This window comes from Streptomyces sp. NPDC060027 (genome assembly GCF_042737005.1).
Classification (GTDB): Bacteria; Actinomycetota; Actinomycetes; order Streptomycetales; family Streptomycetaceae; genus Streptomyces.
Map to the genome: position 1 here is coordinate 1 of NZ_JBHWVI010000001.1, position 115,343 is coordinate 115,343.

84 protein-coding genes, 4 pseudogenes and 1 riboswitch (1 of these 89 running past the window's edge) are annotated in these 115,343 nt (G+C 71.3%); of the genes and pseudogenes, 42 read left to right on the plus strand and 46 right to left on the minus strand.

The window, feature by feature from the left end; genetic code table 11:
• Window positions 1-23: 23 nt before the first annotated feature.
• The 10 genes from ACFWBT_RS00005 to ACFWBT_RS00050 all read right to left on the minus strand — a co-directional run bounded on the left by ACFWBT_RS00005 (window position 24) and on the right by ACFWBT_RS00050 (window position 6,589).
• Complete coding sequence (locus ACFWBT_RS00005; protein ID WP_385693797.1) at window positions 24-269, minus strand: hypothetical protein; 246 nt, start codon at window positions 267-269, stop codon at window positions 24-26.
• A 451-nt stretch (window positions 270-720) separates the two neighbouring features.
• On the minus strand, window positions 721-1,344 hold the full coding sequence (locus ACFWBT_RS00010; protein ID WP_385693799.1) for a dihydrofolate reductase family protein: 624 nt from the start codon (window positions 1,342-1,344) through the stop codon (window positions 721-723).
• Between the two features lie 111 nt (window positions 1,345-1,455).
• Entirely contained in the window at window positions 1,456-1,965 is a 510-nt protein-coding gene (locus ACFWBT_RS00015; protein WP_385693801.1) for a DUF6328 family protein, read from the minus strand.
• A gap of 75 nt (window positions 1,966-2,040) precedes the next feature.
• Entirely contained in the window at window positions 2,041-2,367 is a 327-nt protein-coding gene (locus tag ACFWBT_RS00020; RefSeq protein WP_385693803.1) for a plasmid stabilization protein, read from the minus strand.
• Between the two features lie 479 nt (window positions 2,368-2,846).
• Window positions 2,847-3,350 (minus strand): DUF3618 domain-containing protein, encoded by a 504-nt coding sequence (locus ACFWBT_RS00025; protein WP_385693805.1) that lies wholly within the window; start codon window positions 3,348-3,350, stop codon window positions 2,847-2,849.
• Window positions 3,347-3,718 (minus strand): phage holin family protein, encoded by a 372-nt coding sequence (locus ACFWBT_RS00030; RefSeq protein ID WP_385693807.1) that lies wholly within the window; start codon window positions 3,716-3,718, stop codon window positions 3,347-3,349. The genes ACFWBT_RS00025 and ACFWBT_RS00030 overlap by 4 nt, the downstream gene beginning before the upstream one ends.
• Before the next feature lie 173 nt (window positions 3,719-3,891).
• Window positions 3,892-4,563 (minus strand): HAD family hydrolase, encoded by a 672-nt coding sequence (locus ACFWBT_RS00035; RefSeq protein WP_385693809.1) that lies wholly within the window; start codon window positions 4,561-4,563, stop codon window positions 3,892-3,894.
• A gap of 20 nt (window positions 4,564-4,583) precedes the next feature.
• Window positions 4,584-5,549: an LLM class F420-dependent oxidoreductase gene (locus ACFWBT_RS00040; protein ID WP_385693811.1), complete on the minus strand. Its 966-nt coding sequence runs from the start codon at window positions 5,547-5,549 to the stop codon at window positions 4,584-4,586.
• Window positions 5,550-5,660: 111 nt separating this feature from the next.
• Window positions 5,661-6,008 (minus strand): hypothetical protein, encoded by a 348-nt coding sequence (locus tag ACFWBT_RS00045; protein WP_385693812.1) that lies wholly within the window; start codon window positions 6,006-6,008, stop codon window positions 5,661-5,663.
• Between the two features lie 305 nt (window positions 6,009-6,313).
• Window positions 6,314-6,589: a hypothetical protein gene (locus ACFWBT_RS00050; RefSeq protein WP_385693814.1), complete on the minus strand. Its 276-nt coding sequence runs from the start codon at window positions 6,587-6,589 to the stop codon at window positions 6,314-6,316.
• A gap of 236 nt (window positions 6,590-6,825) precedes the next feature.
• Here ACFWBT_RS00050 and ACFWBT_RS00055 point away from each other — a divergent pair, with 236 nt between their 5' ends.
• Together ACFWBT_RS00055 and ACFWBT_RS00060 are read left to right on the plus strand one after the other, a co-directional pair.
• On the plus strand, window positions 6,826-6,939 hold the full coding sequence (locus ACFWBT_RS00055) for a CDGSH iron-sulfur domain-containing protein (RefSeq protein ID WP_385693815.1): 114 nt from the start codon (window positions 6,826-6,828) through the stop codon (window positions 6,937-6,939).
• Complete coding sequence (locus ACFWBT_RS00060; protein WP_385693817.1) at window positions 6,936-7,985, plus strand: iron-containing redox enzyme family protein; 1,050 nt, start codon at window positions 6,936-6,938, stop codon at window positions 7,983-7,985. Before ACFWBT_RS00055 ends, ACFWBT_RS00060 begins: the two co-directional genes overlap by 4 nt.
• 118 nt (window positions 7,986-8,103) lie before the next feature.
• On the opposite strand, the gene ACFWBT_RS00065 is transcribed toward ACFWBT_RS00060, so the two are convergent.
• Window positions 8,104-8,397: a hypothetical protein gene (locus tag ACFWBT_RS00065; protein WP_385693819.1), complete on the minus strand. Its 294-nt coding sequence runs from the start codon at window positions 8,395-8,397 to the stop codon at window positions 8,104-8,106.
• Between the two features lie 769 nt (window positions 8,398-9,166).
• On the opposite strand from ACFWBT_RS00065, the pseudogene lepB reads away from it, so the two are divergent.
• Window positions 9,167-9,907: pseudogene (gene lepB / locus ACFWBT_RS00070) on the plus strand (signal peptidase I); the annotation flags it as partial.
• 213 nt (window positions 9,908-10,120) lie between these two features.
• Here the strand turns inward: lepB and ACFWBT_RS00075 are convergent.
• The 3 genes from ACFWBT_RS00075 to ACFWBT_RS00085 are packed head-to-tail and all read right to left on the minus strand — an operon-like array spanning window position 10,121 to window position 12,761.
• Window positions 10,121-11,134, minus strand: a complete 1,014-nt coding sequence (locus ACFWBT_RS00075) for an NAD(P)/FAD-dependent oxidoreductase (protein ID WP_385693821.1) — start codon at window positions 11,132-11,134, stop codon at window positions 10,121-10,123.
• A complete protein-coding gene (locus ACFWBT_RS00080; protein WP_385694072.1) occupies window positions 11,131-11,664 on the minus strand; it encodes an isoprenylcysteine carboxyl methyltransferase family protein in 534 nt (177 codons plus the stop codon). Before ACFWBT_RS00080 ends, ACFWBT_RS00075 begins: the two co-directional genes overlap by 4 nt.
• 38 nt (window positions 11,665-11,702) lie before the next feature.
• Window positions 11,703-12,761: a type III polyketide synthase gene (locus ACFWBT_RS00085; protein ID WP_385693823.1), complete on the minus strand. Its 1,059-nt coding sequence runs from the start codon at window positions 12,759-12,761 to the stop codon at window positions 11,703-11,705.
• Window positions 12,762-12,905: 144 nt separating this feature from the next.
• Between ACFWBT_RS00085 and ACFWBT_RS00090 the strand changes: the two genes are divergently transcribed.
• Window positions 12,906-13,784, plus strand: coding sequence for a UbiA family prenyltransferase (locus ACFWBT_RS00090; RefSeq protein ID WP_385693825.1), 879 nt, complete (start codon window positions 12,906-12,908; stop codon window positions 13,782-13,784).
• Between the two features lie 83 nt (window positions 13,785-13,867).
• Here ACFWBT_RS00090 and ACFWBT_RS00095 read toward each other — a convergent pair whose 3' ends face one another.
• The 6 genes from ACFWBT_RS00095 to ACFWBT_RS00120 all read right to left on the minus strand — a co-directional run bounded on the left by ACFWBT_RS00095 (window position 13,868) and on the right by ACFWBT_RS00120 (window position 20,178).
• Complete coding sequence (locus tag ACFWBT_RS00095; protein WP_385693827.1) at window positions 13,868-14,173, minus strand: ANTAR domain-containing protein; 306 nt, start codon at window positions 14,171-14,173, stop codon at window positions 13,868-13,870.
• Window positions 14,174-14,314: 141 nt separating this feature from the next.
• Complete coding sequence (locus tag ACFWBT_RS00100) at window positions 14,315-14,707, minus strand: helix-turn-helix transcriptional regulator (protein WP_385693829.1); 393 nt, start codon at window positions 14,705-14,707, stop codon at window positions 14,315-14,317.
• 219 nt (window positions 14,708-14,926) lie between these two features.
• Window positions 14,927-16,015 (minus strand): multiple monosaccharide ABC transporter substrate-binding protein, encoded by a 1,089-nt coding sequence (gene chvE, locus ACFWBT_RS00105; RefSeq protein WP_385693831.1) that lies wholly within the window; start codon window positions 16,013-16,015, stop codon window positions 14,927-14,929.
• 831 nt (window positions 16,016-16,846) lie between these two features.
• On the minus strand, window positions 16,847-17,416 hold the full coding sequence (locus ACFWBT_RS00110) for a lamin tail domain-containing protein (RefSeq protein WP_385693833.1): 570 nt from the start codon (window positions 17,414-17,416) through the stop codon (window positions 16,847-16,849).
• 900 nt (window positions 17,417-18,316) lie between these two features.
• Window positions 18,317-18,520: a cold-shock protein gene (locus tag ACFWBT_RS00115; protein ID WP_037751662.1), complete on the minus strand. Its 204-nt coding sequence runs from the start codon at window positions 18,518-18,520 to the stop codon at window positions 18,317-18,319.
• Window positions 18,521-19,188: 668 nt separating this feature from the next.
• Complete coding sequence (locus tag ACFWBT_RS00120; RefSeq protein ID WP_385693835.1) at window positions 19,189-20,178, minus strand: MFS transporter; 990 nt, start codon at window positions 20,176-20,178, stop codon at window positions 19,189-19,191.
• A gap of 224 nt (window positions 20,179-20,402) precedes the next feature.
• Here ACFWBT_RS00120 and ACFWBT_RS00125 point away from each other — a divergent pair, with 224 nt between their 5' ends.
• Window positions 20,403-21,956: a hypothetical protein gene (locus ACFWBT_RS00125; protein WP_385693837.1), complete on the plus strand. Its 1,554-nt coding sequence runs from the start codon at window positions 20,403-20,405 to the stop codon at window positions 21,954-21,956.
• A 148-nt stretch (window positions 21,957-22,104) separates the two neighbouring features.
• On the opposite strand, the gene ACFWBT_RS00130 is transcribed toward ACFWBT_RS00125, so the two are convergent.
• Window positions 22,105-22,983 carry a shikimate dehydrogenase gene (locus ACFWBT_RS00130; protein WP_385693839.1) on the minus strand — a complete coding sequence of 293 codons (879 nt, stop codon included), beginning with the start codon at window positions 22,981-22,983 and terminating at the stop codon, window positions 22,105-22,107.
• Between the two features lie 138 nt (window positions 22,984-23,121).
• Here ACFWBT_RS00130 and ACFWBT_RS00135 point away from each other — a divergent pair.
• A pseudogene (locus ACFWBT_RS00135) lies at window positions 23,122-23,774 on the plus strand (TetR/AcrR family transcriptional regulator); the annotation flags it as partial.
• 267 nt (window positions 23,775-24,041) lie between these two features.
• Here the strand turns inward: ACFWBT_RS00135 and ACFWBT_RS00140 are convergent.
• The 6 genes from ACFWBT_RS00140 to ACFWBT_RS00165 all read right to left on the minus strand — a co-directional run bounded on the left by ACFWBT_RS00140 (window position 24,042) and on the right by ACFWBT_RS00165 (window position 32,140).
• Entirely contained in the window at window positions 24,042-24,776 is a 735-nt protein-coding gene (locus ACFWBT_RS00140; protein ID WP_385693841.1) for an ABC transporter ATP-binding protein, read from the minus strand.
• On the minus strand, window positions 24,773-26,608 hold the full coding sequence (locus tag ACFWBT_RS00145) for an ATP-binding cassette domain-containing protein (protein ID WP_385693842.1): 1,836 nt from the start codon (window positions 26,606-26,608) through the stop codon (window positions 24,773-24,775). Before ACFWBT_RS00145 ends, ACFWBT_RS00140 begins: the two co-directional genes overlap by 4 nt.
• Window positions 26,605-27,474, minus strand: a complete 870-nt coding sequence (locus tag ACFWBT_RS00150; RefSeq protein ID WP_385693844.1) for a branched-chain amino acid ABC transporter permease — start codon at window positions 27,472-27,474, stop codon at window positions 26,605-26,607. Before ACFWBT_RS00150 ends, ACFWBT_RS00145 begins: the two co-directional genes overlap by 4 nt.
• Window positions 27,475-27,481: 7 nt before the next feature.
• Window positions 27,482-28,660: an ABC transporter substrate-binding protein gene (locus ACFWBT_RS00155; RefSeq protein ID WP_385693846.1), complete on the minus strand. Its 1,179-nt coding sequence runs from the start codon at window positions 28,658-28,660 to the stop codon at window positions 27,482-27,484.
• 229 nt (window positions 28,661-28,889) lie between these two features.
• Window positions 28,890-30,641: a thiamine pyrophosphate-binding protein gene (locus tag ACFWBT_RS00160; protein ID WP_385693848.1), complete on the minus strand. Its 1,752-nt coding sequence runs from the start codon at window positions 30,639-30,641 to the stop codon at window positions 28,890-28,892.
• Window positions 30,638-32,140, minus strand: a complete 1,503-nt coding sequence (locus ACFWBT_RS00165; RefSeq protein ID WP_385693850.1) for an aldehyde dehydrogenase family protein — start codon at window positions 32,138-32,140, stop codon at window positions 30,638-30,640. Before ACFWBT_RS00165 ends, ACFWBT_RS00160 begins: the two co-directional genes overlap by 4 nt.
• Before the next feature lie 213 nt (window positions 32,141-32,353).
• On the opposite strand from ACFWBT_RS00165, the gene ACFWBT_RS00170 reads away from it, so the two are divergent.
• From ACFWBT_RS00170 to ACFWBT_RS00220, 11 genes are all read left to right on the plus strand, one after another.
• On the plus strand, window positions 32,354-33,121 hold the full coding sequence (locus ACFWBT_RS00170) for an IclR family transcriptional regulator (protein WP_385693852.1): 768 nt from the start codon (window positions 32,354-32,356) through the stop codon (window positions 33,119-33,121).
• 51 nt (window positions 33,122-33,172) lie between these two features.
• On the plus strand, window positions 33,173-34,381 hold the full coding sequence (locus tag ACFWBT_RS00175) for a CaiB/BaiF CoA transferase family protein (protein ID WP_385693853.1): 1,209 nt from the start codon (window positions 33,173-33,175) through the stop codon (window positions 34,379-34,381).
• Window positions 34,378-35,190: a citryl-CoA lyase gene (locus ACFWBT_RS00180; protein WP_385693855.1), complete on the plus strand. Its 813-nt coding sequence runs from the start codon at window positions 34,378-34,380 to the stop codon at window positions 35,188-35,190. The genes ACFWBT_RS00175 and ACFWBT_RS00180 overlap by 4 nt, the downstream gene beginning before the upstream one ends.
• Window positions 35,191-35,388: 198 nt before the next feature.
• Window positions 35,389-37,536, plus strand: a complete 2,148-nt coding sequence (locus ACFWBT_RS00185; RefSeq protein WP_385693857.1) for a PQQ-binding-like beta-propeller repeat protein — start codon at window positions 35,389-35,391, stop codon at window positions 37,534-37,536.
• Between the two features lie 145 nt (window positions 37,537-37,681).
• Window positions 37,682-38,674: a ThuA domain-containing protein gene (locus ACFWBT_RS00190; protein WP_385693859.1), complete on the plus strand. Its 993-nt coding sequence runs from the start codon at window positions 37,682-37,684 to the stop codon at window positions 38,672-38,674.
• 94 nt (window positions 38,675-38,768) lie between these two features.
• Window positions 38,769-38,900: a pyrroloquinoline quinone precursor peptide PqqA gene (gene pqqA, locus ACFWBT_RS00195; RefSeq protein ID WP_385693861.1), complete on the plus strand. Its 132-nt coding sequence runs from the start codon at window positions 38,769-38,771 to the stop codon at window positions 38,898-38,900.
• 9 nt (window positions 38,901-38,909) lie between these two features.
• On the plus strand, window positions 38,910-39,809 hold the full coding sequence (gene pqqB / locus ACFWBT_RS00200) for a pyrroloquinoline quinone biosynthesis protein PqqB (RefSeq protein ID WP_385693863.1): 900 nt from the start codon (window positions 38,910-38,912) through the stop codon (window positions 39,807-39,809).
• Window positions 39,806-40,561, plus strand: coding sequence for a pyrroloquinoline-quinone synthase PqqC (gene pqqC, locus ACFWBT_RS00205; protein WP_385693864.1), 756 nt, complete (start codon window positions 39,806-39,808; stop codon window positions 40,559-40,561). The genes pqqB and pqqC overlap by 4 nt, the downstream gene beginning before the upstream one ends.
• Entirely contained in the window at window positions 40,558-40,824 is a 267-nt protein-coding gene (pqqD, locus tag ACFWBT_RS00210) for a pyrroloquinoline quinone biosynthesis peptide chaperone PqqD (RefSeq protein ID WP_385693866.1), read from the plus strand. The genes pqqC and pqqD overlap by 4 nt, the downstream gene beginning before the upstream one ends.
• Window positions 40,821-41,921, plus strand: a complete 1,101-nt coding sequence (gene pqqE, locus ACFWBT_RS00215; RefSeq protein ID WP_385693868.1) for a pyrroloquinoline quinone biosynthesis protein PqqE — start codon at window positions 40,821-40,823, stop codon at window positions 41,919-41,921. Before pqqD ends, pqqE begins: the two co-directional genes overlap by 4 nt.
• A 202-nt stretch (window positions 41,922-42,123) precedes the next feature.
• A complete protein-coding gene (locus ACFWBT_RS00220) occupies window positions 42,124-46,233 on the plus strand; it encodes a molybdopterin-dependent oxidoreductase (RefSeq protein ID WP_385694075.1) in 4,110 nt (1,369 codons plus the stop codon).
• 87 nt (window positions 46,234-46,320) lie between these two features.
• Here ACFWBT_RS00220 and ACFWBT_RS00225 read toward each other — a convergent pair whose 3' ends face one another.
• The 5 genes from ACFWBT_RS00225 to ACFWBT_RS00245 all read right to left on the minus strand — a co-directional run bounded on the left by ACFWBT_RS00225 (window position 46,321) and on the right by ACFWBT_RS00245 (window position 71,359).
• A complete protein-coding gene (locus ACFWBT_RS00225) occupies window positions 46,321-46,824 on the minus strand; it encodes an NUDIX hydrolase (RefSeq protein WP_385693870.1) in 504 nt (167 codons plus the stop codon).
• Between the two features lie 184 nt (window positions 46,825-47,008).
• Window positions 47,009-47,239, minus strand: coding sequence for a hypothetical protein (locus ACFWBT_RS00230; RefSeq protein WP_385693871.1), 231 nt, complete (start codon window positions 47,237-47,239; stop codon window positions 47,009-47,011).
• A complete protein-coding gene (locus ACFWBT_RS00235; protein WP_385693873.1) occupies window positions 47,236-48,810 on the minus strand; it encodes an amidohydrolase in 1,575 nt (524 codons plus the stop codon). Before ACFWBT_RS00235 ends, ACFWBT_RS00230 begins: the two co-directional genes overlap by 4 nt.
• Window positions 48,811-48,818: 8 nt before the next feature.
• Window positions 48,819-49,034 (minus strand): MbtH family protein, encoded by a 216-nt coding sequence (locus ACFWBT_RS00240; protein ID WP_385693874.1) that lies wholly within the window; start codon window positions 49,032-49,034, stop codon window positions 48,819-48,821.
• A 134-nt stretch (window positions 49,035-49,168) separates the two neighbouring features.
• The gene (locus ACFWBT_RS00245) at window positions 49,169-71,359 is read right to left on the minus strand and encodes a non-ribosomal peptide synthase/polyketide synthase (protein ID WP_385693876.1); all 22,191 of its coding nucleotides are present in this window, start codon (window positions 71,357-71,359) and stop codon (window positions 49,169-49,171) included.
• A 169-nt stretch (window positions 71,360-71,528) separates the two neighbouring features.
• On the opposite strand from ACFWBT_RS00245, the gene ACFWBT_RS00250 reads away from it, so the two are divergent.
• The 3 genes from ACFWBT_RS00250 to ACFWBT_RS00260 all read left to right on the plus strand — a co-directional run bounded on the left by ACFWBT_RS00250 (window position 71,529) and on the right by ACFWBT_RS00260 (window position 74,608).
• Complete coding sequence (locus tag ACFWBT_RS00250; protein ID WP_385693877.1) at window positions 71,529-72,575, plus strand: FecCD family ABC transporter permease; 1,047 nt, start codon at window positions 71,529-71,531, stop codon at window positions 72,573-72,575.
• Between the two features lie 64 nt (window positions 72,576-72,639).
• Window positions 72,640-73,695 (plus strand): FecCD family ABC transporter permease, encoded by a 1,056-nt coding sequence (locus ACFWBT_RS00255; protein WP_385694077.1) that lies wholly within the window; start codon window positions 72,640-72,642, stop codon window positions 73,693-73,695.
• Between the two features lie 76 nt (window positions 73,696-73,771).
• Window positions 73,772-74,608 (plus strand): ABC transporter ATP-binding protein, encoded by an 837-nt coding sequence (locus ACFWBT_RS00260; RefSeq protein ID WP_385694080.1) that lies wholly within the window; start codon window positions 73,772-73,774, stop codon window positions 74,606-74,608.
• Window positions 74,609-74,710: 102 nt separating this feature from the next.
• On the opposite strand, the gene argB is transcribed toward ACFWBT_RS00260, so the two are convergent.
• Together argB and ACFWBT_RS00270 are read right to left on the minus strand one after the other, a co-directional pair.
• Window positions 74,711-75,577 carry an acetylglutamate kinase gene (gene argB, locus ACFWBT_RS00265; RefSeq protein WP_385693879.1) on the minus strand — a complete coding sequence of 289 codons (867 nt, stop codon included), beginning with the start codon at window positions 75,575-75,577 and terminating at the stop codon, window positions 74,711-74,713.
• Window positions 75,574-76,521: a methionyl-tRNA formyltransferase gene (locus tag ACFWBT_RS00270; RefSeq protein WP_385693880.1), complete on the minus strand. Its 948-nt coding sequence runs from the start codon at window positions 76,519-76,521 to the stop codon at window positions 75,574-75,576. Before ACFWBT_RS00270 ends, argB begins: the two co-directional genes overlap by 4 nt.
• Before the next feature lie 85 nt (window positions 76,522-76,606).
• Here ACFWBT_RS00270 and ACFWBT_RS00275 point away from each other — a divergent pair, with 85 nt between their 5' ends.
• From ACFWBT_RS00275 to meaB, 7 genes are all read left to right on the plus strand, one after another.
• Complete coding sequence (locus ACFWBT_RS00275) at window positions 76,607-77,953, plus strand: lysine N(6)-hydroxylase/L-ornithine N(5)-oxygenase family protein (protein WP_385693882.1); 1,347 nt, start codon at window positions 76,607-76,609, stop codon at window positions 77,951-77,953.
• A 168-nt stretch (window positions 77,954-78,121) separates the two neighbouring features.
• A complete protein-coding gene (locus tag ACFWBT_RS00280) occupies window positions 78,122-79,816 on the plus strand; it encodes an ABC transporter ATP-binding protein (RefSeq protein WP_385693884.1) in 1,695 nt (564 codons plus the stop codon).
• Window positions 79,813-81,660: an ABC transporter ATP-binding protein gene (locus ACFWBT_RS00285; protein WP_385693886.1), complete on the plus strand. Its 1,848-nt coding sequence runs from the start codon at window positions 79,813-79,815 to the stop codon at window positions 81,658-81,660. The genes ACFWBT_RS00280 and ACFWBT_RS00285 overlap by 4 nt, the downstream gene beginning before the upstream one ends.
• Window positions 81,660-82,718 carry an iron-siderophore ABC transporter substrate-binding protein gene (locus ACFWBT_RS00290; protein ID WP_385693888.1) on the plus strand — a complete coding sequence of 353 codons (1,059 nt, stop codon included), beginning with the start codon at window positions 81,660-81,662 and terminating at the stop codon, window positions 82,716-82,718. Before ACFWBT_RS00285 ends, ACFWBT_RS00290 begins: the two co-directional genes overlap by 1 nt.
• A 181-nt stretch (window positions 82,719-82,899) precedes the next feature.
• A complete protein-coding gene (locus tag ACFWBT_RS00295) occupies window positions 82,900-84,708 on the plus strand; it encodes a methylmalonyl-CoA mutase family protein (protein WP_385693891.1) in 1,809 nt (602 codons plus the stop codon).
• The gene (gene scpA / locus ACFWBT_RS00300) at window positions 84,708-86,882 is read left to right on the plus strand and encodes a methylmalonyl-CoA mutase (protein WP_385693892.1); all 2,175 of its coding nucleotides are present in this window, start codon (window positions 84,708-84,710) and stop codon (window positions 86,880-86,882) included. The genes ACFWBT_RS00295 and scpA overlap by 1 nt, the downstream gene beginning before the upstream one ends.
• On the plus strand, window positions 86,879-87,862 hold the full coding sequence (meaB, locus tag ACFWBT_RS00305; protein ID WP_385693895.1) for a methylmalonyl Co-A mutase-associated GTPase MeaB: 984 nt from the start codon (window positions 86,879-86,881) through the stop codon (window positions 87,860-87,862). Before scpA ends, meaB begins: the two co-directional genes overlap by 4 nt.
• A gap of 90 nt (window positions 87,863-87,952) precedes the next feature.
• Here meaB and ACFWBT_RS00310 read toward each other — a convergent pair.
• Window positions 87,953-88,534: pseudogene (locus tag ACFWBT_RS00310) on the minus strand (short-chain fatty acyl-CoA regulator family protein); the annotation flags it as partial.
• Between ACFWBT_RS00310 and metE the strand changes: the two are divergent.
• A pseudogene (gene metE / locus ACFWBT_RS00315) lies at window positions 88,520-89,968 on the plus strand (5-methyltetrahydropteroyltriglutamate--homocysteine S-methyltransferase); the annotation flags it as partial. The pseudogenes ACFWBT_RS00310 and metE sit on opposite strands and share 15 nt — an antisense overlap.
• Window positions 89,969-90,129: 161 nt before the next feature.
• Here the strand turns inward: metE and ACFWBT_RS00320 are convergent.
• The 4 genes from ACFWBT_RS00320 to ACFWBT_RS00335 all read right to left on the minus strand — a co-directional run bounded on the left by ACFWBT_RS00320 (window position 90,130) and on the right by ACFWBT_RS00335 (window position 93,275).
• The gene (locus ACFWBT_RS00320) at window positions 90,130-90,888 is read right to left on the minus strand and encodes a CbtA family protein (RefSeq protein ID WP_385693897.1); all 759 of its coding nucleotides are present in this window, start codon (window positions 90,886-90,888) and stop codon (window positions 90,130-90,132) included.
• Between the two features lie 21 nt (window positions 90,889-90,909).
• Window positions 90,910-91,131: a CbtB-domain containing protein gene (locus tag ACFWBT_RS00325; protein ID WP_266754758.1), complete on the minus strand. Its 222-nt coding sequence runs from the start codon at window positions 91,129-91,131 to the stop codon at window positions 90,910-90,912.
• Window positions 91,132-91,171: 40 nt separating this feature from the next.
• Window positions 91,172-91,318, minus strand: a riboswitch (cobalamin riboswitch).
• 247 nt (window positions 91,319-91,565) lie between these two features.
• Window positions 91,566-92,657 carry an enoyl-CoA hydratase/isomerase family protein gene (locus tag ACFWBT_RS00330; protein WP_385693901.1) on the minus strand — a complete coding sequence of 364 codons (1,092 nt, stop codon included), beginning with the start codon at window positions 92,655-92,657 and terminating at the stop codon, window positions 91,566-91,568.
• Window positions 92,658-92,765: 108 nt separating this feature from the next.
• Window positions 92,766-93,275 (minus strand): cupin domain-containing protein, encoded by a 510-nt coding sequence (locus ACFWBT_RS00335; protein ID WP_385693904.1) that lies wholly within the window; start codon window positions 93,273-93,275, stop codon window positions 92,766-92,768.
• 139 nt (window positions 93,276-93,414) lie between these two features.
• Between ACFWBT_RS00335 and ACFWBT_RS00340 the strand changes: the two genes are divergently transcribed.
• The 13 genes from ACFWBT_RS00340 to ACFWBT_RS00400 all read left to right on the plus strand — a co-directional run bounded on the left by ACFWBT_RS00340 (window position 93,415) and on the right by ACFWBT_RS00400 (window position 106,430).
• A complete protein-coding gene (locus ACFWBT_RS00340) occupies window positions 93,415-93,849 on the plus strand; it encodes an RrF2 family transcriptional regulator (protein ID WP_385693906.1) in 435 nt (144 codons plus the stop codon).
• Window positions 93,846-94,763, plus strand: a complete 918-nt coding sequence (locus tag ACFWBT_RS00345; protein WP_385693909.1) for a DsbA family protein — start codon at window positions 93,846-93,848, stop codon at window positions 94,761-94,763. Before ACFWBT_RS00340 ends, ACFWBT_RS00345 begins: the two co-directional genes overlap by 4 nt.
• Before the next feature lie 484 nt (window positions 94,764-95,247).
• A complete protein-coding gene (locus tag ACFWBT_RS00350; protein WP_385693912.1) occupies window positions 95,248-96,822 on the plus strand; it encodes an ABC transporter substrate-binding protein in 1,575 nt (524 codons plus the stop codon).
• Between the two features lie 32 nt (window positions 96,823-96,854).
• Window positions 96,855-97,883, plus strand: a complete 1,029-nt coding sequence (locus ACFWBT_RS00355; RefSeq protein WP_385693915.1) for an ABC transporter permease — start codon at window positions 96,855-96,857, stop codon at window positions 97,881-97,883.
• 2 nt (window positions 97,884-97,885) lie between these two features.
• Window positions 97,886-98,773 carry an ABC transporter permease gene (locus tag ACFWBT_RS00360; RefSeq protein ID WP_266754770.1) on the plus strand — a complete coding sequence of 296 codons (888 nt, stop codon included), beginning with the start codon at window positions 97,886-97,888 and terminating at the stop codon, window positions 98,771-98,773.
• Complete coding sequence (locus tag ACFWBT_RS00365; RefSeq protein WP_385693918.1) at window positions 98,773-99,666, plus strand: ABC transporter ATP-binding protein; 894 nt, start codon at window positions 98,773-98,775, stop codon at window positions 99,664-99,666. Before ACFWBT_RS00360 ends, ACFWBT_RS00365 begins: the two co-directional genes overlap by 1 nt.
• The gene (locus ACFWBT_RS00370) at window positions 99,663-100,544 is read left to right on the plus strand and encodes an ABC transporter ATP-binding protein (protein WP_385693920.1); all 882 of its coding nucleotides are present in this window, start codon (window positions 99,663-99,665) and stop codon (window positions 100,542-100,544) included. The genes ACFWBT_RS00365 and ACFWBT_RS00370 overlap by 4 nt, the downstream gene beginning before the upstream one ends.
• Window positions 100,545-100,570: 26 nt before the next feature.
• Window positions 100,571-101,911, plus strand: a complete 1,341-nt coding sequence (locus ACFWBT_RS00375) for an LLM class flavin-dependent oxidoreductase (protein ID WP_385693923.1) — start codon at window positions 100,571-100,573, stop codon at window positions 101,909-101,911.
• A gap of 118 nt (window positions 101,912-102,029) precedes the next feature.
• Window positions 102,030-103,079 (plus strand): LLM class flavin-dependent oxidoreductase, encoded by a 1,050-nt coding sequence (locus ACFWBT_RS00380; RefSeq protein ID WP_385693926.1) that lies wholly within the window; start codon window positions 102,030-102,032, stop codon window positions 103,077-103,079.
• Window position 103,080: 1 nt separating this feature from the next.
• Window positions 103,081-103,857: an alpha/beta hydrolase gene (locus tag ACFWBT_RS00385; RefSeq protein WP_385693929.1), complete on the plus strand. Its 777-nt coding sequence runs from the start codon at window positions 103,081-103,083 to the stop codon at window positions 103,855-103,857.
• Window positions 103,858-104,049: 192 nt separating this feature from the next.
• Window positions 104,050-104,607: an NADPH-dependent FMN reductase gene (gene ssuE, locus ACFWBT_RS00390; RefSeq protein WP_385693932.1), complete on the plus strand. Its 558-nt coding sequence runs from the start codon at window positions 104,050-104,052 to the stop codon at window positions 104,605-104,607.
• A 172-nt stretch (window positions 104,608-104,779) separates the two neighbouring features.
• Window positions 104,780-105,493, plus strand: coding sequence for a hypothetical protein (locus ACFWBT_RS00395; RefSeq protein ID WP_385693935.1), 714 nt, complete (start codon window positions 104,780-104,782; stop codon window positions 105,491-105,493).
• Between the two features lie 145 nt (window positions 105,494-105,638).
• Window positions 105,639-106,430, plus strand: a complete 792-nt coding sequence (locus tag ACFWBT_RS00400) for a VOC family protein (RefSeq protein WP_385693938.1) — start codon at window positions 105,639-105,641, stop codon at window positions 106,428-106,430.
• A 296-nt stretch (window positions 106,431-106,726) separates the two neighbouring features.
• Here the strand turns inward: ACFWBT_RS00400 and ACFWBT_RS00405 are convergent, their stop codons facing one another.
• Window positions 106,727-108,307, minus strand: a complete 1,581-nt coding sequence (locus ACFWBT_RS00405; RefSeq protein WP_385693941.1) for an FAD-dependent monooxygenase — start codon at window positions 108,305-108,307, stop codon at window positions 106,727-106,729.
• 56 nt (window positions 108,308-108,363) lie between these two features.
• Here ACFWBT_RS00405 and ACFWBT_RS00410 point away from each other — a divergent pair, with 56 nt between their 5' ends.
• Complete coding sequence (locus ACFWBT_RS00410; RefSeq protein WP_385693944.1) at window positions 108,364-109,068, plus strand: TetR/AcrR family transcriptional regulator C-terminal domain-containing protein; 705 nt, start codon at window positions 108,364-108,366, stop codon at window positions 109,066-109,068.
• A gap of 66 nt (window positions 109,069-109,134) precedes the next feature.
• Here ACFWBT_RS00410 and ACFWBT_RS00415 read toward each other — a convergent pair whose 3' ends face one another.
• The 6 genes from ACFWBT_RS00415 to ACFWBT_RS00440 form a co-directional block, all read right to left on the minus strand.
• A complete protein-coding gene (locus ACFWBT_RS00415) occupies window positions 109,135-109,827 on the minus strand; it encodes a hypothetical protein (RefSeq protein ID WP_385693947.1) in 693 nt (230 codons plus the stop codon).
• A 284-nt stretch (window positions 109,828-110,111) separates the two neighbouring features.
• Window positions 110,112-111,017 (minus strand): hypothetical protein, encoded by a 906-nt coding sequence (locus tag ACFWBT_RS00420; RefSeq protein ID WP_385693949.1) that lies wholly within the window; start codon window positions 111,015-111,017, stop codon window positions 110,112-110,114.
• 107 nt (window positions 111,018-111,124) lie between these two features.
• Entirely contained in the window at window positions 111,125-111,628 is a 504-nt protein-coding gene (locus tag ACFWBT_RS00425; protein ID WP_385693952.1) for a hypothetical protein, read from the minus strand.
• Between the two features lie 217 nt (window positions 111,629-111,845).
• Window positions 111,846-112,973 carry an LLM class flavin-dependent oxidoreductase gene (locus ACFWBT_RS00430; RefSeq protein ID WP_385693954.1) on the minus strand — a complete coding sequence of 376 codons (1,128 nt, stop codon included), beginning with the start codon at window positions 112,971-112,973 and terminating at the stop codon, window positions 111,846-111,848.
• A gap of 14 nt (window positions 112,974-112,987) precedes the next feature.
• On the minus strand, window positions 112,988-114,097 hold the full coding sequence (locus ACFWBT_RS00435; protein ID WP_385693956.1) for an LLM class flavin-dependent oxidoreductase: 1,110 nt from the start codon (window positions 114,095-114,097) through the stop codon (window positions 112,988-112,990).
• Window positions 114,094-115,343, minus strand: the 3' portion of a protein-coding gene (locus ACFWBT_RS00440) for an NtaA/DmoA family FMN-dependent monooxygenase (RefSeq protein ID WP_385693959.1). The gene runs 127 nt beyond the window's last position; only the last 1,250 of its 1,377 coding nucleotides appear in the window; its start codon lies off the right edge, out of view; the stop codon is at window positions 114,094-114,096. Before ACFWBT_RS00440 ends, ACFWBT_RS00435 begins: the two co-directional genes overlap by 4 nt.

Below are 115,343 nucleotides of genomic sequence, written 5' to 3' on the forward strand. Positions count from 1 at the left end.
GGGGACGTCGATGTACAGGTCCATTACGCTGCGTGCGCCTCCGTGGCTGCCTGGCCGCCGTCTTCGACCTCGACCTCGTCGAAAACGTCCTGGTGCTCGTCGAGGAAGCGGCGGGCCGCGTCCAGGCCCCGGGCACGCAGGCCATCGGCGTCCTCCAGGACCAGCTGGGACAGATACTCGCCGACGCTCTGCCCGCGGTCCTTGGCCCTGGCCTTGGCAAGCTCCAGGACGTCTTCGTCGATCCTTGCGCCTACTTGTGTCCTCGCCATAGCAGCATGGTAACAGCCGTTACCACGGCTGCCGAGTGCTCGCTCCCCACCGTCTGCCGCACACCCGACGCCGGGCCCTGGGTGAGTTCGACGCAGGCGGCATCACCGCCTCGGCACAGGCGACACCCACCGACAATCGCGTCCATGCGGGTGGCGTATGAGACAGCGGCGAGCCCCCGGAGGCCTGACCGGCGTTGTGCAAAGCACCTGCTCACGATTACCAGAGAGGACGTCCCATGCGTCGAACCATGCTGTTGTCTGTCTGCGCACTCGTCGCCGCCGCGGCCACCGGATTCTTCACCACCAGCGCCATCCGCAATCGCTGATCCCCGGACGCCCTCCGCATTCGACACCGATGCAATCGGGCAGCCTCACGGGTGGGGCAGCCGCGCAAGCCGTCCCACCCGGGGCCGGGATCGAGTGTGGCGTGGCCTCTTTGGAGCGCCTCGGCTCAGGATGGCGCGCCCGCGTCGTAGGTCCCGTACCGAGGCAGCCCCGTCGGTTGGTACACCTGGGCCGTGACTCCGTTCGGTGTCGTCTCGCTGCTCAGCAGGCGCAGCCCCGTCGGGACGCCGTTGTCGGGGAACAGCCGCCGGCCGCTGCCCACGATCACCGGCGCGATCATCAGCCGTACCTCGTCGACGAGCCCGGCGGCCAGCAGCGACGCGCCGAGGCGGGCGCTGCCGTGGATCTGCAGCTCCCGTCCGGGCTGTCGCTTCACCTCGGCGACCTGAGCCGGCACGTCGCCGGAGAGGATCGTGGTCGGCTCCCAGCCGGCCTCGGTCGGACTCCTCGATGCCACGCACTTCGGCAGGCCGTTGAGTTTGCGGGCGACGGGATCGTCCGGGTCGTTCATCTCCGGCCAGTCGCGTGCGAAGTTGGCGTAGGTGCGGCGCCCGAACAGGAACGCGTCCGCGTCGCCGATCCAGCCCGTGACGATCCTCATGAACGCGTCGTCGATGTGCGGCACGAGCCAGCCTCCCCGCGCGAAGCCGTCGCCGGTGTCCTCCTCCGGGGACCCGGGGCCCTGTGCCACTCCGTCGAGCGACAGGAACTCCTGCAGAATCAGCTTCACCGTGCTCCGTCCTTCCTCGGCCCCCGACACGCCTGCGGCCCCTGCCTCATGGAGGCCGGGCGACCCCGACCTCCGGCACCCCTGGCCGCCTCGACGGACGCGCCGTCCGGTTCAGCCCTCCGCACCGGCGTCCGTGTCGGCCGACTTCCGCAACCGGATGACCATGGGGATCACGAACCAGAACAGAAGGTACAGCGATGCGACGCCCGCGACGATCCACGGCACGTATCCGTCGTCCCGGGTGGCCGTGCGCAGCACCAGGAGGAGGGAGGACGTCATGGTGACCAGCAGGAGGAACAGGCCGAGCATGGTCAACCGGGAGGCCCAGAGGACAGCCTGCGGTTTGATGCGCCGGCCGGACACGATCCGGTGGAACGACACGGGTGCGACCAGAGTCCCGATGGCCGTCGCCCCGAGGACGATCGTGACCATGTACAGGGTCTGGTCCGCCTGTGAGAGCTGCCGGTAGGCCGGCTGGAACACCACGGTCAACAGGAAGCCGAAGAGGATCTGCACGCCGGTCTGCGCGACGCGGATCTCCTGCAGCAGGTCACCCCACATCCGGTCGGCGCGCTCGTGAGGGGACTCATCGCGCCCATCTCCCCCTGTATTGCTCTGCATCGACGTCCCTTCTCCTGGCCGCGCGGTTCGCGGCACCACGCCCTCGTCTCGCGGTTCCGCCGACAGGGCCGATTCTCAGCGGTCCAGTGCGTTCTTCAGCTGCTGCTTGTTCATGGACGAGCGACCGTGGACGTTGCGCTTCTGCGCCTCTTCGTACAGCTGGTCCCTGGTGGGCCCTTGCGCGCCGGAATGCGAACGCTGACCACCTCGCTCCGAGGCCGACTTCGGATCGCGGAGGGATGCCTTGCTCGCGGTCTTCGACTCGCCCGCCCTGGCCCGCTCCTTGTTCACGGTGCGCGCCGCGATCTCCTTGGCCCGGCTCGTGGACTCTCCGCGCTCCTGCGCGCTCTTCTTGATGTGCTCGTACTGCCGCTCGCGCTTGCTGTTCGATCCTGCGGGCATGACGCGTCCCTTCCCTGGCGCGGCTCAACGTGGCTATTCGAGTACCCCGAAGCCCCGCAGGCTCACAGTTCCCGCGGAATTGCGTCCCCATGGTGGACTCGATCACCCCGCGGGTGATGAGCCGTACGGAACCCGCAACAGCTCTGCCTGGCCTCCCCGGTAGGCCCCATCTCCGCGAACCCGTAGGCCGCTCCGGCGAGCGTGGGCTACGCGTTTCCTCGGCCACCCGACCGAGGCCCCCCGCGACAAAACACCCAACGGGACCTGCCACGGTAAGGGCGTCCGATGCCTCCCCGTGCCCCTCAGGCCGCCGGGCAGGACCGGCCGGCGGGAGGCAGGCGATGCCCGGACACGGCCGGACGACGGAAGTCCCCGTGCCGTGAAGGCCGGGGACTTCCGTGCGCCTGTGACCGGCGCCCTGCGGCCGGAACCTCGAGTCAGCGCCGACCGCGTCGGCGTCGCTCCACGATGCCGCCGGCTCATCCCTTCCGGTGGCGCAGCGCCAGCCACACGAGGACCGCGGCGCCGGCGCCGACCAGGATCACCGTGCGGTTGTCCCGTGCCACCCGCGCACCGTGTGCCGCCTGCTGCCGCAGGGGTTCGGGGGCCTTCTCCTCCCACACGCCGCCGGCCTGCGCGGCCTTGTCCCGCACCTGGTCCGCGGCCAGGGCGGCCTTGTCCCGCACCTGGTCCGCGGCCTGGGATGCCTTGTCCTTGACGGGGTCGGGCACCTTGTCCTGGACCGAGTGCGCGGCCCGGACGGCCTTGGCCTTCAGCTCGCCCGCCTTGGCCGCGGCCTGCTCCGCGACTTCGGCCGTCTTCTCCTTCACCTCGGCGGTCCTCTCCTTGGCCCGGGCCTTGACGTCAGCCTTGTCTGCCAGCGCCTGCACCGTCTCCCCGAGCTCGGCGCGGGTCTGCTCGACCTGCTCACGCACCTCGGCCGGGGTCGGGGCGGTCTGTTCGTCGTCGAACGGTTTGCTCATCGGTGGGCACTCCTCTTGATCTCGGCCACATCGGCCTTCACGTTTTCGATCGCCTGCTCCGGCTTGGGGGGCGCCGCCCGGCCGACCTGCCTCTTCCCCCGCAGGGCCATGACCGCGGCGACGACGCCCAGCGCCACGGTGATGATCAGTGCCGCGGCCCACACGGGCAGCGATACGGCCAGTGCGGCGATCGCGGTGGCCACGAGGGCTTCCAGCATCAGGAAGCCGACCACCCCCGCGCCGCCGAACAGCCCACCGCTCCTCCCGTACCGCCTGCCCTTCTCCCTCATCTCCGCCTGTGCCAGACGGAGTTCGCCCCGCACCAGCTCGGTCAGCTGCTGCGAGGCCCGCTGCACCAGCTCACCCACCTGATCCGACCCCGCACCTCGTGTCCGCTCGCCGGATCCATCGGCCTGCGGCCGCACGCTCGACACGGCGATCACCTCCTGCCCGCTCTCGACTCGGGCCGGGACACGCGATGTGCTCCGGCAACCCGTGAGGAGGCGAGTACCCCGAACCGGGCCATCCAGGGCAGCTCCCGTCATTCCCGGTCCGCGAAGACACTGGTGTCCAAGCGGTCGAGGAGGTCGGCGGGGTCTCGGTACACCGCGTGGGCGCCGGCCGACTCCAGGTCCGACCGCGGGATTCCGCCGGACAGGACCGCTACGGGCAGCACCCCGTCCCGTACGGCGGCCTTCATGTCCCAGACGGTGTCGCCGACGAACACCGCTCGGTCGCTCTGTACGCCGGCGAGCTCCCGGGCCTGTTCGACGGGGTCGGGGGCGGGTTTGCCCTCGGCGACGTCGTCCGCGCTGGCCGCCCCGAGGATGACGTCGTCCGCGCCGATGGCACGGCGGAGCGCGGACAGTTCCGCGCCGGACGCCGAGGTCGCCAGGACGATCTCCCAGCCCCGGCCGGCCAGGGAGCGCAGGAGTTCGCCGGCCGCTTCCAGTGCCGGCAACCGGTCGAAGTACGTGGCGTAGAGGGCGTGGTGGGCCGCGGTGAACTGCTCGTCGTCCTCAGGATCGCGGTCCTTGCCGAGCAGGTGCTCGATCAGGTCGCCGCCGCTGAGGCCCACGGCCCGGTGGATCTCGCGCATGGGAACGCGGTGACCCCCCTGCCTGAAGGCTTCCCACCAGGTGACGACGTGCAGGTGATTGGTGTCGACGAGCGTTCCGTCGACATCGAAGATCGCAGCGCGTTTCGTGCTCATCGCAGGTGTCCTCGCAACTCTCACAGATCCCGCAGGGCGGGGAGCAGCTTGTGCTCAGCCCATTCCAGGTACGGCTCCTGGTGGTCGCCGCCGATCTGGATGAGCGCGACCTCGGTGAACCCCGCGTCGACGAAGGACCGGACGGCCTCGGCGACGGCGTCCACGTCATCGCCGCACGGGATGGACTCGGCCACGTCCTCGGGCCGTACGAACTGGGTGGCACCCGTGAATCCGTTGGGTCCGGGCAGTTCTGAGTTGACCGGCCAGCCGCCGCCGAACCAGCGGAACTGGTCGTGGGCACGGGCGATGGCCGCGTCGCGGTCCGTGTCGTAACAGATGGGCAGCTGACCGACCTTGGGCTTGTCCGCGCCGCCGTGGCGGTCGAATTCGGAGACCAGGTCGGGCTTCGGTTCCGTGGCGATCAGCAAGTCGGCGAGGTGGCCGGCGAGTTCGCACGAACGCCCACCGGAGGCGGCGACGCCTATCGGCGGGGGCGTGTCGGGCAGATCCCACAGTTCGGCGTTCTCGACGTCGAAGTGGACACCGTGGTGGTTGACGTTCCCGCCCGCGAAGAGCGAGCGGATGATCTCCACGGCCTCTTCCAGCATCTCCAGCCGGACGTGCGCGGCGGGCCATCCGCCGCCCACCACATGCTCGTTGAGGTTCTCGCCGGACCCGAGCCCCAGGCGGAAGCGCCCCTGGGAGAGGAGTTGCATGGTGGCCGCCTTCTGGGCGACGACCGCGGGGTGGTAGCGGGTCGTCGGGCACGTCACGTAGGTCATCAGGGGAATGCGCTCGGTGGCCTGCGCGGCGGCGCCGAGCACGCTCCACGCGTACGGGGCGTGTCCCTGGGAGTCCAGCCACGGGAAGTAGTGGTCGGAGGTGACGGAGAAGTCGAAGCCGGCGCGCTCGGCCCCGACCACATGACCGACGAGCTCACGCGGGCCGGCCTGCTCCGTCATCATCGTGTACCCGATCTGCACCATGTCGCTCTCCTCCTCGTGGCCGGACGCCACCCCGGGCGAGCCAGGGATCGCCTACGGGTCTGCGAACCGGAACCGAGCGGGCCGCACTGCGCGGCTTCTGTCTCATCTGGCTCACTGACGCTTCGCCCGAAGGTGCAGGTCGACCTCCTTCTCCTGGTCTCCCGACGCCGTGCCCTGTTCCTGAACGGCGAACGCGCCGCCCAGGGCTTCACGCACCCGGTCCACGGCGACATAGCCGCCCTGCAGCGTGGCGCTGACCGAACCCTCCAGCGGGGTCGCACCGGTCGGGATGCGCTCCTCGGTGGGCTCGAACTCCGAGGTCCACACGGGAGGGCGGTCGCCCGGCTGCTCGTGGGGCACGTCGTCGGAGGGCCGATCGATGGGGAACGCCGTACGCAGGACGCCGAAGACGGTGGCGACATCCTCCTTGGACGCTCCGCTGAGGGACACGGTGACCATCAGGCCACTCTCCTTTCCGCAGGTGTACGACGGTGTACTCCGGGTTCTCCGCGGAGGCCACGCTCGCCGCGCGGTTCCCCGAAGCGGTGCGGACGGTGCACGGTCTCGGCTGCCGCGTACGGGGCCGCACGGCAGCCCTGCCACGCCCCAGCCAGTCGCATCCGGTCGTCCGGCGGTGGACGGGTCACTCGCCGACCCATGTACACACACCCTCACCTGTCCTTTCGGGCGGCCGGGCTCCGGCAGCGCCGCGGGCGTCCTACCCAGCGTCTCCTGCCCGGGCCCCCGCGGCACGCGGGAATGCGTCAGGCGGACGCTTCGTCGGGCACGGGATGCTCCGGATGAGGACTACCGGACTTCGCGGCACCCTTCCGGCCGGTGCCGGCTTCGTCCGTGTCGGGAACCTCAGGATCCGGAATCTCCGGATCGGCCCGCTCGTCGAGCGTCGTCTGCGTCTCCGTGCCGACGACGTCCCACGGATCCTCATCGGCTGTGGCCTGCTGATCGGGCAGATCCCTCGGTATGGGCTTCGGCATCGGCTCCCCGCTGTTACCGGGGCCTTCCGGGCGGCGATCGTTCACGGCGCTCTCGCTTCCTCTCGCGGGACGTGGCGTGCCGCGCAAGTACCCCTCCGGCCGACGTTGATGCCGTCCATCGCCACCCCTCCCGGGGCCGGCTCCTCGACTAGAGGGAAACGACGGGACGGGCGGAGCGACCGGGGCGAAACCGGCCACGAAGATCGCGTGTAGGCGCCCTTCCGCAGGGCACCCGGAGCGCGAATTCGTACATATCGGTATTTCTCGGATAGGAGGACGGCGTGATCCTCACCTCCCGACGGTTCCGGGCGGCGATCCGCAGGTGCCGCCGCAGCCGCGCCTACCCCTGGTGCGACACCAGCCACCGCCGTCGGGCGAAGCGGGAGCCGACGTGAAGGGCCCCTCGCTCCCGGCGCCGCGGGGCGAGATCTCACGGTCTCTCGCCTCGACACTGCGGTACGGCACACCCCTGCCCGCGCTGCCCCACTCCTTGGAGGACACCGACCCCTACGGCGACGATCTCCAGATCGCTCTCTACACGCTGTACGAACTCCATTACCGCGGTTTCGCCGAGGTGAGCGACGAGCGCGAGTGGGACCCCGGACTGCTGGCCCTGCGACGACCGCTGGAACTGCGCTTCCTCAAGGCCCTTCGCGGCGACGTACCGACGGAAGCGGACGCCTCCCAGGCACTCGAAGCGCTCCCGCTGGAACCGGTCGGCCACGACGACACCAGTGTCAGTCACTACCTCCAGCGCGACGGCGAACTGTGGCAACTCCAGGAGTACGCCGCCCTGCGCTCGCTGTACCACCTCAAGGAGGCCGATCCGCACGCCTGGGCCATCCCGCGCCTGCACGGCCGGGCCAAGGCCGCCATGGTGGCGGTCGAGTTCGACGAGTTCGGCGCCGGCCACGAGGAAGACATCCACGCCCGTCTCTTCGCGGACCTGATGGCGGATCTCGGGTTGCGCACGGACTACGGCCATTACGTCGACGCGGCCCCCGCAGAGGCGGTCGCCACCGTCAATCTCATGTCCCTGCTGGGCCTGCACCGCGCCCTCCGGGGCGCTCTGGTGGGACACTTCGCCGCCGTGGAAGTGACCTCAGCCCCAGGGTCCAGGCGACTGGCCGCGGCCCTGCGCAGAGTCGGGGCGGGCAAGGCCGCGCAGCGCTTCTACGACGAGCATGCCGAGGCCGACGCCGTCCACGAACAGGTCGTACGTCGTGACGTCATCGGCGGCCTGCTGGACGACGAACCCGAACTCGAACCCGACGTCGCCTTCGGCGTGCGGGTCACCGGCCTTCTCGAAGACCGGCTGGCGGCCCACCTGTTGTCGGCGTGGAAGCGCCGACGCAGCGCTCTGCGCGTTCCCCTCGCCTCGGTCGACCGACCTGGGTCCGCGTATGTGGACAATCAGGCCCCGCTCGGAACGAACTCCTGAAGCGGTGGTCAGCGACCGTGCGAGACAGCACCGAAGCAGAGCGACCACGACGACCGACGCTGACAGCCGTCGAGTCGCCGGTAGCGGCGTCCGTCGATGATGTGGCGCGGGTGGGTGCTCAGTCCGTGGCGATCAGCAGGGGCTCCCCGCCGTCCCGCCAGCCGATGCTCACCGTCCCGTCGGCCGTGTCGAGGACGTCGAGTCTCCCGAAGTAGCCGGATTCGTCCGGCGCGGTCATGGACGGCAGCCGCAGGGTGTGGAGCGGGCGCCCGGTGTCGGCGTCAAGGACGAGCAGGTCGGCGTGTACCCGGCGACCTGTGTCTGCGTCGGTGAGGAAGGGCTGGCGTACGACGTATGCCCGGCCGTCGGCGATCTCGGGGAGCCCGTACTCCTGACCGGCCGGCGCCCGCAACTTCCAGGTGCGGTGTCCGTCTCGGGCGTCGTACGCGCGCAGGAGGGTGTCGTGGTACTCGGAGCCCTCCTGCGCCTCGTGCGGGTCGGTGCCGGCCAGTACGGTGCCGCTGCCCCCGGCGACCGTCCCACCCGTCCAGGGGGAGAGTGGCGTGTGGAGAGATCCCCTGACGGTTCATGTCGAGCAACTGGATGGTCCGCCAGCGGTCCAGGTCCGGAGCGACGACGGTGTGCCCGTCACCCCAGACCGTCAGTTTGGGGTCCACGGTGCGCCGGCGCCACAGGACCTTGCCCGTACGGTTGTCGACACCGAGCAGAAGGTGGTACTCGTCCCGGTCGGGATCCGTCACGTTGCACAACACGTGGACGGCGCTCAGACGGTCCGGCAGGGCGTGCACGGAAAAGCGGGCCATCTGCATGTCCGCACGGCTCGGAACACGCCTGCCCGGGCCCCCCGTCAGCTCCACCCCTGGCTCTCCCAGCAGATTCATCCGTCGCGCCACGACTGCCCCCCACAGGCCCCTGCCTCCCGTCACGGTGACGCGGCGGCTCACGGATCTTCACCCGCGTACAGAAGTCAGGCAAGTAGGGCCGCCGTTGAAACCCGTCGACCGCGCGAACGCGTGATCAAGATCGCTCAGGCATCGTCTCGCCCATGGGGACTCCACCGACCGCGTGGCTTGCCGAGAGCTCCGGCGTTCCGGGAACTCCCGCTCGTTGTGACTGTGGTGGGCCCGGTGCTGTGCACACGAGGGACCACTTCGGACACGATGCGCCCGGAGCCGGGCGCAGGGGTGGGAGGCGTGGTTGTGGGAGATCTTGTCGCCAGTGCACGGTCGAGATCCGGGGACGACGATACGGGCGACGGAATGACGGGCGAGGGCCGGAAGAGAACGCGCTCTTTCTGGAAGGAGATGCCGATCCTCCTCGGCATCGCGTTGCTGCTCGCGTTGGTCATCAAGACGTTCTTCGTGCAGGCATTCTCGATCCCGTCCGACTCGATGCAGAACACGCTGCAGGCCGGCGACCGCGTGCTGGTCGACAAGCTGACGCCGTGGTTCGGATCCAAGCCGCAGCGCGGAGAGGTCGTCGTCTTCCGCGACCCGGGCGGCTGGCTCCCTGGGAAGGCCGAGGAGCCGAACGCGGCGCAGAAGGTCCTCAGCTTCGTCGGCCTGATGCCGTCGGCGGACGAGAGGGACCTGATCAAGCGGGTGATCGCGGTTGGCGGCGACACCGTGGAATGCTCGGGGAGCGGCCCTGTGAAGGTCAACGGGAAGGCCATGGACGAACCGTTCATCTATCCCGGCAACACCCCCTGCGGTGACAAACCATTCGGCCCGATCAAGGTGCCGAAAGGGAAGATCTGGGTGATGGGCGACCACCGCCAGGAGTCTTCGGATTCCCGGTACCACCAGGACCTGCCCGGCGGTGGCACCGTCGACGAGGACCAAGTCATCGGCCGCGCCTTCGTCGTCGCATGGCCGGTCAACCGGTGGGCGACGCTACCGGTGTCGCGGTAGCGAGCCACGTCGGCAGGGACTTCTCGGGCCTGGGTCAACGGCGGCGACTGACGGCCGGAGGAGGAGCGCCAGCCTCGTCCGCGTCACCTACGTGTATCCGGTCGTACGCGCTGGGGCGGGGCGACGAAGTCGCGGGCACGATCGTGCGCCGCGAGGTCGTGATGGGTTGGGACCCGGCGAAGGTCGTCGAGTAGCCCGTACGCCCTATTGCAGAGCGTGGACGGCGGCGGTGAACACCGGGGGCATCCGGGATGCGGCGGGGACGATCAGGCGTGCCGTGCCGGGACGGCGGCCGGCGGCCAGCAGAGCCCTGGTCAGCAGCCGGTGACGCCGTGTCAGCAGCGCCCACGCCCGCTCGTACTCCCCCGCGCGTCCGGTCGTGACGCAGCGCACGGCGGCCTCCGCCGTCGCCAGCCCGAGAGCGATCCCCTCTCCGGTGAGGGCGTCCACGTAGCCCGCCGCGTCGCCGACGAGCAGGACGCGTCCGGCGACTCGGCGCCGTACGCGCTGCAGCAGCGGCCCGGCGCCCCGCACCTCCGTCGCGGCGGTCCCGCGCAGCGCCGCGGTGAGGGCCGGGAAGTCGGCCAGATGCCGGTCGTATCCGCGACGCATGCGGCTGAGGACCGCGACTCCCACCAGGTCGTCGGCGACCGGTGTCACGTAGGCCTCGCCGTGCCCCGACCAGTGGACCTCCACGAAGTCCGTCCACGGCTCCACCCGGTAGTGCCGACGCAGTCCGTAGCGCCGGTGCGCGCCGCTCGGCAGCTCCAGTCCCAGGCCGCGGCGGACACCGGAGTGCAGGCCGTCGGCGGCGATCAGCCAACGCGCCGTGAGACCGGCCGCGGTGACGGTGTCCGCGGTCTGACGCACCTCCCCCACCTTGCCGGGCACGATCCGCACGCCGAGGCCGAGAGCGCGCTCGTGCAGTGCCTGGTGCAGCGTCGTACGGCGGATGCCCAGCCCTCTGTGACCGCGGAAGGGCGCTTCGGCGTGGACAGCGCCGTCGACGTAGCGGATACCGCGCAGTTCCCTGCCGGTGACCTCGACCCCCAGCGCCCGCAGCCCGGCGACGCCGCTGGGCATGACTCCCTCTCCGCAGGCCTTGTCCACGGGCGCGGTCCGCGGTTCGACGACCACGGCCTCGTGGCCGGCCAGCGCGCAGTGAATGGCGGCTGCCAGACCGGCCGGTCCGCCGCCGGCCACCAGGACGTCGATCACGCCGGAGCGGATGTGAGCGAGGCGGGAACGGCGGCCAGCGCCCGGTTCTCGCACCGGATGCGCACGGCCAGCACGGCGGCGTTGGCCAGCGTGAAGACGATCGCCGTGACCCAGGCGGTGTGCACCAGCGGCAGCGCCACACCTTCGGCGACGACCGCCACGTAGTTCGGGTGCCGCAGCACGCGGTAGGGACCGCGGGCCACGAGGGGCAGGCCGGGCACGACGATCACCCGGGTGTTCCAGCGAGATCCCAGGGTGACGATGCACCACCAGCGCAGCGCCTGGGCGCCTGCCAGTACGGCCACCATCGGCCAGGCCAGGGCCGGGACGAAGGGCCGGTCGGCGAGCCACACCTCGACCGGGCAGCCGACCAGCAGGCCAGCGTGCAGCGCGACCATCGCCGGGTAGTGGCCCTGGCCCGCCTCGACCGCCCCGCGAGCAAGGCTCCACCGCTCGTTGCGGCGGGCGACGAAGAGTTCGCCGACGCGCTCGGCGGCGACGGCGGCCACCAGCAGTCCGTACCAGATCATGTGTGCGTGTCCCACCGTTCCATGTCGTGCGCCGGCGCCTACCAGCGCAGCAGCACCAGCTCGCAGGCGAAGCCCGGCCCCATCGCCAGGAGAAGACCCGGGGTACCGGTGGGCGGGCGGCGGGTGGCCAGGGTGTCACGCAGCACATGCAGCACGGACGACGACGAGAGGTTGCCCACGTCAGCCAGATGACGCCAGGTCAGATCCAGGGCCTCGGCGGGCAGTTCGAGGGATTCGGTGACGGCGTCCAGGACCTTGGGCCCTCCGGGGTGGCACACCCACGCGGTCACGTCCTTCGGCTTCAGGCCGTGGTCACCCAGGAACCCTTGGACGTCGTCGGCGAGGTATCGGCGCACCACGTCGGGGATCTCCGGATCCAGTACGACCTGGAAGCCCGAGTTCTTGATGTCCCAGCCCATGATGCGGCCGGTGTCCGGATACAGCCGGCTGCGCGTGTCCACGATCGTGGGCCCGACGGCTTCGCCCGTGCGGCGCGCGCCACAGGCCACCACCGCGGCGGCGCCGTCACCGAACAGACCGGTGGCGACCAGATTGGCCAAGGAGGCGTCGTCGCGCTGAAACGTGAGCGAGCACAACTCGACCGACAGCAGCACCGCCACCTGGTCGGGCCGGCCGAGCAGGTAGTCGTGCATCCGGGACAGGCCGGCGGCACCCCCGGCGCATCCCAGGCCGAACAGCGGCAGTCTCTTGACGTCCGACCGCAGTCCCAGGCGGCCCGCCAGCCGGGCGTCGATGGAGGGTGTGGCGATGCCCGTGACGGAGGTGAAGATGAGCAGGTCCACGTCCGCCGCGGACAGACCGGCCGTGCGCACTGCTTCGCGAACTGCCCTGGCCCCCATGTCGGTGGCGGCCGTGATGAAGACGTCGTTGGCGGCACCGAACCCGTCCAGTGCCTCGTACTGTTCGAGTGGCAGCGTCATGTGACGCGTGCCGACCTTCGCGCTGCGGTGCAGCCGGTCGAGCACACGGCGGTCGGAGCCCTCGGGCAGACAGGTGCGGGCCACCATGTCCGTGATCTCGGGCTGGGTGTGGCGGTGCGGCGCGAGGGCACCGTGAACGGCGGCGATCCGCGTCATAGGGCTCCCGTCCGAACGCCGACTGGGGTGGGCTGCTCAGCAGGCCTTCCCCGGACCGGCGCTCAGCCACCAGGGATCGCCCGTCCGGCCCTTCGTCCCGTGGCGCGCTCCAGCCGGGTGGACCACACCTCCTACCATCGCCGGGTGGGTACTCCCGAGCACTCGACGACCGGTGGCACGGCAGGGAACTGGACCGTCGGGGTGGGTGGTCTGGGGCGAGCGTGCCACCCCGGGCCCGTAGTGGCCGTCACCACGCTGACGGCGGCGCTGGTCGTGATGGCCGGCCAGGGCACCAGGGGGTGCGTCCTGACCATCGCCGCCGTTGTGACGGGTCAGTTGTCGGTCGGCTGGTGCAACGACGCCTTCGACGCGCGGCGGGACATCGCAACGGGACGCCGGGGGAAACCCGTCGTCGACGGCGCCATCGGAGTGACGCGCCTCTGGGCTGCCGCGTACGTCGCACTGACCCTGTGCGTGCCGCTTTCGCTCTGCTGTGGCCTCTGGGCCGGTGGCGTTCACCTGTCCGCGGTCGCGGCGGCATGGGCGTACAACCTCCGCCTCAAGGCCACCCGTTGGTCCTGGGCACCCTACGCACTGGCGTTCGCCGCGCTCCCGGCGTTCGTGGCTCTCGGACTGCCGGGGCATCCCTGGCCGGCCTGGTGGGTCGTCGGCGCCGGGGCGCTGCTGGGAGTCGGAGCACACCTGGGCGACGTCCTGCCGGACATCCACGGGGATCTCGCGACGGGCGTACGGGGGTGGCCGCAGCGACTGGGGGCAGAGCGGGCGCGGCAGTTGCTTCCGGTGCCGCTGGTGATCGCGTCCGCGCTCCTGGCGTTGGGGCCCGCGGGACCACCTGGTCCGCGCGACGGGGTGGCACTGGCCGTGGTCGGCCTCGTCGCGGTGACGGGGGCGGTGTTGGGACGGCGTTGGGAGCGGGCGGCGTTCGCGACGGCGGTCGTGGTGGCAGCGGTGGACGTGGCGCTGCTGCTTACCGGCGTCGGGGTCGGGGTAGGGCCGCCCTGAGGGAGCGGGCCGCCGTTGAGTCCAGGCTCGCGGAGACCCACCTCCCCCGCCCCCCGGTCGGCCCGTATGAGGCGAGCGAGGAACTACTCCCCGGCGCTCGCGGAGGTGCCTAGGCTGAGCTGGGACTCCAGCTGGCTGCGAACGTCGGTGGGCAGCTCACCGGTTCGCGCCCAGTCGACGATCAGTTCGGCCACATGGCGCAGCTTGATGTTGGTGTTCTGCGAGATGCCCCGCAGCGCGTCCCAGCCCTGGTCCGGAGTCAGTTGGCCCACGGCCAGGATGACACCGATGGCCTGGTCGACGACGGCATGCGACCGGACCGCCTGTTTGAGCTGAAGATTCTCGTCCTCCAGACGCGTCACGGCGTCGGCCGAGGTTTCAGAGGGCACGGCTAGCTGCTGGGTCGTGTCCCATTCGGACGTCAACGTCGCCTCCGGGGTCGGGGAGTCCGGCGCATTTCATCTCGTGTCATGTTCGTGAAGCTCGACGTCGTCACGGCTGCCGCGAGAGCCGGTCCGGCGCAGGTCCGTTCATTCGCCCGCGCCCCGCGCCGAAGTCGTCGCCGTACTTCTGTCACCGTTCGCGGCTGCCTCGTCCTCGTCCGCGTGGGAGGCACCGTGCTCGGCGTCATGTCGGGCCAGCAGGGCGAGGAGGTCCGCCACCGACGGCCCGGAGTCCGCCGGATGCCGGAGGAAGGTCCCCTCTTCGATCCGGTACTCGTTGGAGCGCCCTTGCCGGGTGTGCGTGAGGTACCCACCCTCCTCCAGATCAGAAATGATCTTCTGGACTGCCCGTTCGGTGAGCCGGCAGCGCGCCGCGATGTCACGGATTCGCGTGGTGCGGTCCTCGGCGATCGCCGCCAGCACACGGGCATGGTTGGTCAGGAACGTCCAGCCGGAATGTGACTCGGGTACTCCCTGCATGCCATCAGGATAGCCACAACATTCCTGTATGCGAAATGGTGAATTCTGCTTCCTGTGTCTGCTCCCGTATCCGGGACGGGGGCTGGGCCGGTGGGCGAGCCGGTCGTCGGGAGCGGCGCACGGACCTCCGCCGTCCGCCGCGGTCGGCCACGTCGCACGGAGGCCGATTCCCGCGCTCCCCGGAGACGGAGAAGCGCCGCACCCCTGACCCGGCGGCGGCTACCTGAGCTCGGCGTCGGTGTAGTAGCCGCCCCCGACCAGCACTTCCTTGTAGTTGGTCCTGTCGACGCTCGTCGGCTGCAACAGGTAGGCGGGCACGACCTTGGAGCCGTTGTCGTAGGTGCCGTTGTCGTTCAGGGTCGGCTCCCTGTCGTTGAGCACGTCGTCGGCCATGCGTGCCGTCACCTCGGCGAGCTGGCGGAGATCTTTGTAGACGGTCTGCGTCTGTTGACCCGCGATGATCGACTTGACCGAGGCCAGTTCCGCGTCCTGGCCGGTGACGACCGGGAGGGGCTTCGCGCCGGAGCCGTAGCCGTCCGCTTTCAGGGCCCCCAGGACGCCCCTGGAGATGCCGTCGTACGGCGACAGAACGGCGTCGACCTTCTCGATCCCGTACGACGTGGCGAGGATGCCCTTCATACGCTTGCGCGCGGCGGCCCCGTCCCAGCGCAGCGTGGTGACCTTGTTCAGCCCGGTCTGGCCGGACCGGACGATCAACTGCTTCTTGTCCAGGTACGGCTGGAGGAGTTGCATCGCACCGTCGAAGAAGTACTTGGTGTTGTTGTCGTCCTTGGAGCCGGCGAACAGTTCGATGGTGAAGGGGCCCTTGCCGTCCTCCAGGCCGAGTTCGTCGATGATGGAGCGGGCCTGGAGCCGGCCGACCTGCTCATTGTCGAAGGAGGCGTAGTAGTCGACGTTCTCGGTGCCGAGGATGAGCCGGTCATAGGAGATCACGGGTATCCGCGCGTCGGCGGCCTGCTGGAGCACCTTGCCCAGCGACCTGTTGTCGATGGCCGCGACGACCAGCACATCGACCCCCCGCACGACCAGGTCCTGGATCTGCGCGACCTGCCGCTCCGGGTCGTCGTCTCCGTAGACCAGCCGGGTCTTGTACCCCTTGCCCTTCAGGTCCTCGACGACGTTGTTGCCGTCCGTGATCCAGCGTTCGGAGGCCCGGGTCGGCATGGCGATCCCGACCGTACCCCCCTTCTCGGGGCGCGCCGCGCCGCTCTGCCCACAAGCGGTTAAGGCGAGGGAGACGGAAGCGGCACCGGCTAAGGCGGCGAGGGCGGCTCTACGGTTGCGCATGTGATCGTTCCTTGTTCTTCTCGTCGTTGAGAAAAATGACGGGATATCGGGTGCCGACGGAGAAGCGGTGAGGCGGCCCGGGCCGGCCGGCGACAGGCCGTGAGCCGATCGGCCTCACCGCGACCACGGACAGGCCCCGCAGAGGGGTGCCGTGCACCTCGGTCCAGAAACACTCCGGACAGCCCGAACCCCAGGCGGAGCAGTACGTGCGCCGGATCAGCTCAGCGACCTCACGGATCCGCACCGTCCGCCGAGATCGTCGGGGATCTTGGTGCATGTCTCGATGAGGGAGAACCGCCCTTGGGCCGTGGGCGGGATGACGCTCGGTCAGGTCACCGGCCCATCACCCCTCGGGTGGCACTCAGGATGGTCGGTGTCTCACAGATCGCCGATCAGTTCACCGGCACGCACTCGAACATGTATCAGATCGCGCCGTTGGGATCCTGCCCGCGCGCTTCAACTCCGTTGCTACGCAGGGCAGTTGCCTTCCGGCTGTTCGAGATTTCGTCACACGTTCGCAGTGTTGGCGTGACCCTAGGAGGCCGAGTGAAGGGTGTCAACCGGAGTGACAGGTGACGGTTCCGGAACGCGATCGAATGCGATGGGCTCGCCATCGACCAGGCGGAGCACGTGAGCGTCGGAGGTCGCGGCGGGACATGCCCCGACGCAGAAGACCCGCACCATATGGTGCGGGTCTTCCTCAGCGAGGCCGTCCGACGGGACCGGTGATCACAGCGTCTGGCAGGGCCCGGCCTTCAGCCGGTCACTTCCATCGTCGGACCCCGGTCACCATCGGCACGCACCATGGACGAGCGTGCCGACACGGGCCGTTCAGCGGCGGCCGTGACCACGGTCGTCGCCGTGACCCCGGTTGTCGCCGTGACCCCGGTTGTCGCCGTGACCCCGGTTGTCGCCGTGACCCCGGTTGTCGTCACGGTCGTGGTGCCGACCCCAGGAGACGCTGTCGACGAAGCGGCCGTGGTCGTTCTTGAGCGTGGCGGTGTCGGAACGGTTGTCCCACACCTCGTTGCGGCGGTCCTGGAAGAGGTCCCTGTTGGTGTCACGGCCGTAGCCCGTGTGGACACGGACGGTGGAGCGGCCGGCCAGACGGTAGTGGCGGAAGGTGTAACGGTTGCCGTCCCTGTCCGACAGCGTCCAGCCGCTCAGGTTCACCGCGCGGCGCGTCGAGTTGGTGATTTCCACCCACTCCGCGTTCAGAGAACGGCTGGAGCGGTCGTCAAAGCCCGGCGCGTCGCTCTGAACCCTGCTGATGGCGACGTGCGTGCGCTCGTGGCGCGGCTCCGCGGCGGAGGCCGACACGGCGGCCGAGCCGACCAGCGTGCCGGCCGCGAGGGCCGCGGCCACCAGACGGCGGACCGTGACAGACGTGGAAACGGACATGAATGCTCCTCAAGGTTCGAGAGCCGGACACCCCGCAACAGCACCCCCCTGCGGGGAACTGCACGGTGCGACCCTGTGCGAGTCCCGGCCCGGTGGCCGAGGACTCATAAGTTCCTCCTCGCCCCGGCCCGATACGAGCGACACCCGCCCCCTGTTACCAATTACGAACATGTCGGTTACAGACACCTGTATCCGGCCTTTAACTGCCGAAAGCTGAAGAGTGATGAGCTGACATCCTCAACTCCCGTACTCCTACAGGATCATGACTATATGCGGGCATCTCATATATCCCCGCACCTCACATGGCCGTCACCCGAAAGTGAGTAACACCATTCCGGCCCGATTCGGGCATATGGCGAGGTCGGGACGGACGGGTCACCGTGCGGAACCCCATCGCGAGGAGAGTCCGCGGCCGAGGACGCCTGCCAGGCGGGACGCGCCGGACGGGTGATCAGCGCCTGCCCGAACGGGGCCAGTGGTCACGGCGCTACGCATCCCGGCGAGGATCCCGGCCGGGCGGATACCTGCCGCAGCGCGCCGCTGCGGGCCACGGAATCGACGCGGGGCTGCTCGGCACTGCAAAAGGGGGGCATCGACCCGGCCGTCACGACGGCCACGGATCGGAAGAACTCGCACGCCTCACGACGACCCGTCACAAGGGTGGTCGAGCGTGGAGGAGAGTCAGCGGCGCTGTGGCCGACCGGACCTCGGCGCCGGTGGCGCCGGAAAGCGGTGTGTGGAACCGGCCTCGCGGCCGAGGGGTGGCACATTGCCGCTGTGCCGGTATACGGCTCGGCCGCCCGTCGGGGAGATCGGCGGAGCCTTCATGATCTGCCGCGGTGCACGGTGCCTCGAACGCGTGCGTGCTGCGCGAGGCACCGTGCCGGCGTAATGCCGAGATCAGGCGGGGGTGATGTTCTCCGCCTGCGGGCCCTTCTGACCCTGAGTGATGTCGAAGGTCACCGCCTGGCCTTCCTGGAGCTCACGGAAGCCACTGGCGTTGATGTTGGAGTAGTGCGCGAAGACGTCCGGGCCGCCCCCGTCCTGCGCGATGAAACCGAAACCCTTTTCGGCGTTGAACCACTTGACAGTTCCGCTGGCCATGCCAGTGCCTCTCACTCGATGACGGATCCGCACCGCGCGGACCCGGAGGTAGTCGTCCTGGTCCTCGGGCACTGCACAGCAAAACGCCCGCACCACGGCGCGGGCAGGTACTGCGAACCACGACATCTGCCAGCGACGTTACACGGCGAGAGCGCCTCTCACCAGAGAGCAAGGGCCGTCAGGTGGAGCGGCACTGCCCACACATGCATGGTGTGGCGATGTGAACTGCGCACTCGCTCTCGGTCGCCGAACACCATCGGCCCGCGGGCCATCGACGGCTCACCGTCCCGGACCGCCTTCCAAGGTGGCATCAAACGGGACCAAGGAGGCAACCATGCCGCGCCCGGACCTCGCCGAGAGGGCCCTGAGCAGCACCGTTGCGCACATTCCAGCCGTCGAATCGGGCGCCGTCGCGTACGGCCGGTCCCCCTTCGGCCGGATCACCACCCGGCACACTGTGACCAACCCCTCCAGGAAAGCGCTCTCGCCCTCCGGCTTCGCGGCGGCGGGGACGCGCGATCAATTCCCTTGCACACAGGGGCATTCCACTCTCTCGTGGACCGGAGGTGGCATTTCGGACCCTCGCCGAGGCTCACCATCGACGGCGGGCACATCACTCCTCGCTCTTGAGCGCCTTCGCCTCACCCTTGAAGATCCGGCGCAGAGGGTCATGCGACTCGCGTCGTCTCCAGGACGGCGAGGGGTGGCGTCCTGCCGTGCCGATGGCGTTCCGCCCAGCGGACGGCGAGGGGGCCCACCAGCCCCGTGAGCGCGAACAGTGCTCCGACGACATACCAGCCGGGGCGGCCCCAGGTGATGCAGAGCGCGATGAGCAGACCTGGTCCGACGGCCTCGGCCAGTCCGGCGCCCAGGCCGAAGACGCCGAGGTACTGGCCGGTGGCGTGCGGTGGGGCGAGGGCGAAGGACACCTCGAAGCCGGCGGCGGAGTGCCACAGTTCGCCGATCGTGTGGATCACCACCGCGGTGATGAGCAGAGTCGCGGCAGCCCATGCCGGCACCCCCGCGGACAGCGAGATCATCGAGCACGAGACGAGGAAGGCCACGCCCGCTCGACGGTAGGCGTGTCCGCCGGCGACAGGCGAGGTGACGCTGCGACTGGCCCGCACCTGGAACACGACGACGATGACCGTCCCCGTGATCATGGTGCCGGAGATGAGCCAGTGGGGAGCGGCTGTCGCACCCACCAGCCAGAGCGGGATGGCCACGGTGAGCACCTTGAACTGGATGGCCATGACACCGTCGACGGCGGTGAGCAGCAGGTAAGGGCGGTCGCGCAGTGCGGTCCGTCGAGGACCACCGGCGGCGGGTACGGGCGCGACGGGCGGGAGAAGGGCCAGGAGCGCCGCGGAGACGAGGAAGGCGATCGCGTTGCCGATGAGCATGATTTGGTAGGCGGTGAGGGTGCCCACCTGGACGACCCATCCCGCTCCCAGGGCGCCGAGGGAGATGCCGACGTTGGTCACCGCGCGGAGATAGGCCCGGAACTCCTGGGGCCGGTCCCCTCCGTAGTGCCTGATGAGCGGGCTGCGGGCTGCCGTTCCGGCCGCTTTGGCCCCGGTCGCCGAGCAGACGGCGAGCACGAACGGCCAGAAGCTGTGGGCCAGCACGAAGGCGGCCGTGGTCAGTGCCTGGACCACGAGGGAGGTCCGGGGCCGCGCCTCCCGACGCGTCGCCCGGGATGCCTGCCACATCCGACAAGGTCCCGAGATGCCCGGCACCCCGTACGATGCGCATGAGGCACCGGCCACCCCGTGTGACAAACGGTCACAGAGGCTTCGACGCGGGCTCTGTTGCCGGTCGCCCACTGACCGTACGCTGACAAGTCACAGAACTTCAGGCGTGATTGACCGGGGGAACCGTCATGTCCTGGGATCAACAGGGTGCTCGCGACGACTTCGTCGTACCGCCGATGCCGACCGCACCGCCGCCCGCTCCCGCCAACCCGTGGCGGGCCGTCGCGGTGGCCTTGCTCAACCTCTCCGGGCTCGGGCTCGGTTACGCCGTCGTGCGCCGCTGGGGGCTGATGGCCGTCTGCTGGGTCGCGACGGCGATCCTGCTTCTGGTGGCTCTGCCCGCGGACCCGGACGGGGTGCCCGGCTCGACGGTCGTCCTCTACCTGATCTTCCTCGTACTCGCGGCCGCACACGGCGCGTCCGTGGGTCTGCGGACCCGGCTGGCGTTGCTGCCGAGCGCTTTGATCGCGGGCGCCCTCGGCGTCGTCCTGCTGGCCGTGCCCGCCGGAGGCGTCGTCCTGTACGACGGGGCGCGCGACGAAGCCACGGAACAGATGCTCCTGGACCGGCTCGAGCGGGCGGACAAGCTGGTCGAGAAGTCCGGGAAGCAGTCGTTCGACACGGTGAAGAACGACTACCGGCGTGCGCTGGCCGCCTACAGCGCCCTCAGCGACGACCACCCGGATTCACGCGCGGCCCAGCGGGTGCCCGACCGGCTCAAGACCTACTACGCCACCGTCGGCGCCCCCTACACGCAGAAGAACTACTGCACCGCCGTGACGCCCTTGAAGTACCTCCGCACGGTTCCGCGCACCATGAGCAAGAAGGACCTCGGAAACCTGTCCACCTGGCCCGACGACCGGCTGGCCACGTCGCTCTACGAATGCGCGGCGGCGTCGCTCAGCGGCGGAAACGGGGACTGGACCGCGCAGTTCGGCGAACTCCTGTCGACCTTCCCCAAGTCCGAACAGGCCGGCAAGGTGGAGCCCGCCGTGAAGACCGCGGTCGACAAGGCGGTCAGGTCCGTGGGCGGCAAGGACCCCTGCGCGGCCGTCCAGCAGCTCGAGAGCCTCGGTTCCCAGGTCCGCGGCCTGCCCGGGGAGCAGGCCGGGCTGGCGGACGCCCTCGGCAAGGACGCCGACAGGGCCTCGCAGAGCGCGAGTTCGGGGACGTACGCCTGCGGTGTGGACCAGTACAGGGACGGGAGCTTCAGCGAGGCCGTCACCACCATGAACGACTTCGCCAAGAAGAACCCGCACCACAAGAACCGGGCGCGCGCCCAGAAGATAGCCATCGCCGCCGAGGTCGCGCAGACGGTGCCCGCGGCCGGCAAGCGCCTGCCGACCACGGCGTCGGGCGGCAGCATCTCCGTCACGGTCAAGAACGACAGCCCCGACGACATCACGGTGCTGTTCACGGGACCGGTGACCGGAAGCTTCACCCTCAAGGCCTGCGGCAGCTGCTCCTCGTACTCGCTCGGCAGCACACTGGGGCTCGGCTTCAAGCCGTGCGCCAGCGGCAAGAGCTACCCGCAGCGGACCATCCGGCTGCCCGTCGGCACCACCTACTTCGTGCACAAGTCCAAGACCGGACTCGGGAAGTCGCCGGCCTCGGACACCGCCAAGCTCCGGCCCGGCTACGTCTACACCGAGTGCGCGTACACGACGAGTCTGGGCTACTGACGCGACGGCCGGATGACCCGCGCCGGACCCGGCGCCTGCCGGAGCCGAGCAGCACGAGGACGGTTGACCCGACACGCCCGCCACCGTCACCCTCGGACGCCTCATGGATCTGGATCGGGCTGCGTGCAGGTACACGCGGCCCGATCCATCAAGCATGCGCCTGCGCATCCGCTGTCAGGTCGGCGAAGTCGGCGAGCATGTGCGGCGTGTGCGGGTCCAGGCCGGTGAAGAGCCTGAACGAGTGGGCGGCCTGGTGCACCAGCATGCCGCCGCCGTGCAGGACCCGGGAGCCTCGCCCACGGCCGTACTCCAGGAGGGGGGTCTGCAGGGGACGGTAGTTGAGGTCGGCCAGCCAGAGGCGGGCATGCAACATCGCTGCTGGCAGCGGCAGTTGCCTGTCGTGGACGCTCCCGACAGGCGAGGCGTTGACGAGTCCGTGCGCGGCGCTCAGCACCCCGCCCAAGGCTTCGTAGGTGCAGGGCCGGGCCCGCTCCGGCCCGGCCTGTTCATTGAGCGCCTTGGCCAGGGCGGTGGCGCGGTCCTGAAGGGGGTCGACGATATGGAGCTGCCGCGTCCCTCGGTCGAGCAGGGCGTGGGACACGGCCGCGCCCGCGCCGCCCGCCCCGAGCAGCACCACCTCCTCGATACTCACGTCGGGAAGTCCGCGGGCGAGCGCTTCGGAGAATCCGCTGACGTCGGTGTTGTGGCCGACGGCCCGCCCGTCCGGCGTGAAGACGACCGTGTTGACGGCTCCGACCCGCGCGGCCGTCGGAGCCAGTCCGTCGAGATGCGGCACGACCGACTGCTTGAAGGGATGGGTGACGTTCAGGCCGGAGAAGCCGCAGTCGCGGCAGGCACGAAGCAGTTCGTGCAGGTCGTACTCCGCCAACGGTCCGGAGCCGGCGTCGAGCAGCCGGTAGAGGTAACGGACGCCGTGCCGGTCGGCTTCGGACTCGTGGAGTGCAGGGCTCAGCGAGTGGCCGATCGGCGATCCGATGAGCCCGACGAGGTACGAGTACTGGGTCACGACGACTCCAGGCGAGTAATGTACGAACTAGTTCGTTATCCATATCAGGACCGGTGCGCTGCGGGAAGTACCAGGACGGCCTGAGCCCGGCTCCCTGGGTACCGGGCACGTTCTGCCGGACCAAGTGGGGGAGTTCAGATGGTCGCGACCACGCCGCCGACCGAGCGCCGTTCGCATGACGCCGCACGCACGCGGGGAGAGATCCTCGATGCCGCCACCGCCGAGTTCGCCGACCGCGGGTTCACCGGTGCGCGGACGGAGGAGATCGCCGCCCGGACGCGTACGAGCAAGCGGATGATCTACTACTACTACTTCGGCAGCAAGGCCGGCCTGTTCACGGCCGTGCTGGAAGAGGCCTACCGAAGGATCCGGCAGGTCGAGGAGATCGGGATCCGGACGGCGAGGACGCGGTGGCGACCATGCGGCGGCTGGCTGAACTGACCTTCGACCACCACGAGGCGCATGCCGAGTTCATTCGTCTGGTGAGCGTCGCGAACATTCACCGCGGCCGCCACCTGGCCGCGTCGCGCGAACTGGCCGCACTGGGCGCACCGGCCCTCGCCGTGATCGAGCGCATACTGCGCCGGGGACGTGACAGCGGGCAGATCACCGCCGAGGTGGACGCGGTCGGAATGCACGCGCTGATCAGTTCGTTCTGTGTCTTCCGTGTCGCCAACCGGCATACGTTCGCGGTGCTGTTCGGCGCCGATCTGCTCGACGCGAACGACCGCGGCCGTTACCGCGCCATGCTCGGAGACATGGTCGTCGGGTATCTGACGGGTGCTGCCGCTCCTGCCGACCGGACGGTCCCGGACGCCGGTGCGGTGCCCCTCCTGCCCACGGGGTCTCGACTCGCGGCGCAGCCGCATCGAGGCACTGCCGCGGAGGGTGTCCCGAGCGGCCCACCGCCCCGGCCGTGAACGTACCGAGCCGCCGTCCTTCTCCCGCGCGTCACGCCGATCGCGTCGGGTCGGGGCGGGTCGACTCGGAGGCGAACTCTGTTGTGAGGCAGTCGGGTTGGCGACGGGCAGGGGCGACGAGAGTCTCGCCGCCCCTGCCTACAGGCCCAGGTACACCTCTCTGACCCGCGGGTCGTGGCTGAGCGCGGCGGAGGTTCCGCTCATGGCGACCTCCCCGTTCTCCATGACGATGCAGTGGCTGGTGACGCCGAACGTGAGTTTGGCGTTCTGTTCCACCAGCAGCAGACTCAGGCCCTCCTCGCGCAGTCTCAGCAGCACATCGAGGATGGTGCCGACGAGCTTGGGGGACAGCCCCATGGAGGGCTCGTCCAGGACGAGCAGACGAGGACGGGTCATCAGGGCCCGGCCGATGGCGAGCATCTGCTGCTGGCCTCCGGACAGCGCGCCGGCCAGCCGTTCCCGCATCTCCTTCAGGACGGGGAACATGGCGTAGATCTCGTCGAGTTGCTGATGGGTGTCCTTGTCCCATGCGCGTGAGTACGCGCCCAGGAGGAGGTTCTTCTCCACGGACAGGCCGGGGAAGACGTGCCGCCCCTCGGGTACGTAGCCGATGCCGTGGCGCACCATGTCCCGGGCCTTGACCTTGGTCAGGTCGCGCTCGCCCAGGCGGATGCGTCCGCCGCTGCGCGGGACCAGTCCCATGAGGGCCCTGAGGGTGGACGTCTTGCCCGCTCCGTTGGCGCCGATGATGCCGACGGACTGGCCGGGCTCGACGGTGAAACCGATGGAGCTGACGGCACAGACTCCGCCGTAGTGCACGCTGAGTTCCGCCACGCTCAGAGTCTGGGCGGTGTCGGCTCCGCTGACCTTCATGGGGTGGACTCCTTGGCGTGGTCCGGCCGTTCGGCGGGCCGGGGTTCGTCGTGGCCGGCTTCGGCCGGGTCGGAGTCTCCGAGGTAGGCCTCGATGACCTCCGGTGTGGAGACGACCTCCGCCGGGGTTCCCTCCGCGATGACGTTGCCGCTCGACAGGACGGTGACCTTCTCGCACAACGACATGACCAGGCCCATGTTGTGCTCGATGAGGATCACGGTGGTTCCACTGTCACGGATGGAGCGGACGACGCGGATGAGTTGCTGGACCTCTTCTCCGTTCAGTCCGGCGGCCGGCTCGTCGAGCAGGAGCAGGCGTGGGCGGGTCGCCATGGCGCGCGCGATCTCGATGCGACGCTGGATGCCGTAGGGAAGGGAGGTGGGGTCCGCCTCCGCGAAGTCGACGAGTCCGTAGCGTTCGAGGATCTCGTCCGCCTGGGCGCGCAGACGGCGTTCGCGGGCGATCACGCCCGGCTGCCACAGGGCGTACTGCCAGATGGAGTGGGTCCGGGTGCGGTCGAGGGCGACGAGGATGTTGTCGCGAACGGTGAGCTGGCCGAAGAGCCGCAGGTTCTGGAAGGTGCGGGCCATGCCGGCCAGGGACAGCGTGTAGGGACGGGCGCCGGTGGTGTCGGCGCCGGCGAAGCGCACCGTGCCGGCCGTGGCGCGGTAGAAGCCGCTGATGACGTTGAAGAGGGTGGTCTTGCCGGAGCCGTTGGGGCCCACCACTCCCCGGATCTCCCCCGCGTCGACGGCGAGCGACACCTCGTCCAGCGCGCGCAGCCCGCGGAACTGCTTGGTGACACCCTGGACGGAAAGGAGGACGCCGTGGTCCGCGGGCTGGTCTCCGGGGGCGTACGGGGTGAAGGGACGGAGCTCCGCGCGAAGGGCCGGCCGGCCGCGGCGGCGTTCCCGAAGGGCGTTCAGCCGGGCGGGGACGCCCGCCAGGCCGGTCGGCGCGAAGACGACCATCAGGACGACGACGATGCCGTAACCGAGTTGGGCGTAGGTGGAGAAGTCGGAGAGCCATTCCCGTACGAGTGTCAGGCCGACGGCGCCCACGACGCAGCCCACCAGGGAGCGGCGGCCGCCGATGATGACCATCGCGAGCAGGATGAACATGTTGCCGATGGAGAAGGTCTCGGGTGCGACGTAGCGGATGAGGCCCGAGTACAGGACTCCCGCCAGGCCGCCGTAGAGGCTGGCGAGAAGGAAGGCCGTCATGCGCAGGAGGGGGATCTCGGCGCCCATGGCTCCCGCGGCCAGTGCGTCGTCGCGCATGGCGCGCAGCCGTCGGCCGAGCGAGGTGTGGACGACGAAGAGGCCGAAGAGGATGGCCAGGCCGAAGACCACTGCCTCGAGGTAGTAGTAGAGGTATTCGCTGGAGAGGTCCATGCCGGGCAGCGTGGGTACGGGGACTCCCGAGATGCCGTCGGCGCCGCCGGTGATGTGGGCGTTGGTGATCCAGTTGATGAAGCCCAGGGCGAGTCCGAGGGTCACGATGCCCAGGTAGTGCGACTGCATGCGCAGCGCGGGGATGCCGACGAAGAGACCGCTGACGACCGTCGCGAGGATCGCCAGCAGGGCCGATGTCCAGAAGCCGTAGCCGTAGTGAGTGGTGAGGATGGCGACGGCGTACGCGCCTACGCCGAAGAACGCGACCTGTGCGAGGTTGATCTGGCCGGAGACGCCCATGGCCAGGCCCATGCCGAGGGCGAGGAGCGCGTAGATGAGGGCGATGTTGACGACGTGGATGGTGTAGCTGCCCAAGCCGTAAGGGAGTGCCCACGCCGCGAGGACCAGTACGAGGGCGGCGGCGAGACGGGATTTCATGCGCGGCTGACCGTCCTTTCGCCGAAGATGCCGGTGGGCCGGATCATGATCGCCACCGTGAAGACCAGGAACGTGACAAGGACCGAGTAGCCCTGGAAGTGGCCCGCGGCGTAGGAGTCCAGGACTCCGATGGCGATGCCGCCGACCACGGCGCCGTGGATGGAGCCGAAGCCGCCGAGCATGGCGGCGGCGAACCCCTTGATGCCCAGGGCACCCCCGAGGGAGGCATCGACGTAGAGCATGGGTCCGACCAGGCCGCCGGCGAGAGCGGCCAGGCCCGCGCCGATGGCGAAGGCGAGGGCGTTGCTGCGGCCGACGTCGATGCCGACCGCGGTGGCCGCGTCGTGGTCCATCGCCACGGCCTGCATGGCCGCTCCGCGTTTGGTGCGGGAGAGGAAGAGGGCGAGGGCGACGACAGCCAGTGCGGCGACGGCCATGACGAGGAGGTCGTAGGTGCGGACGCGGATGCCGAGGATGTCCAGCGGGGCGGATCGCAGTGGCGAGGGAACGGCTCGGCCCGTGGTGCCCCAGATGATGACGGCCAGCGCCTGCAGGACGATGCCGAAGCCGATCGTCCCGATCAGCATCAGGTCGAAGTCCTTGTTCTCCAGGGGCCGCAGGACACGTTCGATGACCAGCCCGATCACGCCGGTGATGATGATGGCCAGCGCCATGGCCACGGCGAAGGGAAGTCTGGAGGTGAGGTAGAAGGTGGAGGCGGCGTACGCGCCGATCATGGCGATGTCGGCGTGGGCGAAGTTGACCAGGCCCATGGTGCGGTACACCAGGGAGAAGCCCATGGCGACCAGGGCGTAGACGGCGCCGAGACTGAGGCCGCCGACGAGGGTCTGAAGGGTGTCCTGCACGTCGTTCTCACTTCTGCTCGACGAGCTTGCCGTCCTGGATGACACCGATGGTCGTCTTGGTGATGCCGACGCCCTCGGGGCCGTACCGGAACTGGCCGAGCAGCCCGTCGTGGTCGGTCGAGCGGATGGCGTCGGCGAGCTTCTTGCCCGTGGCGACACCGCTGTTCCTGAGGGCGGTGAGCAGGATGGTGGTGCCGTCGTAGGCCTTGGCGCCGTGCAGTTCGGCGTCCTCGCCGTAGGCGGCCTTGTAGGCGGCCGCGAACTTCTGGGCGGCGGGGCTGATGTCGTTGCCGAGGTAGGGGGAACTGACGATGGTTCCCTCGACGGCGGTCTTGCCGGCGGTGTCGATGAAGACCGGGGTTCCCTGGGGGGCCGCGCCCGCGAACGGGGCGGTGATGCCCAGGTCCCGGGCCTGCTTGACGATCAGGCCCGCCTCGACCTCTTCCGAGCCGATGAAGATGGCCTGCGGCTTCTTGGAGCGGATCGCGGTGAGCGCGGCGCTGAATTCCTTCTGGTCGGTGGTGACGACCTGGTCGGTGACGGGGGTGACGCCGAGATCCTTGGCGGCCTTGGCGAAGGCGTCGTGCTCGCCCTTGCCGAAGGAGCCGTTGTTGGTGATCATCGCGATCTTCTTGAAGCCCTTGTTCTGCACGAGGTACTGCGCCAGCGTGCTGTCGTAGGTCGTGCTGGTCGGGCCGTTCAGGAAGAGGAACTCGCTCTTCTGGTCGACGAGGGCGTCGGCCTGGCCGGAGGTGATGTTCGGTATCTCCGCCTGCTTCAGCACGGGCGCCATGGCGATGGTGACGGCGCTCTCCGCGGTGCCGATCATGGCGATGTAGTGCTCGCTGTCGATCTTGCGAGCCAGGTTGGTGCCCGTGGTGGGGTCCCCCTGGTCGTCGAAGGACTTCAGCTGGATCTTGCGGCCGTCGATGCCGCCCTTCTTGTTCCACTCGTCGATGGCGAGCTTGGCGCCCTTGTACTCCCATTCGCCCAGCGAGGAGAGCTGTCCGCTGCGGGCGTTGACGACGGCGATCTTGATGGGCCCCGAGTCGGACTTCGCCTCGTTGTCGGACTCGCCGGGTGCGCTGCAGGCGGACAGGGCCGCGGCCAGGGCGATCACTCCGACGAGCGCGGTGCGTGGCGCGGAGGGGCGGAAGCGGCGGGAGGAGCGGGAGGAGCGGGACATGGGTCACCTCGTGGAGGACGGTGGGCGGGCGGGAAGGGGGTGGGGGGAGGCGACGCTTCTCCGGCGACCTGCCGTGGGGGGCGGTCCGGTGCGGTGCTGTGCGGTGCGCTCCGGCGGGTCGGCAGGATCGGCGGTGTCGGTGCGGCGGTACGACGTTGTGGCGGTCCTGCGGAGCCAGGGTGAGACGCGGTAACGGCGCTGCGGGGTCGCGGCCTTGTGGCCGCACCGGTCAGGCGGCGTCGGACGGGAAGTGTCCGGCGTAGATGTCCTTGATGTTCCAGTGCCCTGGCGTGGGCACGGGTTCGTTGACCATCGGCACGTCGAGTACGGCAGGACGGCGGCGGGCGACGGCGTCCTCGAGTGCCTTGCGCAGATCGTCGGGCGCGTTCACGGTGTAGCCGTCGGCGCCGCAGGATTCGCCGTACCGGGCGAAGTCGGGGCTGTAGGGCCGGCCTTCGGCGTCGGTGAACTCGCAGCCGTAGGAGCGGCCGAAGGACGAGGCCTGCAGGTCGGCGATGGTGCCGTGGGCGCGGTTGTTCATGACCACGAAGATGACGGGCGCGCCCTGTTCCACAGCCATGGGCACGGCGGGCAGTTGGGCGCTCATGCCGCCGTCGCCGATCAGCGCGACCACGACGCGGTCGGGCTGGGCGATCTGCACGCCGACGGCCGCGGCGGGGCCGAAGCCCATGGTGGAGGCGCCGCCGGGCGTGATGAAGCGTCCCTGCTCCGGCAGTTCGTAGCACTGGGCGACGCCGTTCTTGTTCCAGCCCACGTCGGTGACGAGGACGGCGTCGTCGGGCAGCGCCTCGCGCAGGTCCGTCAGGATGCGCTGCGGGCGCAGCGGGAAGGTGTCGCTGCGCCCGGCTTCCCGTGCCGTCTCGAAGACACCGGCGCGTGCGGCGGCGATGCCTTCGCGCAGTCCGGGGCGGGTGCGAGCGGTGGTCTGCCGGACGCGGACCGCGGCGGCGATTCCTTCGAGGGCGAGGTGTACGTCGGCGACGGCACCGATGTGGACCGGGTAGTTGCGGCCGATCTCCGCGGGGTCGATGTCGATCTGGATGAGCCGGCTGGGCGGGAAGTTCCAGGTGTGGGTGGCGTCCCAGGAGCTGGCGTCGGTCTCGGCGAACCTGGTGGCCAGGGCGAGGACGACGTCCGCTCCCTTGGTGTGTTCGTGTGTGGTCGCGAGGCCCCAGAAGCCGGGCATGCCCAGCAGCAGCGGATGCCGGTCGGCGACGACTCCCTTGCCCATCAGGGAATGGGCGAGCGGGATGTCGAGGTGTTCGGCCAGGGCCAGCAGCTCGGCGCGGGCGTCGGGACCGCGCAGGCCGCCGCCGAAGTAGATCAGCGGGCGCTCCGCCTCCAGCAGGGCTTCGGCGATCCGGTCGGCCGTCGGCGCGTCCAGTCCGGGCCGGCTGAGGTGGCCGGGCAGCGGGTGGTCTCCGGCGTAGGGCGGCACGGGCCGGTTGAACAGGTCCATGGGAATGTTGATCAGGACGGTGCCGGGGCGGCCGCTGGTGGCGGTGAAGAAGGCCCGTTCGGTGACGCGCGGCAGGTCCTGCGCGCGTTGCACCTCCCATGTGCGCTTGCAGAACGGCCGGTAGATGGCCGTCTGGTCGGCGTCGGCGTGGAGATTGACCTCCTGGTGCGGGTGGCGCCCGTAGTAGTAGGAGGGGATGTCGCCGGTGATGACGACCAGCGGGATGGAGTCCAGGGCGGCCGTGGCGACACCGGTGACGGCGTTCATCATGCCGGGTCCGACGTGGGTGAGCAGGACCCCCGGACGTCCGGTGGCGCGGGCGTAGCCGTCGGCGGCGTGGGCGGCGGCCTGCTCGTGCCGGGCGATCACGAATTCGATCGGGCTCGGGCCGAGCGCGTCGAGCAGGGCGATGTTGGTGTGTCCACAGGTCCCGAAGACGTATTCGACGCCGTAGGACTCGAGTTGGCCGACGAGTGCTTCGGCGGCGGTCACGGTGGTCACGGGTTCTCCTTGGGCAGCTCACGGCTGTCGCCCCAGACGGACAGGCCGCGCAGCATGAGGGTCTTGACGACCGTGTAGTCGTCGATGAGCCAGCGGGGAGCCTCACGGCCGAAGCCGGAGTCCTTCACACCGCCGAAGGGCACATGGTCGAGGCGGAAGTTGGACGATCCGTTGACGATGAGTGCGCCGACCTCCAGGCGCCGCCAGGCGGTGACGATGCGGGTGATGTCCTGGGTGAAGAGGCCTGCCTGCAGGCCGTACCGGCTGGTGTTGCACTGATCGACGACGGTGTCGAAGTCGTCGAAGGGCAGCACGGCCACCAGTGCGCCGAACACCTCGTGCACGACGACGGAGGCGTGGGCGGGTGGGTCCGCGACGATGGTGGGTGCGGCCGTGGCACCGTCGCGGGTCCCGCCGCGGATGACGCTCGCGCCCAGGCGGCGCGCTTCCTCGGCCCAGCGCACCACGCGTTCGGCCGCGTTCTCGTCGACCATGGAGCCGACGTCGGTGGTCTCCAGGAGTGGGTCTCCGACGACGAGCGCGTCGACCGCCGCGGTGAACGCGTCGAGGAACTCCACGTAGCGGGTGCGGTGGACGTACACGCGCTGGACGGAGATGCAGCTCTGGCCGGAGTTGCTGTAGCCGGTGCGGGCGCACACCTGAGCCGCGGTCGCGGCGTCGGCGTCCTCGCAGACGACGGTGGCGGCGTTCCCGCCCAGTTCGAGCGCGAGCCGTTTGGCGCCCGCGGCGCGGGCCACGGCGGTGCCGGTGGCGGCGCTGCCGGTGAAGCTGATGACGCTGACCTCGTCGGCCGCGCACAGGGCGGCGCCGACCTCTCCCCCGCCGTGCAGGAGCTGGACCGCCTGGTGGGGCATGCCGCTGTCCAGGAGCAGGGCGACGACGGCGGCGGAGGCGGCCGGGGCCTGTGGCGGGGCTTTGACCAGTGTGGTGTTGCCCGCCGCGAAGGAGGCGCCCAGTTTGTGGGCGAGCAGATTGGCGGGGGCGTTGAACGGGGTGATCGCCAGGGCCACGCCGGCCGGTGCCCGATAGGTGAAGGCGGTGTTGCCGATGCCGGTGTTCCAGCCGGCCACGGGCAGTGTCTCGCCGTCGATGCGGCGGGCCTCGGCCGCGCAGACGGCGAAGGTGGAGGCGACACGGTCGATCTCGGTGCGGCCGTCCTTGAGCGGCTTGCCCAGCTCCAGTGCCAGCAACCGGGCGAGCCGGTCGCGATGGGCCGTGGTGTTGCGCGAAGCCGTCTCCAGGATGTCGGCCCGGACGGCGGGGGCGAGGGAGGCCGTCTGCCGGGCGTACAGGCCGGCCCTGGTGACCGCGGTGCCGATCTCGTCGGCCGTCGCGGTGGACGCGCGGCTGACGGTGCGCCGCAGGTAGGGGCCGGTGCGATCCAGGGGCGGGCCGGCGCCGCCCCATGAACCCGACAGGTAGGGAGGTGCCTCGACGATGTCGTTCTCGTCGGCGGCCTTGAGGAGGTCTTGCAGCATCACGTCTCCAGAAAAAACCATCTAGTGGTTTTCGTGGACTGCTCTGTGGACTGGCGTGTAACGTACGGGCGCCAGAAGGCCGTGGCAATAGGTCGGCGCAAGGAAGTTGAAACCAGTGGTTTTCCAAGAGAGCCGCGCTGGTAGAAGCTGTCGCTCCAGGTGTCGAGCCCGCAGGGCGGGCCTCGGCGGTTGCCCACGCACGAAGGAGAGAACGTGGACGCGGAACAAGGACAGGGCGGCGTACGCAGTGTGCGGCGCGCTCTGGACATCCTGTCGCTGCTGACCGAAGATCAGCCCACTGTCCCGCTGAAGGACATGGTCGATGCCACCGGCCTGCCCAAGACGACCGTCGTACGCCTGGTCCAGACGCTGGAGCAGTACGGCCTGCTGTGGGCGACGCCGGGCGGCTACACGGCCGGCCCGGGCCTGTGGCGGTGGGCCCATCTGGCGCACACGAGCTGGGAGTTGCCGCCCGACACGCAGAAGCTGCTGCGTGAGCTGGTGGACCGGCGGGGTGAGACGGCGAATCTGATGATCCGCCGCGACATCCACCGGGTGTGCGTCGCCCAGCAGGAGAGCCCGCAGCCCCTGCGGCACGTGGTCCGGGTGGGCGACGAACTGCCGCTCTGGGCGGGCGCCTCGTCCAAGGTGCTGCTCATCGGCGCGACCGACGGCCTCCTCCAGCGGATCGCGGCCGACTCACCCCACGGAGTGGCGCACACCCAGCAACTGCGTCTGTGGGCCGACGAAGCCGCCGACCGCGGCTTCGCGGTCAGCCACGGCGAGCGCGACATCGGCCTCACGGCCGTCGCCGTGCCCATCCGTACCCAGTCGGGTGTCGTGGTCGCCTCGCTCTCCCTCAGCGGGCCGAGCGCTCGCATCCCGCAGCGGGCCACCGAGGACTTCGCGAGCGACCTGCTGGACATCGCCGCCCGCATCGCGTCGCAGGGTTTCCACCACCCCCTGGGGCCGCGCACCTAATCGACACCCCCGCAGCGGCGCCGCGCGCGGCGCCCCGGAAGGAGCCGTCACATGCACGTTCGACCACTCGATGGAATACGCGTTCTGGATCTCACGAACGTGCTGGCCGGGCCCTACTGCAGCTATCAGCTCATGCTCATGGGCGCCGAAGTGGTCAAGATCGAGCGCCCCGGACAGGGAGACCTCGCCCGCGGCCTGGGCCCCGATGCCGGACTCAACCGTGACGGCGTCGGGGCATCGTTCCTCGCCCAGAACGCGGGCAAGAAGTCCGTCGAGCTCGACCTCAAGGACGCCGCCGACCGGGCTCTCTTCGAGGACCTCCTCACCGGCGCGGACGTCCTGCTCGAGAACTTCCGGGCGGGTGTCCTCGACCGGATGGGCTACGGCGCCGATCGCCTCGCCCAGCTCAACGAACGCCTCGTCTACTGCTCCATCTCGGGCTTCGGGCACAGCGGCCCGATGAGCGACGCCCCCGCCTACGACCAGATCGTCCAGGGCCTGGCGGGCATGATGAGCGTGACCGGCACCCCGCAGACCGCGCCCCAGCGGATCGGTTTCCCGGTGTGCGACACCACGGGAGGACTGATGGCGGCGTTCGCCATCAGCTCCGCGCTGCTGCACCGCGAGCGCACCGGAGCCGGCTGCAGACTCGATGTGTCCATGCTGGAGGCGTCGCTGTCCACCATGGGCTGGGCGGTCTCCAACTACCTCGTCAGCGGCATCCCGCCGCAACCCCTGGGCGACCAGAATCCCACCGCGGCTCCCTCCGGGACCTTCCACGCACTCGACGGCCCGCTGAACATCGCCGCCAACCAGCAGCGCCAGTTCGAGACCCTGTGCCGACTGGCGGGCGCCCCCGAACTGATCGCGGACCCCCGGTTCGGCGAACGGGAGCAGCGCAAGCTCCACCGGGCGGAACTGAACGCCGCCCTGGACCGGGCCCTGGCCGCACGCCCGGCCGCCGACTGGGTGCGTGAACTGAACGCGGCCGGCGTCCCCGCCGCCCGGGTGCTGACCGTGCCCCAAGCGCTGGAGCAACCACAGCTGGAATACCGGAACTTCGTCACCGAGCTGAGCCATCCGGGCCGTCCGGGGCAGCCGTTGAGGGTGGTGGGCAGCGGCGTCCTGGTCGACGGAGAGGCCTTCGTTCCCCCCACTCCCCCACCCCTGCTCGGTGAACACAATCCCGAACGGCGGGAGTTGGCGCGACGCTGGGCCGCTTCGGCCGCGGCTGCCGCTGGAGGGGCCACGACCAAATGAGCACCCCTCAGGACGAGGCGGCTCTGTGGTGGGCCACGGCGGTCAGCCACATCGAGCCGGGCAGCATCGAACTCCGTGACCGGCCGGTCCAGGAACTCATCGGCAGCGCGAGTCTCGTGGACGTCATCTGGCTGCTGCTGCGCGGCACCATGCCCTCGGCGCGCGAATCAGCCCTGCTGGAGGCCGCGTTGGTCGCCGGCGTCGACCACGGCCCCCAGGCGCCGTCCATCGCGGCGGCACGGATGGCCGCGACCTGTGGAGTGGGGCTCAACAACGCGATCGCCACCGGCGTGAACATGCTCGGCGACTCGCACGGCGGAGCGGGCCAGCAGTGTGTCGAGATGCTCGACGACATCTGCGACCTCCACAGGAACGGCCAGGACTGGAACGACGCGGCCCTGGACGTCATGACCCGATGGCAGAGCCGCTCCCGGTACCTGCCCGGCTTCGGGCACCGCTTCCACCCGGTCGACCCACGCCGCGACCCGCTGCTCGGTCTGGTCCACCAGGCGGTCACCGACGGCATCGTCGGCGGCGACCACCTCCGGGCCGCGCTCGCCGTCGAGGAGGCGCTGCGGCGCCGCCGCACGGGCGCCCGGCCGGTCCCGATGAACATCGACGGCGCGACGGCCGTCATCTACGCGGAGCTGGGCTTCTCCGCCCCGCTCGCCCGCGGCCTGTTCGTTCTCAGCCGCTCCGTGGGGATCCTCGCCCACGCCTGGGAGGAGAGCCAACTGGGCCTGCGCAACAAGGGCCCCGTCCCGCGCAACGTGCTGCCGGCCCGACTGCAGCGTGCCACGGACGCGTGAACAATCCGCGTCACGCCTCTTGTCACACCCTCGCCGCATCCCTAACGTAGCTTTCCGCCGATCGGCAACCACGGTACGGACCACTCGAACCGTACAGCGGACCATGATCCGCCCCGCCTCTCCCTCCCCCCACCTGGGACTCGTCCGGCCCGCCCGTCACTGACGAGTCCGTCAGGCATCCGTCACGAAAGAGGGACCATGGACAGACGCAGTTTCCTCACCTCGACCGCTGCCGGGACGGCGGCCACCGTCTCACTGATCAACGGCACCAACGCCGAGGCCGCGGAGCCGGACACCCTGGGACGCCCGGTACCCCACCAGTCGCACGCCGCCACGGGCGCCGACTTCCCCAAGGCCGGTGGCAACCTCGGCAACCAGAACCACTCCTCGCTCAAGAGGATCACCGCCGACAACGTCCGCAAGCTGGGCGGCGCTTGGCACATCAACCTGGAGAACGGCTCCACGGCCACCCACCAGCAGTGCGCCGTGATCGCCCAGAACGGCATCCTCTACCTCGCCACCACGCAGCAGAACGTGTTCGCCGTCGACGGCCGCACCGGGAACGTCAGGTGGAAGACCGGCATCGGCACCGAGACCACCAACATGCGCGGTCTCGCCCTGGGCCGCGGCCTGGCCTTCACCATCTCCGGCGACAACAAGGTCCACGCCCTCGACCAGAAGACCGGCGCTGTCGTCTGGTCCCGCGAACTGCTCGTCGAGGACCAGGGCGACCCCGACTGCGATCCGGCGAGCGGTCAGTGCGGCGGCAGCAAGGGGGGCCTGGCCGGAGCGGTCGTCTACTGGGACGGGCTCGTCTATATCGGCACCCAGGGCAGCACCGCCGGCGCGCGAGGCCGTGCCTACGCCCTCGACGCCTCGACCGGTGAGGTCACCTGGACCTTCTGGGGAACCCCCGGGCCCGGCGAGTACGGCCACGACACGTGGGAGGGCGACTCCTGGAAGACCGGCGGCGCGGTGTGCTGGATCCACCCGGCCGTCGACCCTGAACTCGGCCTCGTCTACTGGACGTTCGGCAACCCCTATCCCCGCACGGACGGCTCCGGCCGGGGCGGTGACAACCTGTTCGCCAACTCCCTCGTCGCCATCGACGCCAAGACCGGCAAGCGGCGCTGGCACTTCCAGTCCGTCCACCACGACATCTGGGACTACGACGGCGTCATGTCACCCGTCCTCGCCGACATCCTGGTCAAGGGCAGGAAGCAGCGGGTCGTCGTCTACGGCAGCAAGACCGGCATGTACTACATCCTCGACCGCGCGACCGGCAAGCCCGTCCACGGCATGGAGGAACGGCCCGTACCGCAGCACGCGGCCCAGAAGACCTCACCCACCCAGCCCTTCCCGGGCGGCGAGCCGTTCGTGGAGACCGAGCCCCGCCTCGACAAGGCCACCCGGCCGGTGCCGTTCTACCCCACCGGCGGTCTCTTCGAGGCCCATTGGGACCGCGCCACCATCATCTTCCCGGGCGCGGGCGGCGGCGCCGACTGGTCGTCCCCCTCCTTCAGTCACCGCACCGGCCTGGTCTACGTCGGCTACGGCCTGATCAACTCCGCCTACTCCAACACCCACGGCGGCCGGGTCAACACCGCGCGCCCGCTCGGCGAGTACTTCGCCGGGGGACTCGCCGCCGTCGACCCCCGTACCAACACCGTCACCTGGCGCCAGGAGGGCGCGTGGTCGCTCGCCCACGGCAACGGCGTCCTCAGCACGGCCGGCGGCGTCCTCTTCCAGGGCCGGCCCGACGGCATCCTCACCGCCCTCGACGACCGCGACGGCAGCGAACTGTGGACCTGGCAGTGCGGAGCGGGCGTCAACACCAGCCCCCTGACGTACGAGATCGACGGCGAGCAGTACATCGCGGTGCTCGCCGGCGGCAACGGGCTTCCCTACCCGGACATCCCCAAGGGCGACCACCTGTGGGCCTTCAAGCTCGGCGGCAGCGTCGGGCCCGCCCCGGCCCCCACCCCGCCGTCCCGGCGCAACCAGATCCGCAGCGCCCCGGTCACCGGCGAGACAGCCCACAACACGGTGACGCTGGGACGCATCTGGGACAGCGCGAAGAACGCCCCGGGCGTCGCCGAGAACCTCGTGGGCCAGAACGCGATGTCCCCGCAGCACCTGAGCATCGCCAAGGGCACGGCCGTCACCTTCACGAACCCCGCGGACAACAGGTCCGCACACGGCGCCGTCGCCTTCTTCGAGGCCGAGTTCGACACCGGGCTGCTGATGCCGGGCCAGTCGTACACCTACACCTTCGACACACCTGGCGAGTACTTCTACAACGACCCGATCGCCCCGCAGAGCACCGGAAAGATCGTCGTCAAGTAGCCGCCCTCCTGGCAACGTCACCCCGCCCCACGGCACGACAGCACTCGCCCGGTACCCGAGACCGGCACCGCGCGCCTCGGAGCGAGGCCCTCGCCCGCTCCCGCACCTCCCTCCGCCTCCACATCTCTGCGGCAAGGACGGCTTCATGACGACAACACCCGGAACAAGACGGCGCATTCGGCCCCTGCACGCGGCGCTGACCGGCGCGGTCGGCACGCTCGGCGTCACGGTCGTGCTGATCGCGACCGGCACCCTCAGCGTGGCCCAGGGCCGCGTCGGCCAGGGCGCCCAGGAACTCGGCGACCCGGACTACGGCGTGTGCCGCGGCGTGGACACCCGCTGCTACCACGACTGGGGCAACTTCGACGCCTCCAAGGGCTTCAAGGTCCTGCTGTACACCCGAACCGCCGGCCCCCGCCACGCCAACCTCGGCCCCGCGACGGCCTCCGGACTCAATCCCCCGGTCACCGACGCCAACGTCGTACAGAAGGCTCTGCTGAAGATGGGCGCGGACAACGGCTTCCAGGTCGACCACACCGAGGACGTCACCCAACTCGCGTCTCCCGCGACCCTGTTCAAGTACAACGCCGTCATCTTCTACTCCACCAGCCGGGACACCCTCGACGACGCGGCCCAGACCTCGCTGCGCCAGTACATCCGCGGCGGCGGTGGTTTCGTCGGCATCCACAACGCCTTCGGCACTGAGTACAACTGGCCCTGGTACGAAGGCCTGTTGGGCAACGCCAACTTCTACGACCACGGCCCCGAGCAGTCGGGCACGGTGCGCACCGTGAACCACAAGGACGTCTCCACCAAGTCGCTGCCGTCCAAGTGGACCTTCTCCGACGAGTGGTACAACCTCGTCCCCGCCCCGACGCGGGTCCGTGTCCTCGCCGAAGTCGACGAGAGCACCCTGGTCAAGGGCGTGACGGGGAACTACAAGCACCCCGGGCACGGAGAGGACCACCCGGTCGCGTGGTGCCAGTACTACGACGGCGGCCGTGCCTGGCTGACGACCCTCGGGCACGACGCCAGGGACTTCAGCACCGACGGTTCGTTCGCCGGGGCCGCCGAATTCCAGCGGTTGATCCTCGGCGGCATCAAGTCCGCCATGGGCAGGACACCGTTCTGCAAGTGACGTCCGGCGCCGCCACCGCGGCGGCGGCCGGGGTCCGGGGGAGGTTCCTCGCCCCCCGCGACCGCCCTCTCACCCACCATCGAAAGGCAGCCTCATGCACGACGAAATCCGCACCCGGCACGTGCCCCAGCCTCCCGAGAAGCCGTCCGGCAGCTGGCAGACCCCCGACTTCACCGTGGTCGACACCGCGCTCGAAGTCACCGCCTACTCGCTGCGCAAGAAATAGGCATCCGCCGTGCTGCTGCGCATCCTCGGTACAGCGGCCGGCGGTGGCCTCCCCCAGTGGAACTGTGCGTGCCCCGGCTGTGCCGGGGCACGCCAGGCCCCCTCGCGCCGCCGTCTGCACGACGGGCTCGCCGTCCACGGAACGGATCCGCACACCTGGTTCCTCGCCAATGCCACGCCGGACGTCGCGGAGCAACTCGAGAGCCACCCCGGACTGCGGCCCGACACGGGCCAGGAGCGCACCCCGGTGGTCCGCGTCGTCCTCACCGACGCCGAACTGGACCACACACTTGGCCTGTTGCGCCTACGAGAGGCATCGCGCATCGACGTCTGGTGCACGAGCCCCGTACGCCTGGCCCTGACCGCCCGCCTGCATCTGACCGACATCCTGTCCCCGTACACCACGCTGACCTGGCACGACCTCCCGATCGCCGGCGCGGGACGACCTGCCGGCATCGCGGGCCTCGACGTGAGCGCACTGCCCCTCTCCCCCAAGCGCCCGCGGTACGCGGCGGACGAACCCGCGCACCCCGCCTGGAGCGTGGCCCTCCTGCTGAGGGATCCCGTCACCGGCGCGAGGGCCCTGTACGCGCCGGCCCTCGCCGCCTGGAGCGACGCCCTCGGCTCGGAGATCGCGCGGACCGACCGCGTCCTGATCGACGGCACCTTCCTGGACGAGGACGAACCCCGGCGGACCGGCATCTCGCGACGCACCGCGTCGGCGATGGGCCATCTGCCCGTCGACGGCCCCGAAGGCACCGCGCTGCGCCTGCAAGGGACGGCCGCGCAGGTGTATTACACCCACCTCAACAACACCAACCCGCTGGCCGACCCCGGCGCACCCGAGCGCGAACGCCTCGCCGGTCTCGGCCTGCGGGTGGCCGAAGACAGGATGGTGATGTCCCTGTGACCACGTCCGCCTCCGAGTCGACCGCCACCGCATTCCGTCACACCGACCGACCGGCACCATGGCGGGAGGGCGAGCTGGAGAGCAGGCTGCGCGAACTCGCACAGAGCCGCTACCACGACCGCCATCCGTTCAACCGGCGCATGCACGAAGGCGAGTTGAGTCCGGACGAACTGCGCGGCTGGGTGGCGAACCGCTTCTACTACCAGTGCAACATCCCCGTCAAGGACGCTCTCATCCTCGCCAAGCTCCCCACACCCGCCCAACGCCGCTCCTGGCTGAGGCGCATCCAGGATCACGACGGCCTGGTCGAGGGCGAGGGCGGAATCGAGAGATGGCTGCGCCTGGGGGAGGCGGTCGGGCTGAGCCGCGACGAGTTGCTGAGGCACGAACGCCTCCTCCCGGGTGTCCGTCTGGCCGTGGACGGATACGTCAACTTCTGCCGCAACGGCAGCGCGCTGGAGGCGGTGGCCTCGTCCCTCACGGAACTGTGCGCCCCCTCCATCATGCTGACGCGGCTGGAACGCTTCCCCGTGCACTACCCGTGGATCGACTCCGCCGGCCTGTCCTACTTCCGCAGCCGCGTCCCTCAAGGGCGTCGCGACGGCACCGAGGCGCTGACCTGGGTGAAGGAATGGGCGGTGACGCGGAGCCGACAGGAGCGGGCGCTCTCGGCGCTGTCCTTCAAGTGCGACGTGCTGTGGACCCTGCTGGACAGTGTCGAGGGTGCGGGCGTGCGGAGGGCACCCCGATGACCGGCGACACGTCCTGGCGGCCCCGGCTGCCTGCGTCCGCGCTGCTGCGCCACGACCGGACCCGCGACACGGAGGTCCTGCTGCTTCCCGAACGGGTCGTCGTCCTGCACGGCTCGGGGCGCGCGGTCCTCGATCTGTGCGACGGCGACCGTACCGTCGACGAGATCGTCGGACACCTCACCGCCGGGCACCCGGAGCGCGTCGTCGCCGACGACGTCGTCTCCTTCCTCGACCGGCTGCGCAAGGAAGGCTGCCTGCGATGACGACACCCGCTCCGCCCTGGGCCCTGCTGGCCGAACTCACCCACGCCTGCCCCCTGCAGTGCGGATACTGTTCCAACCCCACGGAGCTGACACGCCGTTCACGCGAACTCACCACGGCCGACTGGGCCGACGTCTTCCGCCAAGCGACCGGACTCGGCGTGCTGCACACCCACCTCTCCGGCGGCGAACCCCTCCTGCGCCGTGACCTGGAGGAGATCACCCGGGCCGCCGTGGACGCCGGGCTGTACACCCAGCTGGTGACCAGCGGTGTGGGACTGTCCGAGGAACGCGCCGACGCCCTGGTGAACGCCGGACTGCACAGCGTCCAGTTGTCCGTCCAGCACGCGGACCCGGCACGGTCCGACGAGATCGCCGGTCGACGCTCCTTCGGCGCCAAGCGGGACGCGGCCCGTCGCGTCCGGGAGCGCGGCCTGCCGTTGGGCCTCAACGTCGTGCTGCACCGCCACAACCTCGAAGCCGTGGCCGGGCTCATCGAGCTGGCCGTCGCCTGGGGCGCGGAACGGATCGAACTGGCCAACACCCAGTTCTACGGCTGGGGGCTGCTCAACCGCGCCGCGCTCATGCCGACCCGGGACCAGCTGGCCCGTGCGGTGTCCGAAGTGGAGCGCCTCAGAACACTCCTGGGCAGCGACCTCGACATCACCTGGGTGGTGCCCGACTACTTCTCCGGCACCCCCAAACCGTGCATGGGCGGCTGGGGAGCCGTCTCGCTCACCGTCACACCCGACGGGACCACCCTGCCCTGCCCCGCGGCGGCCGCCCTGCCCGACCTCGCCCCGCCGAGCGTCCTCGACCGGCCGCTGCGCTGGATCTGGGAGGAATCACCCGCCTTCAAGCGCTATCGCGGCACCGACTGGATGCCCTCGCCCTGCCGCACCTGCGACCGGCGCACCGAGGACTTCGGCGGCTGCCGCTGCCAGGCGTACGCCCTCACCGGCGACCCCGCGCGCACCGACCCCGCCTGCGCTCTCTCCCCCGACCACCCGACCCTGCTCGCTCTCACCGAGCCGGGAGCGGAGCCGCCACGACTCGTTCCCCGACGCCCCGCGAGCCTGTCCCGCGTCCCGCGCGGGTGAGGAGCGGCCCTCCTCCTCACAAGCCCCGCGGCACAGCTGTGTGGAGCGCGTAACCCCTGGTGAGCGGGCGGTGTGACACCCGTGTAATGGGATCTTCGTAGCGTCGGTGGAGGAAGGAACCGATCACACGGAGGGGCCGCTCGTGACCACGACCACCCAGCAGGTACGGACGGTCTGCTCGTACTGCGGTGTCGGCTGCGGGATGGTCCTCGACATCGGAAGGGGCCCCGACGGGCGGCGTACGGTCCTGAAGGCGTCCGGTGACAAGACACACCCCGCCAACTTCGGGCGCCTGTGCACCAAGGGCGCGACCACGGCCGACATGCTCGCCGCCCCCGGGCGGCTGGCCTCCGCCCTCGTGCGGGCCGAGCGGGGGGCGGAGGCCGAGCCCGCCCCGGTGGACGCCGCGATCGCCGAGACCGCGCGGCGGCTCCGGGCGGTGATCGACGAGCACGGCCCGGACGCCTTCGCGTTCTACGTCTCCGGGCAGCTGAGTCTGGAGGCCCAGTACCTGGCGAACAAGCTGGCCAAGGGCTTCGTACGGACCAACCAGATCGAGTCGAACTCCCGGCTGTGCATGGCCAGTGCGGGCACCGGATACAAGCTGTCGCTGGGCGCGGACGGCCCGCCCGGCTCGTACCAGGACTTCGAGCACGCCGACGTCTTCTTCGTGATCGGCTCCAACATGGCCGACTGCCACCCCATCCTCTTCCTCAGGATGATGGACCGGGTCAAGTCGGGCGGCGCCAAGCTGATCGTCGTCGACCCTCGGCGCAGCGCGACCGCCGACAAGGCGGACCTGTTCCTGCCCGTCCGGCCGGGAACGGACCTGGCGCTGCTCAACGGCCTGCTGCACCTGCTGTACGAGAACGGGCACACCGACCCCGAGTTCATCGCCGCGCACACCGAGGGGTGGAAGGCGATGCCGGAGTTCCTGGCCGACTACCCGCCCGCCGAGGTCGCCGACATCACCGGCGTCCCGGAGGAGGACATCCGCGAGGCGGCCCGGCTCATCGGCGAGGCCGGGGAATGGATGAGCTGCTGGACCATGGGCCTCAACCAGTCGACGCACGGCACCTGGAACACGAACGCGCTGGTCAACCTGCATCTGGCGACCGGCGCGATCTGCCGGCCCGGCAGCGGTCCCTTCTCGCTGACCGGTCAGCCGAACGCCATGGGCGGCCGGGAGATGGGGTACATGGGTCCGGGCCTGCCCGGGCAGCGGTCCGTGCTGGTCGACGAGGAGCGTGCCTTCGTCGAGGAGCTGTGGGAACTGCCGCCGGGCACGGTCCGCAAGGACGGGGTCGGCCGGGGCACGATCGAGATGTTCCAGAAGATGGCCGACGGGGACATCAAGGCGTGCTGGATCATCTGCACCAACCCCGTCGCGTCCGTGGCCAACCGCAAGACGGTCATCGAGGGCCTGGAGCGGGCCGAGTTCGTCGTCACCCAGGACGTCTTCGCCGAGACGGAGACCAACGCGTACGCGGATGTCGTACTGCCGGGAGCCCTGTGGACCGAGACCGAGGGCGTCCTCGTCAACAGCGAGCGCAATGTCACCCTCGCACAGCCCGCGGTGGAGCCGCCGGGGGAGGCCATGGCGGACTGGCGGATCATCGCCGCCGTCGCTCGCGCGATGGGATACGAGCGGGGGTTCTCGTACGACAGCGCGGAAGAGGTCTTCGAGGAGATCAAGCGCGCCCACAACCCGAAGACCGGCTACGACCTGCGGGGCGTGAGCTATGAGCGACTGCGGTCCACGCCGGTGCAGTGGCCCGCCGCGCGCGAGGACGGTCCCGACCGCAACCCGATCCGCTATGTGGACGAGGACGGCGGAGGTCCGGTCTTCCCCACGGCGAGCGGCCGGGCGGTGTTCCACGCCCGCCCGCACATCCCGGCCGCCGAGATGCCGGACGACGACTACCCTTACGTCCTGAACACCGGACGGTTGCAGCACCAGTGGCACACCCTCACCAAGACGGGCAAGGTCGCCAAACTCAACAAGCTCAACCCGGGACCCTTCGTGGAGCTGCACCCGGACGACGCCGCCACGCTCGGTATCGCCGACGGTGACTCGGTGGAGGTCGCGTCGCGGCGCGGGCGGGCCGTGCTGCCCGCCGTGGTGTCCGACCGGGTACGACCGGGCTGCTGTTTCGCGCCCTTCCACTGGAACGACCTGTTCGGCGAATACCTCAGCGTCAACGCCGTCACCAGCGACGCCGTCGACCCTCTCTCCTTCCAGCCGGAGTTCAAGGTCTGCGCGGTGTCCCTGACGAAGGTGGCGACTCCGGTGTCCGTGGCGGCACCGCCCGTAGCCGCGACGGACGCCCGCACCGGCGCGGCGGTGACCCCCGCGTCCGAGGAAACGCTCGCACATGCCACCGTCCCCGCGGGTCCCTCGGACGCCTTCGGACTCCAGCCCGCTCCACCGCCCGTGCTGGCCGAGCACGAGCGCCGGTACCTGATCGGCTTCCTCGCCGGCATCGCCTCGGGCGCGCCCGGCGTGCCGGTGCTGCCGCCGGGCGCGCCCTTCAGCCCCGAGCACGCGCTGTGGGTGAACGGCGTGCTCGCCGGCATGTACTCCCGGGCCGAGCCCGGCACTCCGCCCCCGGCCACGACTCCCGCGGCCCCCGTCCGCGAGGTCGTCGTGCTGTGGGCCTCGCAGACCGGCAACGCCGAGGAGTTCGCCGCGGCCGCCGCCGACCGGCTCACCACCACCGGACACAGGGCCACCCTCGTCGACATGGACGACGCACACCCCGGGTCACTGCCCGCGGGCGCCGACCTCCTGCTGATCACCAGCACCTTCGGGGACGGTGACGCCCCCGACAACGGCTCGGGCTTCTGGGACGCCCTGGCCGCGCCCGACACACCCCGCCTGGACGGCGTGCGCTACGCGGTCCTCGCGTTCGGTGACTCCTCCTACGGCGACTTCTGCGGCCACGGCCGCCGCCTCGACCTGCGGCTCGACGAACTGGGCGCCGTGCGGCTCGCCCCGCGCACGGATTGCGAACCCGACTACGAGCCCTCGGCCACGGCCTGGCTCGACCAGGTCCTGACCTCGCTGACCGAGGGCACGGAAGCGGAACCGACGCCCGCACCGGTCACCCCGTCCGCGTCCCCGACGCAAGCGTCCGATCTCCCGGCTCGGGCGCCCGCCGTCCCGTCGTCATGGTCCGCGTCCCGGCCGAGGAAACCGGCGCCCGTCACCGGGCACCTGACCGGGAACCGGTTGCTCAGTCTGCCCGGAGCGGGCAAGGAGGTCCGCCGCTTCACCTTCGACACACGCGACAGCGAGACCCCGCTCGTCCACCAGGCCGGGGACGCCCTCGGCGTACGCCCCGTCAACTCGCCCGATCTCGTCACCGAATGGCTGGCCACCACCGGGCTCGCCCCGGAGAGCGCCGTGAGCCTGGACGGCACCGGCGAGATCCCCTTCCACGAGGCACTGCACCGGCAGCTGGACATCACCCGCATCACCCCCGACCTGCTGCGCTTCGTCGCCGAACGCACCCACGACCGGGTGCTGAAGAAGCTCCTGCGCCCCGACAACAAGGACGAACTGGCCAAGTGGTCCTGGGGCCGCCAGGCCGTCGACGTCATCGCCGAACACGGGGTCCGCGTCGGCGCCCAGGAGTGGGCCGACGTGCTGAAGCCGCTCCAGCCCCGCCTGTACTCCATATCCTCCAGCCCGCTGACCGACCCTCACCTCGTCTCACTCACGGTCTCGGTCGTGCGGTTCGAGAACCGGGACGGGCGACCGCGTCAGGGTGTCTGCTCGCCCTTTCTCGCCGACGCGGCCCCCGGCACACCCGTACCGCTCTTCGTCCAGCCCTCCCCCAGGTTCCGTCCCCCGGCCGACCCCGCCACTCCCATGGTGATGGTGGGCCCCGGCACCGGGGTCGCCCCCTTCATCGGCTTCCTGCACGAGCGCCGCGCCCTCGGCCACCGCGCGCCCAACTGGCTGTTCTTCGGCGAACAGCACCGGGCCACCGACTTCTACTACGAGGACGAGCTCACCGCCTTCCTCGCCGAGGGCACGCTCACCCGCCTCGACACCGCGTTCTCCCGCGACCAGCGCACCAAGGTCTACGTCCAGGACAGGATTCGCGAACACGGCCCCCAGTTGTGGTCCTGGCTCCAGGAGGGAGCGCACCTCTACGTGTGCGGCGACGCCTCCCGCATGGCCAAGGACGTCGACCAGGCCCTGCGCGACATCGCCACCGCCCACGGCGGCCACAGCACGGAGGGGGCCGCCGCGTACGTCAAACAGCTCGCCGCCGAGAAACGGTATGTCCGTGACGTGTACTGACGCTCGGGCGCGTCGACACCGGCCCGGCGCGGGACGGCCTCGCCCTGCCGTGCCGCGCCGGACCCCGTGGCCCCTCTCCCGTTGAGCTCAGGGTGCGGTGCCGCCGGGCCCGATCGGTACGAAGCCGAGGTCGACGGGTGTCGTGGGTGGGCCGTCCCGTCGTACGGCGGCCAGCAGTTCCGGGAGTTGCGGGGGCCACAGGGGTTCCGCGGCGTCCGACAGATCGGCCGGCGACCACCATCGCGCCCGCAGAATCCCGTCCGCCGCGTGCGAGTCGCCCAGTTCGCCCAGCAGGTCCCGGCGAGGCCCGTACGCGAGGAAGATGTGCTCGTGCTGGCGCACCGGGACACCGGCCCGGGTGAAGTCGTGCTCCCACAGACACAACAGGGTGCCGCCGAGCTCGATGTCACTCCACCCGGTCTCCTCGCGCAGCTCGCGCTCGACCGCTTCGAGCGGCGACTCGCCCGGATCCATTCCGCCGCCGGGCAACGCCCAGTGGACGCCGACTGCCTCGTTGTCGTACCGGAACATGAAGACCGCCCCGGCCGGGTCCAGCACCGCGACTCTGGCTGCCTGTCCGGGTATCCGCATCGGTTCACCCTGCCAGAGCCCGGCGGCACTGTCGATCAACGGACCGGGGCACCACACCCGTTGAACTTGGGTGGGCGCGACAGCTGGCCTCGGATCGCCCGGACCGCGTCCTGCGCACCATCGACCAGGTGCCGCGCGAGCCGCTGCACCGCGAGACCGCACCGGACCTCGTGGCGCGCTCCCCTCAGGAGCAGCGGCGTCCGGGATAGTCGTCGCTCTCCGGTACGCCCGCCTCTCGCATCCTGCGCAGCACCTCGCGCAGGGCTCCCTCGTCCTCCATCGGCACAGGGCCGTTGATGTCCCGGTCGAACACCATCACCTCGGTCGGGGAGTTCCAGATCACCCACCTCAACGGGTCCAGTGACGCTTCACCCGGACCCGCGTACGGATCGGTGCCGTCCGCCCGTGTGCTCACAGCCTGGCCTCCTCGGTCTCCCGGCCGCCGACGAATGTCGCGACCACGTCGATGTCGCCGATGCGGGACGTCCCCACGGCTCTCGGGTCGTCCGCGAGGACGGCCAGGTCGGCGCACTTCCCCGGCCTGAGGCTTCCCACGCTGTCCTCCCAGTGACAGGCGAAGGCCCCGCCGACCGTGTACGCGCGCAGCGCCTCCTCCACCGTGATGGCCTCGTCCGGGCCGATCGCGCGCCCCGACGCCGAGGCCCGCTCCACCATGAACTGGACGGCCCGCAAAGGGGATCCGTCCGTCACGGGACGGTCCGAGCTGCCCACCAGCGTGACGCCGTGCTCCAGGAATCCCCTCCCCCGGTACAGCCAGGGCGCCCGCTCCGCCCCCATGATCGCGGCGTAGTCGTCCCCGAAGGAGCGCAGGAAGTTCGGCTGGACGACGGCGATCACTCCGAGCCGGGCGAACCGGGCCAGTTGGTCGGGCCGGACGAGACCCGCGTGCTCGACGCGGTGCCGTGCGTCCGGGCGCGGCCGGATGCGCTGGGCCCTCTCCAGCGCGTCCAGGGCCACGTCGACCGCCCGGTCGCCGATGGCGTGGACGGCGAGCTGCCATCCCGCTAGATGGCCGTCGACGACGGTCCGGGCGAGCAGGTCCGGATCGTCCTGCAACTGACCGGCGTGGTCCAGCCCTTCGTAGGGGCTGGTCAGTGCCGCCGTACGCGCCATCATGCCGCCGTCGGTGTAGACCTTGAGGGCTCCCACGGACAGCCACGCGTCACCGAACCCGGTGCGCAGGCCGAGGTCGAGGGCGCGGGGGATGCCGTCGGACGTGTGCGCGACCACCGGGTGCAGTCGGTCCGCGGCCACCATCAGCTGCACCCGGAGCGGCAACCGGCCCGTTTCGCGGGCGAGTTGGTAGGCGCCGAGTTCGACCGGGCTGTGGCCGAACAAGGCGCCCGCGATGCCTGCTTCCGCGCAGGCCGTCACTCCCTCCGCCAGACACTCCCGGGCGGCGCGTCCGATCGCGTCCGCGAGATCCTCCTGCGCGTGGGGAAGCCGCAGTCCCCGTGCGACGCCCATCGCCGCCTCGGCGAGAAAGCCTTCCTCGTGCGGGAGACCGGCGGGCAGCAGCTCCAGGACGGCGGTGTTGACCATGCAGCCGTGTCCGGAGTCGTGCATCACGAACACCTTGCGCCCGGCGCTCACTTTGTCCAGTTCGACGGCGGTCAGATGGCGGCCCAGCGGCCGCTGGTCGTATCCCGCGAGGTTCACCCAGCCGTCCTCCGGGGCCTGTGCCGCGGTGGCGCCCACGACGGCGAGTACCTCCTCCACGGTGTCGCAGGACGCGATGCTCGGCGTGCCCGCCTTGAGGCCGGTCCACGCCAGATGGACATGGCTGTCGATGAATCCGGGCAGCACGGTGGCACCTTGGAGGTCCACCACGCGGCGGGCGAGCAGGGAGGTCACCTCCTCGTCCAGGCCCACGATCCGGCCCCGCCAGATGCCGAGTTCGTGGGCGACGGGACGGTCGGGGTCCATGGTCAGGAAGCGCGCGTTCGTCAGTCGCGTACAGAGCATCGCTCGGGTCAGCCCGTCCGCCTCATGCTCTCCACCAGGCTCTTGGGGCGCATGTCCGTCCAGTTGGTCTCGATGTGGTCCAGGCACTGCCGGCGCGGGCCCGGACCGTGCACGACGGTCCAGCCGACCGGTACGTCGACGAAGTCGGGCCACAGGCTGTACTGGCCCTCGTCGTTCACGAGCACGCGGTAGAGGCCCTCGGGGTTCTCGAACGGGTTCGTCATCTGCTCTTCCTCACGATCTGTCAGCGGGGTCGGGACATAAGGAGGTTGGGCTCGTGGATCATGAGCCGCGGGGTCGTGGGCTGCGGAGTTGTGGATATTGGGGTTGCGGGCATCGGGCTTGTGGGCATCGGGGGTCAGCGTGAGGCGGCACCGGACCGCCGCCCTTCGGTGTCCAGGCACGCGGCCCGGATCACGAGGCCGCGCAGCGCGCGGAACCAGGTCTCCGCCAGATCCCGGACCGACTCCTCGGGGAGGACCCCGGGGGCGAAGGTCCAGTGGGCGGACAGTTCGGGACCCGTGGGAAGGTCCTCCGTCAGGGCATTGACGGTCAGGGCGTGACTCAGGGGCATCCCCGGATCTCCGTCGAGGTCCGCCGCGTCGTCCTCGGGGGCGTACGACCAGTCGGTCGCCTCGGGCACACCGAACCGGCCCATGTAGTTGAACTCGATCTGCGGGGGGCCGAGTCGAGCGAGTACCGGCCCGGTGACCGGATTGAGGTGGCGCAGCAGGCCATGACCGACACCCGCCGACGGGAGGGACGCCAGGTGTTCCCGGATCCGGGCCAGCGCCGCGTCGAGCGCGGGTCCGCCCGCGAGGGCGCTGGCCAGGTCGACCGCGCCGGGATCGAGGCGGACGGGCACGACGCTGGTGAACCAGCCGACCGTGCGTGACAGGTCGGCGTTGCCCGCGAGTTCCTCCTCGCGGCCGTGGCCCTCCAGATCCACCAGCACTCCGCCGGTGGAGTCCCCGCCCTCGCTCCGCCGCCCGCGCCAGTCGGCGACGGCCACGGCCAGGGCGGTCAGCAGCACGTCGTTCACCGTCGCGCCCAGGACGCTCGGCACTCCGCCGAGCAGCGGCGCGGTGACGTCCGCGGGCAGGGCGAGGGACAGGCTCCGCGAGGTGGCGGTGACGTCGAGCCGCGGGTCCAGCACCCGGGTCACGGGAAGCGCGGGCGCGTCGGCCAGGATCGAGGTCCACAGCGGCAGTTCGTCCTCGCGGGCCGGGTCGGCGGCCCGCTCGGCGAGCAGGCGCGACCAGCGGCGGAACGACAGGTCGACGGGGGCGAGGACCGGGGTCCGCCCCGCCGTCACGTCCTGCCAGGCGGCGGCCAGGTCGGGCAGCAGGATGCGCCAGGACACGCCGTCGACGACCAGGTGGTGGACGAGCAGGAGCAGTCGTCCGGGAGTGTCGGGGCCCGCGTCGAACCAGACGCCCTGCACCATCCGCCCGGCGTCCGGGGCGAGGCGGTCCTGAGCCGCGCGGGCGTGCTCACCCACGGCGGCTCGGAGCGCCGGCTCGTCGGCGTCGGCCACGTCCACGCGCAACAGCCAGGACGCCGGGTCCACGCTGCCCGGCGCGGGCACCTGGAGCGACCACTCCTCGGCGCCGCTCCGCTCCAGGCGGGCGCGCAGCAGATCGTGCCGGTCGGTGACGGCCTGGAGTACGGCGTGCAGGCCGGCCAGGTCCAGGGCCGCGGGCGTCTGCACGAACGCGACCTGGTGGTAGCCCGCGATGGGACCGCCCAGCTCCCGCAGCGCGTGCATGATCGGGGTCAGCGGCACGGTGCCCGAACCGTCGTCGTGCGCCGGGCTCCCGGCGTCCCGGCCCAGTTCCACCGCGACGGTGGCCAGGGCGGCGACCGTACGGTGCTGGAAGACCTGGCGCGGTGTGACCCGCAGCCCGGCGGCACGCACCCGGCTGACGAGTTGCATGGCGACGATGCTGTCGCCGCCGAGGGCGAAGAAGTCGTCGTCGGCGCCGATCTCGGGCAGCCCCAGCACCTCGGCGAACTGGACGCACAGGGTGCGTTCCCGGTCGTTTGCGGGCTTGCGGCCGCCCACGGTGAGGGTGAACTCGGGGACCGGGAGGGCCTTGCGGTCGAGCTTGCCGTTGGACAGCAGCGGCAGCTCGTCCAGGATCAGTACAGCGGCCGGGACCATGTAGTCCGGAAGCGCGGCGGCCACATGTGCGCGCAGTCCGGCCGGGTCCGGGGTGGCAGCACCCTCGGCGGGAACGACGTAGGCGGCCAGTTGCTTGACCCTCGGCCGGTCCTCGCGGGCGACGACCACGACCTGTCCCACGTCCGCGTGCCGGTCCAGGACGGCCTCGATCTCGGCGAGTTCGATGCGGAAGCCGCGGATCTTGACCTGGTCGTCGGCGCGCCCGAGGTAGTCGAGCTGTCCGTCGTCGCTCCAGCGCGCGAGGTCTCCGGTGCGGTACATCCGGGTGCCGGGAGGGCCGTACGGATCGGCGACGAACCGCTCGGCGGTGAGGTCGGGCCGGCCGAGGTAGCCGCGGGCCAGGCCCTGCCCCGCGAGGTACAACTCACCTGTCACGCCGGGCAGTACGGGCCGCAGGGCCGCGTCCAGCACATAGGCGCGGGTGTTGCCGACGGGTCGGCCGACCAGGGGCCGTTCGCTCTCTCCGACGCGGGCGGCGAGGGCGTCGACGGTGGCCTCGGTGGGGCCGTAGAGGTTGAACGCGGCGGTGGACTCCAGCGCCGCGAGTTCGGCCCAGAGCGCGTCGGGCACGGCCTCTCCGCCGACGCCGACCACCGCGAGCGGGCACACTCCGTCCTCGATCAGGCCCGTGTCGGCCATCTGGGCGAGGAAGGAGGGGGTGACCTCGATGAAGTCCAGCCCCTGGGACCGGATCGCCTCGGACGTGAGCTCCGGGTCGCGGCGGGTCTCGTCGTCCAGGATGTGCAGGGCGTGCCCGTCGAGCAGCCACAGCTGCGGCTGCCAGGAGGCGTCGAAGGAGAACGACCAGGCGTGGCCGACCCTGAGCCGGCGCCGGCCGGTGGTGTCCTTGGCGAGGTCGTGGAGGGTGCGCCGGTGGCTGTGGAAGAGGTTGACGACGCTGTGGTGGCAGACCACGACTCCCTTGGGGCGGCCGGAGGAGCCCGAGGTGTGGATGACGTAGGCCGGGTGGTGGGGGTCGGGGGCGGACGCCGGGTTCTCAGGGGACTGGGCGGCCAGCCGCAGGCCGGTCTCCTGCGAGTCGAGCGTCAGTCGTGGTACGTCGCTGTCCGGGAGGTGCGCCGCCAGCGCTTCGGTGGTGAGGACGAGCCGGGGCCGGGCGTCGTCGAGCATGGCGAGGACGCGTTCCGCGGGAAGGTCCGCGTCGATGGGCAGATAGGCCGCACCCGCCTTCATCACCCCGAGGATCGCGGTCATGTGGTCCGCGGTGCGCGGCAGGGACAGGGCGACGATCTCCTCGGGTCCGGCGCCGTGTTCGGCCAGCAGCCGGGCGAGCCGGTTCGCGCGGTCGTTCAGTTCGCCGAAGGTCCAGGTGACCGGGCCCGAGACGACCGCGATGGCGTCCGGGTCGGCGGCGACCTGCGCCTCGAACAGCGCGGGGACGGTCGTCGGCGTTCCGGGGGCGACCGGAAGGGCGGTGTCGTTCCAGGTCTCCAGGACGGTGTGACGGTCCTCGGCGGTGAGGAGGTCGATCCGGCCGAGCGGCTGTCCCGCGTCGGCGGTCATCGCCTCGAAGAGGCGGACCATCGCGGCGGAGATCCGCTCGACCATGGCCGGGTCGAACAGGTCGGTCCGGTACTCGGCCGTGAGCGTCAGCCGCTCGGCGGGCTCGACGGCCCAGGCGAACGGGTAGTGCGTCGCGTCCTGGTGGTCGCGCACCCGCGTGCGCAGTCCGTCGTCGGCCCCGAGACCCGGTCCCCCGGCGTCGGGATAGGACTCGAAGACGATGAGCGTATCGAACAACTCGCCCAGGCCTGCTTGTCGTTGGATGTCGGACAGTCCGACATGCTGATGCGCGATGAGCTGCGACTGTTCGTCCTGGAGGCGGTCCAGGAACGCGGACACCGGCTCCCGGTCGTCGACCCGCACCCGTACGGGCACGGTGTTGATGAACAGGCCGATCATCGACTCCACGCCGTCCAGCTCCGGCGGCCGTCCGGACACGGTGGCGCCGAAGACGACGTCGTCGCGTCCGGTGAGCCGGGACAGGACGATGCTCCAGGCGCCCTGCACCAGGGTGTTGACGGTCAGGCCGCGCGAGCGGGCGAGTACTGTCAGGGCCTCGGTCAGCTCGGGGGTCAGCAGCGTGGTGCGGGTCTCCGGCACGGCCGGCATCCGGCCGGGGTCGGCGGGCACGAGGTGGGTGGGCTCCTCCAGGCCCTCCAGGGCTCCCGCCCAGGCGGCGGCCGAGCTCCCGGCGTCCTGACGGCCGAGCCAGGCCAGGTGGTCACGGTACGGCGCCGGTTCGGGGAGTTCCCTGCCCGCGTACAGCTCGGACAGCTCGCGGACGAGCTGTGGCACCGACCAGCCGTCGAGGAGCAGGTGCTGGTGGGACAGGACCAGCCGGTGCGCCTCGGGCCCGACCTTGACCAGCATCAGACGCAGCAGCGGCGGCTCGGCCGGGTCGAACCGGCGCCGTTCCTGGGCCAGGCAGTGCGTCCAGCGCTTCTCGCGGGCGGTGTCGTCCGGGGCCGACAGGTCGACCTGCCGCCAGGGCAGCACGGCCGTACGCGGCACCACGGCGACGGGACGGCCCGAGGACAGGTAGCGGAAGCCGGCCCGGAGGTTGGCGTGCCGGTCGAGCAGGGCCTGCCCCGCACGGCGCAGGCGGCCGGTGTCCAGCGGGCCGTCGAGCTCGTAGGACACCTGCACGGTGTAGACGTCGGGGCCCTCGGCACCGGTATCGAAGGAGGCGTGGAAGAGCAGGCCCGCCTGGAGCGGCGACAGCGGCAGCGCTTCGGCGCCCCCGAGCCCGGAGAGTTCGGCGCGCTCGTCGTCGGTGAGTCCCGCGAACAGTTCGTCGTCGGACGCCGCGTCGGCGCGGCCCGCCGGGTCACCGGCGACGGCGGCCAGTCCGGCGGCCGTCTTGTGCCGGAACACGTCGCGGGGGCTGATCGCCAGTCCGGCGGCCCGTACCCGGGCGACGAGTTGCATCGCGACGATGCTGTCGCCGCCGAGGGTGAAGAAGTCGTCCTCGACACCGACCCGTTCGAGGCCCAGGACGGCGGCGAACAGGCCGCACAGCAGGGCCTCTCGCGCGGTGCGCGGCCGGGTGTCGGTGGTCGCGGCCGCGAAGTCGGGTGCGGGCAGGGCCTTTCGGTCCAGCTTGCCGTTCGGGGTGAGCGGCAGGGTGCCGAGCGCGACGAAGGCGGCGGGGACCATGTGCTCGGGCAGTGCGGCGGCGAGGTGCGCGCGCAGGTCGGCGGCGTCCGGGGTCCGGCCCGGGGCCGGGACGACGTAGGCGACGAGCCGCTGTTCGCGGGCGACGACGGAGGCGTGGGCGACCGTCTCTTGCCGGGCGAGGGCCGCTTCGATCTCGCCGGGTTCGACCCGGAAGCCGCGGATCTTGACCTGGTCGTCGGTGCGGCCGAGGTATTCGACGTCACCGGCGGTGGTCCAGCGGGCGAGGTCGCCGGTGCGGTACATGCGGGTGCCGGGAGGGCCGTACGGATCGGCGACGAACCGCTCGGCGGAGAGGCCGGGTCGGTCGAGGTATCCCCGGGCCAGCTGGTCGCCCGCCAGGTACAACTCCCCTGCCACGCCCGGCGGTACCGGAAGCAGCGCGCCGTCCAGTACGTACAGCCGGGTGTTCCACACCGGGCGGCCGATCGGGACGCTGCCGGCGCCGGGCCGCACGTGTGCCGCCGTGACGTCGACGGACGCCTCGGTCGGTCCGTAGAGGTTGTGCAGTTCGGCCGGCAGGAGGGCGTGGAAGCGGTCGGAGAGGTCGGCGGGCAGGGCCTCCCCGCTGCACATCACGCGGCGCAGACCGGTGCAGCGCGTGGCCGACGGCTCGTCCAGGAAGGCGCGGAGCATCGACGGGACGAAGTGCGCGGTGGTGATGCCCTGTTCCTGGATCAGTTCGGCGAGGTGGGCCGGGTCCTTGTGGCCGTCCGGCCGGGCGACGACCAGGGTCGCCCCGGTGATCAGCGGCCAGAAGAACTCCCACACCGACACGTCGAAGCCGGCGGGAGTCTTCTGCAGGACGCGGTCCGTGTCGGTCAGCCCGTACCGGTCCTGCATCCACAGCAGGCGGTTGACGATGCCCCGGTGCGGCACCACCACCGCCTTGGGGCGGCCGGTGGAGCCTGAGGTGTAGATGACGTAGGCGGGGTTCAACGGATCGCAGGAGGGCGGCAGTTCGCTTTCCGGACCGTCCGGCAGCGCGTTGTCGATCACGTACACGGGGCGGGCGTCCTCCAGCATGAACGCGCGGCGCTCCGGCGGGTGGTCGGCGTCGAGCGGCAGATAGGCGGCCCCGGTGCGCTGCACCGCGAGCAGGGCGACGACGAGGTCCGCCGAGCGGGGCAGCGCGACGGCCACCGTGCGTTCGGGGCCGGCGCCGAGCCCGGCGAGCACGCGCGCGGTGTGCTCGACCCGGGTGTCCAACTCCGCGTACGTCAGTCGTTGTTCACCGACGATCAGCGCGAGCGTGTCGGGTGTCCGGGCCGCCTGGGCCCGGAACAGCTCCGGAAGGGTCGTCGGCGGCACCTCGTGCGCGGTGTCGTTCCACCGCTCCACGACGAGCCGGCGCTCGGTTTCGTCCAGGACGTCGAGGTCGCGCACCAGCTGGGCGGGGTCGTCGACGACCTGCTCCAGCAGCCGGACCAGGCGGTGCGCGAGCCGTTCGGCCGTGGCGTGGTCGAACAGGTCGGCGCTGTACTCGATCCAGCCCTGGATGCCCGCCCCTTCGCCCTGCTCGATGAAGTCGAAGCTCAGATCGAACTTGGCGCTCCGCTGGCCGAGTTGCTCGCGCCGGGCGGTCAGGCCCGGGAAGTCCGGGGTGCCGCCCGGTTCGCTCAGGTGGACGACCATGACCTGGAAGAGCGGGTGGCGGGCGAGGGAGCGTTCCGGGTTGAGGGCCTCGACCAGCCGCTCGAAGGGCAGGTCCTGGTGGTCGTACGCCGCGAGGTCGGTCTCGCGCACCCGGCGCAGGAGTTCGGCGAATCCGGGGGTGCCGGACAGGTCGGTGCGCAGGACCAGTGAGTTGACGAAGAACCCGACCAGGTCCTCCAGTCCCTCGTCGCCGCGTCCGGAGACGGGGGCGCCGAGGGGGATGTCGTCGCCCGCGCCGAGCCGGTGGAGCAGGGCGGCCACGGCGGCCTGGGCGACCATGAACATGCTGGCGCCCTCGCCGCGGGCCAGGTCCCGCAGGGCCCGTTCCAGTTCCGGGGAGAGGGTGAAGCCGACGGTGCCGCCCTCGTGGCCGGACTCGCGGGGGCGCGGCCGGTCGGTAGGCAGCGTGAGTTCCTCGGGCAGACCGCGCAGCCGCTCGGTCCAGTGGGCGAGCAGTTCGTCGCCGCTGCCCGCCAGCAGTTCGTCCTGCCAGAGGGTGTAGTCGGCGTACGTCGCCGGGAGCGGTGCCCAGTCGGGGGCCCGGCCGGCGGTGCGGGCCGCGTAGGCGGTGCTGAGGTCGGCGAGCAGCGGCCGGTCCGACCACTCGTCGGTGGCGATGTGGTGGAGCAGGAGGAGCAGGATGTGCTCGTCCGGTCCGGTCTCGAACAGGGTGACGCGCAGAGGGAGTTCGGTCGCCAGGTCGAAGCCGTGGGCGGCCGCCGCGGCGAGCCGGTCGGCTGGCTCCGTGGCGATGGTGACGCGGGCCTGGTCCGGTTCCAGGATGTGCTGGTGGGGCAGGCCGTCGGGGTCGGTGGGGAAGACCGTGCGCAGGGTGGCGTGCCGGGCGACGAGGTCGCCGACCGCCGCCTCCAGCGCCGCGCGGTCCAGGGCGCCGGTGAGGCGCCAGGCGGCCGGAATGTTGTAGGCGGCGGTGGGTCCGTCCACCTGGTGGAGCAGCCACAGGCGGCGCTGGGCGGAGGAGAGGGGCAGCCGTTCGGGACGGGCCCGGTCGGCGGTGAGGGCCGGGCGGGTGGCCGTACGTGTCTCGTCGAGCCGGGCGGCGAGCCGGGCCACGGTGGGCGCGTCGAAGACCGTGCGCAGCGACATCTCGGCGTCCAGGGCGGTACGGACGCGGCTGACCAGGCGCATCGCCAGGAGCGAGTGACCGCCGAGCGCGAAGAAGTCGTCGTCGATGCCGACACGGTCCAGGCCCAGCACGGCGGCGAACTGCTCGCACAGCAGCTCCTCGCGGGGTGTGCGCGGCAGCCGCCCGCCCGCCGCCGCCGTGAGGTCGGGTGCGGGCAGGGCCGTTCGGTCCAGCTTGCCGCTGATCGTGCGGGGCAGCGCGTCGAGCGGGACGAAGGCGGTGGGCAGCATGTGCTCGGGCAGTCCGGACGCCAGGTGGGCGCGCAGCGATGCCGGGTCGATCGTGCCGGACTCGGCAGGGACGACGTACGCGACGAGCCGGCGCGTACCGGGGGTGTCCTCGCGGACGACGACGGCCGCCGCGGCGACGGCCGGGTGGGTGGTGACGGCGGACTCGATCTCGCCGGGTTCGATGCGGAAGCCACGCAGTTTGACCTGGTCGTCGGCGCGGCCGAGGAACTCCAGGGTGCCGTCGGTGCGGCGCCTGGCGAGGTCGCCGGTGCGGTACATGCGCTCGCCGGGCGCGCCGTGCGGGTCGGCGACGAATCGTTCGGCGGTGAGGGCCGGGCGGCCCAGATAGCCACGGGCCAGGCCCTCGCCCGCGAGGTACAGCTCGCCGGGGACGCCGACGGGGGTGGGGCGCAGCCGGTCGTCGAGGACGTGGGCGCGGATGTTGTCGAGGGGTGCGGCCCAGGCGGGGCGGCCGGTGCCACCGCCGTGCCAGCCGTACGCGTCGACGGCGCACTCGGTGGGCCCGTACAGGTCGTGCACGGCGGTGCCGGGCAGGGCGTTCAGGCGCTGCCACAGCGCGGCGGGGGTGGCCTCGCCGCCCACCGCGACGACGGCGGGAATCCGCGTTCCGGGGGTGAGGAAGCCGTGGTGGAGCAGTTCGCGCAGATAGGTCGGGGTGAGGTCGACGAAGTCGATGGCCCGCTCGTCCAGGGTGGCGAGCAGCGCGGCGGAGTCGAGCATGGTGCTCTCGTCGGCGATGTGCAGTTCGTGTCCGGCAAGGAGCCAGAGCAGGGGCTCCCAGGACCCGTCGAAGCTGAACGAGGCGGCGTGCACGGCGCGCAGGACGTTCCGGCCGGTGTCCTCGACGGCGGGTGCGATCAGGTCGCGCAGATGCGAGGCGAACAGGTTGCCCAGCCCGCGGTGGGTGCCGATCACGCCCTTGGGGGCGCCGGTGGAGCCGGAGGTGTAGATCGTGTAGGCGGCGGACCGCGGGTGGTACGTGCGCGGCGGCAGGTGGCCCCCGGACGGCAGCGGGCCGTCGAGCAGCAGCCGCTCGACCCCGGCCGGTTCGGGCAGCCGGTCCGCGAGCGCGGTGGTGGTGAGCAGGCACGCCGGAGCCGCGTCGGTGAGCATGTACTCCAGCCGGTGGGCCGGGTATTCGGGGTCCAGGGGCAGACAGGCGGCGCCCGCGCGGAGCACGCCGAGGATCGCGGGCACCATCGCGTGGCGGGGCAGGGCCAGGGCCACCACCGCGCCGTCGCCCGCGCCGTGTCCGAGCAGCAGGGCGGCGATGGCGTCGACCTGGGCGGAGAGCTCGGCGAAGGTCAGGCTCCCGGCCGCGGTGACCAGGGCGGTCCGGCGGGGGTGTGCCGCGGCCGTGGCGGCGAACAGTTCGGGCACGGCCCGGGTCTCCACCGGGTGGGCGGTGTCGTTCCAAGCGCCCGTGGCGGCCGACCGCTCGGCTTCGGTGAGCAGGTCGATCGCGGCGAGGGGCAGGTCCGGGGTTTCGGCGGTCCGGCGCAGCAGCAGCAGGAGCCGTTCGGCGAGGAGCGCGGCGGTGTCCGGGTCGGCCAGGTCGGTGGCGTACTCCAGGAGCAGGGCGACGCGGCCCCCGGTGCCTTCGTCGACGAAGGTGAAGTCGAGGTCGAACTTGGCCGTGCCGGTGTCCACGTCGGACCACTCGGTGGGCAGGCCCAGCAGATCGGGGTCGCCGTCGGGGCGGTGGTGGTAGCCCAGCATGACCTGGAACAGCGGGTTGCGGCCGGCCGCACGCGGCGGGTTGAGCGCCTCCACGACCCTGTCGAAGGGCAGGTCCTGGTGCTCGAAGGCCGCCAGGTCCGATTCCTTCACCCGGCTCAGCAATTGACGGAACGTCAGGTCAGGGCCGGAGACATCGGTGCGCAGCACCAGGGTGTTGACGAAGAAGCCGACCAGGTCGTCGAGCGCGCTGTCCGTGCGCCCGGCGATGGGCGCGCCGAGCGGGATGTCGTCGCCCGCGCCCAGGCGGTGCAGCAGCGCGGCCGTGGCGGCCTGGAACAGCATGAACATACTGGTCCCGGTCGTGGCCGACAGGTCACGCAGCGCCTCGGCCACGTCCTGGGGCAGTTCACGGCGCAGCGTCGCCCCGCGCCCGGTCGGCTCGGCGGGGCGCGTCCGGTCCAGGGGCAGCGACAGTTCTTCGGGCAGACCGCGCAGGGACTCGGTCCAGTACGCGAGCTGGCGCTCACCGACCTGCTCCAGGAGGTCCGCCTGCCAGAGCGTGTAGTCGGCGTACTGCGCGGGCAGCGGCGCGGGGTCCGGCTCGGCGCCGGAGATCCGGGCGGTGTAGGCGGTGTTCAGATCGGCCAGGAACGGCCGGTCCGACCATTCGTCGGTGACGATGTGGTGCAGCACCAGGGCGACAGCCCAGTCGTCCGGGGCACCGCCGTCCCCGCCCGCGCCGCCCCTTTGGCTCCCGCTGTCCGCCGTGAGGCGGAACACCGTTGCCCGCAGGGGCAGTTCCTGGGACAGGTCGAACGGGTGGCGCTGTGCCGCCTCGATCAGCGCGGGCAGCTCGGCCTCCGCGCAGTCGGTCACGGTGTACGGGACTTCCGCGTCCATCGCGACGAGAATCCGCTGGTAGGGCTCGCCGTCGTGCTCCCCGAAGACCGTGCGGAGCGATTCGTGGCGGGCCACCACGTCGTGCAGGGCCTGCCGCAGGGCGTGGGGGTCGAGTTCGCCGCGCAGGCGGAAGACCAGGGGGAAGTTGTACGCGACGCCGCCACCGGTGATCCGTTCGACCAGCCAGAGCCGACGCTGGGCCGCGGAGAGCGGGATGCGCTCGGGCCGGTCGGCGACGGGAGCGACGGGGGGACGCGCGGGGCGTCCGCTGTCGGCGCGTGCCGCGAGCAGTTCGGGGGTGGGGGCCTCGAAGAGGTCGCGGATCGCGAGCTCCGCACCCAGTTCGGTACGGGCGCGGCTGATCAGCCGGGTGGCGAGCAGCGAGTGTCCGCCCAGGTCGAAGAAGCCGTCCTCGGCGCCCACCTCCGGCAGGCCGAGCACCTCGGCGAAGAGGCGGCAGAGCACCTCTTCGCGCGGGGTGCGCGGGCCCCGGCCGGTGCCGAGCGCGACGGCCGGCTCGGCCTCGGGCAGCGCGCGGACGTCCAGCTTGCCGTTGTCGTTCATGGGCAGCCGGTCGAGGGTGACGAAGGCGGCCGGGACCATGTAGTCGGGCAGTCGCGTCTTCAGGTCCTCGCGCACCCGGCGGATCAGAGCATCCGCGTCGCGGGCGGCGGTCGGCTCGTTGGCGTACGGGGGTGCGCCGCCGCCGGGCCGGTAGAGCCCCGCGGTCACCCGCGCCGCCCGATCCCCTCCGCCGCATTGTCCCTCTCGCCCTTCTCCGCCGACGCGGTCCTCATCGCCCTCCCGGATGAACACGGCTTCGTAGCGGCCGAGTTCACGTGCCCAGGTGGTGAGCACCCGGTAGCCGAGAGTGGCGCCCAGCGCGTGGAGGTCCTCCGGGTCCACTCCCCCGGCCGACGCGTCGCACCGCACGAGACGGGAGTCGTCCAGGGCGCGCAGCGCGGCCAGTTCGCCGAAGGTCCGGGCGTCGGGCACGGCGGTGACGCGGAGCCGCTCCGGCCGCTGTTCACGCAGGCGGGCTTCGACGTCGGCGGCGCTCCACGCCAGGGTCGGCGTTCCGGAGAGGTCGAGCGGATCGGCGCCCTCGCGGTACAGGACGGCGTCGTAGCGGTGCCGGGACAGTTCGTTGTGGTGGTGGCCGCGCTTGGTGCGCAGGTCGACGCCGTGTCCCAGCGTGGTGAAGTAGTCCGGGTCGACCAGGAGTTCCTTCTCCAGCCGCAGCCCGCGTTCCGCCGCCTTGCGTACGGCCTCGGGGTCGGCGTCCGCCGCCGCCCGGGTGAGCTGGACGGCGGTGTGGAAGGCGTGGGCGAGCCGTGGATGGCGCACATCGCCGACGAACAGCGCGCCACCGGGCCTCAGCAGCCGCATGGCACCCTCGATCACCTCGGTGAGGTAGTCGATGCCGGGGAAGTACTGGATGACGGAGTTGATGACGACGGTGTCGAAGTAGTCCTCGGGCAGACCGTCCGTGTCGTGGGCGGGCCGGCAGCGCAGCTCGACCTTGGCGGCGAGATCGGGGTCGCGCCGCAGATCCTCGCCGAGCTTGCGGATCACGGGGGCGGCGAAGTCGGTCGCCCAGTAGGCCTCCGCGTCCGGGGCCAGGCGTGAGAGGAGCAGGCCGGAGCCGACGCCGATCTCCAGGACGCGGCGCGGGCGCAGCTCCCGGATGCGGGCCGCCGTCCGCTCGCGCCATTCGCTCATCTCCTCGAAGGGGATGGGCCGTCCGTCGTAGCTGCTGTCCCAGCCCGCGTAGTCCTCGGTCAAGAGGGCGGTGCTGATCCGCTCGTACTCGTCGGAGTAGACGTCCTGCCACTCGCCGACATGTTCCTCCGCGACCGACCGCTGTTCCTCGCCGGATCGTTCGGTGGGGACGACATAGCCGATCAGACGCTGGGTTCCGGGGGCGGAGAGGTCGTCGCGGGCGATGACGGCGGCCTGGGCGACCCGGGGGTGCTGGGCGAGCGCGGTCTCGATCTCGCCGAGTTCCACGCGGTAGCCGCGGATCTTGACCTGGTCGTCGGTGCGGCCGAGGAAGTCCAGGTTGCCGTCGGGGTTGCGGCGTACGAGGTCGCCGGTGCGGTACATGCGCTCGCCGGGTTCGCCGAACGGGTCGGCGACGAAGCGCTCCGCGGTCAGGCCCGGCCGGTCGAGATAGCCGCGGGCCAGGCCGATCCCGGCGATGTACAACTCACCGGGCACGCCCTCGGGCACCGGTCGCAGCCAGGCGTCCAGGATGTGCGCGCGGGTGCCGCGGATGGGGCGGCCGACGGTCGGGGTGGCGCTGTCGAGGGTGCCGCCGCCCAGGGTGTTGATCGTGTACTCGGTGGGGCCGTAGAGGTTGTAGCCGTAGGTTCCCTCGGTGTCCCGGAGCCGGTTCCACACCGTCTCCGAGACCGCTTCGCCGCCGAGCAGGACGAGCGGTGGGCGGTGACCCTCCAACAGGCCCTGTTCCATGAGGAGATGGGCGTAGGTGGGGGTCACGTTCACGACGTCCACGCGGTGCGTCTCGCAGTACGCGACCAGCGCCTCGGCGTCGCGCCGCAGGTCCTCGTCGCAGATGTGCACCTCATGGCCCTCGACCAGCCAGAGCAGTTCCTCCCACGACATGTCGAAGGCGAAGGACACCGTGTGCGCGATGCGCAGCCGCCGGCCGCCGGCCGAGGCGATGGCCGGGGCGAAGATCTCCTTCTGGTGGTTGAGCTGCATGTTCGTCAGACCGCGGTACGGCGTGACGACGCCCTTGGGCCTGCCGGTGGAGCCGGAGGTGTAGATGACGTACGCGGGGTGCTCCAGGCTGAACCGCCGCCTGGTGAAGTCTCCTGGGAGGGAGGCCAGTTCGGCCGCTACTGCCGGGTCGTCGAGCAGGACGCGGGGGGTGCCGGCCGCGGCGCCCGCCAGTCGTGCCGAGACCGCGGCCGTGGAGAGGAGCAGCGCCGGGCGGGCGTCGTCGAGCATGGTCGCGAGCCGGTCGTCCGGGTAGTCGAGTTCCAGCGGCAGATACGCGGCGCCCGTGCGCAGTACGGCGAACAGCGCGACGACCATGTCCAGGGAGCGGGGCAGGCCGAGGGCGACGACCTGCTCGGGCCCGGCGCCCCGGGCCAGCAGGAGCCGGGCCATCCGGTTGATGCGGGTGTCGAGTTCCGCGTAGGTGAGGGTGGCGTCACCGAAGACCACGGCGAGGGCGTCGGGGGTCGCCTCGGCCTGGACGGTGAGCAGGTCGGCGATGGTGTCCTCGGGCGCCGGGACCCGGCTCGCGGCACGTTCGTCGGTCAGCGCCGCGTGCTCGGCGGGCAGCAGCGCGTCGAGGCCGCCCACGGGGGCGTCCAGGTCGGCGCCGAGCCGCTCCAGCAGCAGGGTGAAGCGGTCGAGGAGGGCCTGGGCCCGCGGGCGGCCCAGGACGTCGGGCCGATGGGCCAGCATGACCTGGATGTGCCGTCCCGGGGTGACGACGAGGTTCACCGGGTAGTGGGTGGCGTCGACGTTGGCGACGGCGGTCGCGCCGTGCCGCTCCGCCAGCTCGGCGAGCCGCTCCTCGGTGTCGCTGTTGCGCAGCACGAAGAGGGTGTCGAAGAGCCGCCGGTGGCCGGTCTCGGCCTGGAGGACGCCCAGGCCCAGGTACTCGTACGGCATCACGGCCAGCCGTTCGTCCTGGACCCGGCGCACCAGGTCGAGGACGGACTCGGCCGGGTCGTAGGCGATACGGGCGGGGACGGTGTTGAGGAACATGCCGATGACGTGCTCGATGTCCGGGACCTCGCTCGGCCGGCCCGCGACGGTGGTGCCGAAGACGACGTCGGTGCGGCCGGTCGCGGCCGCCAGGGTCAGGCCCCAGGCGGCGGTGAGCACCGAGTTGAGGGTGAGGCCGTGCCGGCGGGCGGAGTCGCGCAGCCGCTCGCCGAGTTCCGGCGGGAGGACGGCGTCGAGGCGTTCCGGGATGTCCGGCTCGAGGCCCTGGTCGGCGGCGGCGAGGAGAGTGGGCTCCTCCAGGCCCGCGAGGGCGGTGCGCCAGGCGCCGGTCGCGATGTCGGTGTCCTGGACCTCCAGCCAGGTCAGGTAGTCGCGGTACGAACCGGGCGCGGGCAGGGCGCCGGTGTCGCCTCCGGACTCGTACAGGGCGAAGAGCTGGTCGAGGAAGATCCAGGCGGACCAGCCGTCCCACAGCAGCAGATGGCGGCCGACGACCAGCCGGTCGCCACGTTCGGTGCCGAGCCGGACGATCAGCATGCGGAAGAGCAGCGGGCGGGTCAGCTCGAAGCGGCGGGTGCGTTCGTCGTCCATCAACTCGGCGAGCCTGAGGTCCTGTTCGTCGGCGGGCAGCGCGGACAGGTCGACCTCTGCGAGCGGGATCTCCGGGTCCCTGACGATGAACTGCACCGGCTGGCGCAGGCCTTCGCTGGTGAATCCGGCGCGCAGGCTCGGGTTGCGTTCCAGCAGCACCCTGGCGGCGGTGCGCAGCCGGTCCGCGTCGAGCGGGGTGGCGAAGTCGAAGGACTCGTGGACGGTGTAGACGTCCAGGGTGCTGTCGTCGTACGTCGAGTGGAAGAACAGCCCTTCCTGGAGCGGGGCCAGCGGCCAGATGTCCTCCACCGGGCCGGGGCTGAGCCGGTGGACGCGTTCGGTCTCCTCGGCGGTGAGGGTGAAGGCCGACCGCGGGGCAGGGGCCGGCCCGGCCGTGAGGGCCGCCGACGCGAGTGCGGCGGGGGTGCGGTGCTCGAAGACGTCGCGGGGGTTCAGTTCCAGGCCGGCCCGGCGGGCGCGGCTGGAGACGCCGATCGAGGAGATGCTGTCGCCGCCGAGCATGAAGAAGTCGTCGTCGATGCCGACCTCGTCGAGCTTCAGGACCGCCGCGAAGATCCCGGTCAGAGCGCGCTCGCGCTCGTCCCGTGGGGCGCGAGCTTCGGCCCGTACCGTTCGCGGAGCGGGCAGGGCGGCCCGGTCGAGCTTGCCGCTCGGGGTCAGGGGCAGGGTGTCCAGGACCACGCAGGCGCCGGGCACCATGGGCGCGGGCAGCGACTGCGCGAGCGCGGCCAGCAGCCCGGCCGGCTCCGGCGTTCCCCCGCGGGCCGGGACGACGTAGGCGACGAGCGCTCCGCCCGTGACGGCGACGGCGGCCTGGGCGACGGCGGGCTGCCGCACCAACTCGACCTCGATCTCGCCGAGTTCGATGCGGTTGCCGCGGATCTTGACCTGCCGGTCGGTGCGCCCCAGGTATTCGATGACGCCGTCGGCGCGGCGGCGCACCAGGTCGCCGGTGCGGTACATCCGCTCGCCGGGTCCGCCGTAGGGGTCGGCCACGAACCGCTCGGCGGTCAGGGAGGGTCGGGCGTGGTAGCCGCGGGCGAGCTGAACGCCTGTCAGATACAGCTCGCCGGGGACCTCCGCGGGGACCGGTCGCAGGCAGGAGTCGAGCACGCGCAGGCCGGTGTTCCAGACCGGTCCGCCGATGGGCACGGTGGTGCCGGGTGCGCCGTCCGTGCCGTCGAGGGGATGGTAGGTGACATCGACGGCGGCCTCGGTGGGGCCGTAGAGGTTGTGCAGGGGTACGCCGGTCAGCTCGCGCCAGTGCGCGGCGGCCGTGCCGGGCAGGGCCTCGCCGCTGCTGAACGCGCGGCGCAGGGAGGCCGCCCAGCCGGGATCGGCGGTGATCTCCTCGGACCGGAGGAAGGCTTCGAGCATCGAGGGAACGAAGTGCAGTGTGGTGACCCGCTGTTCGCGGACGAGCCCGGCGAGGTAGGCCGGGTCGCGGTGGCCGTCGGGACGGGCCAGGACGACGGCGGCTCCCTCGCAGAGCGCCCAGAAGAACTCCCAGACGCTGACGTCGAAGCTGGCGGGGGTCTTCTGCAGGACCCGGTCGTCGGCGGTGAGACCGTACTGGCCCTGCATCCAGGCGAGCCGGTTCATGATCGCTCGATGGGTGACGACCACACCCTTGGGGCGGCCGGTGGAGCCGGAGGTGTAGATCAGGTAGGCCGGGTCGTCGGGGCCGGCCGGGTCCGGGATGCTCGCGGACCGCGACTCGGACGGGGTGTCCAGGAGCAGTGCGGTGAGGCCCGGCACCGACGGCAGACGGGGAGCCGTTCCGGTGGTGGTGACGACCGTCGCGGCCCCTGAGTCGGCCAGCATGTGGGTCACCCGGTCGGCGGGGTAGTCCATGTCGACCGGCAGGTAGGCGGCTCCGGACTTCAGCACGCCGAGCAGGGCGACCAGGAGGTCCGCCGAACGGGGCACGGCGACCGCGACGACCGTGCCAGGACCCGCGCCCCGGGCGTGCAGGCGGTGTGCCAGTTCCGTTGCTCGCTGGTCGAGTTCGCGGTAACTGAGGGTCTCGCCCGCGTAGATCGCCGCGGCGGCTTCCGGAGTACGGGCGACCTGGGCCTCGAAGGCGGCGGTGAGCGTGGTGTCCGGGAGCTCGACGGACGCGCCTGTCGGGTGGGCGTCGGCCTGTTCCCGCTCGGTGAGCAGGTCGAGGTCGGCGGCGTGCTGTCCCGGGTCGGAGGCTAGAGCCCGCAGGACGAGGGTGAGCCGGTCCGCGATCCGCCGCACGGCCTCGGTGTCGAGCCGCCCGGCATGGTGCTTGAGCCTCAGATCGAGCCGACGGCCCGGCTTCACGATGAGCGCGAGCGGATAGTGGACGGTGTCGTGGAACTCGTGCCCCGTGAGGCGTACCTCCCCGGAGGGGTCGGCGAGGCCGGTCGCGGCCGGGTAGTTCTCGAAGACGACCAGGGTGTCGAAGAGTTCGCCGCCGCCCGCGTGTCCGGCGACACGCTGGATCTCGGCGAGGCCGAGGTGCTGGTGGTCCAGCAGTCTGGCCTGCTCGTCCTGAAGGCGGCCGAGCAGGCCCGCGAGGGTGTCGGCGGGCTCCCAACGGAAGCGGGTGGGAAGCGTGTTGATGAAGAGACCGACCATCGACTCGATGCCATCGACCTCGGCGTCCCGGCCGGAGACCGTGGTGCCGAACACGACGTCCTGACGGGCGGTCAGCCGCCCGATCAGCAGACCCCAGGCGCCCTGCACGACCGTGCCGAGCGTGACGCCCAGTTCGCGGGCGCGGGCCGCCAGGCGGTCGGTGACCTGCTCGGACAGCTCGACACGGACCTGTGCGGGCTCGATCGGCCGTCCGTCGGCGGGCGCCTCGACCAGCCGGGTGGGTTCCTCCAGCCCGGCCAGAGCCGTACGCCAGGCCGCGCGGGCGGCGTCCCGGTCGGCACCTGCCAGGCCGCGCAGGTACGAGCGGTACGGGGCGACCTCGGGCAGAGCGGCCGGGGCAGCTCCGTAGGAGGCCATCAGCTCGCGGTGCAGCACGGGCAGCGACCAGCCGTCAGCAACGATGTGATGAAAGGTGAGCAGCAGACGGCTGCGGCCCTCGGCGAGTCGTACGAGCGCGCAGCGCATCAGTGGCGGCCGGCCGAGGTCGAAGCGACGGGACCGCTCATCGGCGGCCACGGCGTCCGCGAGCGGGGCCGCCACCTCCGCGTCCTGGGAGGAGAGGTCCACCTCGTGCCACGGCAGTTCCACCCGGGCGGCCACGACCTGCACGGGCCGGCCGTCGGGGAGCGGGCGGAAACAGGACCGCAGCGGGGCGTGGCGGTCCAGGACGCGCTGGGCGGCCCGGCGCAGCGCCTCGGCGTCGACCGGCCCGGCCAGTTCGAGGGCCTGCTGCACGACGTAGGCGTCACGGTCTCCGCCGTCCACCACGGAGTGGAAGTAGAAGCCCTCCTGGAGCGGGCTCAGCGGCATCAGGTCCTCGACCGTGAGGGGGTGCTCGCCCTGAAGGGCGGCGTGTTCGGCGTCGGTCAGGTCGAGCAGCGGGGTGTCGTCGGCGTCGCCGGTGCGGTCGACGCTCTCGACGGCGGCCCCGGCGAGCGCCGCGACCGTGCGGTGCCGGAACACGTCACGGGAACTGAGGCGCAGGCCTGCCTTGCGGATCCGCACGAGGAGTTGGATGGCGGTGATGCTGTCGCCGCCGAGCGCGAAGAAGTCGTCGTCGATGGTGGCCGAGTCCAGGCCCAGCACCTCGGCGTAGGCGGAGCACAGCAGTTCCTCGCGGCTGTCGCGCGGCGCGCGTCCGGAGCTGAGGGCGCCGTGGTCCGGGGCGGGGAGCGCGGCGGCGTCGAGTTTGCCGCTGGGGGTGACCGGCAGGCGGTCGAGGGGGACGAGGGCCGCCGGGACCATGTACTCCGGAAGCTGTCCGGCCACGTACGAACGCAGCGCCCTCATCAGGGAGTTCACGTCGTGGAAGGGGGCCGGCCGGTTGGCCCGGGGGACGGCGCCGTTCGGCTCGTACAGGGCGGCGAACGGTGACGCGCCGGGGGCGAAGTGCACGTCGAGGCGGCCGTCGTCGGCGGCGCCGTTCCAGGTGACGGCGACGCGGGTGCCGTGGCGGGCTCCGAGGGCGTGGAAGGCCTCCGGGTCGGGGGCGTCGGCGGGGGTGGGGGTGCGGCTGCTGTCGTCGAGGGCGGCCAGTGCGGCCAGGTCCTCCGTCAGACGTGCGTTGGGGACGCCTGTGATCCGGAGCGGGGCGCGGCCGTCGGCGAGGAGCGCGTCGACGGCGTCGAGTCCGCTCAGTTCGGACCACGCGGCGGTGTGCGGGAGTTCGTGGGCCGCCGTCTCCGGGGAGCCTTCGGCCCGCTTGCGCAGGACCACGTCGTACCGGTAGCGGGTCAGCTCGTTGTGGTGGCTGCCGCGCTTGACGTGGATGTCGGTGTCGAAGCCGTCGAGCGCGGCGAAGAAGTCGGGGTCGAGGAGCAGTTCGCCCTCCCAGGCCACCGAGCGTTCGAGGGCGGCGCGCAGCGCCTGCTTGTCCCGCGGGTCGCCGGCCCGGCGGGTCTCCACCGCGGCGCGCAGGCAGCTCAGGAGGCGGGCGTTGCGGACGTCGCCGATGAACAGGCTGCCGCCGGGCGCCAGCAGCTCCGCGGCGGAGCGGATCACGTCGGCGAGGTAGTCGGCGCCGGGGAAGTACTGGGTGACGGAGTTGAGGACGACGGTGTCGAAGTGGCCGCGCGGCAGACCGGCGGTGTCGTGGGCGGGGCGGACGCTGAGCCTGACGCGGGCGGCGAGCCCGTCCACGGCCTCCACCTGGGTCCGCAGGGCGCGCACCGCTTCCTCGGAGAGGTCGGTGCCCCAGTACTCCTCGCAGCCGGGTGCCACGCGGGAGAGGATGAGGCCGCTGCCGACGCCGATCTCCAGGACCCGGCGCGGCGCCAGTTCCTCGATGCGGGTGATGGTCGCGTCGCGCCACTCCCGCATCTCCCGGAGGGGAAGGGGCAGGCCGTCGTACATGCTGTTCCAGCCCGCGAAGTTCTCACGGAAGCCCGCCGCCGTGCCGTCGTGGGCCCCGGCGTCGTCGCGGTGTGCCGCGGCGCCGTCCTGGTCGCCCTCGGTTCCGGCGGCGGAGTAGAGGAGTTCGTGGAGGTCCTTCCACGCCTGGACCTGCTGGGCGGTGCCGTGGTCCGGCCCGGGGTCCAGGGAGGGGACGACATAGGCGGCGAGCCTGCGGTCGCCGGGCCGGTCCTCGCGGATCACGACCGCGGCCTGGTCGACCGCGGGGTGGCCGCGCAGGACCGACTCGATCTCGCCCGGCTCGATGCGGAAGCCGCGGATCTTCACCTGGGAGTCGGCGCGGCCGAGGAACTCCAGACGCCCGTCGGCCTTCCACCGCACGAGGTCGCCGGTGCGGTACAGCCGCTCGCCGGGCTCCCCGAACGGGTCGGCGACGAACCGCTCGGCGGTCAGGTCGGGCCGTCCCAGATAGCCGCGGGCCAGTCCGGCGCCGCCGAGGTACAGCTCGCCCGCGACGCCCGCCGGGACGGGGTTCAGCCGGGCGTCGAGGACGTAGGCCCGGGTGCCCGGATCGGGCACGCCGATGGGCACGATGGTGCCGGCGGGCGTGTCGGGGTCGCACAGGCCGAGGGTGGAGTTGGTGGTGGCCTCGGTGGGGCCGTACGCGTTGAACATCATCCGGCCGCGCGCGTAGCGGCCGACCAGTTCGGGCGAGACCCGCTCGGTGCCGGCGAGCAGTGTGGCGGGCGGGAGTTCGACGTCCTCGGGCATGGCGGCGAGCAGGGCCGGCGGGAGGATCATGAAGGTGATGCCGTGGGCGTGGGCGTAGTCGGCGAGCGGCGCTTCCGGAATGCGCAGTTCGGTGGGCACGACGACGAGCCGGCCGCCGGAGAGCAGGCCCAGGCACAGGTCCCAGAAGGCGACGTCGAAGCTCGGTGAGGCGAACTGGAGCACGCGGCTGTGCGGTCCGATCCCGAACCGCTCGGTCTGGGTGGCGACCAGTTTCGCGACGCCCGCGTGGGAGAGCACCACGCCCTTGGGGCGGCCGGTGGAGCCGGAGGTGTAGATCACGTAGGCGGCGCCCGCGACCGACAGCGGACCCCGGTCGCAGTCCCCCGGGTCGTGTACCGGGCGGGCCGCCAACTCCCTTACGGTGTCGGGCGCGTCGAGGATCACGACGTCCATGCCCGGGCACGGCGGGATGTCGGGGGCGACCTCGGCGGTGGTGATCAGGCAGGCGGGGGAGGCGTCGGCCAGCATGTAGGAGATGCGGTCGGCCGGGTAGTCGGTGTCGACGGGAAGGTAGGCGGCGCCCGCCTTGAGCACCGCGACCTCGGCGATGATCAGGTCGGCGGAGCGGGGGACCGCGAGGGCCACGACGCGTTCGGGCCCGGCGCCGTGCGCGATCAGGGTGTGGGCCAGCCGGTTGGCGCGCTCGTCGAGTTCGGCGTAGGTCAGACGGGTGTCCTCGAAGACCAGCGCCACGGCGTCCGGACGCAGGCGCACCTGTTCGGCGAACATCTCCGGCCAGGTGCGGGAGGGGACGCCGTGGTCGGTGTCGTTCCACTCCCCCACGACACGACGCCGCTCCTCGGCGCCGAGCAGCTCCAGATCACCGACGGGCGTCTGCGGCCGGGCGAGGGCGTCGGTCAGCAGGGTCGTGTAGTGGGCGGCCATGCGGAGGGCCGTCGCCTCTTCGAACAGATTCTGACGGAAGGTCAGCCGCAGTTCGTCGGGGCGGACTTCGAGTTCCAGGTCCAGCGAGGGTCGTGGGCCGGCCGGCCCGGCGGTGGTCGCCGCGTCGGCGTCCGCTCCGAGCGCCGCGCTGAACGCCGTGTTGAAGAAGAAGCCTCCACCGCGGGTGGGTTCCGGGTGCGACTGCGCTACCAGCCGGTCGAGTTCGAGGCGATGGGCGCGCGCCTCCGCGCACGCGGCCGCCACCCGGCCCTCCAGTTCGGCGAATCCGGTGCCGCCGTCCAGAGCGACCCTGACCGGGAGCCCTTCGTACCCGACGGTGATGTCGTGCGCGCCGCCGTAACGGTGCAGCAGCGCCACGTACGCGGCCAGCAGGGTCGTCTCGGCGGCTTGGTGCGCGAGCACGCGGCTCAGGGTCCGCCGCTCGCCGCCGGTCTGCGCCGGATAGGGGAAGTCGACGGGCAGGGCGGCCTCTTGAGGGAGCGGATCGAGCCGCCGACGCCAGTACGCCGCCCCATCGACGTCCACACCCGACACACGATCTTCGATACCGGACACAGGTGACCGTGCCTCCCGAATGCGCGGAACCGGCTGAGCCGGAGGACCGCGGGCCATACTAAGGTAAGGATTACCTAACCAAAAGGCCTTGTCTCTGCACACCCCGAGTCGGCACCACTACGATTAAGGCCTGCCTAACCTAAGGGAGTTGGCCGTTGGAGACCGCAAGGTGACCGGGGGCAAGCACAGACGCCCGGTCCTTCTCGTGACGCTGCTGAGTACGGTCCTGGCCGGACTCTGCCTGCTGTCCGTCGCCGTGGGCGCGGCCGGAATCCCTCTGGACGAGGTGGTCCGGGCGCTGTTCGGACATCCGCCGAGCCGGCTCGTGGACAACATCGTCTGGACGGCACGCGTCCCCCGCACGACGCTGGGGCTCACCGCCGGAGCGGCCCTGGGGCTGGCCGGCGCGCTCATGCAGGCGCTGACCCGCAATCCGCTCGCCGACCCCGGAGTGCTCGGGGTCAGCGCCGGCGCCTCCTTCGCCATCGTGATGGCCGTCGGGGTGGTCGGTCTCGGCTCCTTCTACGGATACGTCTGGTTCGCGTTCGCCGGCGCCCTCGCGGCGAGCGTGCTGGTCTTCTTCCTCGGCAGGCTGGGGCGCTCCGGTCTGACCCCGGTCAAACTGGCCCTGGCGGGTGTCGCGGTGACGTCGATGCTCTCCTCACTGACGAGTGCGATCGCGCTCACCGACCCGGACGCGCTCGACCGGTACCGCTTCTGGTCGGCGGGGTCCATGGCCGACCAGGACGCGGCAACGGTCCTGCGGATCCTGCCCTTCCTCGGCGTGGGGACGGTCCTGGCGCTGGCCTGCGCCCCGGCTCTCAACAGCCTGGCGCTGGGCGACGACGTGGCCGCCTCGCTGGGGCGCCGGCCGGGTCTGGTCCGGCTCCAGGGAGTCGCCGCGATCACGCTGCTCACCGGTACGGCCGTCGCGGTCATCGGCCCGGTCGTCTTCATCGGGCTGGTCGTCCCGCACATCGCCCGGGTGATCGCCCGCTCGGCGGGTCTCGGCCCGGACCATCGCTGGCTGCTGCCGCTGTCGGGGATCCTCGCGCCCTGCCTGCTGCTGACCGCCGACATCGTCGGGCGCGTCGTCGCCCGGCCCACCGAGGTCCAGGCGGGGGTCATCGTCGCGTTCATCGGCGGCCCGTTCTTCATCGCCCTGGTCCGCCGTCAGCGTCTGGCGGAGGTGTAGCGTGCGCGAATCCGTCTCCGCCGTACGAGCCGCGAACTCCGCCGCGGACGAGGCCGGTTCGGCCCTGTCGCCGCTCCCCTCCTCGTTCCGCGCCTACCGCCTGGCCGTTCCGCCCGTCTCGGGAATCCTGCGGCCGCGGCTGGTCCTGCTGTGCTCGGTTCTCGGCATCGGCTCCTTCCTGCTGTTCTGCTGGGGTCTGACGATCGGCGACTATCCGATCGCCTTCACGGACGTCGTCCGGGCCCTGGGTGGCTCCGGTGACCCCGGCACCGTGCTGATCGTCCAGGACCTGCGGCTGCCGCGCGCCCTCGTCGGACTGCTGTCCGGGATCGCGTTCGGCGTCTCCGGCGCGCTGTTCCAGACCATGACGCGCAACCCGCTGGCCAGCCCCGACATGATCGGCCTCACCCAGGGGGCGGGCACCGCCGTGGTGGCGGGCATCGTCCTCGGCTGGGACGGGGGCCTGGGCACACAGACCCTCGGACTGTTCGGCGCGCTGGCCACGGCCCTGATCGTCTATCTGCTCGCCTGGCGGCGCGGTACCACCGGATACCGCATCATCCTCGTCGGCATCGGGGTCTCCTGGATGTGCGCGAGTGCCACCGACTACCTGATGGCCAAGGGCGGGCGGTTCGAGGCGCAAGCCGCCCTCGGCTGGCTGGTGGGCAACCTCAATGGCCGCACCTGGGCCGAGACGCGTCCCCTGGTCGTCGCCCTGGCCGTCCTGCTGCCGACGGCCCTCCTGTTCGGCCGGCTGCTGCGCACTCTCCAGCTCGGCGACGACGTCGCCACCGGCCTCGGCACCCGGGTGCAACCCGTGCGGCTGGCCATCCTGCTGACCGGAGTGGGACTGATCGCCTTCGCCACCGCGGCGGCCGGTCCCGTCGCCTTCGTCGCGCTCGCCGCTCCGCAGATCGCCCAGCGCCTGGCCCGTACCGCCTGGCCGCCCACCGTCGCATCCGGGCTCACCGGAGCCCTGGTGGTCCTGGGCGGCGACCTCATCGCCCGCACCCTCATCTCCGGCACGGAACTCCCGGTCGGCATCGTCACCGGCGTCCTCGGCGCGCCGATCCTGCTCTGGCTGCTCGTCCGCGCCAACCGCGCGGGTTCAGGAGGTTGATCCCATGTCGGCTGATCCCGTGCCGGTCGATTCCCCGCCCGGTCCGCTGCCCGAAGACTCCCTGCCCGTCGGCCGCGTGCCCGGCGCGGGCCCGGACCTGCGGGCGAGCGGCCTGCGGCTGGCCTACGACGGCCGGCCGGTGGTGGACGGCCTGGACCTCGTCGTCCCGCCGGGCCGGATCACCGCGATCGTCGGCGCCAACGCGTGCGGCAAGTCCACCCTGCTGCGCGCCCTGGCCCGGCTGATGACACCCCGCGCGGGCACGGTCCAACTGGACGGCCGGGCGCTGCACTCGATGCCGTCGAGGGAACTCGCGCAGCGCCTGGGCATCCTGCCGCAGAGCCCGGTCGCACCCGAGGGACTCACCGTCGTCGACCTGGTCAACCGCGGCCGCTCACCGCATCAGACCTGGTGGCGGCAGTGGTCGAGGGCGGACGAGGAGGCCGTGCGGCAGGCGCTGGCCGCGACCGGGATGACCGAACTCGCCGACCGGCCGGTCGACGAACTCTCCGGCGGCCAGCGCCAGCGCGCCTGGATCGCCATGGCGGTCGCGCAGGGCACCGAGGTCCTGCTCCTCGACGAACCGACGACCTATCTGGACCTGGCGCACCAGATCGACGTGCTGGACCTGGTCACCGACCTCAACCGGCGGGAGCACCGGACCGTCGTGATGGTGCTGCACGACCTCAACCAGGCCTGCCGGTACGCCGATCACGTCGTCGCCATGAAGTCCGGGCGGATCGCCGCCGAGGGCTCTCCGGCCGAGGTCATCACCGTCAAGACCGTGGAGGACGTCTTCGACCTCAACTGCCGGATCACGACGGACCCGGTCAGCGGCACCCCGCTGGTCATCCCGATGGGACGGCACCACGGAGCGCCCGCGCTGGAGCCCGCGGCGCAGGCGGCCGACTGAACGGGCAGCATCGGCACTTCCCCGCCCGCCCTTGCCGGGTTCGGCCCGGCCGCGTGAGGTGTCCCGCGGCCGGGCCTAACCGGCTCGGCCGGAGCGAGCCGGCTACGCCATGGCGTCCGGCAGGATCGTCGTGCCGGTCACCCCGCCGCCGGACAGACTGTCCAGGAGGGCGTGCGGCGCGCGGCCGTCGAGCACCCGGGCCGCCTCCACTCCGGCCCGGACGGCGCGCAGGCACGCCTCCATCTTGGGCACCATGCCGCCGTCGAGCCGGGGCAGCAGCGCCTCCACCTCCGCGACGGTGATCCGTTCGACGACCCGGTCGCTGTCCGGCCAGTCCGCGCACAGCCCGGGTACGTCGGTCAGCACGACCAGCGTGTGCGCTCCCAGCGCGGCGGCCACCGCCCCGGCGGCGGTGTCCGCGTTGACGTTGTAGACCTGACCGTCCTCGCCCCGGCCCACGGAGGAGACCACAGGGATGTGCCGGTGCTCCAGCAGGATGCCCAGAACCGCGGTGTTCACCCGGGCCACATCGCCGACCAGTCCGATGTCCACGCGCTCACCGGCCACTTCGGCGAACCGTTTGACGGCGGTGAGCGTGCGCGCGTCCTCACCGCTGAGGCCGACGGCGTAGGCGCCCTCCTCGTTGAGCAGCCCGACCAGTTCCTTCTGGACCTTGCCGGAGAGCACCATCCGCACCACGTCCATGGTCTCGGGCGTGGTGACCCGAAGCCCTTTCAGGAAGGCGGACTCCAGGCCCAGCCGGTCGAGGTGGGCCCCGATCTGGGGGCCGCCGCCGTGCACCACGACCGTCCTGACCCCGTTCCGCCGCAGGGTGAGGACGTCCTGGGCGAAGGCACGCCGGAGCGGCTCGTCGGCCATCGCGTGACCGCCGTACTTGACGACGACCGTACGGCCGCGCAGGCGCTCCAGCGGGGTGGCCCGGTCGGTGAGGCCGAGCAGGCCGCTCACGGACGGGCGGTGAGGTAGCCGCCCATGGTCCGGAAGTAGTCGGTGGCCGCGTGCTCGGCGCCGTCCTCGGTGCGCACCCGCCGGACCAGCAGTCCGCGCTGCCGGCCGTCCCTGGCCCGCGCGCCGGCCACGACGACGATCCCGTCGCCCTCGCGGATGAAGATCCGCCCCGGCGTGCCGCCGTAGCAGCCCTGCGACACCGCGGCCTCGACGACACGGATCCGCTCCCCGCGGTGATGGGTGAAGGCGTTGGGATACGGGTCGGACTGGGCCCGCACCAGGCGTTCGAGGTCCTCGGCGGGCCAGGTCCAGTCGATCCGGCTGTCCTCCAGGGACCGCTTGTGGAAGAAGCTCGCCCTGCCGCGGTCCTGGGGTATCCAGCGGGCCCTGCCGGACGCGATCAGGTCGAGGGACTCGGTCACGACCGGGGTGATCAGGTCCACGGTTCGGTGGAAGAGGTCGGTGACGGTGTCGGTCGCGCCGACCGGGACCGCGCGCTGCAACAGGATGTCGCCCGCGTCCAGTTCGGCGTTCATCCGGTGCGCGGTGACGCCGACCTCGCGCTCGCCGTTGATCAGCGCCCAGATGAGCGGCGAGAAGCCCGCGTAGGCCGGCAGCAGCGAGTCGTGGATGTTGAGCGTGCCGTGCGCGGGGAGATCGAAGACCTCCGGCGGCAGCACGGTGCGCCAGTTGTTGGCGACGATGATGTCCGGCGCCGCGTCCCGCAGCGCGGCCAGGAGTTCGGGGTCGTCGGGCCGGTTGCGCAGCAGCACCGGGATGCCGTGCTTCTCGGCGAGGTCGGCAACGGAGTCGTCCCAGATCTTCTCGTAGGCGTGCTCGCTCTTGGGGTGGGTGACCGCCAGAACCACCTGGTGGTCGGACTCCAGCAGAGCCTGGAGCGTGCGATGCCCCCAGGTCTGATAGCCGAACATGACGACCCGCATAGTCGATCCTCTCCTGGAGACCACCATTGCAAGGTAAGGCTAACCTTATTTACCATCAGGGGCGCCCAAGGGAAGGGAAGTTGCGGTGAACGCACTGCACGACGAACCTGACGCCATACTTGATGTACTCGGAATCGGTTTCGGACCGTCAAATCTCGCACTGGCCATCGCCATTGAGGAGCACAACGCCCGAGCCTCGTCCGAGAACCGGATCCGCGCGGAGTTCCTGGAGCGTCAGCCCTCCTTCGGCTGGCACCGCGGCATGCTGATCGACGACGCCACGATGCAGGTCTCGTTCCTCAAGGACCTGGTCACGATGCGCAACCCGACCAGTGACTTCACCTTCCTCTGCTTCCTGCGGGAGCGGGGCAGGCTGGTCGACTTCCTCAATGCGAAGACGCTCTTCCCGTTGCGGATCGAGTTCCACGAGTACTTCGCGTGGGCGGCGGCCCGGCTCTCGCATCTCGTCGGCTACGACTCCGAGGTCGTCGCCGTCGAGCCGGTGACCTCGGAGGACGGCGAGGTCCGCTGCTTCGACGTGACCAGCAGGGTGCCCGGCGCCGCGGAGCGCACCGTCACCCGGCGGGCCCACAACCTCTCGGTGGCCGTCGGCCTGGAACCCCACCTGCCGCCGGACACCACCCTGTCGGACCGCGTCTGGCACAACAGTGAACTGGTGCCGCGCGTCGCCGAGTTGACCAGCTCCGGCACTCCGGTCGGCCGCGTTCTCGTCCTCGGCGCGGGCCAGAGCGGAGCCGAGGCGGTCGACTACCTGCACCGCTCGTTCCCGGAGGCGGAGATCTGCGCGGTCTTCGCCAAGTACGGCTACACACCCGCCGACGACAGCCCCTTCGCCAACCGGATCTTCGATCCCGAGGCGGTGGACGTCTACTTCCGGTCCGCCCCCGAGGTGAAGCAGTCCCTGGTCGACTACCACCGCAGCACCAACTACTCCGTGGTCGACATGGACCTCATCGAGTCGCTGTACGCCACCATGTACCGCGAGAAGGTCCTGGGCCGGGAACGCCTGCAGCTGCGCAACGTCTCCCGCATCCGGGACGTGCGGTCACAGGACGACCGGCTGGACGTCACGGTGGAGTACCTGCCCACCGGGGAACGGGAGGTCATCTCCTCCGACCTGCTCGTCCACGCGACCGGCTATCGCCCCCGGGACCTGGACTCACTGCTGGGCCGGGCCGCGAAACTCTGCCTGCGCGACGACAAGGACTCCGTACTCGTCGGCCGCGACCACCGGGTGGAGTTCTCGCCCGAGGTGACGGCCGGCATCTACGTGCAGGGCGCGACCGAGCACACGCACGGCCTCACCTCCACCCTGCTGTCCACGACCGCCGTCCGCTCCGGCGAGATCCTCGATTCCCTGCTCACCCACCGCGCGACCGACGCGGTCGCACGGACCGAATGCACCGCCTGAACCGACGTACAGCCAAAGGCGGTTGGCCTCGGACAGGACGGCACTCGCTCGCGTGCCGCCCTGTCCGGCGCGACGGCGGACCCGTTCGTGTTCCTACCGGACCCCGAGCTCGAACTTAAGGTAGCCTCACCTAAGTTTCCGTCGTCCGTCCTTCCCGGAGGGGTATGGATGAGTGCCGCTAATCCGTCGGGGCGCAGCGTCCTGAGAGACTCCGTCGAAGGACAACGCGGACGCGTGGCACTCGGCACGCTCTGCGCCTCCGGGCACCAGATCGGCGAAGCCCTGGTCCCCGCCCTCATCGGTGTCGTCATAGACCGCGCCGTCACCAAGTCCGACACCGGCGCGCTCGTCCTGTGGCTCGCGGTCCTGGCCGCGGTCTACGCGGGCCTGGCCGTGAGCTTCCGCATCGGCGCCTGGTCCGGTGAACTGGCCGCCGTCCGGGCCGAACACACCCTGCGCGTCACCCTCGTACGCCGGGTCCTCGATCCCGGGGGCGGGGCGGAGAGGGGCAGACTGCCCGGCGCGCTGGCCAACATCGCGACCGAGGACGCCAAACGGGTCGGCGCCGTCAACATGGCTCTGACGCTGGGAATTTCGTCCCTGGTGGGCATCGCGACCTGCGCGGTCGTCCTGCTGCGCACCTCGGTCACGCTCGGCCTGGTCGTCCTGGTGGGCACCCCGGTGCTGCTGTGGCTGGGGCACCTGCTGAGCAAACCGCTGGAGTCACGCAGTGAGGCCGAGCAGGAGCGGGCGGCACACGCCTCGGCCATCGCCGCGGACCTGGTCACCGGACTGCGCATTCTCAAGGGCATCGGCGGCGAGTCGACGGCCATCGAACGCTACCGCGCCACCAGTCGCGACTCTCTGCGCGCCACCCTGCGCGCCGCCCGGGCACAGGCCTTCCAGAGCGGCATGGTGCTCGCGCTGACCGGCTGCCTGATCGCAGCCGTCGCCCTGGTCGGCGGTCGACTGGCCGCCCAAGGCGCCATCAGCCTGGGCCAGTTGGTGTCCGCGGTCGGGCTCGCCCTCTTCCTGCTCGGCCCCCTGGAGGTGCTCGCCTGGGTCAACGCCGAGCTCGCGCAGGGCCGGGCGTCGGCCGCCCGGATCGCGGAGGTGCTGGCCACCGCGCCCGCCGTCACCGCGGGCGGCCGTCCCCTGCCGCAGCCGGTGCGCGGCGCCGTACGGCTGAACGGCCTCAGCCACGGCGGGCTGCGCGGGGTGGACCTGGACATCGCGCCCGGCGAACTGCTCGGCGTGGTCGCGACCGACCCCGCACACGCCGCCGACCTGCTGCGTTGCCTGAGCCGGCAGACCGACCCCGACGCCGGATCGGTCGAGCTGGACGGGGTGTCCCTGCGCGACCTGGACCCGGCCGAGGTCCGCACGGCGATCCTGGTGGCCGAGCACGACGCGGACCTCTTCGAGGGCACCGTCCGCGGCAACGTCACGGCCGCCGCCCCCGGGTCGGCCGCGCCGGAACCCGCGATGACGGCGGCCGGAGTGACCCAGGTGTCCGCGACCCTGCCCGACGGCGAACACACGGCGGTCAGCGAACGGGGCCGTTCCCTGTCCGGCGGACAGCGCCAACGGGTCGCCCTCGCCCGCGCGTTGGCGGCCGACCGGCCCGTCCTCGTGGTCCACGATCCGACAACCGCCGTGGACACGGTGACCGAGGCCCGCATCGCCTCGGGCATCCGCGAGATCCGCAAGGGCCGCACCACGGTCCTCGTGACGACCAGTCCCGCACTGCTCTCGGTCACCGACCGGGTGCTGCTCATCGACGGCGGCCGGGTCACGGACACCGCCCCGCACGCCGAGTTGGTACGCCGCCACGAGATCTACCGCTCGGCGGTGCTGGCATGAACGACACCCCGGCGGAGATGAACGAGGAAGCGATGACGGCTCGCGAACTGCTGCCCACCGCGACGCCGGCCAGGACGCGCGCCGCCGTACGCGAACTGGTCCGCCCCTACCATCGGCTCGTCGCCGGCAGTTTCGCCACGATGATCGCCGCCACCGCGGTGGGGTTGCTCGTCCAGCCGCTGCTGGGGTACATGGTGGACCTGGTGGCCGACCGGCGACCGCCCGGCGACCTGACCCTCCCCGTCGTGCTCCTGGTCGTGGTGGCGCTCGTCCAGGGCGGCACCACCGCGCTCGGACTCTCCCTGGTGTCGCGACTCGGCGAGAGCGTGCTCGCGCGGCTGCGCGAGCAATTCGTGGACCGGGCCCTTCGACTGCCTCTGGAACAGGTCGAGAAGGCGGGCACGGGAGACCTCAACGCCCGTGTCACCCGCGATGTCGCGCGGGTGGGCGAGGCCGTCCGCTCGGCCCTGCCCGAACTGACCCGCTCCGTGCTGGCCATCGTGCTCACCTTGGGCGCGATGGCCGCGCTCGACTGGCGCTTCCTGCTCGCCGCCCTCGTCGCCGTCCCTGTCCAGGCGCACACCGCACGCTGGTACCTGCGCAACGCCGTTCCGCTGTACGCCCGCGAGCGGATCGCCACCGGAGCCCAGCAGCAGCAGTTGCTGGACACCATCGCCGGTGCCGGCACCGTACGGGCGTACCGGCTGGAGGAGCAGCACACCTCGCATGTCACCGAACGCTCCTCGGCGGCCGTCGGGTTGACGATGCGCGGGGTCAAGCTGGTCCTGCGGTTCTACAACCGGCTGCACGTCGCGGAGTACACCGGCCTCGCCGCCGTCCTCGTCACCGGGTTCCTCCTGGTACGCGCCGGATCGGTGTCCATCGGCACCGCGACCGCCGCGGCCCTGTACTTCCACGGTCTGTTCTCGCCCGTGAACTCCGCCCTGGTGCTCCTCGACGACGCCCAGACGGCCACGGCGGCACTCAACCGGCTGGTCGGGGTCGCGGACCGGCCCGCCGCCGAGCCGGAGCCGCCCGCCGCCGTCCACGAGACGCTCACCCCGGATACCGAACCCGGCACGGTCTCCGTGAGCGGCGTCCACCACGCCTACGAGCCGGGCCTGCCGGTATTGCGGGACGTGACCCTCACCCTGCGCACCGGGGAACGGGTGGCCCTGGTGGGCCCGAGCGGCGCGGGCAAGACGACCCTCGCCAAACTCATCGCCGGCGTGCACCGGCCGACCTCCGGCTCCATCCGGCTGCCCGGCATCGGCACGTCCGGCAGCGGGCTCCCCGTCGCCCTGGTCACCCAGGAGACCCACGTCTTCGCCGGGCCGCTCGCCGAGGACCTGCGGCTGGCACGGGCCACGGCCACCGACGAGCAGGTGCGCGCCGCGCTGACCGCGGTCGACGCGCTCGACTGGGTCGAAGCGCTCCCCGACGGGCTCGGCACCGTCGTCGGCGAGGGCGGCCACCGCCTGACCCCCGCCCAGGTCCAGCAACTCGCCCTGGCCCGCCTGGTGCTGGCCGATCCGCCGGTGGCCGTCCTCGACGAGGCCACGGCCGAGGCCGGCAGCACCGGCGCCCGGCTTCTGGAGAAGGCCGCGGCGCGGGCGATCGAGGGCCGGACGGCTCTGGTCGTCGCCCACCGCCTCACCCAGGCCGCCGCCGCGGACCGGATCGTCGTCATGGAGGACGGCCGGATCGTGGAGAGCGGTCACCACGACGAGCTGTGCGCGGCGGACGGAACCTACGCCTCCCTCTGGGAGGCCTGGTCCGGCACGCGTGCGACGCCCGATCACCCCCCGCACACCATCACCGCCCCGACCCTGAAGGACCACTGATGCTCGGCTCTCCGAGAGGCACACGGCTCGCTGCGGCGCTCGCCTCCGTTCTCCTGCTCTTCGTCTCCGTCGCGGCCTGCGGCTCCTCGGACGGCTCCGAGGCCGGTTCCGAGAAGCCCGCCACCACGAACAAGGCCTTTCCCGTCACCATCGCGCACAAGTACGGCAGCACCACCATCAAGGCCGAGCCCCAGCGCATCGTCACGGTCGGCCTGACCGACCAGGACTCCGTGCTCGCCCTGGGCAAGGTCCCGGTCGGCACCACCGAATGGCTCGGCGGCTACCAGGGCGCCATCGGTCCCTGGGCCGCCGGCAAGGCGGGCGGCGCCAAGACCCCGACCGTCCTGAAGGACACCGGCACCGGCCCGCAGACCGAGAAGATCGCGGCGCTGCGCCCCGACCTGATCCTCGCGGTCTACGGCGGGCTCACCAAGGCGCAGTACACGACGCTGTCCAAGTTCGCCCCCGTGGTGGCGCAGCCGAAGGAGTACAACGACTACGGCGTCCCGTGGCAGAAGCAGACCGAGATCATCGGCAAGGCTCTCGGCCAGGAGGCGAAGGCCGAGTCGGTGGTGAGCGGCGTCGAGGCCGACTTCAAGGCGGCGGCCGAGAAGAATCCGGCGTTCGCCAAGGTCAAGGCCGTCATGGCGACCCCGTACGAGGGCATCTTCGTCTTCGGCAGCCAGGACCCCCGTTCACGCGTCCTCACCGACCTCGGCTTCACCCTGCCGACCGACCTGGACAAGGTCATCGGCGACGAGTTCGGGGCCAACATCTCCAAGGAGCGCACCGACCTGCTGGACACCGACGCGATCGTGTGGATCGTCTCCGACACGGCCAAGGACGAGAGCAAGCTGCACAAGGACGCTCTGTACGCGGACCTGAAGGTCGCTCGGCAGAACCGGGAGGTCTACATCAAGGAGACCTCCGACTACGGCAACTCCGTCTCCTTCGTCACGGTGCTCAGCCTGCCGTACATGCTCGACCGGCTGGTGCCCCAGCTGGCCGCCGCGGTGGACGGCGACCCCGCGACGAAGGTGCCCGCCCCGGCTGCCTGACACGGCGGAACCGGTCGCTCCGCCGGGGTCGGGGGTATGGATGTCCGTACCCCCGGCCCCGGCCGTCTCACCCGCACGCCGTCGGGCCCGACCGCTGAGATCTGGATCACCGGCAGCAAGAGGCCAAGGTCACAGGCGTCACCTCTGCTGCCGCCGCGGAACTCTGACCTAGCATCCGAGCATGACAGTCCTGCCCAATGACGGGCTCGCGCTGGCCGCCGAGTTCCCTTCCGCGACCCATGACCAGTGGCAGCTCCTGGTAGAAGGCGTGCTGCGCAAATCGGGCAGGGAGGTCTCGAGCGCGACAGCCGAAGACGCGCTGTCCACCTCGCTCGAGGACGGGCTCGCCACCAGGCCCCTGTACACCGCGCGTGACACAGCCGCCGATCCCGGTTTCCCCGGATTCGCCCCCTTCGTCCGGGGAAGCCGGCCCGAGGGCAACACCGCAGGCGGCTGGGACGTACGGCAGCGGCACACAGCCGCCGACAACGCCCTGGTGCTCGGGGACCTGGAGAACGGCGTCACCTCGCTGTGGCTCGCCGTCGGCGAGGGCGGCATCCCGGTCTCCTCTCTCGAGAAGGTCCTCGCGGGCGTCTACCTCGATCTGGCCCCCGTCGCCCTCGACGCCGGTCGTGACGTCGAAGTGGCGGCCCGGGAGTTGTTCCGGCTGTACGAGGAACGCGGCGTCGTACCGAGTGAGGTACGCGGCAACCTCGGCGCCGACCCCCTCGGCCATGAGGCCCGTACAGGTGCCGCCCTGGACTTCGCTCCGGCCGCCTCCCTCGCCCTGCGCTGCGTCGACGAGTACCCCGGGCTGCGGGCGCTGACCGTGGACGCGCTGCCCTACCACGAGGCCGGCGGCTCAGCCGCGCAGGAGCTGGGCGCCTCCCTGGCGACCGGTGTCGCCTATCTGCGGGAACTGACCGGCGCGGGGCTGTCCGTCGAACAGGCGTGTGCGCAGATCGAGTTCCGCTACGCCGCGACCGCCGACCAGTTCCTGACGATCGCCAAGCTCCGGGCGGCGCGCAGGCTGTGGGCGCGGATCGCCGAGGTGTGCGGGGCGCCGGGCGCGGGAGCCCAGGTGCAGCACGCCGTGACCTCGCCGGTGATGATGTCGCGCCGCGACCCGTGGGTGAACATGCTGCGCACGACCGTCGCGACGCTCGCGGCCGGGGTCGGCGGCGCCGACTCCGTCACCGTCCTGCCGTTCGACCACGCGCTCGGCCTGCCGGACGCCTTCGCGCGGCGCATCGCCCGCAACACCTCGACGATCCTCATCGAGGAGTCGCATCTGTCCCGGGTGACCGACCCGGCGGGCGGCTCCTGGTACGTGGAGAAGCTGACCGACGAACTCGCCCACGCGGGCTGGGAGTTCTTCCAGGCAATCGAGCAGAGCGGTGGTCAGGCCGCCGCACTGCGCTCGGGGCGCCTCGGCCAGGATCTGGCGAAGACCTGGGAGGCGCGCTCGGCCAAGCTCGCCAAGCGGCGCGAGCCGATCACCGGTGTCAGCGAGTTCCCGAACCTGGCCGAGCCCTCTGTGGAACGCCTGCCCGCCCCCGAGGCACCGTCCGGCGGCCTGCCGCGGGTGCGGCGCGACGAGGCGTACGAGGTACTGCGGGCCCGCTCCGACGCGCACCTCGCCGCCACCGGGGCCCGTCCTCGGATCTACCTGGCCACGATCGGCCGCGCCGCCGCGCACACCGCGCGGTCGACGTTCGTCGCGAACCTGTTCCAGGCCGGTGGCATCGAGCCGGTCACGGACGGCACGTTCGAGGACAGCGGCGCCACCGAGGCCTGTCTGTGCTCCAGTGACGCCCTGTACGAGGAGCAGGCAGCGACCACGGCCGAAGCCCTCTCGGAGGCCGGGGCCCGACACGTCTTCCTGGCCGGCCGTCCCGGGCAGTACCCCGGTGTCGACTCCTATGTCTTCGCGGGCTGCGACGCCGTCGCCGTCCTCTCCGCCACCCTCGACCGCATGGGAGTGTCCTGATGGGAATCCCCGACTTCTCCGGAATCGAACTGGGGACGCCCACCACCGAAGGCAGCGCCGACGAGTGGAGTGCCGCCGCAGAGAAGGCAACGGGCGGGAGCGAGGCCGTCTGGGAGACCCCGGAGGGCATCGCGGTCAAGCCGCTGTACACCGGCCGTGACGTGGAAGGCCTGGACTTCCTGGACACGTACCCGGGCGTGGCACCGTATCTGCGCGGTCCGTACCCGACGATGTACGTCAACCAGCCCTGGACGATCCGCCAGTACGCGGGCTTCTCCACGGCCGAGGAGTCCAACGCCTTCTACCGCCGCAACCTGGCGGCCGGTCAGAAGGGCCTGTCGATCGCCTTCGACCTGCCCACGCACCGCGGTTACGACAGCGACCACCCGCGCGTGACGGGCGACGTCGGCATGGCGGGGGTGGCCATCGACTCCATCTATGACATGCGGCAGCTCTTCGACGGCATCCCGCTGGACAGGATGACCGTGTCGATGACGATGAACGGCGCCGTGCTGCCGGTCCTCGCGCTGTACATCGTGGCGGCCGAGGAGCAGGGCGTGCCGCCCGAGAAGCTGGCCGGAACCATTCAGAACGACATTCTGAAGGAGTTCATGGTCCGCAACACCTACATCTATCCGCCGAAGCCGTCGATGCGGATCATCTCCGACATCTTCGCGTACACCTCGCAGCGGATGCCGCGCTACAACTCCATCTCCATCTCCGGGTACCACATCCAGGAGGCGGGTGCGACGGCCGACCTGGAGCTGGCGTACACGCTCGCGGACGGCGTGGAGTACATCAGGGCGGGCCGGGAGGCGGGGCTGGACGTGGACGCGTTCGCACCGCGGCTCTCGTTCTTCTGGGCGATCGGCATGAACTTCTTCATGGAGGTCGCCAAGATGCGGGCGGCGCGCCTGCTGTGGGCGAAGCTGGTGAAGCAGTTCGACCCGCAGAACGCCAAGTCCCTTTCCCTGCGCACCCATTCGCAGACGTCCGGCTGGTCGCTGACCGCGCAGGACGTGTTCAACAACGTGACGCGTACGTGTGTGGAGGCCATGGCCGCCACCCAGGGCCACACCCAGTCGCTGCACACCAACGCCCTGGACGAGGCGCTGGCGCTGCCCACCGACTTCTCCGCGCGGATCGCCCGCAACACGCAGTTGCTGCTCCAGCAGGAGTCCGGCACGACCCGGGTCATCGACCCGTGGGGCGGCAGCGCGTACATCGAGAAGCTGACGTACGACCTCGCCCGCCGGGCCTGGCAGCACATCGAGGAGGTCGAGGCCGCGGGCGGCATGGCGCAGGCCATCGACGCCGGCATCCCCAAGCTCCGGATCGAGGAGGCGGCGGCCCGCACGCAGGCCCGCATCGACTCCGGCCGCCAGCCGGTCATCGGCGTCAACAAGTACCGCGTCGAGACCGACGAGAAGATCGACGTCCTCAAGGTCGACAACTCGTCCGTACGCACGCAGCAGATCGAGAAGCTGCGGCGGCTGCGGGCCGAGCGCGACGAGCGGGCGTGCCAGGACTCGCTGGACGACCTCACGCGAGCGGCCGGCGGTGAGGGCAACCTGCTGGAGCTGGCGGTGCGCGCGGCCCGCGCGATGGCCACCGTCGGGGAGATCTCCGACGCCCTGGAGAAGGTGTACGGGCGGCACGCGGGCCAGATCCGTACGATTTCCGGGGTGTACCGCAACGAAGCAGGGGAGTCCCCGTCCGTGGACCGCACCCGGGCGCTGGTGGACGCGTTCGAGGAGGCCGAGGGCCGCCGACCGCGCATCCTGGTCGCCAAGATGGGCCAGGACGGTCACGACCGCGGCCAGAAGGTGATCGCGACCGCCTTCGCCGACCTCGGCTTCGACGTGGACGTCGGCCCGCTGTTCCAGACGCCGGGTGAGGTGGCCCGTCAGGCGGTGGAGGCGGACGTGCACATCGTGGGCGTCTCGTCGCTGGCCGCCGGGCACCTCACCCTCGTACCGGCGCTGCGCGAGGAACTGGCCGCGGAGGGCCGCGAGGACATCATGATCGTGGTCGGCGGGGTGATCCCGCCGCAGGACGTGCCGACGCTCCTGGAGATGGGCGCGGCGGCCGTGTTCCCGCCCGGGACGGTGATCCCGGACGCGGCGTACGACCTCGTCCAGCGGCTCTCCACCGGTCTCGGGCACGCCCTGTGATCGAACTCGACACCTATGTCAAGGGTGTGCTCGACGGGAAGCGCGCGCTCGTCGCCCGCGCCATCACGCTCGTCGAGTCCACCCGGCCCCAGCACCGGGCGCTGGCGCAGGAGTTGCTGACCGAGCTGCTCCCGCACAGCGGGAAGGCGCGGCGGATCGGCATCAGCGGGGTGCCGGGCGTGGGCAAGTCGACGTTCATCGACGCGTTCGGCACGATGCTGACCTCGCTCGGGTACCGGGTCGCGGTGCTCGCCGTCGATCCGTCCTCCAGCCGTACGGGCGGTTCGATCCTCGGCGACAAGACCCGGATGGAGCGCCTGGCCGTGGACCCGGCCGCGTTCATCCGCCCCTCCCCCACCGCCGGCACGCTCGGCGGGGTGGCCAAGGCGACCCGCGAGTCGATCGTGGTGATGGAGGCGGCCGGCTACGACGTGGTGCTGGTGGAGACGGTCGGTGTCGGCCAGTCCGAGACGGCCGTCGCGAACATGGTCGACTCCTTCCTCCTGCTGACGCTGGCGCGTACGGGGGACCAGTTGCAGGGCATCAAGAAGGGTGTCCTGGAGCTGGCCGACGTGATCGCCGTGAACAAGGCGGACGGCCCGCACGCGCGCGACGCCCAGTCCGCCGCACGTGAACTGGCGGGCGCCCTGCGGCTGATGCACGGCAAGGACGCGGCCTGGACGCCGCCGGTGCTGAGTTGCAGTGCCCGCGAGTCGGCCGGCCTGGACACCGTGTGGGACCGCCTGGAACAGCACCGCACCCTGCTCGACTCGACCGGCCGCCTCGCCGACAAGCGCCGTGACCAGCAGGTCGACTGGACCTGGACGATGGTCCGCGACGAACTCCTCGGCCGGCTGCACGCCGACCAGGCCGTACGGGCCGTCAGCCCCGGCCTCGAACGACAGGTAAGGGAAGGCGAGTTGACCGCCACGCTCGCGGCGGAACAGATCCTGAAGGTGTTCGGCGGCGAAGGCCGCTGAGTCGAACGGCGGTGGCGGGGCAGGTCGGAGCCCGGCCACCGCTCACTTCCGCGTTCGCGGACCGGTCACCGCACCACCGTCAGGCCCGGTTCACGGACCCGGTCGCTCGGCCACCGGATACGGGACGAAGGTGCTGGTGTCCTGGTCGACGCGCAGCGGGCTGCCCAGGGGCGGGGCGGCGCGCTGGGGGCAGTCGAGGCGTTCGCAGACGCGGCAGCCCATGCCGATGCGTGTGGCCGCGGCGGCGCTGCCTAGGTCGAGGCCGTCGGAGTAGACGAGCCGGTGGGCGTGCCGGATCTCGCAGCCGAGGCCGATGGCGAAGGTCTTGCCGGGTTCGCCCCAGCCGCCGCGGTGCCGGGTGATCGCCCGAGCGGTCCACAAGTAGCGCTGTCCGTCGGGCATTTCAGCGACCTGGACGTGGATGCGGCCGGGGACCGCGAACGCCTCGTAGACGTTCCACAGCGGGCAGGTTCCGCCGGCCCTGGAGAAGTGGAGGCCGGTGGCGGACTGCCGCTTGGACATGTTGCCGGCCCGGTCGACCCGGACGAAGGAGAAGGGCACGCCGCGCAGCCTCGGGCGCTGGAGCGTGCTCAGCCGGTGGCAGACGGTCTCGTGTCCGAGGCCGTAGCGGTCGGTGAGGCGCTCGATGTCGTAGCGCGCCTCCTCGGCAAGCGCCTGGTCGCGGGTGTGGTCGACGGCCGCAACATCTGGGTGAACGACCTGGAGAAGTCCCTGGCCACCCTCGGTACCCTGCTGGGTCTCGCCGACCGGGTCGACGTGGCGGCCTCCTGCTCCCTGCTCCACGTGCCGCTCGACTCCGCGCCGGAACGGGACATCGAGCCGCAGATCCTGCGCTGGCTCGCCTTCGCCCGCCAGAAGACGGCCGAGGTCGTCTCCCTGGCCAAGGGGCTCGCACAGGGCACCGGCGCCATCGCGGCCGAACTCGCCGCCAACCGGGCCGACCTGGCCTCTCGGGCGAACTCGCCGATCACGCGCGATCCCGCCGTCCGGGCCCGCGCCGCCGCCGTCACGGAGGCCGACGCCCGCCGGTCCCAGCCGTACGGCGAGCGGGCCGCGGCCCAGCGGGCCCACCTCGGTCTCCCGCTCCTGCCGACCACCACCATCGGCTCCTTCCCGCAGACCGGCGAACTGCGCGCCGCCCGCGCCGATCTGCGCGCGGGCCGCATCGACACGGCCGGTTACGAGGAGCGCATCAAGGCCGAGATCCAGGAGGTGATCTCCTTCCAGGAGAAGACCGGTCTGGACGTCCTGGTGCACGGCGAGGCCGAACGCAACGACATGGTGCAGTACTTCGCCGAGCGGCTCACCGGTTACCTGGCCACGCAGCACGGCTGGGTGCAGTCCTACGGCACCCGCTATGTCCGCCCGCCGATCCTGGCAGGCGACATCACGCGGCCCGAGCCGATGACGGTGCGCTGGACGACGTACGCCCAGTCCCTGACCGATCGCCCGGTCAAGGGCATGCTCACCGGGCCGGTCACCATGCTCGCCTGGTCCTTCGTCCGCGACGACCAGCCTCTCGGTGACACCGCCCGCCAGGTCGCCCTGGCCCTGCGGGACGAGGTGAACGACCTGGAGGCGGGCGGGAGTTCGGTGATCCAGGTCGACGAGCCGGCCCTGCGCGAGACCCTTCCGCTGCGCGCGGCCGACCGACCGGCGTATCTGGCGTGGGCCACGGAGGCGTTCCGGCTCAGCACGAGCGGCGTGCGTCCGGACACGCAGATCCACACCCACATGTGCTACGCCGAGTTCGGGGACATCGTCCAGGCCATCGACGACCTCGACGCCGACGTCATCAGCCTGGAGGCGGCCCGCTCCCACATGCAGGTCGCCCGTGAACTCGCCTCGCACGGCTACCCGCGCGAGGCGGGACCCGGCGTGTACGACATCCACTCCCCGCGCGTTCCGAGCACGGAGGAGGCCGTCGAACTACTGCGGGCCGGGCTGAAGGCCATCCCCGCCGAGCGGCTGTGGGCGAACCCCGACTGCGGTCTGAAGACCCGCGGCTGGCCCGAGACCCGCGCCTCGCTGGAGAACCTGGTCGCCGCCGCCCACGTCGTGCGTGGGGAACTTCCCGCGTCCTGACATCGGGACGTTCCGCCCGGGGAGGCGGCCGCCGGCCGCCTCCCCGGATTCCCACGCCGAGGGAACGGCGAACGGCGCGTGGAGCCCTTGAGCGGTGGAGTCAGGCACAACGCGAGAGGGCCCCCGGACGGTTCCGAAGGGCCCTCTTGTGTTCCGCGGGATCAGTGCGCGGCCGGCACCGATCGCCCGGACGGGGCCGCCGCGGGCTTGGGGTTCAGCATGCGTTCGGCCAACTCGCCGAAGACCAGGCCGAATCCGGTCCACAGTGTGGCCTGGATGGCCAAGGCGGAGATCCGGAACCGCCACAGCAGGGTGGCGGGGAAGTGCTCCGGCACCTCGTTGATCGTGGGCAGGAACGCGTACGCCAGGCCGATCACGACGGCGAAGGCGGCCACCGCGGCGATCGTCGCGTACCAGGTGCCCAGCCTGGGCGCGAGCCGCTTGCCGAGGATGACGGCGCCGATCGCCAGGAGCACGCTGAGCACCATCATCAGGAAGTACAGGGTGGTCCGCTTGCCGATGGTGTCGGGGTCGCCGACCGACGGCGGATTGGCCGGGTACTTCAGGAACGGCACGACGTACACGGCGAGCAGCGCGCTGCCGGACAGCAGGAGCGCGGTCGCGCGCGGGCTGAAGCGGCCCACGCGGCCGAGCGCGAAGCAGAAGCCGAGCGCCGCAATACCGCCGAAGGCGATTCCGTAGAAGAGGACGCCGGTGGCCAGGCCGGCGGTGGACTGGAGGCTGCGGGAGACGAGTTCGACCTCGTGATCGTGCCCGGAAGCGTGTGCTTCCTCGAAGCCGATCGCGCTGTCGACGCTCGGTTCACCGAGGAAGTAGGCCACGACGAGGGCGAGCAGGCCGGCGGCGAGGCCGGCGAGCATGCCTCGCACGAGCAGGTTTCTTACCGTTGCGGAGTTCATGAGTGTGCGCTGTCCCTCGCGTCAGTGGCAGGGGAAACCGAGCAGGTGGCGGGCGTCGTGCACCCACTCGTGGACGTCCTCGCCGGAGACGACGGCGGTGGCGCCCTGTTCGGCGCCGACGAAGTACAGCAGGACCAGCATCAGGATGCCGAAGAAGACCGCCCAGGGAGCAATCGCCTTCAGCGGCAGCTTGGCGGGAAGAACGGGGGTGGTGGCTGTCGGCTGGGCGACGGTCTGCGCCATGGCAGAACCTCCTCGGGAGTTCGCGTCCCATCTCGGTGGTGCACAGGATGACGCCTACGGGTCTGACTCACGCGGCGCCCAGCGTGGCTGGAGCGTCTCGTTCACAGTGGCGCGACCGTGCCGGATTTCCACCGGCTTCCGTCTTGACGTCATCAATATCGGACCGACCGTACCGCGTGGCGAGTTCTCGGCCAAGACCGCACCACCTGCCGTGATCTTCCTCTCGTCCCAGGTGGCGGGTCCCTTGTGCACGGCGGGACACCGGTGCGGTTTCGGACGCCGCCCGGAGAAGTGGTCGAAGTGGTCGGCCGCCCCGCCGTGTTCGGCCTCGGCGGCGCACTGTTCGGCGGTGTGCGGGCGGAGTTGGGCGCGGACTCCACCAACGGGACCCGGACCGCTCGCGCGCACGGGTCCGGTGCGCGCGACGGTCCCGCTCAGCGCGCTTCGTCCGTCGCGGTGCCGGGCGGAGCGAGCCCTAGTTCACGCTCCCCCAAGGGTGCGAAGAAGCGCTGGACGTCGGCGTCGGTGACCTCGCCGAGGGTGGCCGGGGACCAGTGCGGGTCGCGGTCCTTGTCGATGATCTGGGCCCGGACGCCCTCCACCAGGTCGGGGGAGGACAGGGCCGCGCAGGAGACGCGGTACTCCTGGTCCAGTACGCGCTCCAGGCCGCCGAGGCGGCGGGCGCGGCGCAGGGCGGCGAGCGTGACCTTCACGGCGGTGGGCGAGTTGCCGAGGAGGATCTCCGCCGTCTCCTTGGCCGCCGGGTCGCCGACCGCGAGCAGCCGCCGCACGATCTCCTCGACCGTGTCGGCGGCGTAGCAGGCGTCGATCCACTCCCGCCGCTCCGCCAGCTCGGCCGGGGGCGGTGGCTGCACATGACTTGCCAGAGCTTCCCGTACGGGCCGGTCGGCGAGGTCGGACACCAACTGCCGCAGTGCCGAGGACGGTACGTAGTGGTCGGCGAGGCCGCACAGCAGGGCGTCACCGGCGCCCATCGAGGCACCCGACAGGGCGAGGTGGGTGCCCAGTTCGCCCGGTGCGTGGGCGAGCAGATGGGTGCCGCCGACGTCGGGGACGAAGCCGATACCGGTCTCGGGCATGGCTATCCGGGAGCGCTCGGTGACGACGCGGACGCTGCCGTGCGCGGAGACGCCGACGCCGCCGCCCATGACGATGCCGTCCATGACCGCCACGTACGGCTTGGGGTAGCGGGCGATGCGGGCGTTGAGGTGGTACTCGTCGCGCCAGAACGCGGCGGACGCGGTGCCGTCCCCGTCGCGCGCGTCGTCGTGGACCACGCGGATGTCGCCGCCCGCGCACAGTCCGCGCTCTCCGGCGCCGGTGACGACCACGGTCTCGACGGCCGGGTCGTGCTCCCAGGCGGTGAGTGCCTGGTCGATCCGGCGCACCATCGCGTGGTTCAGGGCGTTCAGGGCCTTCGGCCGGTTGAGCGTGAGGTGGGCGGCTCGTCCGTCGGTGTGCAGCAGGACGGATTCGTCGGCGCCGTGCGCCCCGGTGCCGCTCATTCGAACGCCCCCGTCAGGGCGCGGGCCACGATGACGCGCATGATCTCGATGGTTCCTTCCAGGAGCCGATGGATCCGCCGGTCGCGGACGATCTCCCGGATACCGTACTCAGGCCTCCTGTCCCGCCCGCAACACGTACAGCCGCGGGAGGTTGACCACGATCGCCTCCTGGGTGCTGCGGGCGATGACGACGACGGCCTCCTCCGCCGGGTCCGGGTTCTCCTCGCGGTGCGGGACGAACGGGGGCACGAAGATGTAGTCGCCGGGAGAGGTGCGCAGGCGTACTTCCTCGGGCTGTGCCCCCGAGTCGTCGAGGAAGACGAATTCAGGGTGTCCGCTGACCACGTAGATGGCGGTCTCGGACGCCCCGTGGTGGTGATCGGAGGAGGAGGTGGAGGGGGCGACGTGGGTCTGGCCCATCCACAGCTTCTCGGAGCCGACGGTGTTGCCGCTGACGGCGGCGAATCTGCGCATGCCTCCGGTCTGCGCCGTGTCGCCGTCGAGAGCGCCGGCGCGGATGTGGTGCAGACGGGTGCGCAGGGGTGCCGGCGACTCCCCCGCGGTGTCGTGGAGATGGGGGTGGAAACCTTCGCCGGGGGTCGTCAACGGCTCGCTCATGGATGGGGACGCTAGAGCGGCCCGTAAAAGGATGTCAAGAGGTGTCCATTGCCCTTCACCTGCGGCAATGTTCCCGCAATGTACGTGGGGAACCCGTGTAGGCCCTGGTGGCGGACACCGTGTCGGGCATCATGGGCGCATGCATATCTCCGCGAAGGCGGACTACGCCGCACGGGCCCTGCTGGAGCTCGCCCGCGAGCCGGCCCGCCCGCTCACCTGCGAGGCCATCGCCTCCTCGCAGCAGGTCCCGTTCCGGTTCCTGAAGTCCGTGGTGGGCGAGTTGCGCCGGGCCGGCCTGGTCCGCAGCCAGCGTGGCTGCGAGGGCGGCTACTGGCTCGGCCGGCCCGCCGACGAGATCACCCTGCTGGATGTCGCGCGCGCCGTGGACGGTGAGTTGATCACCTTGCGGGGCGAGCCGCTCGCCGGTCTCGACTACCCGGGTCCCGCCTCCGGACTGCCGGAGGTGTGGCGTCGTATCGAGGCGGATGCCGCCGCGGTTCTGGGCGGCACGTCCCTGGCCACGCTGCTGCTCGCCGAAGCGGGCGAAGACCTGAACCGGAAGGGGGCCGCGTGACGGCCCCGCCGGACCGGCCCGCGGTGGAGGTGGTGGAGTACACCGACCCGCTGTGTCCCTGGGCCTGGGGATCGGAGCCGGTGTTCCGGCGGCTCCGCGCCGCGCTCGCCGGACGGGTCCACTGGCGCCGCGCGTACTGCGTCCTGTTCGACCACGACGACGACCCGCCGCCCGATCCGGCGGCGGAGACCGCCTGGTACGCGCGCTATGTCGAGGACATCGGCGCCCACACGCGGGCGCCGCGGGCGCTGCGGCTGAGCCGGGTCGCCGCGAGTTCGTGGCCGTCCTCGCTGGTCGCCAAGGCCGCCGAACGGCAGGGCGGCGAGGTCGCCGAGCGGGTGCTGCGGCGGCTGCGGGAGAGCGTCTTCGTGCTCGGGGAGCCCGCGGACACATCCGCGCTCGCGCTGTCCGCGGTACGGGGCGTGCCCGGCCTGGACCATGAGCGGCTGGCCGCCGACGCGGCGTCGGCGGCCGTGCTGGAGGCGGTGCGTGCCGACCGTGCCGAGGCGCGCCGGCCGGTCCGCGAGGTGCTGTCGGTGCGCGGTGGGTCGCCGCATCCCGGCGCCGCCAAGGAGACCGCCGACGGCGGGTACCGCTACGCGCTGCCGACGCTGCTGGTCCGCGCTCCCGCGGGGTGTCGCGTCGTACCCGGCTGGCGGTCGTACGAGGAGTACGCGTCGGCGTTCGACGAGTTGAGCCCCGGACTGCTGTCGGCACCCGTGCGGCAGGCTCCCGCGGAGGCGCTCGCGCTCTACCGGAGTCTGACCGGTCCGGAGCGCGAACTGCTGACCGACGGCCCATGGCCTCCCGCGGACGCCGTCCGCATGGAGACCGGCAACGGCCCGCTGTGGCTGGATCCGCAGGAGGCCGCGGTGCACCCAGTCGGCGGCCGCGGCGCTCCCGCCGCGCCCTGACGGGCTTCTGATCAGCGGTCAGGGCCCGTCCCGCCCAATGAGACACCAATTGGTGTCCATTGACAGCGGCTGAGAACCGGCCGCAGGATGTGCACCATGCTCACGACGCACCCCGGCGTGGTGTGCCGCTACGTGGACCTGCGGCGCACCTGCAGCGCTCTCTGTCGCTGACCGCCCGCCAACCGCGGCCCCCAGGCGCCTGACGTCCCTCCCGCCGGCACCGGCCCCGCGCCGTTCCGCCGCCCGGCCCTCGTCATCGCGCGCCGCTCTCTCAGCGTTTCGTCGCTTCCGCTCCCTTCACCTCACGGCGCCCCCCTCGATCCGCCACCGCCTCATGCCCTGAGCGCGGCATGCCCACGTGCGCACCGAAGCCCACGCAGGCATGCCCGTCCCGGCCTGCGCGGCGCCCTTCGGCGGGGTGTGCCGCCCTTGCTCCCCCTCCGCTGCCCCGGCGCGGGCGGGAGCCTTCGCAGAAAGAAAACAGATGTCCGGACGACTCACGCCCCGCAACCCCGCAGCGGCCCTCCGTTCCCCCCGGCGCCCCGGCCGGCTGCGCGCCGCCGCCCTCGGGACCGCCCTGGCCACCGTGCTCGTCCCCGCGCTCAGCGCCTGCGGCGGCGAGGCGTCGTCGTCCGCCGGCGGCGCCGCGCTGAAGTGGACCTCCTCCTACTTCCCCACCCACTGGGACCCGGTCGTCGGCGGCAGTGGCGCGCAGTTCCGTGAACTCGCCCTGGTGTACGCCTCGTTGACCCGCACCGACGAGAAGGGGAAGGCCGTCCCGGACCTGGCCAAGAGCTGGGAGTACAACGGCAAGGGTGATGTGATCACCTTCCACCTGCGTCCCCACCTGAGGTTCAGTGACGGTGCGCCGGTCGACGGCGCGGCCGTGAAGGCCGCCATCGAACGGGCCAAGAAGCAGAAGAACTCAGCCCTCTTCGGCGACCTGACCTCGATCAAGACGGTGGACGCCAAGGGCCTGGACGCGGTGATCCACCTCAGCCAGGTGGACTACCAGATACCCCAACTGCTCGGCGAGCGCGTCCTGCAGATCGCCAGTCCCAAGGCGGCCGCCTCACCCGAGAAGCTGGACCAGAACCCGGTCGGCGCCGGCCCGTTCACCGTCACCCAGCTCGTCCCCGGCACCAAGGCCGTCCTGAAGAAGAACCCGGACTACTGGGACGCAGAGAACATCCACATCGACAACGTCGAGCTGACCTCCGCCCCCGACGCCTCCACCGTCGTCTCCGGTCTCCAGACCGGCGTCTACAACTTCGCCGACATCGCGCCCAGTCAGGCCGACGCCGCCAAGAAGGCCGGACTCGACGTCCTCGTGCAGCCCGGCTTCAACGCCTCCAACATCAGCCTCAACACCAACAAGGCGCCGTTCGACAACGACAAGGTCGTCGACGCGGTCCGCCACGCGATCAACCGTCAGGAGTTCGTCGACAAGCTGACCTTCGGCTACGGCTCGGTGACCAACCAGCCCTTCCCCAAGGGCTATGTCGCCTTCGATCCGCAGTCGGAGAACGACTACGCCTACGACCCCGCGAAGGCGAAGAAGCTTCTGCGCGAGGCCGGCCACAAGGCGGGCGACATCAAGCTCAACCTCGTCATCCCCGCCGAGGACCCCCAAGCCGAGATCGTCCAGGCGCAGTTGGCGAAGGTCGGCATCACCGTCACCATCAAGATCGACAAGAACTGGGCCACGCCGTTCTTCGCCAAGGACCTGACGTTCTCGCTGTACGGCACCACGGGGCGTGACTCCGCGGCGCAGACCCTCACCGCGCATTTCGGCCCGAACGGCCCGCTCAACCTCAGCTCGCCCTATGAGCCGGCCGGCTTCGAGGCGGCCATCGCCAAGGTCCGCCAGACCCCGCTGGACTCGCCGGACTACACGAAGGTCCTCCAGGCCGCGACCCGGGCCGGCCTGAAGAGCAAGGCGCTGGTCTTCACGTACTCCTCGCCCAACCTCATCGCCAAGAGCAAGTCCATCTCCGCCCTGCCGAAGAACCCCGCCCACATCGACTGGACCGGCGTGACCATCGCCGGCGGCAACTGACACCTCCGTCCTTCACAGAGAGGGGGCAACCCATGACGACGACGGAGGCACCGACCGCACCCGACGTCCGTCTCCCGGCCGCCGCGGCCAGGACACGGCACACGCTGGGCCGCGTCCTGGCCACCCTCGCCCGGTCGGTCGCCATCTTCGTGCCCGTGTTCCTGGTCGCGACCTTCGTGACCTTCGCACTGCGGTCGCTCAGCGGGCTCAGCCCGGCGCGCATCCAGCTGGGCGAGGAGGCGACACCCGAAGCGGTCGCCCGCGTCGAGGCCCAGTGGGGCCTCGACCGGCCCTTCCTCGTCCAGTACGGGGACTGGTTCGGCGGCGTCCTGCACGGACAGCTCGGCGCGAGCTGGACCAACGGCGCCGACATCTCCACCCTCATCGGCCTCGGCCTGGGCGTGAGCCTGTCGGTCGCGACCTTCGCCCTGCTCATCGGCGTGGTCGCGGGCTTCGCCCTCGGCACGGTCGCGGCCCTGCGCCGCACCACCTGGGTCGACCGCGCGATCACGGGATTCGTCACGGTGATCTCGGTGATGCCGGCCTTCGTCGTCGGCATCGTGCTGGTCGCGGTCTTCGCGGTGGGACTGCACCTGTTGCCGTCGGCCGGATACGTCCCGGCGGAGCAGGGGTTCGGGCCATGGCTCGCCCACATCACGCTCCCGGCCGTCGCGCTGAGCTTCGACGTCGTCGCCGACGTCGCCCGGCAACTGCGCAGCAGCCTCGTCGCGGCCTACAGCGAGAACTACGTGACCGGGGCGGTGGTCCGCGGCCTGAGTCCGCGCAGGATCTTCCTCGCCCATGTGCTGCGCAACGGCCTCGGGCCCGCGCTCGCCACGCTGGGCCTGAAGTTCCCCGCCCTGGTCGGCGCCTCCGTCGTCACGGAATGGATCTTCGGGCTCCAGGGCTTCGGACGGTTCGCCAACGACTCCGCGCAGGCCGGCGACGTACCGGCGGTACAGGGAGTCCTCGTGGTGTCGATCGTCCTGGTCGTCGCCTTCAACCTGATCGTCAACCTGGTGCTGGCGCGCGTCACGCCTGCCTCCCAGCGGGGGGTGTGACCATGGTGCGCCGCGTTCTCTCCCTCACCACCGGCCGGATCGCCGTGGCCGTCCTCGCCGCGATCGCCCTGCTCGCCCTGTTCGGGCCGCTGCTCGCTCCCCAGAACCCCCTGGCGACCAGCGACCACACGCTCGCCGCCGCCTCCGGGGGCCACTGGCTGGGGACCGACTACCTCGGCCGTGACGTGCTGAGCCGCCTCCTCGACGGCTCCCGCGTCAGCATCCTCGGCGCCCTGGAGGTCGCGCTCACGGCCCTGGCCATCGGCGCCGTCCCCGGCATCCTGTCGGTCTATCTCGGCCGGGTCTTCGAGTGGGTCACCCTCCGGCTCACCGACACCCTGGTCGCCCTGCCGTTCCTGCTGTTCGCCGTCGCCGTCATCGCGCTGCTCGGCAACGGTCTCACGCAGGCGATGCTCGTCACGGGCGCGCTGGTGTCCCCGCTGTTCTACCGCGTGGCGCGCGCGGCCACCCTGGCCGTGGCCCGCTCGCCGTACGTGGAGGCCGCGATCGTCTCCGGTGCCTCGATCGGCTGGATCGTACGCCGGCACGTCTGGTCCAAGGTGCTCCCGCCGATCGCGGTAGCGCTCGCCCAGACCATCGGCGTCGGCTTCGTCATCGTGTCGAGCCTGACCTTCCTCGGGATCGGGGTCCAGCCTCCCGCGCCCACGTGGGGCGGCCTGCTCGCCTCGGATCTGGGCTACCTCAGCCACCAGCCGTGGGCACCGCTCGCCCCCGCCCTGCTGATCATGGTCACCGTCTGGGCCTGCAACCTCCTCGCCGACGCGATCCGCGACGTCTCCGGCGAAGCGGGCCGCGCCCTGGTCAACAACCGCAAGGCCCGCGCCAACCGCCGCGCCGAGGCCGGCCCCGCTCCCGCAGGAGGTGCCTGATGGCCACTCTGTCCGAGAAACTCCTCACCGAGGCCGAGGAGTTCGGCGAGCCCGGCCCCGGGCAGCCGGCCGAACCGCCGTCGCCGGTGCTCGCCGTACGCGATGTACGCATCGGCGACCGGGCCGGCGGCCGGGAGATCGTCCACGGCGTGAGCTTCACGCTCACGCCCGGCAGGACCGTCGGCATCGTCGGCGAGTCCGGCAGCGGCAAGACCCTCACCTGCCGTGCCGCGCTGGGTATCCTGCCCCCTCACTTCGAGATCACCGGCGGCTCGGTGGAGATCGACGGCACCGACATCACCGGCCTGTCCCCCGCGCGGTGGACGGAGCTGCGGGGCGCCACGATCAGCGCGGTCTTCCAGGACCCGGCGTCCTACCTGAACCCGTCGATCCGGGTGGGCGCCCAGATCGCCGAGGTCCTCCGGGTCAAGAAGGGACTGAAGCGGCGCGCGGCACACCACCGGGCGATCGACCTGCTGCGCGCCGTCCAGCTGCGGAACCCCGAGCTCGTGCACGGCCAGTACCCCTACGAGCTGTCCGGCGGCATGCTCCAACGGGTCCTCATCGCCGCGGCGATCGCCGCCGGCCCACGGATCCTCATCGCCGACGAGGCCACCACCGCGCTCGACGTCACCGTCCAGGCCGAGATCCTCGACCTGCTGGCCGACCTGCGCGAGCGGACCGGACTGGCCCTCCTCGTGGTCTCCCACGACCTGGCCGTCGTCGCCCAGCTGTGCGACGAGGTCCTCGTCATGCGCCAGGGCGAGGTGGTCGAGCAGGGCCCGACCAGCGACGTACTCCACCGTCCACGGCACGAGTACACCCGGCTGCTGATCGCCGAGCACGAGCAGTACGGCCTGGAGAAGTTCCTCGCACCCAAGGAGGACGCATGAGCACCGAGGCCGCAAGCACCGCTGCGGACCCGCAGTCCGCACCCCGCAAGGCGCCCGCGCGCCCGGTCCTGGAGGTCAAGGACCTCGCCGTGCACTACGGTCTGCGCCGACGACGCCGACGCGCCTTGCACGGCGTCTCCCTGAGCCTCGCGCCGGGCGAGACCCTCGGGATCATCGGCGAGACGGGCTCGGGCAAGTCCACCCTGGCGCGGGCCGTGCTCGGCCTGGTGCGCACCTCGGCGGGGTCCGTCGTCGTCGACGGCGAGGACGTCAGCGCGTACAGCGGACGGCAGTGGCGCGCCCTGCGCCGCCGCGGTGTGATCCAGTACGTCTTCCAGGACCCGCTGCGCAGCCTCGACCCCGATCTCACCGTCGAGGCCTCCCTGGCCGAACCGCTCCTCGTCCGGGGCGAGTCCCGCGGCACGGCGGCCGCCCGGATCCGCGCGTTCCTCTCCCGGGTCCGGCTCTCCGAGGACCTGCTCGACCGGCTGCCCGGTGAGCTCTCCGGCGGACAGCGCCAACGCGTCGCGGTGGCCCGGGCGTTGGTCACCGAACCCCGCCTCGTCATCCTCGACGAGCCGGTCAGCGCCCTGGACTCCGCCAACCGCGTCCAGATCCTGCAGATCCTCAAGGAACTCCGCGACGACGGTGTGGCCCTCGTCTTCATCTCCCACGACCTGGGCTCCGTCGCCGGGATCGCCGACCGGGTGGCCGTGCTGTACCAGGGCGAACTCGTCGAGACGGGCACGGCGCACGACGTCATAGCCCGGCCCCGGCACGCCTACACGCGCCTGCTCGTCCGCTCCGCGCCCACGCTGCACTCCGCACCGGCCGACCGGGCCGAACGCGCGGCCCTGCGCGCCCTCCTGAACGTCTGAACCCCCGAGAGACAGGACCCAAAGCCATGCCCCGCACGATCCATCTCGCCCTGCACCCCTACGGCGTCGGCGGTCCCGGCCAACACGGACTGTGGAAGGACCCGCGCGTCGCGAAGAACGCCAGCATCGACATCGACTACTACATCCGGCTGGCGAAGGCCGCCGAACACGCCCTCTTCGACGCGTTGTTCATCGTCGACAGCCAGTTCATCAACGACACCTACCCGGCGCACTACCTCAACCGCCTCGAACCGCTGACCCTGTTGTCCGCGGTCGCCACCCACACCCGGCACATCGGCCTGGTCGGCACGGCGAGTTCGACGTACAACTCACCGTTCAACCTGGCCCGCCGCTTCGCCTCCCTCGACCACATCAGCGGCGGCCGGGCCGGCTGGAACGTCGTCACCAGCTTCGACACCGGCACGTCCAAAAACTTCGGCCTCGACGAGCACCTCGACTACACCACGCGGTACGGCCGTGCCCTGGAGTTCGTCCAGGTCGCCCGGGGCCTGTGGGACTCCTACGAGGACGACGCCTTCCCGGCCGACGTCGACCGGGGCGTCTTCCTCGACCCGGCCAAGCTGCACGCGCTCGACCACGCGGGCGAGCACTTCAAGGTGGCGGGACCGCTGAACCTCTCCCGCTCCCCGCAGGGCCAGCCCGTGATCTTCCAGGCCGGGGTGTCCGAGGAGGGCCGCGACCTCGCCGCTCAGGTCGCCGAGGGCATCTACGCTCCGGGCGGCAGCCTCCAGCAGGCGCAGGAGTACTACGCCGACATCAAGAAGCGCACCGCCTCCTACGGCCGCGACCCCGAGCACATCAAGATCTTCATCCACGGGGGCCCGGTCGTCGCCGCCACCGACGAGGCTGCCCGGCGCCGCGAGCGGGAGATCTTCGAGGAGGACAACGACTTCGACCGCAACCTCGCCCTGCTCGGCCGCTCCTTCGGCGCCTACGACTTCAGCGCGCACGACCTGGACGCGCCGTTCCCCGACGTCGCGCACCTCGCCGAGAAGGGCGGCCGCACCGGAGCGGCGAACCTCATCGAGCGGGCCCGGACGGAGAATCTGACGCTCCGCCAAGTGGCCGAGTCCGTCAACCAGTTCCGCGGCTCGCCCTTCGTCGGGGCTCCGGAGACCGTCGCCGACACCATCGAGAAGTGGTTCGACGCCGGCACCTTCGACGGCATCAACCTCGCCTTCCGCACCGAGGACGAACTGAACCTCTTCGTCGACGGCGTCGTCCCGATCCTCCAGAAGCGCGGGCTGTTCCGCACCGAGTACGCGGCCGACACCCTGCGCGGCAACCTCGGCCTGCCGGTCCCGGCCAACCGCCACGCCGCCGAGCCCCAGCTCGTGAACGACTGAGGACCCCGCCACGACCGACCGGTCGAGCACGCCTTCGCCCCCACGGCCACCGCGGCCCGGCCGGCTCACCCCGACGCCGGCCGGCGCGGCGGACCCGACCCCGAAAGGCCACCACCCCATGACGAACGAACAACCACGCTTCAGGCTCGGCTTCCTCACCCATGTCCAGGGACGCGACCAGGACATCGCCCGCACCTACCGCAACGCGCAGGAACTGTTCGTCGTGGCGGACGAACTCGGCTTCGACGTCGGCTGGGTCGCCCAGCACCACGTCGCCCTCGGGGGCGGCGGACTCTCCTCGCCCTGGACCTTCCTCGCCCACGCCGCGGCCCGGACCACCCGCATCCGGCTGGGCACCGCCGTCACCGTCCTTCCACTGGAGGACCCGGTCCGCCTCGCCGAGGACATCGCCACCGTCGACACCCTCAGCGGCGGCCGCGTCGAGATCGGCGTGGGCAGCGGATCGAGCGGCCTGGAGTACGCCGCCTTCGGCAAGGACGTCGCCCGCAAGCGCGAGCTGACCAGCGAGAACCTCGACGTCCTGCGCCAGGCCCTGGCCCAGGGTGACGTGGGCACCCCCGACTTCCGCATCCAGCCCAGGCCCGGCGACTTCGACCGTCGCGTCTGGCAGGGCGTGTTCAGCGCACAGGGAGCCGCGTACGCCGCGAGCCGCGGATCGAACCTGCTACTCAACCGGGCGGCCTACGGATTCGACGCCCCCACCGACGAGGTGCAGCGCCCCTGGGCCGACGCCTTCCTCGCGGCCTGGGACCGGCCGCACCGCCCGCGCATCGGCCTGTCCCGCTTCGTCTTTCCGGCCAAGGACCGGCGTACGGCGCTCCGCACGATCGGCGACGACGTGCACAGGGCGGCGTTGCGCATGGCGGAGAGCGGCGCGTTCCCCCGGGGCCTCGGCGCGGACGAGGCGCTGCGCCGCTTCCACACCTTCTACGGCCATCCCGACGAGATCGTCGAGGCGCTGCGCCAGGAGCAGGTGCTGCCCGTCACGACCGACCTGATCACCCAGTTCAACCCCGCCGTCCCCGACCACGACGCCGCCGTGCGCGCCCTCGAACTCATCGCGACCGAGGTGGCACCCGCCCTGGGCTGGAAGCGGGCGCAGACGGCCGAGCCGGCCCCCGTCCAGCCCGCATCCGCAGGAGTGTGAGATGACCCAGTACAGCGACCATCACGGGCCCGAAGGCCTCCGAACCCGCGGCACGATCCTGGTGGTCCCCGGCCGCGGCGAGACCCGGGCGACCTACGCGCGCTTGGGTCGACGACTCGCCGCCGACGCCTACCGCGTCCGGGTGATCGACGCCCCGGCGCTCGACCCCGAGGACCCGGCCGCGTCCCTGACCGGCTTCGCCGCCGAACTCGCCACCGCGGTCGAGGGCACCGCGTCCGAGGACGGTGTCGTGCGACCGCTCGTCCTGGTCGGAGCGGACTCGGGGGCCGCCGCGCTCGCCGCGCTGCTCGGCCGGACGGAGGCCCCGGCGGGCCGACGGCCCGACGCCCTCGTCCTCGCCGGCCTCCCCGGCCCGTCCTCCTCGATCGGCGCCGTCGCCGACACCTGGGACCACGAGCTCGACATCCGCACCTCGTGCCCCGCCCACCGAGGCATCCTCACCCAGGATCCGCAGGTGCGGCGCGGGTCGCTCAACGACGCGATCCCGGACGCCGTCCTGGACGCGGCCTACGACGGCGAAGCCCTCCCGCCCACCCTGCTGCTCGTCGGCGACTCCGATCCGCTGGCCGACCACGAGGCGCTCGCGCGCGTCGCCAAGTCGCTGCCCCGGGCCCGTCTTTCGGCCGTCCACGACGCCCATCACGACGTCCTCAACGACCTCCAGCACCGCTCGGTGGCGGCCGAGGTCGTCACCTTCCTCGAAACACTCCGCAACACCTTGCGGCCCCTGATCACGGTGCGCTCCAGCGCCTGGTGAGGACCCGTCGCCCGGACCTCCCCCGGACGTCCGCCGACGACGCCGGGCCGGGTACCGCGGCCGGGCACCGCGCGCGGCAGTCGCGTCGCCGTGACCGGCCCCCGCGCACCCATCTCCCGTCCTCGCGCGCTCCCCTCTTCATGCGCCACTCGCCCCCTTCACGCATCCGCGTCTCGACCCGGAAGGTTCGCCATGGCCACGATCGTGTCCGTCTCCGGAAGCCCCTCCCCCACCTCCCGCACCACACGGCTCCTGCGCCACCTGGACGACCGGCTGCGCCGCCAGGGCCACGAGGTGACGCCGCTGGAGGTCCGTACGCTTCCCGCCCACGCGCTGCTCGGCGCCGACTTCCGGCATCCGGCGATCGTCGAGGCCACGGCCCTGTTCGAGCGGGCGGACGGGGTGGTGATCGGCACGCCCGTGTACAAGGCGGCCTACTCCGGCCTGCTGAAGTCGCTCCTCGACCTGCTCCCGCAGTACGCGCTGGCCGGCAAGACCGTGCTGCCCCTCGCCACGGGCGGCAGCACGGCCCATGTCCTCGCGATCGACTACGCGTTGCGTCCGGTGCTGAGTTCCATGGGCGCGTCGCACATCGTGCCCGGCTGGTTCACGCTCGACAAGGACGTCACCCTCGGCGACGACGGCACGCCGGCGATCGCACCCGCCGCGGCCCGGGCACTGGAGCAGGTGACGGACCACTTCTCCGCCGCGCTGGGAGGCCGTACGACCGCGCTGGCGTCCACCGGCTGAGCTCGGCCGGCGACATCGTCGGATCGGCGGCGGCCGACGGACCGTTCATCCAGGCGGCCGAGCATCCGACCGCCTCCCCTGCTCTCACGCGACCGCAGTGGGGAGTGGGTTGTCAGTGGGCGGTGGCATGCTGCCGCCAACAACTCCGCTCATGATGATCAAAGGGGGTCCGATGCCTGCTGAACGATCAGGGTCCGACTTGTCCTCCGTCGGCTTCGACTCGGCTTGGTGCGCGACCGACTTGGGTGACTACCGGGCCTGCCGCTACACCTACGAGTACTACCCGTACGAGAGTCTGCCGCCGCTCGACTCCACACGGTTCGCCGGCGCGTTTCAATGGCTCGGCGGCACCGGCGAACCCCTTCCCGAACAGGGCGCGGCACTCGACCGGTTGGGCAAGGACCTGGCGGCCAAGGGCGTGACGCTGCCGCGGGACTTCGTCACCTTCCACACCGACGCCAAGCTGCACCACTCCCTGGACGAGGTCTCGGTGACAAGTTGCTGGACCGATATCTCAGAACCCCTGCCCTGCCCGGTCGAGCCTGGGTCCTTCCTCGTGCGGTTCCTGCGGGATCAACAGGACTGCGTCATCTGGTACCTCTATCTGCGTCCTTCGGGAGAGGCATTCGTGGTGCACTCCGCCCTCGACTACGAACTCGAATACGCGGCACGGCGCGAGGGAGAGGAGACGCGGACCGATCTCGACGATCCGGAGGAGCAAAGAGCCGCAATCCTCTGGTGCGCGCCCTCGTTCGAGGAGTTCGCCCATCGGTTCTGGGTCGAGAACCGTCTCTGGCATTCCCTCCGCGGGAACGACCGGTCCGAGCTCGAGCCCCAGCTGCGGGACTACCTGCATCACTACGCGTCGCCCGGAGAAGTGGCGTAGTCGCGCCCTCGGCGCCCGCCCCAGGGCGCCGGTTGCTCCGCATGAGTGAAGCCGGTGGCCCGCCGCCGGTCGCAGGTGGCCCCCTCCGGGCAGGGTCGGCATCGTTGCCCCCAGCCCGATCGACCGACGTCCTGGAGGACTCCTCATGCTCGGTACAGACTTCAGTACCGGATCGCCCAACTGGCTCGACCTCGGCAGCCCGGACACCGAGGCGGCCGCCGCGTTCTACAGCGCCGTCTTCGGCTGGCGGTTCGTCTCCGCCGGGCCCGAGGCGGGCGGGTACGGGTTCTTCCAGGTCGACGGGAAGACCGTCGCCGCCCTCGGGCCGCTCACCGAGGAAGGGGCGGACTCCGCCTGGATGATCCACTTCAAGGCCGACGACATCCAGTCCACCGTCTCGGCCGTCACGGCCGCCGGCGGCACCGTCCGGATGGAACCCACCGACGTCATGGGCGAGGGCTGGCTGGCACAGGCCACCGACCCGCAGGGCGCCGAGTTCGCGCTCTGGCAGCCCGGCAAGACCGCCGGGCTGGGCATCGCCTCCGCCCCGAACACACTGCTCTGGGCGGAGCTGCACGTCCCCGACCCCGTCGCGGACATCGGCTTCTACCAGGGCCTCTTCGGCTGGCGCAGCCAGGAAATGGAGGCGCCCGGCATGACGTACCGGGTGCTGAGCACCAAGGACGGCGACCAGCAGGACGCCTCCTTCGGCGGGGTCGCGCCGATGGGCGACGGCGCCGGCGGCGGGGTCGAGCAGCCCCGGTGGGTGCCGTACTTCCACGCGGAGGACGTCGACGCCACGGTCACAGCGGCACAGTCCAACGGCGGGTCCGTGCTCATGCCGGCGGCGGACATCCCGGAGGTCGGCCGGATCGCCTGGATCGCGGACCCCTTCGGCGCGGCCTTCGCACTGCTGAAGCCCGACCCGCAGATGTGACCCTGGGTGCCGGCTGACGCGCCGCGCCGACAACGGGCCCGCAACAAGCGCGGCAGTGAGGAGAACAGGAGCGAGGGTCGCGGCGGACTCCCCTGGACCGGCGGGTGTTGACGTGACAGTCGTCCCGCAATCGGCGCCGGTGGAGGAACTTCTCGGCCTGCTGCGTCGCGCTACCGTCGGCGCTGGTCCAGACGCCGGGGATGTCACAGGGCCGGGGCGGCCGCTGTCGGAGTGAGACCCGTACGACCTGAAGCTCCAGCCGCGAAGGGGGGCGGCTCCGTCGAGCCGCCCCCCGTTCAGGTGCTCGGTGCCGGGACCGGCCTGGCCAGCACCTGGTCCATGACCTCGGTGAGGAACCGCGCCGGATCCGTCGCCGACGCCGTGGCGCGCAGCGCGACGATCCCGTCCGGACGGACGAGCAGGGCCCCTTCGTCGGGCAGCCACGGGACCGCGACGCGATGCGCGGGGAGTCCGACGTCCGCCGCCGCGCTGAGCCAGCGCTCGCCGGCGACGCCCACCAGCAGGGTCCACCGGGACGCCACCAGGTCGAGCGTGGAGACTCCGTCGATCCACGCGTGGGGCACGCGTGAACCCGGCGACCCGTCCAGCACCAGGTCCACTGTGGACGGGAGTTCCGGCCGCGGGTCGACGACGGCGGCCGAGTCGTACCTCTGGCCGAGGTGCACGACCGGCGCCGCCCACACCCCCGCCGCCGCCCGGGCGGCGTCGGCCTCGGGTCCGCGTCCCCAGTGCAGCTCCGGGTCGGCGAGCCTGCGCATCGCCTGGTCCAGAGTCGCCGCGGCGACCGGTTCACGTTCGTGCGCGTAGGTGTCGAGCAGCCCGGCACCGGCCTCGCCGTGGTGGACGGCGGCCAGCTTCCACGCCAGGTTGTGCGCGTCGGCGACCCCGGTGTTGAGACCGAACGCGCCCAGGGGCGACACGGTGTGCGCGGCGTCGCCCACGAGGAACACGCGGCCGACGGCGAAGCTTTCGGCCGCTGCGCTCCGGGGCCGCCACGAGAGCACGCTGCGCACCTCGACGTCGAGGTCGGGATCGCCGACCGCCAGCCGGACAGCCGCGGCGCAGCGCTCGTGCGTGAAGTCCTCGGGGCGTTCGCCGCCGTCGACGTCGCAGCGGACGTGGAAGACCCAGTTGGTTTCGCCGTCCACTGTGGCCAGCAGGCCGGGCGCCTCCGGCGTGGTGATCGTGCAGGTGGCGAAGGACATTCCCCGCAGGTGCGGCCGGAGGTCGGCGCGGAACAGGATGTTGATCATCACCTTGCCCAGGTCGCCCGGTCCGGAGGTGCCCACGCCCAGCGCGGTCCGCACGGTGCTGTGCGTGCCGTCGGCGGCGACCACGCGCGTGCACCGCAGCGAGTAGCGGCCGTCGGGTCCCTCCAGTTCGACGTCGACCCCGTCGGGGTCCTGCGCGATGCCGACCAGGCGGGTCGACCAGCGCAGGTCCGCTCCGCGGCGTGCCAGGTCGGCTGCCACGACGGCGTCGAGCCGGTCCTGGGCGCAGACGCCGCGCAGTCTGAACGGCGTCACGTCCAGTTCGTCGGCGGACGGGGTCGGCATGGGCACGGTCACGACGTCGCCGGCGCCCATCTCGACGACGGTCCGCGCCACCGCCTTGCCCACGCCGCCCCGGAGGTCGACCGCGGCGGCGTCGACGGCGGTGTCGAGCCCGAGTTCGCGGAGGACCTCGACGGTGCGCGCTCCGATGCCGGTGGCACGTGGGTGCTCCGACGGCCCGGACCGGCGTTCGACGAGCACCGCGGGGACGCCGTGGTGGGTGAGCAGCGCCGCGGTGAGCAGGCCGACGCTGCCGCCTCCGACCACGAGCACCGGTACGTCTGGATACACTGTCTCCGTCATGGCTACACCGTAGCCAGAAGGTAGGATGCGGGTCAACGAGGAAAGGACCCGCCCCGATGACCGAATCCGTTCCCTCGTCGGTGTGGACCCGGCCGCGCCCCGAGCCGCGTCGACGCGCGCCCGGGGTGGACCAGTACGTGGCCGCCGCAATGGCCATCGCGGACGCGGAGGGACTGGCGGCGGTGTCGATGCGGCGGGTCGCGGGTGATCTCGGTTCCGGGACCGCCTCGCTCTACCGGTACATCACCAACCGCGACGAGCTGGTGGACCTGATGGTCGACGCGGCGCAGGGCGAGGAACCGCTGCCCGAGTCCGCCGAGGACTGGCGTGCCGATCTGGGGGCGGTCGCGCACGCGCTGCGTACGACACTGCTGCGGCATCCTTGGTTGGCGGGCGAACTGACCGGGAGGCCCGCGTTCGGCCCCAACTCGTTGCGGCGGTCCGAGTCCGCGCTGAGCGCCGCCGTCGCGCTCACGCCCGACATCACCCTGGCCTCGCAGGCGCTCGGCGCCGTGCGCGCGTACGTGCTGGGTTCCGTCGCCGCCCAGCAGGCCCTTCTACGCGCGGAGCAGCGCACCGGGCTCAGCAAGGAGGAATGGCAGCACAGCATGGGCCCCTACATCACCGAGGTGCTCGCGGCGGGCCAACACCCGATGCTCGCCCGCCGCGTCCACGAAGCCGAGGAACTCGACCCCGACGTGGAGTTCGCGTTCGGCCTGGACTGCGTGCTCGACGGGCTCGCGGCCCGGCTGGGTCGCTGAACGGCCGGTACGGACAGCGGCTCACGGTCTCCGGGGGAGGACGAGACGGACCCCGCCGAGGACCGCTCAGGACGGGGGGCGCGGCACCTCGAAGTAGGTTCCGGCCGAGAGAGCCGGCCGGACGTCCACCTGGAGAACCGTTCCGTACCGGGCGCGGAGGGACGGCACGGCTTCAGGGTGCTGGGGGGTGATGTCGCACCGGGAGTACACGACGCCTTCCGGGGGGCAGGCGGGTGCTTCCTTGCCCTCCACTTGATGCAGAGGGGGCGTGGTTCCGTGGGACGCCGTGTCCCAGGTGATCGTCACCTCTTCGTCCACCGACTCCAGGTAGGGAGCGGACATCAGTCGCCCGTCGGTATCCACGCCCCGCATCCGCTGGTACCTCAGCGCGTAGTCCATCGATCCTCCGGACGCACTCCCGGGTCCGTTGATGTTGGGCTGCCAGCGCGCGATGTGCGCGGCGTCGATATGCCGCAGCACGTCGGCGACCCCACCTTCGACCCCGAACACGGCACGCCCGCTCATCGAGCAGGTCAGCAAGGGGCCCGTGGCGGGCTCGAAGAGGTTGCCCTCGTCGGCTTCGGCGCAGCTGTCCTCGAACATCACATATCCGGGGCGCATGCCCTCCACGTCACTGAACGGCGCCAGCAGCCCGCGGATACGATCCTCCGCCGCGGCGCGCTTGCGCTGTGCGTCGGCTCCCACGGCCTCGGCCCGCAGCTCAGTGGCGGCGGGCGGTCGGGAGCATGCGGTGGCCACGGTCATCATCAACGCGCATCCCACCGCCAGCACACCGGCGCCCAGTCTCCGATGCGATCCCAATTCCCCACCCCTCCCAGCTGCTTGACCCCTCCTCCCCACACATTTCCACGTGCCGTACAGGAGCACATGAGTAGGCGTACTCAAAGATCCGCGAGCCACACCGGCCGCTCCGTAGCGGCGGATTCGGCGAAACCCTCGCTTGTCGTAGCGGGTGGCCGCGGCCGTGGTGTTCCTCCCGCTGCTGCAGGTCGAGTGATGCCGCAGCGCCCGGAGTTCGCGGCTCAGAGGCCTGTGATGGCCATCCACAGGTCCACGTCGGAGATCATCAGCCGGCCCGGCCGCTGTGCGGCGGTGTCCGGGACGACCGCCCGCACCACGGGCTGGTCACCCTTCTCGATGGTCACCTTCGCGCCGTCGAACTTCGCCGACTCGGCGCGGACAACGGAACGCAGCTTGGCCGCGACACGGTTGGCGGTCGCCTCGTCCTCGACCACGAGGCAGAGCGTCTCGATGTTCTCGGCGGCGGAGGCTGCCTGCTGGCCGAGGGCGGACAAGCGCACCGGCTTGGTGGAAGTGAGTGGATTGAAGTCGGCGCGGTAGACGTCGCCCAGACATTCGGCTGCGCGCCGGTAGTCCTTCCTGTCGGCCAGCGAGGCGCCCTCCTTCGGGTTGACGGCCGCCATGGGGGTGTCGCCCTGGGAGGAGTAGGAGATCTCGTCCTCCGAGACCTGGAACGACGCCCCCGTGCTGCCGGGATGCGCCCAGATCCGTTCGCCGTCGTCCTCGCTCCGCTTGTAGCCGTTCGACTGCAGTGACGCGGTGATGGCGTCGACGTCGAACGAGCCCTCCCAGCGGCCCGCGCTCCTGGTGTCGACAGCCGTGTCGATCTGGGTCACCTTCAGGTGCTGCCCCCACGGCCCGGGCTCGTACGCGTTGAGCAGGCTGCTGCCCGGCTGACCGACAGTGGTGAACCGCTTCTCATCACCCTTGCTCAGCTCCCGCACCTTGGCGGCGTCGAGGTAGGTCACCTGGCTCGTGCCGTTGTCGTCGGCCAGGCTCCCCAGCCCCTCCAGCACCTTGGAACCGTCGCCGACCTGACCGGAGTCGGACGAACAGCCGGTGCCGACAGCCAGGAGGACGGCGAGAGCGGCACCACCGAGGACAGATCTACGCGCTGTTGTGGGCATGGCGAGCAAGCGTACCGGCGGCGGCCCCGCCCCCCACGCCCGGGCACCTTCGTCCCCGGGATCGCCCGACCCTCCTGTCAGGCAGGCCTCGACACGGAAACCCTGGCTCACGCGGTCTCGGCTGCCATCAGTTCGAGGTAGTGGCGAGCAAGGTCCAGATAGTGGGTGCTGTCAGCGACCAGTTCCCCTCGCGTCGCCGGAGCGCCGTGATCGTCGGTGAGGACGGCTTCAGCAGCCTGGAAGAGGTGGAACACGCAGTGGAGCTGCCCGTCCCCGGAACCCTCACCGCCTCCGGGAGCCGCCGGCACGGCAGGAACGCGGACACCCCACGTTCCCTCGATCTCCTCCTCCGTCGCCAGACTGGCCAGGTCGGCGAGCACCGAAGCCTGAGCCCTCGCCGTCCCGATGAACTGATCAGCCGCGGGAAGCCGGGAGAGCTCCATACCGCCGGCGGCGAACGCCTGGACATCCGCGTCCAGCGCCGCCTCGAGCCCCCTGACCGCGACAGCCCAGATGTCCGCCCATACGGCCACCGTCCCGGGCGGTGCGGCCTTCGCGGCCGACGTCAACGTGTCCAGTGCGGTCAGCAAGCCAGGATCAGTGGTCGTCATGACGGGATCCTGCCTCACCGTGCACAGACTCACGCTCACAGAGCGGCACCTTTTGGGCGCGGGTTGTTCTGCCCCGTCACGCGCGCCCGGTCAGCCGCCACCCGAACTCATCGCTCACGAGGGAAGCGCGGTCCGGACGGCCCCAGCGCGAGACCGGGGAAGGACGGGACAGCCCCGGGCCATCGCCTCGGACTCCGGTGCCGGCACCGGCACCGGTTCAACGCCTACGCCACTCCTTGGCCAGCAGTTCGTACGACCGCACCCGGTCCGCGTGCCTGTGGGTGATCGTCGTGATCATCAACTCGTCCGCCCCGGTGGCCTCTTGGAGCTGCGCCAACTGGTCGGCCACCCGTCCCGGGGAACCGACGAACTGCGTGTCGAGGCGGTCCCGGACCAGGGTCCGGTCGGCGTCCGACCAGACGTGGGCGCGTGCCTCGTCCGGAGTGGGGAATTCGATGGCCCCCTCGGCCGTACGGATGCTGCGGACCCAGAGGCCGTAACCCGTCGCGAGTTCGCGGGCGGTCTCGTCGTCCTCGGCGACCACGACGTCGGCGGACACGCTGACGTACGGCTTGTCGAGGACGTCGGAGGGCTGGAAGGCCGCGCGGTACCCGTCCACCGCCTCCAGGACCGTGGCCGGGCTGACGTGGTAGTTCGCCGCGAACCGGAGTCCACCGCGGCCGGCGACCTCCGCGCTCTGTCCGCCGCTGCTGCCCAGGATCCAGAGTTCCAGGTCCGCGCCCTCGCCCGGGACGGCCCGCGCCTCGACGCCGTCGGCGGAACGGTAGGTGCCCGCGAGCAGCGCGAGGATGTCGTCGATCTGCTCGCCGTAGTCCTGCGACTCGGCGTTCGGCTGCTGGAGGAGGGTGCGTTGCAGGGCGACCCGCGGTGAGCCGAGAAGGTGCTCGAAGGAGAAGCGGGGCGGAATGCGGAGGCCGTTCGGGGCGCGGCCGTCGACCACCGGGGTCGCGGTCGCCGGCGGGGCGGAGGGCCCACCGGACGGTCGGCCGCCGGAGCGTCCGAGGCCCAGGTCGAGGCGCCCGGGGTGCAGCGCGTCGATCAGGCCGAACTCCTCGACCGTGGACAGGGCGGTGCGGTGGCCGAGTTGTACGGCTCCGGAGCCGAGCCGGATGGTCGAGGTCGCAGAGGCTGTCAGGGCGAGGAGTACCGCGGGCGAGGTTCCGGCCACGCCCGGGTTGAGATGGTGTTCGGCGAACCAGTACCGGGTGTACCCGAGGCGCTCGGCGCGCCAGGCCAGCTCGATGGAGTTGCGCAGCGCTTCGGCGGCGGTGGAGCCGGACGATATCGGGACCAGGTCGAGGACGCCGAGAGGGATGTCGGACATGTACGGAAGGCTCCTCAGCGGTCGGCGGGTTCGGGCACGCGCGAGGATGCGGGTGCGGGTGTGGACTGCGCGAAGACCGGTCCCCACGGGAACGGCGGATCGGGGATCTCGCGGCGCAGCACCGGCGCGACGGCGGAGTGGAAGAGCTCCAGCGAGTCGCGGTGCTGACGCTCTGTCAGGCCCGCCGCGTCGGCCTGCAGATGGAGCACGGTGTGCCCGAACTGCTCGTGGTAGCGGTGCACCTTGTCGATGATCTGCTGGGGGCTTCCGATCAGCGCCGAGCTGCGCTCGACGAAGTCCTCCAGCGTGCTGAACACCGGTTCGAGGCCGAGTCGCTTCTGGAACGCCAGGTTTCCCTCGAAGACCGGCCGGTAGGCGGTGAGGGCCTCTTGGGTGGTCCGGGCCACATAGACGCCCGCCGTCCCGGCGCCCACCGCGATGTCCGCCGGATCGTGGCCGTAGTGCTCCCAGCGCTCACGGTAGTACCGGATCAACTCGGCGTACGGCTCTATGGGGTTGGTGACGTTGGCGGAGAAGAGCGGGTCGCCGTGGCGGGCGGCGAGATCGACCGACTCCTTGCTGGTCGCGCTGCCGTGCCAGATCCGGATGGGTTGCTGGAGGGGCCGGGGCCACACCTCCGCCTCGTTGAGTTCCGGACGGAAGCGGGTCGCGGCGGTCACCTTGTCCTGCCGCCAGATCTGGCGGAACACGTCGTAGCTCTCGGCGTTGCGGTCCCACTGGTCCTCGGTGGTGACCTGGAACAGGTCCCGCTGGGCGGACCCGTTCCCCTTCCCCACGATCAACTCCAGCCGTCCTCCGGACAGATGGTCCAGGGTCGCGTAGTCCTCGTAGGCGCGTACCGGGTCGAGCAGGCTGAGCGTGGTGACGGCGGTGAACAGGCGGATGCGCGAGGTGAGCGCCGCGAGGTGACTGAGGACGACGGGTGGCGAGGACGAGATGAACGGGCGCTCGTGCCGCTCGCCCACCCCGAAGCCGTCGAAGCCCAGTTCCTCGGCGAGCAGCGCGTTGTCGATCACCTCGCGGAAGCGGTCGTTGGTCGGTTTCTGGATTCCGGTGACCGGGTGGGGGGCGTGCACGATCAGGGTGATCGCCAGGAACTTCATGACGCCACCCGGTCGGCCGCCGCCCCGGCGTCGGGGTGGGCCAGGCCCAGGTGGTCGCGCAGGGTGCTGCCCTCGTAGTCGGTGCGGTAGATGCCGCGTTCCTGGAGGAGCGGGACGACCGTGTCCGCGAAGGAGTCCAGACCGCCCGGTGTGATGTGCGGGACGAGGATGAAGCCGTCCGAGGCGTCGGCCTGGACGAAGTCGTTGATGGTCTCGGCGACGGTGGCGGGGGTGCCGACGAAGGCCTGCCGGTTGCCGGTCTCGATGACGAGGTCGCGGATGGACCAGTTGTTGGCGGCCGCCCGCTCCCGCCACTCGCGGGCGGTGGCCAGCGGGTCGCGGTACATCCTGACCTGGGCGCGGCCGCGGGCGATGGTGTGCTCACCGAGGTCCGGGTCGATGTCCGGCAGGGGGCCGTCCGGGTCGTAGCCGGACAGGTCGCGGTTCCAGACGAACTCCAGGTGCTTGAGGGCGGTGGCGCCGCTGACCTGGGCGCGCCGCACCTCACGGGCGCGCTCCTCGGCCTCGGCTTCGGTGTCGCCGAGTACGAAGGTCGCGGCGGGCAGGATCAGCAGCTGGTCGTGGCGGCGGCCGTACCGGGCGAGGCGGCTCTTGACGTCGGTGTAGAAGGCCTGGCCCTCCTTGAGGGTGGCGTACCGGCTGAAGATGGCGTCGGCGCCGGCGGCGGCGAACTCGCGGCCTTCCTCGGAGTCGCCGGCCTGGAAGATCACCGGGCGGCCCTGCGGGGACCGCGGGACGTTGAACTGGCCCTCGATGTCGAAGTGTTGTCCCTGGTGGACGAAGGCTCCGGCCTTGGCGTCGTTCAGGAAGGTGCCGGTCTCCTGGTCCGCGACGATCTCGTCCCCGCGCCAGGAGTCGAAGAGTTCGTTCGCCGTGGTCAGGAACTCCTTGGCCCGGGAGTAGCGCTCCTCCTGGGGCAGGAAGCCGCCGCGGCGGAAGTTCTCGCCGGTGAAGGCGTCCCAGGAGGTGACGACGTTCCAGGCGGCGCGTCCGCCGGAGAGGTGATCGAGGCTGGCGAACTGGCGGGCCACCTCGTAGGGCTCGTTGAAGGTGGAGTTGATGGTGCCGGTCAGGCCGAGGTGCTCGGTGACGGCGGCCAGCGCGGTGAGGATGGTGAAGGTGTCCGGGCGTCCCACGACGTCCAAGTCATAGATCCTTCCCCCCTGTTCGCGCAGGCGCAGGCCTTCGGCCAGGAAGAGGAAGTCGAACTTGGCGCGCTCGGCGG

Coding starts and splice junctions, on each gene's coding strand:
- ACFWBT_RS00375 (WP_385693923.1), top strand. CDS start 100,571: ATGCCCCGCACGATCCATCTCGCCCTGCACCCCTACGGCGTCGGCGGT.
- ACFWBT_RS00405 (WP_385693941.1), bottom strand. CDS start 108,307: ATGACGGAGACAGTGTATCCAGACGTACCGGTGCTCGTGGTCGGAGGC.
- ACFWBT_RS00085 (WP_385693823.1), bottom strand. CDS start 12,761: ATGACGCGGATCGCCGCCGTTCACGGTGCCCTCGCGCCGCACCGCCAC.
- ACFWBT_RS00025 (WP_385693805.1), bottom strand. CDS start 3,350: ATGAGCAAACCGTTCGACGACGAACAGACCGCCCCGACCCCGGCCGAG.
- chvE (WP_385693831.1), bottom strand. CDS start 16,015: ATGCGCAACCGTAGAGCCGCCCTCGCCGCCTTAGCCGGTGCCGCTTCC.
- ACFWBT_RS00125 (WP_385693837.1), top strand. CDS start 20,403: ATGTCCTGGGATCAACAGGGTGCTCGCGACGACTTCGTCGTACCGCCG.
- ACFWBT_RS00175 (WP_385693853.1), top strand. CDS start 33,173: ATGCACGTTCGACCACTCGATGGAATACGCGTTCTGGATCTCACGAAC.
- ACFWBT_RS00235 (WP_385693873.1), bottom strand. CDS start 48,810: ATGCTCTGTACGCGACTGACGAACGCGCGCTTCCTGACCATGGACCCC.
- ACFWBT_RS00320 (WP_385693897.1), bottom strand. CDS start 90,888: ATGAACTCCGCAACGGTAAGAAACCTGCTCGTGCGAGGCATGCTCGCC.
- ACFWBT_RS00325 (WP_266754758.1), bottom strand. CDS start 91,131: ATGGCGCAGACCGTCGCCCAGCCGACAGCCACCACCCCCGTTCTTCCC.
- scpA (WP_385693892.1), top strand. CDS start 84,708: ATGGGAATCCCCGACTTCTCCGGAATCGAACTGGGGACGCCCACCACC.
- pqqA (WP_385693861.1), top strand. CDS start 38,769: ATGCACGACGAAATCCGCACCCGGCACGTGCCCCAGCCTCCCGAGAAG.
- ACFWBT_RS00035 (WP_385693809.1), bottom strand. CDS start 4,563: ATGAGCACGAAACGCGCTGCGATCTTCGATGTCGACGGAACGCTCGTC.
- ACFWBT_RS00225 (WP_385693870.1), bottom strand. CDS start 46,824: ATGCGGATACCCGGACAGGCAGCCAGAGTCGCGGTGCTGGACCCGGCC.
- ACFWBT_RS00365 (WP_385693918.1), top strand. CDS start 98,773: ATGGCCACTCTGTCCGAGAAACTCCTCACCGAGGCCGAGGAGTTCGGC.
- ACFWBT_RS00280 (WP_385693884.1), top strand. CDS start 78,122: ATGAGTGCCGCTAATCCGTCGGGGCGCAGCGTCCTGAGAGACTCCGTC.
- ACFWBT_RS00430 (WP_385693954.1), bottom strand. CDS start 112,973: ATGTCCGACATCCCTCTCGGCGTCCTCGACCTGGTCCCGATATCGTCC.
- ACFWBT_RS00385 (WP_385693929.1), top strand. CDS start 103,081: ATGACCCAGTACAGCGACCATCACGGGCCCGAAGGCCTCCGAACCCGC.
- ACFWBT_RS00335 (WP_385693904.1), bottom strand. CDS start 93,275: ATGAGCGAGCCGTTGACGACCCCCGGCGAAGGTTTCCACCCCCATCTC.
- ACFWBT_RS00350 (WP_385693912.1), top strand. CDS start 95,248: ATGTCCGGACGACTCACGCCCCGCAACCCCGCAGCGGCCCTCCGTTCC.
- ACFWBT_RS00015 (WP_385693801.1), bottom strand. CDS start 1,965: ATGCAGAGCAATACAGGGGGAGATGGGCGCGATGAGTCCCCTCACGAG.
- ACFWBT_RS00340 (WP_385693906.1), top strand. CDS start 93,415: ATGCATATCTCCGCGAAGGCGGACTACGCCGCACGGGCCCTGCTGGAG.
- ACFWBT_RS00020 (WP_385693803.1), bottom strand. CDS start 2,367: ATGCCCGCAGGATCGAACAGCAAGCGCGAGCGGCAGTACGAGCACATC.
- ACFWBT_RS00115 (WP_037751662.1), bottom strand. CDS start 18,520: ATGGCCAGCGGAACTGTCAAGTGGTTCAACGCCGAAAAGGGTTTCGGT.
- ACFWBT_RS00410 (WP_385693944.1), top strand. CDS start 108,364: ATGACCGAATCCGTTCCCTCGTCGGTGTGGACCCGGCCGCGCCCCGAG.
- ACFWBT_RS00395 (WP_385693935.1), top strand. CDS start 104,780: ATGCCTGCTGAACGATCAGGGTCCGACTTGTCCTCCGTCGGCTTCGAC.
- ACFWBT_RS00435 (WP_385693956.1), bottom strand. CDS start 114,097: ATGAAGTTCCTGGCGATCACCCTGATCGTGCACGCCCCCCACCCGGTC.
- pqqD (WP_385693866.1), top strand. CDS start 40,558: ATGACCGGCGACACGTCCTGGCGGCCCCGGCTGCCTGCGTCCGCGCTG.
- ACFWBT_RS00330 (WP_385693901.1), bottom strand. CDS start 92,657: ATGAGCGGCACCGGGGCGCACGGCGCCGACGAATCCGTCCTGCTGCAC.
- ACFWBT_RS00005 (WP_385693797.1), bottom strand. CDS start 269: ATGGCGAGGACACAAGTAGGCGCAAGGATCGACGAAGACGTCCTGGAG.
- ACFWBT_RS00270 (WP_385693880.1), bottom strand. CDS start 76,521: ATGCGGGTCGTCATGTTCGGCTATCAGACCTGGGGGCATCGCACGCTC.
- ACFWBT_RS00110 (WP_385693833.1), bottom strand. CDS start 17,416: ATGTCCGTTTCCACGTCTGTCACGGTCCGCCGTCTGGTGGCCGCGGCC.
- ACFWBT_RS00180 (WP_385693855.1), top strand. CDS start 34,378: ATGAGCACCCCTCAGGACGAGGCGGCTCTGTGGTGGGCCACGGCGGTC.
- ACFWBT_RS00355 (WP_385693915.1), top strand. CDS start 96,855: ATGACGACGACGGAGGCACCGACCGCACCCGACGTCCGTCTCCCGGCC.
- ACFWBT_RS00190 (WP_385693859.1), top strand. CDS start 37,682: ATGACGACAACACCCGGAACAAGACGGCGCATTCGGCCCCTGCACGCG.
- ACFWBT_RS00100 (WP_385693829.1), bottom strand. CDS start 14,707: ATGCAGGGAGTACCCGAGTCACATTCCGGCTGGACGTTCCTGACCAAC.
- ACFWBT_RS00295 (WP_385693891.1), top strand. CDS start 82,900: ATGACAGTCCTGCCCAATGACGGGCTCGCGCTGGCCGCCGAGTTCCCT.
- ACFWBT_RS00425 (WP_385693952.1), bottom strand. CDS start 111,628: ATGACGACCACTGATCCTGGCTTGCTGACCGCACTGGACACGTTGACG.
- ACFWBT_RS00220 (WP_385694075.1), top strand. CDS start 42,124: ATGGTCCTCGACATCGGAAGGGGCCCCGACGGGCGGCGTACGGTCCTG.
- ACFWBT_RS00360 (WP_266754770.1), top strand. CDS start 97,886: ATGGTGCGCCGCGTTCTCTCCCTCACCACCGGCCGGATCGCCGTGGCC.
- ACFWBT_RS00370 (WP_385693920.1), top strand. CDS start 99,663: ATGAGCACCGAGGCCGCAAGCACCGCTGCGGACCCGCAGTCCGCACCC.
- ACFWBT_RS00185 (WP_385693857.1), top strand. CDS start 35,389: ATGGACAGACGCAGTTTCCTCACCTCGACCGCTGCCGGGACGGCGGCC.
- ACFWBT_RS00080 (WP_385694072.1), bottom strand. CDS start 11,664: ATGATCTGGTACGGACTGCTGGTGGCCGCCGTCGCCGCCGAGCGCGTC.
- ACFWBT_RS00240 (WP_385693874.1), bottom strand. CDS start 49,034: ATGACGAACCCGTTCGAGAACCCCGAGGGCCTCTACCGCGTGCTCGTG.
- ACFWBT_RS00380 (WP_385693926.1), top strand. CDS start 102,030: ATGACGAACGAACAACCACGCTTCAGGCTCGGCTTCCTCACCCATGTC.
- ACFWBT_RS00420 (WP_385693949.1), bottom strand. CDS start 111,017: ATGCCCACAACAGCGCGTAGATCTGTCCTCGGTGGTGCCGCTCTCGCC.
- ACFWBT_RS00400 (WP_385693938.1), top strand. CDS start 105,639: ATGCTCGGTACAGACTTCAGTACCGGATCGCCCAACTGGCTCGACCTC.
- ACFWBT_RS00145 (WP_385693842.1), bottom strand. CDS start 26,608: ATGAAATCCCGTCTCGCCGCCGCCCTCGTACTGGTCCTCGCGGCGTGG.
- ACFWBT_RS00285 (WP_385693886.1), top strand. CDS start 79,813: ATGAACGACACCCCGGCGGAGATGAACGAGGAAGCGATGACGGCTCGC.
- ACFWBT_RS00290 (WP_385693888.1), top strand. CDS start 81,660: ATGCTCGGCTCTCCGAGAGGCACACGGCTCGCTGCGGCGCTCGCCTCC.
- ACFWBT_RS00165 (WP_385693850.1), bottom strand. CDS start 32,140: ATGCTGCAAGACCTCCTCAAGGCCGCCGACGAGAACGACATCGTCGAG.
- ACFWBT_RS00140 (WP_385693841.1), bottom strand. CDS start 24,776: ATGAAGGTCAGCGGAGCCGACACCGCCCAGACTCTGAGCGTGGCGGAA.
- ACFWBT_RS00040 (WP_385693811.1), bottom strand. CDS start 5,549: ATGGTGCAGATCGGGTACACGATGATGACGGAGCAGGCCGGCCCGCGT.
- ssuE (WP_385693932.1), top strand. CDS start 104,050: ATGGCCACGATCGTGTCCGTCTCCGGAAGCCCCTCCCCCACCTCCCGC.
- ACFWBT_RS00045 (WP_385693812.1), bottom strand. CDS start 6,008: ATGGTCACCGTGTCCCTCAGCGGAGCGTCCAAGGAGGATGTCGCCACC.
- ACFWBT_RS00155 (WP_385693846.1), bottom strand. CDS start 28,660: ATGTCCCGCTCCTCCCGCTCCTCCCGCCGCTTCCGCCCCTCCGCGCCA.
- pqqE (WP_385693868.1), top strand. CDS start 40,821: ATGACGACACCCGCTCCGCCCTGGGCCCTGCTGGCCGAACTCACCCAC.